The 115,343-nt window shown below is 46.9% G+C and carries 119 protein-coding genes (2 of these 119 running past the window's edge); 26 read left to right on the plus strand and 93 right to left on the minus strand.

What is annotated here, in order from left to right; all coding sequences use genetic code 11:
• The 19 genes from ICC18_RS22725 to ICC18_RS22815 form a co-directional block, all read right to left on the minus strand.
• Window positions 1–1,123 carry the 5' portion of a helix-turn-helix domain-containing protein gene (locus ICC18_RS22725; RefSeq protein WP_188176744.1) on the minus strand. It extends 1,109 nt beyond the left edge of the window, so 1,123 of the gene's 2,232 nt are visible here — the first part of the coding sequence; the start codon lies at window positions 1,121–1,123; its stop codon lies off the left edge, out of view.
• Between the two features lie 140 nt (window positions 1,124–1,263).
• Window positions 1,264–1,983, minus strand: coding sequence for an ABC transporter substrate-binding protein (locus ICC18_RS34390; RefSeq protein ID WP_188176745.1), 720 nt, complete (start codon window positions 1,981–1,983; stop codon window positions 1,264–1,266).
• The gene (locus tag ICC18_RS34395) at window positions 1,964–2,572 is read right to left on the minus strand and encodes an ABC transporter substrate-binding protein (protein WP_188176746.1); all 609 of its coding nucleotides are present in this window, start codon (window positions 2,570–2,572) and stop codon (window positions 1,964–1,966) included. Before ICC18_RS34395 ends, ICC18_RS34390 begins: the two co-directional genes overlap by 20 nt.
• A gap of 28 nt (window positions 2,573–2,600) precedes the next feature.
• Complete coding sequence (locus ICC18_RS22740) at window positions 2,601–4,193, minus strand: response regulator (RefSeq protein ID WP_188176747.1); 1,593 nt, start codon at window positions 4,191–4,193, stop codon at window positions 2,601–2,603.
• A complete protein-coding gene (locus ICC18_RS22745) occupies window positions 4,165–5,964 on the minus strand; it encodes a cache domain-containing sensor histidine kinase (RefSeq protein WP_223192790.1) in 1,800 nt (599 codons plus the stop codon). The genes ICC18_RS22740 and ICC18_RS22745 overlap by 29 nt, the downstream gene beginning before the upstream one ends.
• A gap of 165 nt (window positions 5,965–6,129) precedes the next feature.
• Window positions 6,130–7,779 carry a DUF3502 domain-containing protein gene (locus tag ICC18_RS22750; protein WP_188176748.1) on the minus strand — a complete coding sequence of 550 codons (1,650 nt, stop codon included), beginning with the start codon at window positions 7,777–7,779 and terminating at the stop codon, window positions 6,130–6,132.
• Between the two features lie 82 nt (window positions 7,780–7,861).
• A complete protein-coding gene (locus ICC18_RS22755; RefSeq protein ID WP_262495891.1) occupies window positions 7,862–8,590 on the minus strand; it encodes a carbohydrate ABC transporter permease in 729 nt (242 codons plus the stop codon).
• A 194-nt stretch (window positions 8,591–8,784) separates the two neighbouring features.
• Complete coding sequence (locus ICC18_RS22760) at window positions 8,785–9,756, minus strand: ABC transporter permease (RefSeq protein ID WP_188176750.1); 972 nt, start codon at window positions 9,754–9,756, stop codon at window positions 8,785–8,787.
• Window positions 9,757–9,954: 198 nt separating this feature from the next.
• Window positions 9,955–11,610, minus strand: a complete 1,656-nt coding sequence (locus tag ICC18_RS22765) for an MGH1-like glycoside hydrolase domain-containing protein (protein ID WP_188176751.1) — start codon at window positions 11,608–11,610, stop codon at window positions 9,955–9,957.
• A 102-nt stretch (window positions 11,611–11,712) separates the two neighbouring features.
• On the minus strand, window positions 11,713–13,053 hold the full coding sequence (locus ICC18_RS22770) for an ABC transporter substrate-binding protein (RefSeq protein ID WP_188176752.1): 1,341 nt from the start codon (window positions 13,051–13,053) through the stop codon (window positions 11,713–11,715).
• A gap of 29 nt (window positions 13,054–13,082) precedes the next feature.
• On the minus strand, window positions 13,083–13,922 hold the full coding sequence (locus tag ICC18_RS22775) for a carbohydrate ABC transporter permease (protein ID WP_188176753.1): 840 nt from the start codon (window positions 13,920–13,922) through the stop codon (window positions 13,083–13,085).
• Entirely contained in the window at window positions 13,919–14,845 is a 927-nt protein-coding gene (locus ICC18_RS22780) for a carbohydrate ABC transporter permease (protein WP_188176754.1), read from the minus strand. Before ICC18_RS22780 ends, ICC18_RS22775 begins: the two co-directional genes overlap by 4 nt.
• Before the next feature lie 87 nt (window positions 14,846–14,932).
• Window positions 14,933–16,279, minus strand: a complete 1,347-nt coding sequence (locus ICC18_RS22785; RefSeq protein WP_188176755.1) for a response regulator transcription factor — start codon at window positions 16,277–16,279, stop codon at window positions 14,933–14,935.
• Complete coding sequence (locus tag ICC18_RS22790; RefSeq protein ID WP_188176915.1) at window positions 16,272–18,074, minus strand: sensor histidine kinase; 1,803 nt, start codon at window positions 18,072–18,074, stop codon at window positions 16,272–16,274. The genes ICC18_RS22785 and ICC18_RS22790 overlap by 8 nt, the downstream gene beginning before the upstream one ends.
• Before the next feature lie 155 nt (window positions 18,075–18,229).
• Window positions 18,230–18,532 (minus strand): hypothetical protein, encoded by a 303-nt coding sequence (locus ICC18_RS22795; protein WP_188176916.1) that lies wholly within the window; start codon window positions 18,530–18,532, stop codon window positions 18,230–18,232.
• 86 nt (window positions 18,533–18,618) lie between these two features.
• The gene (locus tag ICC18_RS22800; RefSeq protein ID WP_188176756.1) at window positions 18,619–20,358 is read right to left on the minus strand and encodes an AAA family ATPase; all 1,740 of its coding nucleotides are present in this window, start codon (window positions 20,356–20,358) and stop codon (window positions 18,619–18,621) included.
• A gap of 180 nt (window positions 20,359–20,538) precedes the next feature.
• Entirely contained in the window at window positions 20,539–22,368 is a 1,830-nt protein-coding gene (locus tag ICC18_RS22805) for a cache domain-containing sensor histidine kinase (protein ID WP_188176757.1), read from the minus strand.
• 39 nt (window positions 22,369–22,407) lie between these two features.
• Complete coding sequence (locus tag ICC18_RS22810) at window positions 22,408–23,910, minus strand: extracellular solute-binding protein (protein ID WP_188176758.1); 1,503 nt, start codon at window positions 23,908–23,910, stop codon at window positions 22,408–22,410.
• A 34-nt stretch (window positions 23,911–23,944) separates the two neighbouring features.
• Window positions 23,945–25,048 (minus strand): SGNH/GDSL hydrolase family protein, encoded by a 1,104-nt coding sequence (locus ICC18_RS22815; protein WP_312029589.1) that lies wholly within the window; start codon window positions 25,046–25,048, stop codon window positions 23,945–23,947.
• Between the two features lie 446 nt (window positions 25,049–25,494).
• Between ICC18_RS22815 and ICC18_RS22820 the strand changes: the two genes are divergently transcribed.
• Genes ICC18_RS22820 through ICC18_RS22830 form a run of 3 tightly spaced genes read left to right on the plus strand, consistent with a single transcriptional unit; the run spans window position 25,495 to window position 31,369 of the window.
• Window positions 25,495–27,093, plus strand: coding sequence for an FAD-dependent oxidoreductase (locus ICC18_RS22820; RefSeq protein ID WP_223192791.1), 1,599 nt, complete (start codon window positions 25,495–25,497; stop codon window positions 27,091–27,093).
• A 24-nt stretch (window positions 27,094–27,117) separates the two neighbouring features.
• Window positions 27,118–28,176 (plus strand): Gfo/Idh/MocA family protein, encoded by a 1,059-nt coding sequence (locus tag ICC18_RS22825; RefSeq protein ID WP_188176759.1) that lies wholly within the window; start codon window positions 27,118–27,120, stop codon window positions 28,174–28,176.
• Between the two features lie 13 nt (window positions 28,177–28,189).
• Window positions 28,190–31,369 carry a hypothetical protein gene (locus tag ICC18_RS22830; protein WP_188176760.1) on the plus strand — a complete coding sequence of 1,060 codons (3,180 nt, stop codon included), beginning with the start codon at window positions 28,190–28,192 and terminating at the stop codon, window positions 31,367–31,369.
• Window positions 31,370–31,883: 514 nt separating this feature from the next.
• Here ICC18_RS22830 and ICC18_RS22835 read toward each other — a convergent pair.
• From ICC18_RS22835 to ICC18_RS22895, 13 genes are all read right to left on the minus strand, one after another.
• Window positions 31,884–32,717 carry a Gfo/Idh/MocA family oxidoreductase gene (locus ICC18_RS22835; RefSeq protein WP_188176761.1) on the minus strand — a complete coding sequence of 278 codons (834 nt, stop codon included), beginning with the start codon at window positions 32,715–32,717 and terminating at the stop codon, window positions 31,884–31,886.
• A gap of 65 nt (window positions 32,718–32,782) precedes the next feature.
• Window positions 32,783–34,315: an extracellular solute-binding protein gene (locus ICC18_RS22840; protein WP_188176762.1), complete on the minus strand. Its 1,533-nt coding sequence runs from the start codon at window positions 34,313–34,315 to the stop codon at window positions 32,783–32,785.
• A gap of 112 nt (window positions 34,316–34,427) precedes the next feature.
• A complete protein-coding gene (locus ICC18_RS22845; protein ID WP_188176919.1) occupies window positions 34,428–35,273 on the minus strand; it encodes a carbohydrate ABC transporter permease in 846 nt (281 codons plus the stop codon).
• A gap of 48 nt (window positions 35,274–35,321) precedes the next feature.
• Window positions 35,322–36,290, minus strand: a complete 969-nt coding sequence (locus tag ICC18_RS22850) for an ABC transporter permease (protein ID WP_188176763.1) — start codon at window positions 36,288–36,290, stop codon at window positions 35,322–35,324.
• A 175-nt stretch (window positions 36,291–36,465) separates the two neighbouring features.
• A complete protein-coding gene (locus tag ICC18_RS22855) occupies window positions 36,466–38,064 on the minus strand; it encodes a response regulator transcription factor (protein ID WP_188176764.1) in 1,599 nt (532 codons plus the stop codon).
• Between the two features lie 77 nt (window positions 38,065–38,141).
• Window positions 38,142–38,291, minus strand: coding sequence for a 50S ribosomal protein L33 (gene rpmG, locus ICC18_RS22860; RefSeq protein ID WP_188176765.1), 150 nt, complete (start codon window positions 38,289–38,291; stop codon window positions 38,142–38,144).
• 31 nt (window positions 38,292–38,322) lie between these two features.
• A complete protein-coding gene (locus ICC18_RS22865; protein ID WP_188176766.1) occupies window positions 38,323–39,531 on the minus strand; it encodes a GTP-binding protein in 1,209 nt (402 codons plus the stop codon).
• Window positions 39,532–39,614: 83 nt separating this feature from the next.
• On the minus strand, window positions 39,615–40,616 hold the full coding sequence (locus tag ICC18_RS22870; protein WP_188176767.1) for a metal ABC transporter substrate-binding protein: 1,002 nt from the start codon (window positions 40,614–40,616) through the stop codon (window positions 39,615–39,617).
• 18 nt (window positions 40,617–40,634) lie between these two features.
• The gene (locus tag ICC18_RS22875; RefSeq protein WP_188176768.1) at window positions 40,635–41,531 is read right to left on the minus strand and encodes a metal ABC transporter permease; all 897 of its coding nucleotides are present in this window, start codon (window positions 41,529–41,531) and stop codon (window positions 40,635–40,637) included.
• Window positions 41,477–42,184 carry a metal ABC transporter ATP-binding protein gene (locus ICC18_RS22880; protein ID WP_188176769.1) on the minus strand — a complete coding sequence of 236 codons (708 nt, stop codon included), beginning with the start codon at window positions 42,182–42,184 and terminating at the stop codon, window positions 41,477–41,479. The genes ICC18_RS22875 and ICC18_RS22880 overlap by 55 nt, the downstream gene beginning before the upstream one ends.
• A gap of 29 nt (window positions 42,185–42,213) precedes the next feature.
• Window positions 42,214–42,633 carry a Fur family transcriptional regulator gene (locus tag ICC18_RS22885; RefSeq protein ID WP_188176770.1) on the minus strand — a complete coding sequence of 140 codons (420 nt, stop codon included), beginning with the start codon at window positions 42,631–42,633 and terminating at the stop codon, window positions 42,214–42,216.
• A gap of 159 nt (window positions 42,634–42,792) precedes the next feature.
• The gene (locus tag ICC18_RS22890; protein ID WP_312029590.1) at window positions 42,793–43,752 is read right to left on the minus strand and encodes a CobW family GTP-binding protein; all 960 of its coding nucleotides are present in this window, start codon (window positions 43,750–43,752) and stop codon (window positions 42,793–42,795) included.
• A 46-nt stretch (window positions 43,753–43,798) separates the two neighbouring features.
• Window positions 43,799–44,608 (minus strand): AAA family ATPase, encoded by an 810-nt coding sequence (locus ICC18_RS22895; RefSeq protein WP_188176771.1) that lies wholly within the window; start codon window positions 44,606–44,608, stop codon window positions 43,799–43,801.
• A gap of 164 nt (window positions 44,609–44,772) precedes the next feature.
• On the opposite strand from ICC18_RS22895, the gene ICC18_RS22900 reads away from it, so the two are divergent.
• Complete coding sequence (locus ICC18_RS22900; protein ID WP_188176772.1) at window positions 44,773–45,786, plus strand: CobW family GTP-binding protein; 1,014 nt, start codon at window positions 44,773–44,775, stop codon at window positions 45,784–45,786.
• Window positions 45,787–45,855: 69 nt separating this feature from the next.
• Here the strand turns inward: ICC18_RS22900 and ICC18_RS22905 are convergent, their stop codons facing one another.
• Entirely contained in the window at window positions 45,856–46,239 is a 384-nt protein-coding gene (locus ICC18_RS22905; RefSeq protein WP_188176773.1) for a (2Fe-2S) ferredoxin domain-containing protein, read from the minus strand.
• A 233-nt stretch (window positions 46,240–46,472) separates the two neighbouring features.
• Between ICC18_RS22905 and ICC18_RS22910 the strand changes: the two genes are divergently transcribed.
• Window positions 46,473–48,224: an ABC transporter ATP-binding protein gene (locus ICC18_RS22910; protein ID WP_188176774.1), complete on the plus strand. Its 1,752-nt coding sequence runs from the start codon at window positions 46,473–46,475 to the stop codon at window positions 48,222–48,224.
• A 4-nt stretch (window positions 48,225–48,228) separates the two neighbouring features.
• Here ICC18_RS22910 and ICC18_RS22915 read toward each other — a convergent pair whose 3' ends face one another.
• Window positions 48,229–49,551, minus strand: coding sequence for a polysaccharide deacetylase family protein (locus ICC18_RS22915; protein ID WP_188176775.1), 1,323 nt, complete (start codon window positions 49,549–49,551; stop codon window positions 48,229–48,231).
• Window positions 49,552–49,763: 212 nt separating this feature from the next.
• On the opposite strand from ICC18_RS22915, the gene ICC18_RS22920 reads away from it, so the two are divergent.
• Window positions 49,764–50,063 carry a hypothetical protein gene (locus ICC18_RS22920; RefSeq protein WP_188176776.1) on the plus strand — a complete coding sequence of 100 codons (300 nt, stop codon included), beginning with the start codon at window positions 49,764–49,766 and terminating at the stop codon, window positions 50,061–50,063.
• Window positions 50,064–50,068: 5 nt separating this feature from the next.
• Here the strand turns inward: ICC18_RS22920 and ICC18_RS22925 are convergent, their stop codons facing one another.
• The 5 genes from ICC18_RS22925 to ICC18_RS22945 all read right to left on the minus strand — a co-directional run bounded on the left by ICC18_RS22925 (window position 50,069) and on the right by ICC18_RS22945 (window position 53,388).
• Window positions 50,069–51,181 carry an MGDG synthase family glycosyltransferase gene (locus ICC18_RS22925; protein WP_188176777.1) on the minus strand — a complete coding sequence of 371 codons (1,113 nt, stop codon included), beginning with the start codon at window positions 51,179–51,181 and terminating at the stop codon, window positions 50,069–50,071.
• 251 nt (window positions 51,182–51,432) lie between these two features.
• Window positions 51,433–51,627 (minus strand): hypothetical protein, encoded by a 195-nt coding sequence (locus ICC18_RS22930; protein ID WP_188176778.1) that lies wholly within the window; start codon window positions 51,625–51,627, stop codon window positions 51,433–51,435.
• 101 nt (window positions 51,628–51,728) lie between these two features.
• On the minus strand, window positions 51,729–52,397 hold the full coding sequence (gene rpiA / locus ICC18_RS22935; protein ID WP_188176779.1) for a ribose-5-phosphate isomerase RpiA: 669 nt from the start codon (window positions 52,395–52,397) through the stop codon (window positions 51,729–51,731).
• Between the two features lie 5 nt (window positions 52,398–52,402).
• Window positions 52,403–52,933 carry a GNAT family N-acetyltransferase gene (locus tag ICC18_RS22940; protein WP_188176780.1) on the minus strand — a complete coding sequence of 177 codons (531 nt, stop codon included), beginning with the start codon at window positions 52,931–52,933 and terminating at the stop codon, window positions 52,403–52,405.
• Between the two features lie 17 nt (window positions 52,934–52,950).
• Complete coding sequence (locus ICC18_RS22945; RefSeq protein ID WP_188176781.1) at window positions 52,951–53,388, minus strand: NUDIX hydrolase; 438 nt, start codon at window positions 53,386–53,388, stop codon at window positions 52,951–52,953.
• A 299-nt stretch (window positions 53,389–53,687) separates the two neighbouring features.
• Here ICC18_RS22945 and ICC18_RS22950 point away from each other — a divergent pair, with 299 nt between their 5' ends.
• Together ICC18_RS22950 and ICC18_RS22955 are read left to right on the plus strand one after the other, a co-directional pair.
• Window positions 53,688–53,945, plus strand: coding sequence for a hypothetical protein (locus ICC18_RS22950; protein ID WP_188176782.1), 258 nt, complete (start codon window positions 53,688–53,690; stop codon window positions 53,943–53,945).
• 122 nt (window positions 53,946–54,067) lie between these two features.
• On the plus strand, window positions 54,068–54,877 hold the full coding sequence (locus ICC18_RS22955; RefSeq protein ID WP_376745662.1) for a YitT family protein: 810 nt from the start codon (window positions 54,068–54,070) through the stop codon (window positions 54,875–54,877).
• A gap of 69 nt (window positions 54,878–54,946) precedes the next feature.
• On the opposite strand, the gene ICC18_RS22960 is transcribed toward ICC18_RS22955, so the two are convergent.
• Complete coding sequence (locus ICC18_RS22960) at window positions 54,947–56,326, minus strand: MFS transporter (protein WP_188176784.1); 1,380 nt, start codon at window positions 56,324–56,326, stop codon at window positions 54,947–54,949.
• A gap of 173 nt (window positions 56,327–56,499) precedes the next feature.
• On the opposite strand from ICC18_RS22960, the gene ICC18_RS22965 reads away from it, so the two are divergent.
• Entirely contained in the window at window positions 56,500–57,375 is an 876-nt protein-coding gene (locus ICC18_RS22965; protein WP_188176785.1) for a LysR family transcriptional regulator, read from the plus strand.
• A 94-nt stretch (window positions 57,376–57,469) separates the two neighbouring features.
• Here the strand turns inward: ICC18_RS22965 and ICC18_RS22970 are convergent, their stop codons facing one another.
• Window positions 57,470–58,504 (minus strand): Gfo/Idh/MocA family protein, encoded by a 1,035-nt coding sequence (locus ICC18_RS22970; protein WP_188176786.1) that lies wholly within the window; start codon window positions 58,502–58,504, stop codon window positions 57,470–57,472.
• A gap of 163 nt (window positions 58,505–58,667) precedes the next feature.
• Between ICC18_RS22970 and ICC18_RS22975 the strand changes: the two genes are divergently transcribed.
• Window positions 58,668–59,567, plus strand: a complete 900-nt coding sequence (locus tag ICC18_RS22975) for a helix-turn-helix transcriptional regulator (protein WP_188176787.1) — start codon at window positions 58,668–58,670, stop codon at window positions 59,565–59,567.
• Window positions 59,568–59,586: 19 nt separating this feature from the next.
• On the opposite strand, the gene ICC18_RS22980 is transcribed toward ICC18_RS22975, so the two are convergent.
• A complete protein-coding gene (locus ICC18_RS22980; RefSeq protein ID WP_188176921.1) occupies window positions 59,587–60,915 on the minus strand; it encodes a uracil/xanthine transporter in 1,329 nt (442 codons plus the stop codon).
• 188 nt (window positions 60,916–61,103) lie between these two features.
• Between ICC18_RS22980 and ICC18_RS34615 the strand changes: the two genes are divergently transcribed.
• Together ICC18_RS34615 and ICC18_RS34620 are read left to right on the plus strand one after the other, a co-directional pair.
• Complete coding sequence (locus ICC18_RS34615; protein WP_312029591.1) at window positions 61,104–61,556, plus strand: LysR family transcriptional regulator; 453 nt, start codon at window positions 61,104–61,106, stop codon at window positions 61,554–61,556.
• Window positions 61,469–61,978, plus strand: coding sequence for a LysR family transcriptional regulator substrate-binding protein (locus ICC18_RS34620; protein ID WP_312029594.1), 510 nt, complete (start codon window positions 61,469–61,471; stop codon window positions 61,976–61,978). The genes ICC18_RS34615 and ICC18_RS34620 overlap by 88 nt, the downstream gene beginning before the upstream one ends.
• Window positions 61,979–62,026: 48 nt before the next feature.
• Here the strand turns inward: ICC18_RS34620 and ICC18_RS22990 are convergent, their stop codons facing one another.
• The 3 genes from ICC18_RS22990 to ICC18_RS23000 form a co-directional block, all read right to left on the minus strand.
• Complete coding sequence (locus ICC18_RS22990) at window positions 62,027–62,290, minus strand: HPr family phosphocarrier protein (RefSeq protein ID WP_188176788.1); 264 nt, start codon at window positions 62,288–62,290, stop codon at window positions 62,027–62,029.
• Window positions 62,291–62,336: 46 nt separating this feature from the next.
• On the minus strand, window positions 62,337–63,425 hold the full coding sequence (locus ICC18_RS22995; protein WP_188176789.1) for a M24 family metallopeptidase: 1,089 nt from the start codon (window positions 63,423–63,425) through the stop codon (window positions 62,337–62,339).
• 70 nt (window positions 63,426–63,495) lie between these two features.
• Window positions 63,496–64,128, minus strand: coding sequence for a serine/threonine protein kinase (locus ICC18_RS23000; protein WP_223192792.1), 633 nt, complete (start codon window positions 64,126–64,128; stop codon window positions 63,496–63,498).
• Window positions 64,129–64,349: 221 nt separating this feature from the next.
• Between ICC18_RS23000 and ICC18_RS23005 the strand changes: the two genes are divergently transcribed.
• Window positions 64,350–65,240: a cation diffusion facilitator family transporter gene (locus tag ICC18_RS23005; protein ID WP_188176790.1), complete on the plus strand. Its 891-nt coding sequence runs from the start codon at window positions 64,350–64,352 to the stop codon at window positions 65,238–65,240.
• Window positions 65,241–65,304: 64 nt separating this feature from the next.
• Here the strand turns inward: ICC18_RS23005 and ICC18_RS23010 are convergent, their stop codons facing one another.
• From ICC18_RS23010 to ICC18_RS23020, 3 genes are all read right to left on the minus strand, one after another.
• On the minus strand, window positions 65,305–65,946 hold the full coding sequence (locus ICC18_RS23010) for an NAD(P)-dependent oxidoreductase (RefSeq protein WP_188176791.1): 642 nt from the start codon (window positions 65,944–65,946) through the stop codon (window positions 65,305–65,307).
• A gap of 146 nt (window positions 65,947–66,092) precedes the next feature.
• Entirely contained in the window at window positions 66,093–66,326 is a 234-nt protein-coding gene (locus ICC18_RS23015) for a hypothetical protein (RefSeq protein WP_188176792.1), read from the minus strand.
• Between the two features lie 139 nt (window positions 66,327–66,465).
• A complete protein-coding gene (locus tag ICC18_RS23020; RefSeq protein ID WP_188176793.1) occupies window positions 66,466–67,506 on the minus strand; it encodes a YeiH family protein in 1,041 nt (346 codons plus the stop codon).
• 149 nt (window positions 67,507–67,655) lie between these two features.
• Here ICC18_RS23020 and ICC18_RS23025 point away from each other — a divergent pair, with 149 nt between their 5' ends.
• Entirely contained in the window at window positions 67,656–68,546 is an 891-nt protein-coding gene (locus ICC18_RS23025) for a LysR family transcriptional regulator (RefSeq protein ID WP_188176794.1), read from the plus strand.
• 77 nt (window positions 68,547–68,623) lie between these two features.
• On the opposite strand, the gene msrA is transcribed toward ICC18_RS23025, so the two are convergent.
• From msrA to ICC18_RS23055, 6 genes are all read right to left on the minus strand, one after another.
• Entirely contained in the window at window positions 68,624–69,598 is a 975-nt protein-coding gene (gene msrA, locus ICC18_RS23030; RefSeq protein ID WP_188176795.1) for a peptide-methionine (S)-S-oxide reductase MsrA, read from the minus strand.
• Window positions 69,599–69,701: 103 nt separating this feature from the next.
• Window positions 69,702–70,634 carry a manganese-dependent inorganic pyrophosphatase gene (locus ICC18_RS23035; protein ID WP_188176796.1) on the minus strand — a complete coding sequence of 311 codons (933 nt, stop codon included), beginning with the start codon at window positions 70,632–70,634 and terminating at the stop codon, window positions 69,702–69,704.
• A gap of 151 nt (window positions 70,635–70,785) precedes the next feature.
• Window positions 70,786–71,217 (minus strand): DUF6157 family protein, encoded by a 432-nt coding sequence (locus ICC18_RS23040; protein ID WP_223192793.1) that lies wholly within the window; start codon window positions 71,215–71,217, stop codon window positions 70,786–70,788.
• 5 nt (window positions 71,218–71,222) lie between these two features.
• Window positions 71,223–71,771: a DUF1697 domain-containing protein gene (locus ICC18_RS23045; protein ID WP_188176797.1), complete on the minus strand. Its 549-nt coding sequence runs from the start codon at window positions 71,769–71,771 to the stop codon at window positions 71,223–71,225.
• 152 nt (window positions 71,772–71,923) lie between these two features.
• Window positions 71,924–72,379 (minus strand): GNAT family N-acetyltransferase, encoded by a 456-nt coding sequence (locus ICC18_RS23050; protein WP_188176798.1) that lies wholly within the window; start codon window positions 72,377–72,379, stop codon window positions 71,924–71,926.
• Between the two features lie 32 nt (window positions 72,380–72,411).
• Window positions 72,412–73,236: a metallophosphoesterase family protein gene (locus ICC18_RS23055; protein WP_188176799.1), complete on the minus strand. Its 825-nt coding sequence runs from the start codon at window positions 73,234–73,236 to the stop codon at window positions 72,412–72,414.
• 155 nt (window positions 73,237–73,391) lie between these two features.
• Between ICC18_RS23055 and ICC18_RS23060 the strand changes: the two genes are divergently transcribed.
• From ICC18_RS23060 to ICC18_RS23070, 3 genes are all read left to right on the plus strand, one after another.
• Entirely contained in the window at window positions 73,392–74,168 is a 777-nt protein-coding gene (locus ICC18_RS23060; protein ID WP_188176800.1) for a threonine/serine exporter family protein, read from the plus strand.
• Window positions 74,168–74,596, plus strand: coding sequence for a threonine/serine exporter family protein (locus ICC18_RS23065; protein ID WP_223192794.1), 429 nt, complete (start codon window positions 74,168–74,170; stop codon window positions 74,594–74,596). Before ICC18_RS23060 ends, ICC18_RS23065 begins: the two co-directional genes overlap by 1 nt.
• A gap of 183 nt (window positions 74,597–74,779) precedes the next feature.
• On the plus strand, window positions 74,780–75,472 hold the full coding sequence (locus ICC18_RS23070) for a class I SAM-dependent methyltransferase (RefSeq protein ID WP_188176802.1): 693 nt from the start codon (window positions 74,780–74,782) through the stop codon (window positions 75,470–75,472).
• On the opposite strand, the gene ICC18_RS23075 is transcribed toward ICC18_RS23070, so the two are convergent.
• The 10 genes from ICC18_RS23075 to hrpB all read right to left on the minus strand — a co-directional run bounded on the left by ICC18_RS23075 (window position 75,469) and on the right by hrpB (window position 84,649).
• Window positions 75,469–76,008: an NUDIX hydrolase gene (locus tag ICC18_RS23075; protein WP_223192795.1), complete on the minus strand. Its 540-nt coding sequence runs from the start codon at window positions 76,006–76,008 to the stop codon at window positions 75,469–75,471. The two genes, ICC18_RS23070 and ICC18_RS23075, sit on opposite strands and share 4 nt — an antisense overlap.
• Before the next feature lie 117 nt (window positions 76,009–76,125).
• A complete protein-coding gene (locus ICC18_RS23080) occupies window positions 76,126–76,923 on the minus strand; it encodes an ABC transporter ATP-binding protein (RefSeq protein WP_188176803.1) in 798 nt (265 codons plus the stop codon).
• Between the two features lie 141 nt (window positions 76,924–77,064).
• Window positions 77,065–77,508, minus strand: coding sequence for a hypothetical protein (locus ICC18_RS23085; RefSeq protein ID WP_188176925.1), 444 nt, complete (start codon window positions 77,506–77,508; stop codon window positions 77,065–77,067).
• Between the two features lie 75 nt (window positions 77,509–77,583).
• Window positions 77,584–77,916 (minus strand): ASCH domain-containing protein, encoded by a 333-nt coding sequence (locus ICC18_RS23090; RefSeq protein ID WP_188176804.1) that lies wholly within the window; start codon window positions 77,914–77,916, stop codon window positions 77,584–77,586.
• A gap of 108 nt (window positions 77,917–78,024) precedes the next feature.
• Entirely contained in the window at window positions 78,025–78,180 is a 156-nt protein-coding gene (locus ICC18_RS23095; protein WP_188176805.1) for a hypothetical protein, read from the minus strand.
• A gap of 111 nt (window positions 78,181–78,291) precedes the next feature.
• On the minus strand, window positions 78,292–79,290 hold the full coding sequence (locus ICC18_RS23100) for an aldose 1-epimerase (RefSeq protein WP_188176806.1): 999 nt from the start codon (window positions 79,288–79,290) through the stop codon (window positions 78,292–78,294).
• Window positions 79,291–79,667: 377 nt separating this feature from the next.
• Window positions 79,668–80,297 (minus strand): class I SAM-dependent methyltransferase, encoded by a 630-nt coding sequence (locus ICC18_RS23105; RefSeq protein WP_188176807.1) that lies wholly within the window; start codon window positions 80,295–80,297, stop codon window positions 79,668–79,670.
• Window positions 80,257–81,111, minus strand: coding sequence for a phosphotransferase family protein (locus ICC18_RS23110; protein WP_188176808.1), 855 nt, complete (start codon window positions 81,109–81,111; stop codon window positions 80,257–80,259). The genes ICC18_RS23105 and ICC18_RS23110 overlap by 41 nt, the downstream gene beginning before the upstream one ends.
• 18 nt (window positions 81,112–81,129) lie before the next feature.
• Window positions 81,130–82,119, minus strand: coding sequence for an alpha/beta hydrolase family protein (locus ICC18_RS34625; RefSeq protein ID WP_312029592.1), 990 nt, complete (start codon window positions 82,117–82,119; stop codon window positions 81,130–81,132).
• 46 nt (window positions 82,120–82,165) lie between these two features.
• Window positions 82,166–84,649 carry an ATP-dependent helicase HrpB gene (gene hrpB / locus ICC18_RS23120; protein WP_188176809.1) on the minus strand — a complete coding sequence of 828 codons (2,484 nt, stop codon included), beginning with the start codon at window positions 84,647–84,649 and terminating at the stop codon, window positions 82,166–82,168.
• A gap of 254 nt (window positions 84,650–84,903) precedes the next feature.
• Here hrpB and ICC18_RS23125 point away from each other — a divergent pair, with 254 nt between their 5' ends.
• Together ICC18_RS23125 and ICC18_RS23130 are read left to right on the plus strand one after the other, a co-directional pair.
• On the plus strand, window positions 84,904–85,158 hold the full coding sequence (locus ICC18_RS23125) for a YpbS family protein (protein WP_188176810.1): 255 nt from the start codon (window positions 84,904–84,906) through the stop codon (window positions 85,156–85,158).
• Between the two features lie 14 nt (window positions 85,159–85,172).
• Entirely contained in the window at window positions 85,173–85,337 is a 165-nt protein-coding gene (locus ICC18_RS23130; RefSeq protein ID WP_188176811.1) for a hypothetical protein, read from the plus strand.
• Between the two features lie 182 nt (window positions 85,338–85,519).
• On the opposite strand, the gene ICC18_RS23135 is transcribed toward ICC18_RS23130, so the two are convergent.
• Genes ICC18_RS23135 through ICC18_RS23145 form a run of 3 tightly spaced genes read right to left on the minus strand, consistent with a single transcriptional unit; the run spans window position 85,520 to window position 86,773 of the window.
• Window positions 85,520–86,158, minus strand: a complete 639-nt coding sequence (locus tag ICC18_RS23135; RefSeq protein ID WP_188176812.1) for an NUDIX hydrolase — start codon at window positions 86,156–86,158, stop codon at window positions 85,520–85,522.
• Between the two features lie 36 nt (window positions 86,159–86,194).
• Complete coding sequence (locus ICC18_RS23140; RefSeq protein ID WP_188176813.1) at window positions 86,195–86,449, minus strand: DUF2164 domain-containing protein; 255 nt, start codon at window positions 86,447–86,449, stop codon at window positions 86,195–86,197.
• A gap of 15 nt (window positions 86,450–86,464) precedes the next feature.
• The gene (locus tag ICC18_RS23145) at window positions 86,465–86,773 is read right to left on the minus strand and encodes a Dabb family protein (protein ID WP_188176814.1); all 309 of its coding nucleotides are present in this window, start codon (window positions 86,771–86,773) and stop codon (window positions 86,465–86,467) included.
• A gap of 190 nt (window positions 86,774–86,963) precedes the next feature.
• Between ICC18_RS23145 and ICC18_RS23150 the strand changes: the two genes are divergently transcribed.
• From ICC18_RS23150 to ICC18_RS23160, 3 genes are all read left to right on the plus strand, one after another.
• Entirely contained in the window at window positions 86,964–87,194 is a 231-nt protein-coding gene (locus ICC18_RS23150) for a hypothetical protein (RefSeq protein WP_188176933.1), read from the plus strand.
• Between the two features lie 141 nt (window positions 87,195–87,335).
• On the plus strand, window positions 87,336–88,325 hold the full coding sequence (locus ICC18_RS23155) for a YpdA family putative bacillithiol disulfide reductase (RefSeq protein WP_188176815.1): 990 nt from the start codon (window positions 87,336–87,338) through the stop codon (window positions 88,323–88,325).
• 279 nt (window positions 88,326–88,604) lie between these two features.
• Complete coding sequence (locus tag ICC18_RS23160; protein WP_223192798.1) at window positions 88,605–88,907, plus strand: hypothetical protein; 303 nt, start codon at window positions 88,605–88,607, stop codon at window positions 88,905–88,907.
• 61 nt (window positions 88,908–88,968) lie between these two features.
• Here the strand turns inward: ICC18_RS23160 and ICC18_RS23165 are convergent, their stop codons facing one another.
• The 11 genes from ICC18_RS23165 to ICC18_RS23215 form a co-directional block, all read right to left on the minus strand.
• Window positions 88,969–89,526: a DNA-3-methyladenine glycosylase I gene (locus ICC18_RS23165; protein WP_188176816.1), complete on the minus strand. Its 558-nt coding sequence runs from the start codon at window positions 89,524–89,526 to the stop codon at window positions 88,969–88,971.
• Window positions 89,527–89,614: 88 nt separating this feature from the next.
• Window positions 89,615–90,415: a TatD family hydrolase gene (locus ICC18_RS23170; RefSeq protein ID WP_188176817.1), complete on the minus strand. Its 801-nt coding sequence runs from the start codon at window positions 90,413–90,415 to the stop codon at window positions 89,615–89,617.
• A complete protein-coding gene (locus tag ICC18_RS23175) occupies window positions 90,399–91,175 on the minus strand; it encodes an ABC transporter ATP-binding protein (RefSeq protein ID WP_188176818.1) in 777 nt (258 codons plus the stop codon). Before ICC18_RS23175 ends, ICC18_RS23170 begins: the two co-directional genes overlap by 17 nt.
• Before the next feature lie 19 nt (window positions 91,176–91,194).
• The gene (locus tag ICC18_RS23180) at window positions 91,195–91,962 is read right to left on the minus strand and encodes an ABC transporter permease (protein WP_188176819.1); all 768 of its coding nucleotides are present in this window, start codon (window positions 91,960–91,962) and stop codon (window positions 91,195–91,197) included.
• Window positions 91,962–92,252 (minus strand): thiamine-binding protein, encoded by a 291-nt coding sequence (locus ICC18_RS23185; protein WP_188176820.1) that lies wholly within the window; start codon window positions 92,250–92,252, stop codon window positions 91,962–91,964. The genes ICC18_RS23180 and ICC18_RS23185 overlap by 1 nt, the downstream gene beginning before the upstream one ends.
• A 26-nt stretch (window positions 92,253–92,278) precedes the next feature.
• Window positions 92,279–93,337 (minus strand): ABC transporter substrate-binding protein, encoded by a 1,059-nt coding sequence (locus ICC18_RS23190; protein ID WP_188176821.1) that lies wholly within the window; start codon window positions 93,335–93,337, stop codon window positions 92,279–92,281.
• Between the two features lie 296 nt (window positions 93,338–93,633).
• The gene (locus tag ICC18_RS23195; protein WP_188176822.1) at window positions 93,634–94,485 is read right to left on the minus strand and encodes a patatin-like phospholipase family protein; all 852 of its coding nucleotides are present in this window, start codon (window positions 94,483–94,485) and stop codon (window positions 93,634–93,636) included.
• Between the two features lie 131 nt (window positions 94,486–94,616).
• Complete coding sequence (locus ICC18_RS23200) at window positions 94,617–94,787, minus strand: hypothetical protein (RefSeq protein ID WP_188176823.1); 171 nt, start codon at window positions 94,785–94,787, stop codon at window positions 94,617–94,619.
• Between the two features lie 69 nt (window positions 94,788–94,856).
• Window positions 94,857–96,410, minus strand: a complete 1,554-nt coding sequence (locus ICC18_RS23205) for a DUF3369 domain-containing protein (RefSeq protein WP_188176824.1) — start codon at window positions 96,408–96,410, stop codon at window positions 94,857–94,859.
• Window positions 96,407–97,942, minus strand: a complete 1,536-nt coding sequence (locus ICC18_RS23210) for a sensor histidine kinase (protein ID WP_188176825.1) — start codon at window positions 97,940–97,942, stop codon at window positions 96,407–96,409. The genes ICC18_RS23205 and ICC18_RS23210 overlap by 4 nt, the downstream gene beginning before the upstream one ends.
• Before the next feature lie 13 nt (window positions 97,943–97,955).
• Window positions 97,956–98,336 carry a hypothetical protein gene (locus ICC18_RS23215; protein WP_188176826.1) on the minus strand — a complete coding sequence of 127 codons (381 nt, stop codon included), beginning with the start codon at window positions 98,334–98,336 and terminating at the stop codon, window positions 97,956–97,958.
• Window positions 98,337–98,661: 325 nt separating this feature from the next.
• Between ICC18_RS23215 and ICC18_RS23220 the strand changes: the two genes are divergently transcribed.
• On the plus strand, window positions 98,662–98,979 hold the full coding sequence (locus ICC18_RS23220) for a hypothetical protein (protein ID WP_188176827.1): 318 nt from the start codon (window positions 98,662–98,664) through the stop codon (window positions 98,977–98,979).
• 120 nt (window positions 98,980–99,099) lie between these two features.
• The gene (gene udk / locus ICC18_RS23225) at window positions 99,100–99,735 is read left to right on the plus strand and encodes a uridine kinase (RefSeq protein ID WP_188176828.1); all 636 of its coding nucleotides are present in this window, start codon (window positions 99,100–99,102) and stop codon (window positions 99,733–99,735) included.
• A gap of 33 nt (window positions 99,736–99,768) precedes the next feature.
• Here udk and ICC18_RS23230 read toward each other — a convergent pair whose 3' ends face one another.
• Together ICC18_RS23230 and ICC18_RS23235 are read right to left on the minus strand one after the other, a co-directional pair.
• Window positions 99,769–100,947, minus strand: coding sequence for an MFS transporter (locus tag ICC18_RS23230; protein WP_188176829.1), 1,179 nt, complete (start codon window positions 100,945–100,947; stop codon window positions 99,769–99,771).
• On the minus strand, window positions 100,937–101,482 hold the full coding sequence (locus ICC18_RS23235; RefSeq protein WP_188176830.1) for a nucleotidyl transferase family protein: 546 nt from the start codon (window positions 101,480–101,482) through the stop codon (window positions 100,937–100,939). The genes ICC18_RS23230 and ICC18_RS23235 overlap by 11 nt, the downstream gene beginning before the upstream one ends.
• 149 nt (window positions 101,483–101,631) lie before the next feature.
• Between ICC18_RS23235 and ICC18_RS23240 the strand changes: the two genes are divergently transcribed.
• The gene (locus ICC18_RS23240; protein ID WP_188176831.1) at window positions 101,632–102,747 is read left to right on the plus strand and encodes an aminopeptidase; all 1,116 of its coding nucleotides are present in this window, start codon (window positions 101,632–101,634) and stop codon (window positions 102,745–102,747) included.
• Window positions 102,748–102,809: 62 nt separating this feature from the next.
• Here the strand turns inward: ICC18_RS23240 and ICC18_RS23245 are convergent, their stop codons facing one another.
• Together ICC18_RS23245 and ICC18_RS23250 are read right to left on the minus strand one after the other, a co-directional pair.
• A complete protein-coding gene (locus ICC18_RS23245; RefSeq protein ID WP_188176832.1) occupies window positions 102,810–103,247 on the minus strand; it encodes a carboxymuconolactone decarboxylase family protein in 438 nt (145 codons plus the stop codon).
• Window positions 103,248–103,326: 79 nt separating this feature from the next.
• A complete protein-coding gene (locus ICC18_RS23250; RefSeq protein WP_188176833.1) occupies window positions 103,327–104,811 on the minus strand; it encodes a L,D-transpeptidase family protein in 1,485 nt (494 codons plus the stop codon).
• Window positions 104,812–104,982: 171 nt separating this feature from the next.
• On the opposite strand from ICC18_RS23250, the gene ICC18_RS23255 reads away from it, so the two are divergent.
• Entirely contained in the window at window positions 104,983–105,120 is a 138-nt protein-coding gene (locus ICC18_RS23255) for a hypothetical protein (RefSeq protein ID WP_188176834.1), read from the plus strand.
• Window positions 105,121–105,188: 68 nt separating this feature from the next.
• On the opposite strand, the gene ICC18_RS23260 is transcribed toward ICC18_RS23255, so the two are convergent.
• The 11 genes from ICC18_RS23260 to ICC18_RS23310 form a co-directional block, all read right to left on the minus strand.
• On the minus strand, window positions 105,189–105,686 hold the full coding sequence (locus tag ICC18_RS23260; protein WP_188176835.1) for a GNAT family N-acetyltransferase: 498 nt from the start codon (window positions 105,684–105,686) through the stop codon (window positions 105,189–105,191).
• A gap of 150 nt (window positions 105,687–105,836) precedes the next feature.
• Window positions 105,837–106,166, minus strand: a complete 330-nt coding sequence (gene cyoD / locus ICC18_RS23265; protein WP_188176836.1) for a cytochrome o ubiquinol oxidase subunit IV — start codon at window positions 106,164–106,166, stop codon at window positions 105,837–105,839.
• 1 nt (window position 106,167) lies between these two features.
• The gene (gene cyoC, locus ICC18_RS23270; protein ID WP_188176837.1) at window positions 106,168–106,779 is read right to left on the minus strand and encodes a cytochrome o ubiquinol oxidase subunit III; all 612 of its coding nucleotides are present in this window, start codon (window positions 106,777–106,779) and stop codon (window positions 106,168–106,170) included.
• Window positions 106,779–108,752 carry a cbb3-type cytochrome c oxidase subunit I gene (locus ICC18_RS23275; RefSeq protein ID WP_188176838.1) on the minus strand — a complete coding sequence of 658 codons (1,974 nt, stop codon included), beginning with the start codon at window positions 108,750–108,752 and terminating at the stop codon, window positions 106,779–106,781. Before ICC18_RS23275 ends, cyoC begins: the two co-directional genes overlap by 1 nt.
• A 30-nt stretch (window positions 108,753–108,782) precedes the next feature.
• Window positions 108,783–109,781 carry a ubiquinol oxidase subunit II gene (gene cyoA / locus ICC18_RS23280; RefSeq protein WP_188176839.1) on the minus strand — a complete coding sequence of 333 codons (999 nt, stop codon included), beginning with the start codon at window positions 109,779–109,781 and terminating at the stop codon, window positions 108,783–108,785.
• Window positions 109,782–110,040: 259 nt separating this feature from the next.
• Window positions 110,041–110,304 carry a hypothetical protein gene (locus tag ICC18_RS23285; protein WP_188176840.1) on the minus strand — a complete coding sequence of 88 codons (264 nt, stop codon included), beginning with the start codon at window positions 110,302–110,304 and terminating at the stop codon, window positions 110,041–110,043.
• Window positions 110,305–110,672: 368 nt separating this feature from the next.
• Window positions 110,673–111,590 (minus strand): NADP-dependent oxidoreductase, encoded by a 918-nt coding sequence (locus ICC18_RS23290; RefSeq protein ID WP_223192799.1) that lies wholly within the window; start codon window positions 111,588–111,590, stop codon window positions 110,673–110,675.
• Window positions 111,591–111,809: 219 nt separating this feature from the next.
• Window positions 111,810–112,592 carry an SDR family NAD(P)-dependent oxidoreductase gene (locus tag ICC18_RS23295; RefSeq protein WP_188176841.1) on the minus strand — a complete coding sequence of 261 codons (783 nt, stop codon included), beginning with the start codon at window positions 112,590–112,592 and terminating at the stop codon, window positions 111,810–111,812.
• A 291-nt stretch (window positions 112,593–112,883) separates the two neighbouring features.
• The gene (locus ICC18_RS23300) at window positions 112,884–113,882 is read right to left on the minus strand and encodes an NADP-dependent oxidoreductase (RefSeq protein WP_188176842.1); all 999 of its coding nucleotides are present in this window, start codon (window positions 113,880–113,882) and stop codon (window positions 112,884–112,886) included.
• Window positions 113,883–113,972: 90 nt separating this feature from the next.
• Window positions 113,973–115,052 (minus strand): alkene reductase, encoded by a 1,080-nt coding sequence (locus ICC18_RS23305; RefSeq protein WP_188176843.1) that lies wholly within the window; start codon window positions 115,050–115,052, stop codon window positions 113,973–113,975.
• 50 nt (window positions 115,053–115,102) lie between these two features.
• Window positions 115,103–115,343: the end of an SDR family NAD(P)-dependent oxidoreductase gene (locus ICC18_RS23310; protein WP_188176844.1), read on the minus strand. 512 nt of this gene lie beyond the right edge of the window; 241 of the gene's 753 nt are visible here — the last part of the coding sequence; its start codon lies off the right edge, out of view; the stop codon is at window positions 115,103–115,105.

The raw sequence follows: 115,343 nt of genomic DNA on the forward strand, positions 1-115,343 counted from the left end.
ATTCCAGGGTCACGATTTTTTGTCCCATCATATTCAGCGCATTGTCAATAATTGCGTATTCGTTCATTCGTGTCTGTGCTGGAGTGGGTTGATGAAAACTCCTTATATGCTGTACTAACCTTTTCATAGGGATATAAAATCGTTTTGAAATCATGTAAGAAATGACGAACCCGATCAAGAGCACCAGACTGCAGCCAACAAATATCTTAGTTTTGAACTGATTGGAAGCCAGCACGAACGAATTCATCGGGCGAATCATCGCGTAGGTGAAGCCGTTCGCCGACTTCGATCCTTCGAGATGCGATAAAACGATGGCTCCGTTTTTGCTGTCTGCAATCTCCCTCAAAGTCTCGCCGGCTCCGATTGCTTTCTGAACAAGAAGGATTTCGTCCGGATTGGTATCCGCCGACTGAATGATCAACTCTCCGTTCTTATCGAAGATATAAAGCCTCTCGTTCGGAGAGCTCACGATTTTCGCGGCGGCTTGCTTCACATAATCCAGATCTACGTCTACAAACAAGTACCCTTTAGTCAAAACACCGGAAGACCCGTACGGAAGCTGAACGACATAAGTCATCACTTGCTTCCCGTCAATTATACTATTGTTTGGGTCCGATAAAGTTCGGGTGATCCAGCGATTCAGAACGGTTTGATTCAGTTGCCCAATGAATGCAGCATCAGTGGAATTTTCGGGCATTGTATAAAATGCATCGCTATCAATGACATAATTTCCTGTTTGAAAATAGACCGTCAATTTGTAAGCGCCATCAATCGCTTGCTTGAACATATCGAGATCCTGGCGAAAGGCTGCAATGCGGCTAAGGTTGCCTTCCCAGCCATTATCTAATAAATAATTCATATACGAGCTATTCTGTATGAAAATAGTGGACAAGGCTTTGTTTTGAAGATTGTCCTCGTATTTTTTAAGCAGTGTCTGTTCGACATAATTCTTTACGGTAGAAAGCCGGTTCTGGCTGTCCCTCGCGATTTCATCGACCATCATCCGGTTCGCCTGGGTATACAGGTAACCTCCCGCGAGCCCGATGAGGACAACAGCTAATATGGTGTAGGATAAGATGAGACGGGTGAAAAAGCTATGTTTGTATTTGGGCAGCACTCTCATATATATCCCTCCAATGAAATAGACCTGTGAGCCGCTGATTTCATTTTGCAAACAGCTTGACTCACAGGCCCATATTACTCTATTTCATTGTACTTGGCAATATAACGGATCAAATGTTGCAGCCTGCTCCCTGAGTTGAATTATTGTTGAACAACAGCATTATCCCAAGCCTGATCTGCTTTTAATAACATTTCATCCAAAGATATTTTATCGGCAAGGTAATCCGTTATAAGCTTATAGAAAATGTTTCGGAACGCGGGAGGCATATGGTTTTCTCCCCAATAGTGTTCCAGTGAATGTAGTTTAACCGATCTTGAATCGTTTATTATATCCAGTACTTTTTGCATCGGTTCCGTCGTTTTGTAAGGTATGGCTTCTTTCGTGGCGGGAATGCCGCTGACGGCTTCCAGATACCGTCGATATTCATCCGAACTATAGAAAAAATGCAGAAATTGTTTGATAAATTTCAGTCTATTCGGATCGTTCGCCGCATCGGATGAGATGGCCCAACCGGTTGGCTGAGGGAGTCCAAAAATATAGCGGGTTCCCTTCCGGTCCGGCAAGGCGAAAAAACCGATTTCGAAATTGGGATCCGCTTCCTCGATCTGTTTGAACATCCAAGGTCCTGAGTATAACATCGCCGCTTTGCCGGAAACCAGATAAGACGCAGTCTGATTATCAGCGATACTGAGGAACCCGGGTTCCACATACCCGTTCTTCCATAGCGCAGCAAGCTCCTTCATGGCTTCAGCAGGACCTGCATCGGTCCAGCTTACTTGCCCTGCGGATCGTTTGCGATTCCAGTCCGTATCCTGACTGTATACATAGTCCAGCAGGAACTTATTGACCCAAAATCCCATATGCCAAATGTCTTTGCCCCCTACTATATAATGGAGAGATGCCGGATTGTTTGATCTTCCGGCAAATGTCCATAAATTCCTGATACGTTTGGGGTCCATGATCGATGCCCAATTGTCGAAACAGCTTTTTGTTATAAATGATGCCATTAGGCGGTATTGCCGCAATCGGTGCGTTATACACTTTACCGTTTACTTTAGGAATGTCACCAAACAGATATTGTATGTCTTGGGGCATCTCGGAGAGCAATCCTGCGTCCACAAACATTTGCGTATTGCGCATTTCGACCAAGTCCGGAAATTCACCTACAGCGTCCTTCGTTACCAAGAAATCCGAATAGGGCTCATCCCGTGAATGGATATCCTTGATTTGGACATTCAGATGCGTTTTTTTAAAATCGTTGATAATCGTCTGAATCCCTTTTTTATGAGCGTTATCGCCTCCTGCGAAAGCTACAGTGATGGAAATCGACTCCGTGAATTGACCAGCATGCTGATCGCCTATTCCATCCTCCGGGGGCACGCATCCTGCAAGAACAACCGCAACGACGATGAGGAAAGGCACGCAATTGCCGGATATTATTTTTGACATGACCGTGTTCCTCCTTCCTGGAATATCGCTACGTTTTCATGGATTGCTTATATTCTTGGGGCAGCTTGCCGTACATCTTTTTAAACATTTCGCTGAAATGGCGTGCGTTATTGTAACCCACTTTCTCCGCAATTTCATAGACCATCAGATCCGTCATCACGAGCAGCCGCAGTGCATGCTTCATTCGTACTTCGGTTAAGTACTGTTTGAAGTTCTCGCCGGTATGCTTTTTGAAAAAGCTGCTAAAATAATAGGAGTTCATAAACACTAAAGCAGCCATGGACTCGAGTGTAATATTGTCCGCATAATGTTCCTCGATATGCTGCTTGACTTGTAACAGCAGCATCAATTCCTTGTTTCCTGTTTTCGCTTTGACCTGCTTGTGAATCTCGTCGATCAGCTCTAACACGAAATCTTCCAGCTCTGCAAACGAATCAAATACACTTAACTGCTCCAAAACAGGCGGAAGCTTATCATTAGATAGTTGGGTGGCAATGCCAACGCCCTTTAATTCCTGCTGCAGCATGATGATTGTTGAATATACGGCTGAAACTGCAGCATGCTTGCTGCCGGAGGCAAACTCCCGCATGGTTACCAGCAGCTCCCTCATAATTTCCGACGGCGAACGGCCGGTTGGTGAGGTAATGTCGCGGAACAGCTCGAGCTGGAGTTCGGCTAGCCGCATTCGCGCAGCAGGATCGGGATGAGCCGGTTGATACGGAATGACCCGGTTCGTGTTCGAGAAATAGTTCCATTTGGAAGCCTCTAGTGCATCTTTATATGACTGGGCAGCCTCTTTTATGGAAGCGACGGGACTCCCGACGTTGATCGTCAGGTTTAGCTTTAAATAAGTTTTGACTTTATCATGTAATTCGTTAGCCAGTTCAATCGGAGTCTCCAATCGGTCATGCTGGACTAATACACAGTACACTCGACCCTTACGGAAGAAAAAGCCCTGCCCCGATTCTGTTACAATTTCAACCATGATATTGGCAATAGCGAATTCGATCAGCTTTCTTTCGCGTTCCTGCCACCGGCCCGTATCGTCGGGGATGTGATTCCACTCTCCCATACATACCGTCACGTATGAAGTTTGTTCCAGAATACCCGACTCTTGCAAGGAATGGGCCGCCGCGACATCGCCGTCTGTCAAACGGTCCAGCAGCTCTTCTATCGTATCGTCACGCTTCTTCTTTTCATAATGGACAAGCATTTCCCGGTTCCGCTCCTCCTCGGATTCCTCCCGGATTAACGAGACGGCTTTCGTAACCACTTGTTCCAGCTGCAAAGTATTCACCGGCTTGACCAAATAGTCCAAAGCACCATATTTCAAAGCGTCCTGTGCGTAAGAAAATTCTTTGTACGCACTGATAAAAATTACCTTGGCTGCTTTTTTCGTCATCTCGATCTGTTTAAGCACTTCAATGCCTGAGAAGCCTGGCATACAAATATCGCTTACAATCAAATCCGGTTCGTACGCCTCAATTAAATCGATCAATTGTTTGCCGTCATACGCTTCGCCGACAATCTCAATGCCTAATTCTTCCCAGTTCACAATGATTTTCAAACCCCGTAAAATAACCGGTTCATCATCAGCTAATATCATCCGGATTTTTCTCATGTTCAACCTCCATGTTCAGGGGGAGCAGGATCCGTACGGACGTACCGATATATGGCTTACTTTCGATATCCAGTCCGTACATCTCGCCGCATGCAGCCTTAATTCTTTCATGTACATTCTTCACTCCGATGCTTTTACCGGCAGCTCCCTCCGACTTTGCCAGATGGTCATTCAATTCTTGCAGGGCAGTTTCATCCATGCCAATACCATCGTCATAAACGGTAATCTCCAGCATCTGTTCCTGGATTTCCTCGAAAACAATGAATACCTTGCCCTTTCCGCCTTTGGGCCTTATACCGTGATGAACCGCATTTTCCACAAGCGGCTGCAAGGTCAGTTTCAAAATCGGTGCATCCAACAGCTTCTCATCCTTAAGTTCGAGCTGAAGCTCAATCCGGTTGTCAAAGCGTACTTCGATCAAATGAAAGTAGTTCCTTAAGTGCTCCAGTTCCCGTCGTAACGTCACCCATTCTTCACCGTAATCGATCACATATTGCAATTGCCCGGATAAGGCATGAATCATATCCGCAACTTGGCGGTCACCGTTGGCAAAGGCACTCATCCGTATGACTTCCAACGTGTTATATAAATAATGCGGGCGGATTTGGCCTTTCAAGGCGTTCAGCTCCGCCTGTTTTCGTTTGATTTCGTTGACATAGGCGTCATTGATAAAGATCTTCAATCTTTCAACCATCCGGTTAAAGCCGTGAGCCAGCCTTCCCATTTCATCTTTATGTCTGACATGGATCACGGTATTCAGGTTTCCCGACTCGACCTTTACCATGTGACGCATCATTTGCACGATCGGGTTAGTAAACATTCTTGAAAACCAGATGCCCATGATAATAAGAACGGCAGTGCTGAAAACCACTGCTACCAGAACACTCGTTTGTGTCCTGCTGATAGGCGCATAAAGCTCATCTCTGGAGATCAGTCCTACTACTTTTCCATTGATAAAGGGAATCGGCTCGGAATATACGATCATATCTCCGCGTCCCTTTACTAAAATTTCATCAAAGCGCTCACCCATCCGGTCCCGCCGGTTGGAATACAGAATGCTGTCGTTCTCATTGATGACATAGATTTCATCGTGGCTTCCGAGCTTAGCTTTTTCCAATAAAGTGTCAAACACGTCGACATCGATATCAAAATATAGCGTACCGAGCGATTGCACCTGGCTCCGGGCTCCCTGTGACGTATCGATCCAGTTTCTTGCAAATGTCATGACACGGTCTTGCGAGGTGTAATAATTTTCCAAATGATAGGGGAATACCGTCATTTTTTTGGGATTGGTGCGCAGCGGATAATCCCAACCGATTAATGGAAATGTCTCAAGCGGCGACATCGGTTTGTTTCCCCTGTTTTGTTGAGACACCGAATTGTCGGAAGAACGGACGAATAGCACATTCTGGATATGCGGGTCGCTGAACAACACGTTTTTCAAAAAGTCGTCCATTGCACTCTGATTGATCCCGATCCCTTGCATGGGCTGCTGCGACCCAGGCTCCGAGTCCATGAAGATCATAGAAGGATCGCTGTTGTAGTACATCATTTTTGAGATTTCATCATATCCGGTGAAAATATCGTTGATATTCTTGCTCATAAAAAGCAGAATCTGCTTGATATTGTTGGTGGTATGCCGCTCGATTTGACCTGTAAACTGGTTAAGGGAGAGCATACTGAGAACCAATAATGGGATCAGTCCCATCACGAGAAAGGCCATAGAAAACTTGAAAAATATGCTGTGTCTGAAATTCAGCCATTTCTGCATCGCTTCTCTCCCAAGTATCCGTCATAATTACTTTCATTTTAGCTGAAAATGTCGAGCTTTGGAAGCGGTCTCACCTGCCTCCCAGCTCGATGAAATGGCAAAGCAGCGCTGTTTATCACCTTAATTCGCGGAGATACACAGCGCCAGCCTGTTTGAACAACTTACTTATTTTGCTTGTTTATCCAAGAATTCCTGAGCTTGCTTGATCAATTCTGCGCGAACCTTTTCCAATCCGAGGTCACGAAGCTCTTTATTCATTTTCTCGGCAGACGGTTTCCAATTTTTATCCAAACCACTTAACAAAATAGGTTCAAGCGTCGCCCATTTCGGCTGAATTTTGGCGATTTCATTTTTCACCGGTTCCGAATTGAACGTAAAGCCGGCAAGCGGAAGCTTATAATAGGAATCGCTTTTCGATTGATATTCAATATACTTCAATGCTTCCGGCGAGTTTTCGGCGTTGATTCGGGACATCGCCGGGTTCCAAGTCAACTCGTAGACCGGGAATATATAATTCGTTGTGTTCGCAGTCTGTTTATACATCTTGTCGCCGGATTTGGTCCAGTGCGTGCCTTCGATGCCCAGCTCGAACAAGTCATGGTTTTCTTGGGTGCCGAACAACCATTCCAGGAATTTCATCGTCCGGTCGGCATTCTTGGAAGTCGTTGGAATCACAAGATCGTTCCATGCTTTATACTCCGTACCGATGCCTCCCTTCTCCATGTTGCGTTTTTTGGAGTTATAAACGAAGAATTCCTGTTCGGCGTTCGGAACCGCTTTTTTCAGTTTCGTATTTCCCTCGGCAAAGCCATTGATCGTTCCTTCGCCAGCCGCAGCTTTACCCGACTGGAATAGAACGCCAGGATCTTTTTCATTCAGCACGTCTTTTTGCAAATACTTGTTCCACTCTACCCGCTTGTCAAAAGAAGCGTAGATATGATCCGGATTATTGAATGGAGCCGGGAATTGTGCGAAATCGGCTGCCGGATCTCCAAGCGTCGTTGCGCCTAGCACCTTTTTACCATCCTGGGAAAGAGCGATGTTGAAATAAGCGCCCGTGCCTTGAATCGTGGAAGAAAGAAACCGGTTAGGAGCCAAACGAGTGGTTGTTTGCTTTTCTTCCAGCCCGAACATATCGAAGAAACCACGGTCGTTTTTGCCGGCAAACGGAATCATATTCGGTTCCTTCTCTTTTACTTTGTCCAAATACACTTGAAGATCCTCATACGATTGAATCGGCTTCATACCGAACTTCTCTCTAAGGTCTTTACGAATATAGACAACCGGGATATCATCAAACGCATTCGTAAGCGGAATGCCATAAATATGCCCGTTAATTTTATTTGCCTCCAGGAATTCAGGTGCAAACGCTTTTTTTAGTGCCGGGTATTGATCGTTGTTGAAGTATTTATCCAGTTCTTGATATAGACCTTGGGTAGAATGCGTATTCAGGTTCATCCATGGCGCATCGAACATCAGGTCAATGGATTCGCCTGCGGCAAGCTTCAATTTTGTTTTTTGCTTATGATCTGCTGCCGGGTTAAATTCGATGTCGAGCTTGATGTTAAGGGTATCTTTCGTGCGCTTCTCAAACTCGGCAAGAATTTTGTCCATGTCGGCAGGTTTATTGCCAAATAACATGACTTTCAATGTAACCGGATCCAATTTCTTTGCAGCAGTTGACGCAGCAGGCTCTGTCGTACCTGGAGCTGCACTCGATCCAGCGGTCTTATCTTTGCTGGAGCAGGCTGCCATCGAAACGGCCAATGAGGTCGTGACGGCTAACAAAGTCATCACTCTTAACTTTTTTTTCATTTGTTATCCTCCCTTTATATGTGCTGCAATGTATACTAAACTATCCACTCGGACAGGTTTAGTCAAGCAAAAATGGATTTCCTTAACCCTTAACGGCTCCAACCAAAAGGCCTTTGACAAAATATTTTTGAAGGAACGGATACAGCAGTACAATAGGCCCGATGGTTACGACTGTCGTAGCCAGTCTGGTTGTATAGGTCGGTGTGACATAGTTCGGCAAACTGATTTGGGCCGCGAGTTGATTGGCGAATTCAGCATTGCTCTGGATCCGGATGATCAAGTATTGCAGTGGAAACAAATCTACGTCAGATATGAAGAGCAGTGCCTCAAACCATTTGTTCCAGAAAGCCAAAGCATAAAATAAACCAACAGTCGCAATGGCCGGCAGCGCTATGGGCAGGATAATCCGGAATAAGATATATACATCGTTCGCCCCGTCCATTTTGGCGGATTCAGCCAGCGATTCGTCAATCGATTTGAAAAAGTTTCGCATTAAAAACATATTAAAAGGACTGACCAACGCGGGTATGATGAGGACCCAGATCGAATTTTGCATATCCAAGTATTTGGAGATCAAGATGTAAGTCGAAACTAATCCTCCATGAAACAGCAAGGTGAAATATACGTAAAAATTGACGGCGTTGCGATATTTGACTGTTTTAAGGGATAGCGGATAAGCCAGCGCACAGGTGACTAGCATGGCAAGCACTGTGCCTACTACAGTTACGAAAACTGTAACGCCATAAGCTTTATAAATGGTTGCATCTTGGAAAATGAGCTTGTAGGCTTCCAGCGTAAATTCGTTTGGCAATATGGAGTACCCATCCCGAAGAATCGCAGATTCCGAAGAAAAAGAGCCGCTGATGACCGATATGAAGGGCACGAGACAATAAATGGAAAACAAAGTTAAACATATATAGATGATGATCTTTAATAGTCGGTCTCCAAAACTTTCTCTAATGACCATGGGTTGCACCTGCCTTATACATCAATTTATAAGTATTTTTAAAAGAGAGCTGAATCCGGGCTTAACTTGCGGGTAATCTGATTGACGGTTACAACCAAAATAAATCCAACCACCGATTGAAAGAACCCTACCGCAGCGGCCATACTTATATCCCCTAAATCAAACAGCGCTCTAAATACATACGTGTCAATAACATCGGTTGTAGGGTAAAGACTGACATTCCGTCCTACAATCGCATAGATCATTCCGAAGTCTCCATAGAATATGCCGCCCAAAGCCAGCAAAAGTAAAAGGATCACTGTCGTTTTCAGAAGAGGAAGAGTAATGAACCGAATCTTGTCCCAACGGCTTGCACCGTCGATCGAGGCCGATTCGTAGATGTCAGGATTGATGCCGGCGATCGTTGCCAGATAAATAATGGAGCCGAAGCCCGCACCATGCCAAATCTTCAGCATCACTAGAATGAAAGGCCAATATTCAGGTTCACTGAAAAAAGGAATGGGCTCGATGCCGAGCGTACCTAGCAATTTGTTGACCATCCCGCTCTCGGTGGAAAGAAGCGGTACTACGAACAAGGCGACAACCGTCCAAGAAAGAAAATTCGGCAGCGTCACAAGCGTTTGATTCAACTTCTTGAAGCCTTTTCCGTTAATTTCGGAAAACATGATCGCAATGGCAACGGATACAATTGTGCCGAAACCGATAAATAATACGTTCAGTAATAACGTGTTAAAAATGACATGAAGCGTATCTTTGGATTCGATGAAAAACCGGAAGTTTTTCAACCCGACAAACTCGCTGCCGGTAATCCCTTTTGCAGGATTAAAGTCTTGAAAAGCGATGACGATACCGCCCATCGGGAGATATGCGAATATAAATATGACTGCGATCCCGGGAAGCATCATCAAATACAACAAAGAATTTTTTCTGATTTCGTCCATAAAAGAAGCAGATTTTCTCTTCTGCTTTACTCTTATGTCATTGGTCTGTATAGCTAAACTTTTGTCCATTGTATGGCCTCCTCCTTATCTCCTCTTCCTATACGTAAATAGTATCATGGTCTGAAAGTCTCATGAATGATGCAACTTTAAGTTTGATATGCGGTGTTTTTAAGAACTATGTAAGAAGATTTGGGGAGTCGCAGATGAATGATCAACGAAAAATAATCCCGAGCACTTGTTTGTGCCCGGGATTTCTTTCCCTTCCGTCTACCGATAAGTTGGCGCGATAATACCCAGATCAGCGGCACGCACTTCCATCTCAAGACCGTCCGCGATATCGATGATCTCATTCCCTTTTACTGATACACGCAATTCGCACCCTTCATAGGAGACAATTCCTTCTACTGTTCGAACACTCATGCCGATGATCGACTTCAGATTACCTTGACGGTTAGTCACGGCTCTTAAGCCGTTAGGAAATTGAAGAATTTTCCGATCGTTGCGATAAACCACGGATTCTTCCAACGTATTAACCAGCTCATATGTGACTCCATCCACGATACGGCTGTATGCTGTTCCATTCGCAATCTCTTCCCCGTGATCAACAGCATATGGCAGCAGTCCTGTAAACCAGAGCTCGTCTTCCGGTCTAGGCATGATTCCGCTCAGCCTTTCTACATAATCCAGCATACACAAAATTGCCGGGGAGTAAGCCTCTGTAAAGCCTTCCTCGCCTGTCCATGGACTCACCGCTTGGGAAAATCGTGTCATTTTATGAAATACAGCCATTAACGGATAGAAGACATAGGTTAGTTCGACAAACCGCCCATGATGCTCAAAAGCATGCGGTGCACGGATCAGGCTAAGGAAATTAGAAGCCCCTGCCCAGCTGTTATAACTGGAAAAAGGGTCAAACCTCGGATCATCCATTGCGATCGACGTAAAAGGATACTTGGCGAAGAACTTCCGCGTATTCAACAAATACTTGCGCAGAGCTTGATCAAAGAACGCTCGATCCCCCACTTCGCAAGCAAGCACGCGCAGCAGGACATCCGATTGTACGCAAACATGCTCATCATTCTTATCGAGATCATAGAAGAATTGATCCGTCTCATCGAAACAATACTGGAACAAGCTGTCCAAGCTCTGCTCAGCCTTTTCCCGCCATGGAGCGCCGCTCTCCGCCAATTCTTCCGCAATTCTCGCCAGATAGAGGCGTTGACAATATACATTGGCCGTTAAGTCAGGCGCAACGAAAGGCAGAATCGGCGAATCCGGATTGCAAATTCTCGCGTCGTTCCCATGCGGCGTATCCGGCACGTGCCAAAAGCGCGGTGACAAGTCGTGCCCCGTATCAAACGTGCAAAAGGCTTCTACCCCATTCGTTCCGCGCGTATTGCGATAGGTAAGCAGCCACTCGTCATAACGTTGCATAGCCTTATACATTTTCCTCAAAAACGACTTATCCCGGCCATTCATCTGATAGTGATTCCATACGCTTCTAGCGAGAGGCGTCACCAATTGAATTTGCCTGTAAGAAGGCCCTGCCTCGGTCAGCTTATAAGGCATTAAACCATCCTCACGCTGATAATCGGCAAACAATTCATAGGTAGATTGGGACACTGACGGTATAAAACGCGATAATAATTCAGCGTTAATCGTCCCCGTGCTCTCCAACCAGCACCCTAGATAAATGCCCCCTTCATGCAAAATGGGCTTGTCTCCACCTGTCGGTACAACACTATCCAGCAGCTTACGCAGCGCCTTGTAATACACGCCTTCAAATTTATCGGATGATGCCGCAAATTTCACTCCGGATTGCATCCATTCTGCGAGAACCGGGCCGTCCGATGCTTTGTTCAAGGTGCCGATCCGTTCCTCCGTTCGAATGGCGCGCAGCTTGCTAAGCAAAGCTTCTCTCATTGATCCGCCTCTTCTCCTTCGTTTTGATTCATCGTTATGCCGTCCGTATGATGAGAAATAGACTGCCATTGGCAGCCTATTTCTCCCGGCAAGCGGCTTTCGTTATTTGTTATTGTTGAAGATTTTAACCGTTCCGGCATAAAAGTCCTCAACGCCCTTTTTCACATCTTTTTTGCCGAATCCGATCTCCTGCACCGTCGTTTCTATCAATTTGGTATATTCAGTAAAGCCAGGCGGATTATAACTGATCGCAAACGGCTCTTTCACCGTCGCTGCCGATACACGGCTCGTGTAATCGTAGATGACCTGCTCGACGGGACTCGCATCCTTTTTGAGAAGATCCCGCATTTTGGACGTTACGGGAACGCCACGGTCATTGCCAAGAATTTTCGCCGCATCCGGATCATTGATCCAATAGTTCATAAGCTTCGCAACTTCCTTCGGATGCTTCGTTTTCGCATAACCGGATAACCCTTGACTCGATTCGAAAACAACACCGGTCCCTTTTGGACCACGAGGCAATTGAACAAGTTCCAGTTTGTCTTGGATCAGATTCTGATGAGCGCCCAATTGATTGGAAGCGAGCAAGCTCATAGCCACTTTGCCTGTGACGACGAGCGATTTGCTCGTATCAGACGGTGGATTGGAAACTTGCAGGGCCGGTGTTACCACACCGCCCGCTTTGGTCATTTTATCCCACAAGGCGAACCATTCTTCAGCATCTTTCTGTTCAAAGCCAAGCTTGGCGTTATCCATATCGTAGAGCTGCTTGCCTCTTTGTTTCATATAAATATCCATGCCATCGACCGTGAAATTGTACGTTCCGAAAACATCTTTACCCAGCTTAACCGTAATTTCTTTGCTGATTCGCCCATAATCCTCCCAAGACCAGCCGTCTTGCGGAACAGGAATGCCTGCTTTTTTGAACAACTCCGTATTGACGACGATACCGCGCGCATTAGCTCCGGCGGAGATGTGAAGCAGCTTCCCTTTGAGCGTGCCGTATTGGATCATCGATTTGTCCATGTCGCTTAAATCCAGCTCTTTACCCACATAAGAATCCAGTTCAAGCAACACGTTCTTACTCGCGTAGTCGACTACGTTACCTCCAAGGAAAAACACATCAGGCGCTGTACCGGAAGCCAACTGAGTATTCAGCTTATCGAAATAACCGGAGCTTGGCGCAAATTCACCGACGATCTTGATATTCGGATTTTTCTCCTCGAACTTGCGAAGCGCCTCATTGGTGCGATCCGCACGTTTTTGGTCGCCCCACCACATTAATCTGAGCTCTACCGGTTCCGCCTTGGATGCTTCCTTCGCAGTGCCTGTAGCGGCTGCGTTTGTTGTACTGCTTCCGCTTCCAGTCCCGGTGCCCGAAGAGCAGGCTGTAGTAACAGCCATCAATAAGGCCATCGTTGATATGGCAAAACGCTTTTTCATATGAATTCCCCCTTAATGATTTTTTCGGGTTATTTAAGACCCGTGGTCGCAATGCCCTCTAGAAAGTATTTCTGAAAAGAAAGGAAAATCGTCATAATCGGAACTAGCGAAAGTACGGACATGGCGAGCAGCGCCCCCCAATCGGATTCCCCGGATGGATCGAATAAAGAGCGAATGCCGAGCTGGACAGTAAACAGCTTAATGTTGTTGAGATAGATCATTTGAGAGAAAAAGTCGTCCCATGTCCAGATGAACGTGAAGATGGCGGTTGTAATTAATGCTGGAACCAGAAGCGGCATGATGATACGAAAATAAATCTGACCTTGCCCGCAGCCGTCGATCGTTGCGCTTTCATCCAATTCCTTCGGTATTCCCCGGATAAACTGGACCATGAGCAGGATAAAGAACGAATCGTGTGCCAGCCATTTGGGGACGATGAGCGGTAAATACGTGTTAATCCATTCAAACTTGTTATAAATAATGTATTGGGGAACCAGCGTTACATGGTACGGAAGCATGATGGTGACCAGCATAAGGCTGAACCAGAACTTTTTGAATCGAAAATCCAACCGTGCAAACGCATAGGCGGCAAAGGAGCAAGTCACGATGTTTCCCAGCACGGAAAGTATCGAAATTTGAGCGGAATTCAGGAAAAACCGGCCAAATGATGTGCCCTGCAGCCCTTTCCAACCGTTGATATAATGATCAAACGTTACTTTCCTAGGCCAAAAGCTCGTATCCGAGAAAATCAACTGGTTCGGCTTAAAGGAACTGCTAAGCAGCCATAAGACGGGATAGAGCATCAACAAACCAAAGGCGATAATCAACAGATGCTTCAGCAGCTTGGTAAAGTTTGGGTTTATGGTCATCCGGTCACCCCCTCCTCATCCTTCCCGTCTCCATAGAAAACCCAATACTTGGATGTAACGAACACGATGGCTGTTAACGCCCCGATCACGACCAGCATGATCCAGGCAAGCGCTGAGGCATAGCCCATATCAAAGAAAGAAAACCCTTTCAGATACAAATACAAGGTGTAAAATAAGGTCGAGTTCACCGGTCCTCCGCGTCCGTCGCCGATTACAAAACCGGGTGTAAACACTTGGAACGAGTTAATAATGCTCATCACGAGGTTGAAGAAAATAACCGGAGATAACAGCGGAAGCGTAATTTGAAAAAACTGCCGTACTTTCCCTGCTCCATCCACTTGCGAAGCTTCATATAGATCAGCCGGCACCTGCTTCAGTCCTGCGAGAAAGATGACCATTGCCGAACCAAACTGCCAAACGGACAGTGTAATGATCGTGGACAAAATATAATCCGGATGAGCCACCCAAGCAGGCCCCTGAATGCCGAACCAACTCAACGCTTGATTGAATAAACCGTCACCATCAAATATTTTCCTCCATACGATGGCAATGGCAACGCTGCCTCCAAGCAGGGATGGGATGTAATACACGGTCCGGTAAACGCCAAGCGCACGAATCCCTTTATTTAGCGCCATTGCCACCAATAGAGCGAAAATAAGTCTTAGCGGCACTGATAATAAGGCAAATTGAAAGGTTAATCCCATCGAGTGATAAAAGGAATCGTCTTCCTGAAATATTTGCACATAATTGTCCAGTCCCAACCATCTGGGAGTATTCAATAAATTGAATTTCGTTAAAGATAAATACAACGAACCCAGCATAGGTCCGAGCGTCAAGCAGAAAAAACCGATTAGCCAAGGCATTAAAAACAGATAGGCCGTGCGATTTTGCCGCGAAAGGGCGGTTTTACCTAAAGATGACATATGAGCGCCCTCCTCCTTTGTGCTCTTAACGATGATGATTCATCGCTCGTAAGATCATAATAAGGATTCGCTGCGCTCCTTTGAATGCTATTTTTTCGGCTCTTGATTATCAAATTTTTCAGGTTCTTTACGCAAACGGTATTCCGAAGGCGGCATTCCATACAGACGTTTAAACTTTGAGCTGAAATAACTGGCATTCGTGAAGCCGGTCAGTTCAGCGATATCCCATAGGCTGAGCATCGTTTCTTCAAGCAACTGAACTGCCTTCGCCATACGTACATCGGTGATATACTGAATGAACGTCTTACCGGCTTTGGCCTTGAACATTTCAGAGAAATACGAAGAATTATAATTAAAGCGTTCGGCAAGCATCGTCAAATTAATATCGTACATATAGTTATCATGGATGTATTGCTCAGCTGCTTGTATGATCGATTGCTCCGCTTCCGCAGGGTTATTTTCCGAACCACGGACAATTTTATGTGCCAGCTTGTACAGAAATTGCTGTGCTTTAGCTGTATGCATGTCATGCGGAGCCTTATTGCCCTTCATATTCCATTCCAAAAGCGAAGACAGATATCCGTCTTTCCACTGTCTTAGACCCGTAACCGACTTACCGATTGCGATGCTCGGTTGGAATCCCAAATGTTCGGTGACCGCGATGCGGAGCGTATCGACGAAGACGTTCAGGTCCTCATCGGATATCGCAGTGATAAAGTGAATGAAACCCGAATAATTCGCATCACGGAATGCTTGAACCTGCTGCGGCGAGGACTCTGCAACTTCCCTGCAAACCATTTCTAAGGGAAGCCGCATTTTGTGCGGCGAGCGCTCTTCTTGCCCACCGGCACCTGTGCGGTCTATGAGACCTGCCGTAACGAAACGAACATGCCGTTCCTCCCAAGTGTCAAACTGAAACAATTTCGCCCTTTCCCTGATCATTGTTTCCCGTTCCAGTTCTTCATTGACAAGATGCACGATAAAATGCTCTTTCATTTCCTTATAATATTGCGAGAGGCGCCATTGCATCATGGCTTGCTGATCCCGCTTATTTCGCTGCTCGTTAAGCTCACGGACGACCTTGAGCAAAGCTTCTCTCAGCTCGTCTTGCGTTACAGGTTTTAGCAAGTAGTCCTTGGCCTGATGACGAATAGCCGCCTTGGCATATTGAAAATCCTCATAGCCAGTGATCACAATCAATCGTAATGAAGGATGCAGTTCATGACAAATTTCCAAAAATGATACGCCATTCATCACTGGCATATTCATGTCAGTAATGACAATATCAACCGGATGATTAGCAAGCCATTCTATAGCATCGGCGCCATTTCCCGCCTCACCTGCGATGGACAATCCCAGGCCTGACCAGTCGACCTTGAGCCTGAGACCTTGCCGAATTTCGGGTTCATCATCGACAATGAGTACGCTATACATCTGTCATTCCTCCTTGTATCGGCAACATGAGTTCTATACAGGTTCCTTGCTGCAACGTTGAATCGATCTTAAATGCAAACAATGCCCCATAGTAGAGTTGGCATCTGGCTAGAACATTGCGTAATCCGATCTGCTGCGATCTGCTATTCAAAATTTGCTCAAATTGAGAAGCTAACGATTCTGCTTGCAACTGTTGCGACAATTCCTTCGGGATCCCGGGACCGTTATCCGCAACAGTGAGGATGAGCCGATTGTGATCTTGCCGTACCCGAATGATCACTTTGGCTTCAGCTTGTTCCCTGAAGCTGTACTTCACGGCATTTTCGATTAATGGCTGTAAAATAAATTTAGGAATGACGCTTTGACGCAATGTTTCGTCTTCCTGGAAGGTAATATGAAGCCGGTCGGCGAAGCGGATTTGCAAAATAGACACATAATGGCGGACATAGATCATTTCCTCTTCCAACGTTATCAAGTCATTGCTGATTTTCAATGAGAAGCGCATCATTTTCCCAAGAGATTCAATTACTCTCACCGTGTCCTGTATGCGATGCTGCATCGCCAGACTGCTTAGCAATTCTAGCGTGTTAAATAGAAAATGAGGATTAATTTGCATCAACAACGACTTATATTCCGCTTGCTGCCTCAGCAGCTTGAGCTCAAATTCCGTTTTGATATGCTGTCTCAGACGACTCACCATGTTGCGGAACGTCGCCGTTACGTAGCCGACTTCATTACGAACCTTATCCTCATTAGTTATCCGATTCTCTGCGCCGTCAAAATCACCAATTTGCACATAACGCATCGCGGATGCCAGTCGCGAGAGCGGTCTGGAGATCCCGTGCGAGAGCCAGATCGCAGCGGCAATTGCAGCAACGAGCAATAACGCTACGAATATCAGCATGCTCGCTCGAAGTTTGTATAGCTTGCCATACAAATCAGCTTCGGGCACAATGCCAACCAGCAGCCAATTGTTTAGCTTCAGCTTTTTATAGACAAGAATGTCTCTAGCGCCCTGGTTATTCTTTAAATAGACAACACCGTTCTGAAGCCGGTTATCGCGGATCGCCCCCATTTGCTTCGCAGCCTCCGGGTGGGAGGCATATTCGTGTTGACCTAAGATCGGGTTTCCCTCTCCATCCAATAAGAAAATAGTGCCTTTTTCTCCAAGATGAATCCGATTCAACGGTTCTAAAAAGAATGCGGATCTGACATTGATTTTCATCATATTTTTGGACTGCGAGGGCTCGAATGTGCCGATAGGAAGAAGTAAACTCAGCACGTCAAACGGTTTCGAGCGCAGAACCTCGACCGGGTCTTGATGTGCGGAGACCCATTCGTTGCCCCTCGTTATGAAATGATCATACCACTGCTCGCTCTTGAACGATGAATCGTTCATGATCTGGTTATCGGCTGAGATCCACATCCCCTCTTGCCGATAAACCGTTATCGACGATACAATCGAATAATTATTCGTCGTCTGTGTCAAAAACTGGCTTAAATCAATGTTAGCCAACATCTTCTCGCCAGCGGGCAAACCTGGATCGGAAAGTGCCGTAGCCCAACTTTTTGTAGTATGGCTATTGAACACAATAGAGGAAACATCGTAGATTTGCGCAAGCGCCATATTGACGAACGATCCGTACTCGTCCATCTTTTCGTACGCTGACGACTCTATGTAGGAGCGAATAATAGAGCGGGATTCCGTAAAAAAAAGATACGACATCGTCCCGAACGATACGAACAGCAAAACCGCGAAAAAAACGATCAATCGGTTTTTGAGCGAGTAGAACATCATAAGTCTCCCCTCTGTCTGCTATACGGTTGTTTAGTTAATTACATCCATATAACGCCCAGGGATGGGATTTGTCAACGTCGAAGCCTGGCTTTACCTCAATCCAGTGCGAATGTTAACCAACAAAACAAAAAAAGCCTTGAGCAACAAGGCTTCTAATACTTTTCAAGTCTTAGATTCATATCCAAATGTCCGCCATCATAAAGGTCTAAGCGCCAGTTATTGCATCGCATGATGCTTCCAGGCGGATATTCGAATTCGCATTCTTTGATGAACGAGAACCCCAGTTTTCGACAAATAGCGTTAGACACCGGGTGCCGGGCGAGGATCTGATCCTCAGTCTCCGGACCTCCAAGGTGTTCCATCATTTCCGGAGCATTCATACGACGTAGTAATTCAAGGTCGCCTTCTGCCCAATGCTCAATCCGGACCTGTCGTGCATTCAATCGCTTAGACATCTTTCTCACTCCAAATCTTAAGGTCACTTCTAAAAAAACGTCTCTATCGCAAACGACGCGAACAGAGACGTTTTCTTTGGTCAACATTATTCTTCATCCTTCATAGAATGGTCTTCATCATCATCATCAGCCGACTCCGCAGAAGCCGTCTCGGCTATCGTATCACGTGACGCCCCTTGACTGATCCTTGGCGGCTCCGGCCGGCTGCGGCCATATAACCGTAAATAGATTTGCTCGATCTCTTCGCCGGTCAAATCGCCCTGTTTCAGCAATTCTTCCGCTATGGCGTGAACAAATTCGGCATATTCCAGTACCAGCTTCTTCACATTGACCATCTGGTCCTTCAGCAGCTCATTGATCTTTGGACGGAGTGCCCTCAGCGCACCGTCCCGAGAGCCTACAGAAAGCCAACTGAACAGCTCATCGCCCATACCGACCATTCCTAGGTAGGCACCTGCTAAATCGGTGGCTTGCTGCAGGTCGGAGGTGACACCGTTTAATTTTTTACCTAAAAATTCTTCTTCCACCGCCCTTGCAGCGAGGCAGACTTGGATCTCGGCCAAAATCTCACTGTCACTCCGGTTATACCGCTCTTGCGTCGGCTTGGTAGCAGCAAGACCTAGCGCACCGCCCCGGCGGATGATCGTAACCTTCCATACCCTTTCGTGCGGCTTCAGCAGGAACTGGGCCACCGCATGACCCGCCTCATGGTAGGCGACATTCCGCTTCTCGTCATCTCTCATGGAACGGAGCGGCTGCTTAAGTCCCCACTCATAGGTCTCCATCGCGGCTCTGAAGTCCTCGTAGCCGGCGACTTGAGCCCCCCGCTGATGGGCAATCACGACCGATTCGTTGACGATGTGCTTGATCTGCGCCGGGCTGTATCCGAACGTATCAAGCGCCGCCCGTTCAGGGGTAAGTGAAGCGTCCTTTTTCACCTTTTGCAGGTAGTATTGGAAGACATCGACCCTTCCATCGTAATCGGGGGTATCCACCCAGAGCTGCCTGTCGAAGCGGCCGGGCCTGAGCAGTGCGGGATCGAGAACATCAGGTAAGTTCGTCGCTGCAACGGTCAGCACCGCCGGGCGTTCCGCCTTTTTGCGGCGCAACCCGAGTGAACGGAGAAACCTGGCAAACCAAGAGCCGTCGATGTTCGGCGGGTCCATCTGCAAAAGCAGCTCGTTGAGCAAGCCGCTCCCGCCGCCCATTCCAAACATCATACCTCCTGCTCCTCCGGATTGGCGCCTCATACCGATGGCATCGATCTCATCGATGAAGATGATGCATGCGCCGTAAACTTTGGCAAGCTTTCGGGCCTTCTTATAGAGGCCCATCACCTTCAGGTTGCCGACGCCAAAGAACATGTTCTGAAAGCTAGGCGCCGAGGCATAGGCAAAGGGAACCTGAGCTTCGTTCGCGATCACCTGGGCCAAATAAGACTTACCGGTCCCTGGAGGCCCACAGAGCAGGAACCCCCTGATGGCCTCGCCTCCCATTTCCTTGAACTCCTTGACTCCCTTGAGCAGAGTGACGATCCGCTTCGCATTCTCAACAATTTCGGGGTTTCCCCGGTAATCGTCCCAGCTGGCGCCCGTCTCTCCGGGTAGAATCCAGTAAGTCCGGCCTCTGGCAAGAAACCAAAAAAGAGCTACAAACTGGATAATAACGAACATGATAGCGAAGAGCAGTTGCATCATAATGCTGAGAATACTCAACGCGATCCCCCACGCTGTCGGCCCTCCTGCCCACAACAGCACACCAATGATGACGAGGGCTGCGAGCCACAGAAGAAACTTACGCCACTTGATCCACCTGTATCTCCTCATGGCTACACTTCCTTTATTGACAGTTTCGATAATTCTATTATTCAAAAATAAAGTCGTCAATAAATTTTTATCAGTATTTTCAAAAAACTATTACTACTTATTGGATATATAATCATTTTAGTTGGCGGGCACTTAATTAAAGCAGATTTCTGTCGAGTTTGCCAAAGCCAGTACTGCCAATCAGCTTGCCTGTTCCTCTAAAGGTGACGCGCACTGTTCTAGCGGCAGCAGGAGCGTGATCCGGGTGCCTGCGCTGCCGCCGCTCTCGAAGCGAAACTCTGATTCTTTGCCGTAATACATTTTCATACGGGTAATTACATTACGCAGGCCAAATAAGTCCCTTCCCTTTTTCCGGTCCGTTGAAGTGCCTTCCGTCGCCAGCCGTGACGCTTCCTCAAGTTCGCTGCGGATATAAGCGAGCCTTTCATTGTCCACCCCTGCTCCGTTGTCGCAAACTTCGAGCACAAGCCGGTTACCGGCCAAATAAGCGGCAATGAAAAGCTCCCCGCCACGGCTTTGCTTTTCCAGGCCATGAAGTACGGCATTTTCCACAAGCGGCTGTAAAAGGAGCTTCAGCACATGGTACGGCTTGCTTTCCTCGGCAATATCGTACCGAACGCTAAAATGATCCAAAAACCGCAGCTGCTGCACTTTAATATAATATTTCAAATGCTCGATCGTATCCCCGACCGAAAACGTCTCATTCCCCTTGTTCAGGCTAAGCCGGAAAAACCTCGACAGATTGAGCACCATTTCACTGATTTCGTCCGCCTCGTAGTTTTTGGCTGTCCAATAGATGGAATCCAGTGTGTTATAGAGGAAATGAGGGTTAATTTGCGACTGCAAAAATTTAAGTTCCATTTTGGACAATAAAAGCTGTTTCTCATAGTGGTCACGAATAAGAATCTTCTGGTTTTCGGCCATCCGGTTGAACGATTCGATGACGTAGCCCAGTTCGTCGACACGCGTATCTGCCAGTTGGATGGAGAAATTACCGGTGCGGAGCTGCTTCATCCCATATGCCAGCTTTCTCAAGGGGGCTGATATCCCCTTATAGACGATCCAGGACATCCAGACCGCCAGCATGAGGCTGACGGTAATAATCCCATAAGTGAACACCTTTAAGGAGTCGGTATGGCTGCGGATCTCCTGCAGCGGTTGCTCCATCATGAGCGACCACCCGGAATATGTCGACTTCACGCTGATCGTAACCATTTCTACGCTGGTTTCCGGCGACTTGCGGATCGTTTTAACCGCCTCTCTTTTGCCCCAAACAAGCGAATTTACGCTCGCTCCCGTACTGGTGATCGGGTTTCCGTCACTACCGAAAAGATAGATGTTCGCATTTTTAGAAGGAAGCAGCGGTTTCGCCAGCTCGATGAGGGCGCTTTTTTTGACGGAAAGCACTAGTAAGTTCGGGTTGATTATCGTCCTGTTATAGGGGTCCATCGTCCTTATCAGGTGAACGCTGTCCGCATCAAAGTACGATTCGCCTGCCTGAGGCGTAAAAAAAACAGTACCCCCGCCCGCATCCATTAAACGCTGGTACCATTCCTGCTTCTCCGCGCCTTCGGGCAGCTTACGTCCGCCGAGCTTAGTGGAAATGACGGTACGCGACGGCATATGGATGATGGAAATTTGGTCCACCATCAGATTGACCGTCGATATGTTCGTGATCTGATCCATGACCTGCGCGAAGTGAACAAACGACTGCTTAGCAGGCTCCTGCCCAACGGACTGCAGCTTGGCGTTAACGTTCATATCGAAAGCGATCAATGAGGAAAGCTGTTCGATGTTCTGCAGCGTCAGGTCGATGTAATCAGCCATCGTATGGAGGGCTCCTTGCGTACGTTCCCCCGTTTGCTGTTCCAAAACCGTCTGCGATTTAGCGATGGCAAAAAGGCTAAGGCCGGCAAGCGGAAGCAGGATCAACAAAAAATACCATGTCAAGCGAACCTGGATATATCCGGCCAGCAATTTACGCACCTTGGGCAGGAATTCTTTTATCATAATCGATGGTCCCTCCATTCGTACCCTATCGCTTTTCGGCTACTTACGGGTTTCCCGCCACCATTCATTCACTTCACCGGTTATTTCATCGCCGCCGGAATCCTTCCATTTCTTTACGAATGAATCAAACTCCTCGATGGGGCTTACCCCCGCGACAATCCGGGTAAATGTTTCTTCCTGAAGCTTGGACAGCTTGACTTGATGCTTGCCCATTGCGGCTGTCGGAGGCCCGTTAAACCGATTCTCCATCAAGTTGCTTTCGATTAGCTGCAGGTTCTCGTATAGACGGAACTGTTCGCCTAGCCCCACCAACCGATCCCGGGTCATGTTCCGCTCCACGGTATCGGCCAGCGACCCGTAAATCCCCCTATATCCGTGCTTGATATGTTCTTCCAACCGGATGGTAAGTTTTCCGCCCGATCGGATCCACACTTCATTTTCAAAACCGAGCTTCAGGTCTTGTTGACCGGGCCCTGCGATAAAATCAAGAAATTTGACGACGGCCGCCGCATTCTGGCTCTTTAAGGGCACGACATTGTACGAACGGACTTTGGAAGTACTGTAGACCCCGTGTTTGCTGCTTGGGCCTATTGGGAAATTAAGCGGGATCCACACCGCATTCGGATCGTTTTTACGGTTCGCCGCAATATGGGTACGCGTGTCGGACCAAGCTGCAGAGTAAAGGCCGACACGACCGTCCGCAATCTTTTCGCCAAGCACGTCAATTTTATTGAGGGGGAATTCCGGATCCAGTATATCCCGGTCGTACAAGCTGCGCAAGTAGACAAGTGCTGCTTTCATCTCCGGGAGGATGCCGGAATACATCAGCTTACCGTCACGCTCATACCAAGCGTTCATTTGCGTGCCGAAGGCTCCGAGAAAAGGCGACGTTCTCCCGAGACGTTCCATGATCGAGAGGCCGTAGGTATCCTTCCTTCCGTTTCCGTCCGGGTCCCTTTCCGCAAAAGCCCTCATCACCTCCGTATACTCCTCAATGGTTCGGGGCGGTCCAAGTCCGAGCTTGTCCAGCCAGTCTTTTCGGGCGTAAATGATCTCCGTTCCATTGACCTCGTTCAAACTTGGAATGGCGTAGATGTTACCGTCGACCGTCACGTTATCCCAGGCTTCTTTCGGAATTTTGGCTCTCAGGTTGGCTCCGTACTCTTCGATGTATCCGTTAAGAGGCGTAAGCGCCTTTTGGTTCACATAGTTCATAAACCAGGACGGGCTGCTCGTGTTAAGCAGGTCGGGAGGCTCCCCCGACGTCATAATGACATTCAGCTTTTCATCGTACCCGTTCAGCGGAGGGAGAGTCACGTTTACCTGAACGCCGGTGTTTTTCTCGATATAGTTCAGGTACGGGTTGTTGTTCTCATCCATATTTTCCGGAAAGCCCATGCCCAGACTATTCACCACGATGCGGATTGCCTCATTTTTAGCAGCTGAAGAATCCACTTCTATATTCTTTTCCCCTGCGGGGAGGCTGCAGCCGGCGGCCGTGAAGCATACGAGCAAGGCGAAAGCAGTCTTTCTTTTTAACATACATCCACCATCCCGGATAAAATGATTTTGGCATTCAACTGGACAAAATTTGTTTCAGAACCGGCGTCAGCCCATCAGCCATACGCAAAAAGCCCAGGTCGGTCGGGTGCGAGCCGTCAACCGTACATTCGAATGCATCTTCACCCAGCAGTTTAGAGCCGTCGCAAAAAAAGATGTTATCATCGCCTAGTTCGCGCCGCTGATCTACAGTCTGGATCTGGATTTGTTTGCGGTCGGCCCGGTCCTGCGCCATTTGCGCATCAAATTTTTCTTTGGCATGCGTGATGCGGGAGATCACAAGAATCGGTATCAGAGGATGTTTTTCCCGGTAGATGGAGATGAAATCGGGCAGCGTTGCCCTCAGCAGTTCCGTGGAAACGCAATTTGCCTCATAGTCGAGAACCAGGCACGCCGGGTCCGGGATTCCAGCAAGAATATGAGCAAGCTCCGGTTCTCCTTTGCCGTTGCCGGAAAAGCCCAGATTGAGAAACTCCATATGGATGCGGCGTGAGAGTATGTTCGTGTAGCACATGCCTGGACGGGAAGCACAGCCACCTTGGGTGATAGAGGTGCCGTAGACGACAATTTTTTTACTGCTTTCATAAGCTGGCGGAGGGGCTATATGCGCTCCCCGATCCAAGCCGATCATCACTTCCTCTACACCCTGGTAGAGAGGGAAGTTCAGTGTAATAATCCGGTATTCACTTTCCATATTCGCAAAAATAACGCTTTCATATTCAGTTAGTTTGTGATCGTAAATGGTTGTGTCGTAATAAACCTGTTCTCCCGGCCCCCCGATATAGCAGTCAAACCCGCACTGCCCAGTAGCAGGCATATGGTACATGTTGGCAGCCCCCGACAATTTCACTTTAATGGACAGCGAAGCGCTATCCGTTGCAAAGCGGATTTGCCCGCCAGCCGTGCAGTCTGCCAATTTGTCGACCGCATCCGGGACCATCCAGCCCGGCTTTGCCGGGAGCCGGCGGTAACGCCCTTCTTCTTGCAGCCAGCCGAAACCTGCAACATGGAACGGCTGCCCGAGCGGTGTAAACCAAATGAAATCACTGTCGCCGGATTGTTGAATCCGCATATTCGCGTCCAATTGAATAGCGTTAACAGGATGTTGTTTATTCGTCACGACATGCCCTCCTTCAGAGTCAATATCATAATTTAAAAGCTATAACATAAAGACTAAAAGTCACTGAAAAATCGGGTTAGTCACCTGTGATTTCATCCACCCTGTTTGTCCTGCGATTTTCGGATGATGATTTATTGCCTGAACTACTCGACTTACGCCCTTCATTCACATACAAACGAACCCTGTCCGGACAACGAACGAAGTTCGCTATTAACGCACAAGTAGACGCAATTTTCATTGCGAAATTCACTCCTGCATTCACTTGCTTAATAACGATATTCTTCGCCCCTGGCACAAGCAATCCCTTTTTTCCCCACAGTCATTGGTTATTAAAGTACCAAAAGAAGTCATGGTCCTCCGCTGCGTCCACGTTACCGCTGTAATACAATGGGGATAGCCTGTAAAAACCCGCAGGTGATGAGGAAAAAATGAAGGGGATGAATTCGTTGGCAGATAGGGAGCGCAAACGCAACTTACAAGAATACCATGCCGATATCGCTGTTATCGGCGGTGGAACCGGCGGCTGCGCCGCCGCACTTGCCGCCGCCAAATCGGGCAAGACGGTGATCATGACCGAGGAAACGGATTGGATCGGCGGACAGTTAACGAGCCAGGCCGTCCCGCCGGATGAACACCCGTGGATCGAGCAGTTCGGCTGTACCCGCACATACAGGCAATTCCGGGACAGTGTGCGTGATTATTACCGGCGCCATTTTCCATTAACCGCGGAGGCGCAGTCCCGATTTCATCTGAATCCCGGAAATGGCGGCGTTTCACGGTTGTGCCATGAACCGCGTGCTGCATTGGCTGTGTTACGGGATATGCTGGCTCCTTATGTTCACAGCGGGAGGCTGCGCATCCTTACCCGCCATCGTGCGGAATCGGCTTCCGTGGATGGCGATAACGTCCGCTCGGTTATGATACGCAATTTAATTACCGGAGAAATCTCGGAGCTATCGGCCGCCTACTTCCTTGATGCAACTGAATGCGGAGATGTCCTGCCGCTCGCAGGCGTGGAATATGTGACCGGAGCTGAGTCTGTGAGCCAGACCGGGGAGCCCCATGCCGTGGAAGGCGACCCTCTTCCGCAGGATATGCAGGGTTTTACTTACTGTTTTGCAATGGATTATATCGAAGGAGAAAACCATACCATTGAGCGGCCGGAGCGTTATGACTTCTGGCGGCAATATAAAGCCGACTTTTGGCCCGATCGGCTGCTGAGCTGGTCCGGCGTCCGGCCTTCTACGCTGGAGACTGTCAGTTACGAGCTTTTTGAAGGGACGGAAAAGTATTCCCTGTTCTACTATCGCCGCATCATCGACAGCAGCAATTTCCAAGGAGGCTTTTATCCCGGAAGCATTACGCTCGTCAACTGGCCGCAAAACGACTACTGGCTCGGTTCGGTAATCGACGTATCCGCCGAGGAAAGAGAGCGAAACCTGTGGGATGCGAAGCAGCTCAGCCTCTCCCTGCTCTACTGGCTGCAGACGGAATCGCCCCGGCCTGACGGCGGTACAGGCTATCCCGGGCTTCGCTTGCGTAAAGACGTTGTCGGCACCGATGACGGGCTGGCCATGGCGCCATACATACGGGAATCACGCCGGATCAAAGCCGAGTTCACCGTATTGGAGCAGCATGTCAGCACCGCCTGCAGGCCAGATGGCAAAGCGGAAACATTCGACGACTCCGTAGGCATCGGCTGCTACCGGATTGACCTGCATCCGAGCACGGGCAACCGTCATTATATCGATATTTCTTCCCTGCCGTTCCAGATTCCACTGGGCAGTCTGATTCCTATCCGGATGAACAACCTGCTGCCGGCGTGCAAAAATCTGGGAGTCACACACATCACTAACGGCTGCTATCGGCTCCATCCGGTCGAGTGGAACATTGGCGAGGCAGCTGGTTTTCTGGCAAGCCGCTGTATAGACCGTGGGCTGTTACCCCGCGAGGTACGAAACAAAGAACCTGAGCTCCGCGACTTTCAGCGTATGCTGATGAGCTATGGGATCGAAATCGCTTGGCCTGCCATTCATTCTGTATAAAATTCCCATAGATGAGGTGTAACCATGAGCAAAATACGCGTGGCGGTCATCGGAGCCGGTTCCATTTCCGAAATGCATTTGAAATCATATCAAAACAACACGGATGTGGAGCTTTACGCCATTTGCGACCTTAACGAGACGCGGGCGGGCGCAAAGGCCGATAAATACGGGATCAGTCGTGTTTTCACGGATTACAAGGAGCTGCTGGCCGATCCGGATCTCGATGCAGTAAGCATCTGTACGTGGAACAACAGCCATGCTCCAATCTCCATCGCCGCCTTGGAAGCAGGCAAGCACGTCCTCACCGAAAAGCCGCTTTGCAAAACGGTGAACGAAGCGCTGGCCGTTGAAGAAGCGGTCCGACGTTCCGGCAAAACGCTTCAGGTCGGCTTCGTCCGCCGGTATTCGTCTAACACAGCCATTGTCAAATCATTCCTCGAAAACGGTGAGCTCGGCGACATCTATTACGCCAAAGCTTCGTGCATCCGTCGTCTCGGTAACCCGGGCGGCTGGTTTTCAGATGTTGAACGTTCCGGCGGCGGACCTCTGATCGATGTAGGCGTCCACGTGATCGATCTTTGCTGGTACTTGATGGGCAGGCCGAAGGTGAAGTCGGTTTCCGGCAACGCCTACAACAAGCTCGGCAACCGCGCAAATGTGAAAAACCTCGCCTTCTATAAGGCAGCCGATTATGACGCCACTCATAATACCGTCGAGGATATGGCGAACGCGCTAATCCGTTTTGAGAACGGCGCTTCCATACTCGTTGACGTTAGCTTTACGCTCCATGCGAAGGAAGACGAGCTTACTGTGAAGCTGTTCGGCACGAAAGGCGGCGCCGAATTGGAGCCCCAGCTGTCCATCGTCACGGAAAAATACGACACCATTCTGAACATGACACCGCAGATCAACAATCTTTCATTCGATTTTGTCGCCGGTTTTCAAGATGAGATCAATTACTTTATTGAGGTATGCCAAGGAAAAAAAGAAACCCTCTCTCCTGTGCAGGACGGCGTTGAAATGATGAAAATTCTATGCGGCATCTATGAATCCAGCGAAAAAGGAGAAGAAATCCAATTCTAAGGAGTGAATATCGTTGAAAAGAACGAAATGGTTCCGATTCACCATGCTTCTGACGATGATCGTTTCCCTTTGGCCCATGACCGCGTTTGCTGCGGAAGCCGGTTCAGGCTCCACCTCCTCTGCCGCCGCACCGACCGCCGCCGACTACATTGAAGTGGAAGCCGCTCCTATAGACATTACTATTGAAATCGAAGGTCCCCGTAAGCAGATTAATTATGTCGATAAAGATGTAAGCGGAATTACGGATTATTTGGCCTTATTCACAACGGAGTACGCACCGCAGATTACGGTTGGCAAAACATCTGTCGGCGTTGTCGTCGACTCCATGGGCCAGGTGACTCGGGTGGTGAACCCTTCCGTGAACGGCGGGGTGCCAGTCTGGACGGGACCTACCGACCTCATCGTCCCTCAAGGCGGCTACATCATGGTCGCGAACGACGATAGCTGGGCTAACAAAACCTACAAGCAATATCTCGCGAAAAACTTCAAGGTCGGAGATAAAATCAAGCTGCGAAAAAACGGCGATGTAATCCCGGTCACGGAATTAATGACGGGACAAGGCCTCAGAGCCCGGCTCAAACTGAACAACGACGAGTGGTTTACGGTAACCGCGCCGAACGCAACTATCTCCGGCAAGTTGGAAAACCTGGAGCAGGGTGTTCCTTATGAGGTCAGCGTGAATCAAACCGGCGTAACCTTGCAGCCGGACGGCACGTTCCAGCTCGGGATCGGGCTCGCGGAAGGTGTCAATTACCTCGACGTCGTTGCCGCTAAGAACGGCACGGAACATGACCGTAAGACGCTTGTCGTGTTTTATAAGAAACAAACCGGCACCGCAAAGGAAGTCATCCTCTGGGTCGATCAAGGGACGAATATTTTCAAACTGCAGACGCCTGAGAACGTCCGGGATATGCTGATCAAGGCGAAAGACGCCGGCGTCACCGCCATCGCACTGGATGTCAAGGGCGTAGAAGGCTTCGCCAATTACAAAAAGAACGACTTGACCGGTCGCCCGCACATTTCACAAATGACTGCACCGACCCGTGCCGGCGCCAATCCGAATCTCGACATGCTGGAGGAGTTCGTCAAATACGGGCACCAGCTTGGCATCAAGATTCACGCCGCATTCAACGTCTTTGCCGAAGGCTCGCCGGCCCACAACGAGTACGGGCTGCTGAACCAGCATCTGGACTGGGAAGAGCATGTGTACCGTCCCGAGGATGGCGGCCAGATTTTGCGTCTGCGTGAAAGCAATTACTTTAAAACGGGCAGATCCCTAGTCGCTTTTGTTAACCCTGCCAATGATGCTGTAAGAGAATTCGAGCTGAAGAACATGGAAGAAGTCATCAAAAACTACGATGTCGACAGCGTCGTGCTTGACCGGACCCGCTATGATAACGAAACGGCAGACTTCAGCCCGCTGACCCGCGCCAAGTTCGAGGCATTTCTCGCCGGCAAAGGAAAACAGCTCACGAACTGGCCGGCAGACGTTTTCACCTATGTCAACGGCGTTCGTCAATTCGGTCCCCTCATCAATGACTGGTGGGAGTTCCGCTCGCTGACGATCAAGACATTTACGGATGAAGTCCGCGCTCTTACCGACCGGTATACTACGCTTAAGGGCAAGAAAATCCAATCCTCCGCCTATGTCGGCTCCTGGTTTGAGACGTACTATCTGAACGGGGTTCATTGGGGAAGCCCGAATTTCAAGTACGACAGCAGACTGAAATTTCCGGCGGAAAGCTTGTACACAGACGCATACGCACAAACCGGTTATACGGGTAACATCGATTTTCTTATGATCGGCACCTACCAGACGACGCAAAAAGAAATCGAACGCCACATTACGCTCGGCAACATCGTAACGAACGGCGAAGTACCGATGTACGCAAGCATCGCGCTGGCCAACATTCAGGATCCCCCGCTTCAGCGCTCGGTATTCCAGGCAGGCCTGTCACAATCGAACGGCCTGATGCTCTTTGACTATTCGCAGGTCAATTGGCCGGTCGTAAAAGCTTCGATCCAGAATGTTGAATATGTGAAGGATTATCAAGTGGGAGCTAGCGTGCCGGGCAATCCGGAAGGTTTCCTTGAAGGCGATCTTTACAACGTCAGCCGTAACGAGAATAATCTGAACGTCTATACGAATGCGTTCGGTCAGACGACAGCCACCTCTACTTTCGGTGTCGAAGCGGTCGTCGACGGGACAGGTAAAGTCACCAAAGTCGTCAACCAGCAGCAAGCGCTGACCTGGAACTGGACGAATATATCCCCTAACAACAGCATCATTCCGCAGGGCGGATTCGTCATCTCCGCATTGGATGCATCCGGCGTGCGGACGAGGCGACAGCTGGTCGCCAGAACGTACAAGGTCGGCGATGACGTAAGATCGGCCGTGCTAAGAGGCCATCTAGCCTACGCCAACATGAGCACACCGCTGAAGAACCTCGACATCCATGGCAATGTGGAAGTGCTTGGGCCGGGTTCGGCAGAAGTGCGCGTCAACGGCGTTCCTGCTTCGCTTGCCGGCAGCGGGAATTTCAGCGGAAAGGCTGCGCTGGAGCTTGGCAGCAACTCAGTCACGATCTCCGTATATGTGGACGGCCGCAAAACGAATGAAAAAACCGTAACGATCGCGCGAACGGCGCCCGTCATCACAGGCATTGAGCTGGATGCCGCCGCATACCGTCTTGTGGCTGGCGATGCACACGCATCTGTCACGACAGCCGTCTACTCGGACGAATCCAGATCCGTCGTAACCGGCGCTCAGTTCAGTTCCAGCAATCCGGAAGTTGCAGCAGTCGGCGCTGACGGTACTATTACCGCCATGAAGGCCGGAACAGCCGAAATCACCGCTATTTTTGAAGGGAAAATAGCCAAATCAATCGTCACCGTCGTCGAGCTGACAGGTTTTTCATTTGAAGAAACGAAGATTAGCTTAGTCCAAGGTGAAACCTATACGGCACCGCTTAAAGCGACCTACTCGGATGGTATAACGGAGGTTATCACTCAAGGCCCGGCTTACCTTTCTTCGCACGATAGTGTGGCTGCCGTTGCAGCTGATGGAACGATCTCAGCCTTAAAACCAGGCAGCGCAACGATTACCGCTTCCTACCGCGGTACACAGTCGGAAATCATGATCAAAGTATTCAACAATCATAAAGAGAAGAATGAAGCCATGGAGAATGAATAAAGGTTGAATCGGCGCGAGTCACAAAAAGGCATCCGGTGCCCACCTTAAGGGAGGTCCGGATGCTTTTTTTGAAAAGCTAAGTATAAAATTTTGTTGGCGGAATGAAAGTGCTTATTATTGATGATCGACATGCAGCAGCGGATGTAAGGAGATCACCGAAGCTGCACTTAAAAGAGAGAACATGGCCCGCTGTTCGTTAACAGCGCCACTCTGGCCGCTAAATCTAGCCGATAACACGTGTATGTTGGCATAGCGACTCAATGACGCAAATTTACGAAAAATGTTCTTAAATTTGCGAACTTAGTTCGCTGGGGCCCTGATTTTGCGGCTTTCGTCATAAATTACGCACAAAAATTCTCAAAATAACAACCCTGTTCGCTATTCCTCATGCTATGTACTGGATCAAGCGCAGCGCTGTGAGTGCGGTCCTGACATCCAGGAACAAAACCAAACCACGGGACGGCCGAAAGATGAAAGTACCTGGTCATCGGCCAGATTTTTCTCAGGGTTCATCTCACAGATCCAACCACGAATACGGCGTCCGCGCCGCCTTTCTTCCAACCTCCAGAATCGTTGCAATCGCCAACGTTTGCTGTCGCGGGACCGCCGGCACCCCGCTCTCAAAGAAACCGACGAGGTTATCGATAAACGCCCCGAAAAAATCCGATTCGATCTTCAAAAACTTCGACCCTCCCGATTCATAACGAAGCGCCATACTGAACGGACATTCCCACCCATACTGATTGATCGTCGCCTGCCTTCCGTTCGCAAATGCGATAAGAAGCGCCGGCGTATTCGCCGTACCTGTCCACATGACCCTTTTGATGTCCGTCCCCATCAGCGAGACGATCGGCTCCACCTGATGGATCGAATAGTGCTCAAACGAACCCGGTCCTAAGCTGCAAATAGACTCGATCCCTTCTTTCTCAAGGCCGGTATACTCAAGCGCAAACCGTAATGCCGAAGTCGAATACATCGGTGTCCGGTGCTTGTCGGCAAGCTCCAACATCCGCTCGGCTGCCGCCCTGTCCGGCGCGAACGTTTTATCGATATAGGTCGGCTTCCCGGACCGTAGTGGAAGCTGTGACAGCTCCTCATGGTACTCCGGATGATCCGGCGACAACACGATCAAATAATCGCTTTGCTCCACGACTGCCTCGATCGAATCAAGCAACCGAATTCCTTTTTTCTCGCTCCATACGGCATTGCTAAGCTTTCCTTCGATATTCGTCTTTCCGTAAGCATAAGCGACCTTCATATGACCGCCGGTCGCCTTTTCAATCCATCCCGGATATTTTTCCGCATGCCACTCGTCCAGAAAATAATCGATAAACCCGATTTTCTTCATAGGTTCCTCTCTCTCCCTTCCAGAATAAAACCCCCGCGGCATAAACCACAGGGGAATCAACCCATTTACTTCTTGTTCGCTGCGTACCATTCATTAGCGGCTTTCGTCATTTCGTCTCCGCCTTCGGCTTTCCACTGGGCTACGAACTTGTCGAAGTTTTCCAGCGGCTCAGCGCCGGTGATGAACTTCAGGAAGCTATCTTCCATCAGCTTTTGCAGCTTCTGGTTGTATTTGCCGATGGCCTCAAGCGGAGGTGCAAAAGCAAGCGGATCGATGATGATATTTCCTTTTGCCGCTTCCTGATTTTTGTTAAAGGCATCCGTCAAGATCGGATCTTTGCGGACGCGCGCCTGCCAGTAAATCGGATAGTTTTTCTCGTCTACACCGGTGAGGAACGAGGAAGCGTTATTATACTGGTCGTTAAAGATCGGAAGAATCGGGAAATAGTTGCCGTTTTCCACCTTATGGTGAACGCCTTCCTTCCCAATCGTCGCTTCTTTGTGAATTTCTTTGTCCAGCTTCAAGTCCAAATATTTGACGATCTCTTCCTTGTTTTCAGCCCATTTCGGTATGCCTACGTAATAACTTATGCCTGCAATGCCCATCACTCGCGTTTTGCCGTCATCGCCCTTCAAGTATGGGAAACTGGCAATTTTCGCGTTCGGCGAATTTTTAAGCAGCGCATTTTGTACGGTAGGCGCATTGAAGTAGCCGTTCGAGATCATGGCCGCTTTGCCGCTCGTAAAGTTCTCGATCACTTTATTCGCCTGATTGAGCGACCATTCCTGGTCAATTAATTTTTCGCTGTACAACTTTTTCATGAACTCCACGTATTTTTTCATGTTCGGATTCTCGACAGCGTTAACCAGCTTGCCGTTCACGTCCTGCCAGCCGGTCGTTGCTGTCGACTGCACCATCGTCAGGCCGAAGGTTGGCAATATTTCCGGAACGAGCGGGTTTTTGCCGCCGGAGAGCCCGATGACGTTCTTCTTCTCTTTGAGCGTCTTCATGACGTTGTACAGCTCGTCGCGGGTTGTCGGCGCCTTCAGTCCGAATTCATCCATCCAATCCTGCCGGACGATGAGCGCCGTATTGACAATCGTACCCGATCCCGTCTGCGGAATGCCGAAAATTTTGCCGTTCAGCTTCGCGCCGTTCCATGAATTTTGGGAAATGACGTTTTTCATGTTGGTGCCGTATTTGTTGACCAGCTCATCAATCGGCTCCAGTGCGCCCGAAGCCGCCAACTTGGAATACTGCGGGCCGCTTAGCAGCATGAATGCGTATTTTTCTTTATTCGCCATGAGCAAATTGAGCTTGTCATCCGGGTTCTCGACAGGCAGCATGTCGTAGGTTACTTTGTAGCCGGTTTTCTCGTTCAGGAACTTCGCCACGACTTCGGCGTTAGGATCAAAACGCGCATACTGCAGCAACGCTTTGAACTCCGGCTTCGGTTTGCTAGCTTCAACAGTCGCCGCTGGAGCCTGGGACGCGGTTGGAGCCGTGGAACTGCCGGCAGGCTGGCCGCCTCCGCCGCAAGCAGCGGCAACTGCCGCCAAAGATGTGATGGACAGTACAGCTAGAAATTTCTTTACCATGGATTAGCCTCCCTTTTTCATACATTGCAAAAGCTGACTAACGAACTTCATGGAACGCGTGGAACCGCACTAGCGCCCGTCCACCACCACCCTTCAAGTATTTTTTATGTATTCAACCCTTGACGGAGCCGACCAAAACACCTTTGACAAAGTATTTTTGCAGGAACGGATACACAATGATAATGGGGATCGTCGCCAGAATGATCGATGCCGCTTGTATCGACTGCGGTGAAACGTTCAGGGAGGCGTCGACATTGGTCCGCAGGAACGCGTCCGTCGATGAGACGAATAGTTCCTTCAAATAAAGCTGCAGCGGTTTGAGTTCAGCCGAATTGATGTAAATCAGCGATGTAAAGTAATCGTTCCAGAACATAACTGCGTAAAATAATCCGATGGTGGCCAGCACGGGCATCGACAGCGGCAGAACGATGCGCACTAGAATCGTCATATTGCTGGCTCCGTCCATTTTCGCCGATTCTTCAAGACTCTCAGGCAAGCTTTCGAAGTAGCTTTTAATAATAAGCATGTTGTAGACGTTAATCATAAACGGCAGAAAAAGTACCGGCAGCTTGTCGATCAGATCGAGCTTGTGCATGAGCAGATACGTCGGGATCAGTCCACCGCTGAAAAGCATCGTAAACAAATACAGCAGAATAAAAAACTTGCGCCCCCTGAGTCTTTGCTTGGAAAGCGGATATGCGGCCAAAGCTGTCATGGCTAACGCAAGAACCGAACCGACGAGCGTCACCGTAACGGATACGAGAAAGGCGTTGAGAAACAACGAATTGCTTGCCACATATTTGTACGTTCCCACCTGAAAATCGATCGGATACAAGGTAACCATCCCCGAAACAACCGCCGCTTCGCTGCTGAGCGATTTGGCTATCAGGTTAACGAACGGAAAGATCGTGGAAAGCGCAAGCAGAATAAAGAACAAATGGTTGAGAACTGAAAACATTTTTTCGCCGGTATTCGATTTCAAAGCTGGTCCTCCTTCATGCACCGCTTACCAGATACCGCGCCCGAAAAATTTACGGGCCAAGCCGTTGCCGGTAAGGATTAAGATAAACGCGACGACGGATTCGAACAGCCCTACGGCGGTAGAAAAGCTGTAATCCTGTTCACCGAGACCGATGCGGTACACATACGTGCCGATCACATCAGCGACATTGTATACGCTCGGGTTATACATGACGAGAATTTGTTCAGTCCCTGCCTCCAACACGAAGCCGAGACGAAGGATAAACATGAGCAGAATGGTTGGGATCAGCCCGGGCAGCGTAATATGAACGATTTGCTTCCATTTATTGGCGCCGTCGATTTTTGCCGCTTCGTATAGGCCGGGATCGATGCCGGATAATGCTGCGAGGTAAATGATTGTGTTCCAGCCGATCTCCTTCCAGCCAGCCGAAGTCACAAGTACGGAGCGGAAGATATCGCTGTCCAGAAAAAAACGGATCGGTTCGCCGCCCATGGCGACGATCATCTTGTTGACGATCCCACCGTTCGTCGAAAGCAGGTCGAGGAACAAACCGCTGACGATAACCCAGGACAGAAAGTGGGGTAAATAAATGACGGTTTGTACACTTCGTTTGAATGCTACATGTCTCAATTCATTCAACAAGATGGCGACGATGATCGGGAGGGGAAACAGAAATACGATTTTATAAATGGAGATCATTAACGTGTTCTGAAACACCTGCAAAAAACCGGAGGACGTTAGCAATTTCTCAAAATGCTTCCACCCGACCCAAGGGCTTGCGGCCATTCCGTCGAAAATGCTGAAATCTTTAAAAGCAATGATAATCCCGTACATCGGCGTGTATTTGAATAACAGCAGAAAAGCGATGCCGGGAATGAGAGCGAGATACAAATCCCAATCTTTCCGAATGTCGGTCCACAGCTTTCGATTGTAACTCTTTTTGATGGGCTTATCCGCGAATGTGGCAGTTTTCTCCGCAGTCGTTTCTTTCACGGTACCCCTCCTTCATGTCTGACTTTGATAGCCTAAGTGTATCATCCGCCGTTTTTTTGCGAATTAGAGGAATATTACTTGTTTTGGTACTTTCATAACTTCTCGATTCGGCAAAAAGAAAAGCCCTCCCCGATGAACGGAGAAGGCTGTCGAACTGCGGACTTAAGCGGGCAAATCAGTTCTTGATTTCCCCGGGCGTCACGCCCCAATATTTGCGGAATACTCTCGTAAAATAACTTACATCCCTGTAACCGACTGCATCTGCTGCGTCATACACGCGCGCGCCAGCTAACAGGATCGCCTTAGCTCGCTCCATTTTTCGTTCCAGGACGTAGGAGGAGAAAGCTTTGCCCGTTTCCTGTTTGAAAAGACGGCTTAAATAGGATGAGTTCACATAAAGCCGATCAGCAACGGTGTGGAGCGTCATTTCCTGATCCATTTCGTCTTCAATGAGGCTGAGGATGGTCTTGACCGTTCCATGGCTCGTCGATTTGCGCCGATGGCTGGCATAAGTCAAATACGCCCTAACCATCCGCTGCAGCCAGGATAAAATTTGATCCTTGGCCGTTAACTCACGGTGATTGAGAAAATAGACGAAATCCTCGCAGGCTACATCACGAACCGGCCACCCTTGTTTCTGAATGAAACGAACAAACAAGCTTGTAAAATACAAAATGTGCTCATGCATTTCCTCTACGGTTCTTGCTTTCGCCATGCTGCATTCCCAGAGGGAGGTTAGGGTGTCGAGCGCCTTGACGCCGTCTCCTGTTTCAAGCGCGATTTCCAGCGATTTTTCAAGGTTCGGCTGCAGCGCAAGCTCAGACTCTTTCCCCCGCTCTTCCCGGTACGGAATCGCCAGGTCATGACCAAGCACGATCCGGTTCTGGAGCGCGCGAACAGCTTGTACGTATAACCTGTTTATAGCCTCTCGGCTGCCTGTCATACCGCTGATCCCCGCACTCGCACTAAGCTTCAGACGGCTTTTCACAGTAAAAAGCAGCTTTTCCGTTATCGTATTGATTTTCTGTATCGATACGTTCGGTTCATCATAACTGTCAATCAGGTAAACGACGACCGTACAACCCGCATAATCCGTCGACACCCAGCATGGGGAAGCCTGCTGCGATTCCTTCACGATACTGTGAAGCGAAAATTGGAGAAGGGATACATCCCTTCTACTGAAGCGGGTCTCATGCTCAGGCAGCGGGTCCATATCGATGACCGCGACAGCGTACTGGGCGTCCTTCGGCAAATCCAGCTGCAGATCCCTGCTTTTCTGTTCGATCTCCCACGGCTCAAACTTTCCGTTCAACCAGCCTTGGAAAAATTCATTGACCAGATAAGGAAGATGCTGCTTCCATTTGTGCTGCAGTTCTTCCTCGTTATGGCGCTGCTCAAGCTCTTTGTTCAATCGCTCGGCGGCTTCCAGCACGGTGTCCAGAATTTCCTTGTCCCCTGCCGGCTTTAACAAATACTTCATGACGCCAAGCTCCAAAGCCGCTTGAGCATAAGCAAAATCATCATGTCCGCTGAGAACGATGATTTTCAATAGCGGATCGGCCCCGCGCAGCTGCCCGGCCAATGCGAGACCGTCCATCTCGGGCATCTGCAAATCCAGCAAAATAATGTCCGGTTTTTTGCGGTCGATGAGCTGCAGCGCTTCCGCCCCATTCCCGGCCTGCCCGACGACCTCGATCCCGTGTTTGTCCCATGGAATGTTGTTGACAAGCGCGTTTCTGAGGCGGACTTCGTCCTCCACAATTAATAAATTCATGGGCTAACTCCTTGAAAAATAAGACGTATGATCGCCAAAGTCATTCGATGCATACGCCTTATTTTCCTGCCCGTTTCTTATCTTGTCTCTCGATGCAGCGAATGTCTTTTTAGACGGGGACAATATTTTTTTAATTCCAATCGCCCCGGGTGCGTTTTCTTATTCTTCGTCGTCGTATAATTACGATCGCCGGTTTCTGTGCATGCTAATGTAATGGTAACTCTCATGTTGATTCACCTCTTATTAATAATTGAAGTCTTATTGCGGTATCGCGCAGAGTTCTTCTACGGCGTTAGGCAATTCATCCGGAAAGCGGGTCCAATCCATACCCATCTCTTCTTCTGTAAGAAGACATTGGTCCAGCTGCTCAGTAATTTGAGCACGGTTCATTTCGATACCGATGAAGACGACTTTATTGATGCGATCGCCATAAATCGGATCCCAGTGCTTAATTTGTTCGCTATCTTCTTGCAGAACCGCTTGCTTTTCCTCCTCGGGAAGCGCGGCTACCCAGAAACCTGCGGGTCCGAATTGTATGGAAGGTCCGGCTTGGCTCAAATTCTGCGCATAGGCGTCTCTTGTCGCCAACCACATGATCCCTTTCGCTCTCACGATCTCAGCCGGCCAGTCCTCCATCCAGCTCATCAGCCTGCCCGGGTGAAAAGGTCTGATTCGTTCGTACACGAACGAGGAAATGCCGTATTCTTCCGTTTCCGGCGTATGAACAGGCTTTTCCATTTCCTTCATCCAACCGGCAGAAGTGCTGGCCTCATCGAAATTGAACAAATTCGTGTTCAATATTTCTTTCGGGTCCACCTTCCCTTTGACGGAACGAATGAATTTGGCTCTTGGCTGCAGCGCGCGAAGCACGCCTTCAAGTTCATCCAGTTCCTCGCTAGCGAGCATGTCGCATTTGTTCAATATAAGCACATCGCAAAATTCAATCTGGTCAATCAGCAGATCCACGACTTCCCGCGTATCCTCTTCCCCCACCGCCTGGTTGCGTTCGAGCAGTGTTTCGCCGGATGAGTAATCATGCCAAAAACGGTAAGCGTCGACGACGGTAACCATGCAGTCCAATCTGCAATACTTCGATAAGTCGATTCCTTGCTCTTCATCTACGTACGTAAACGTCTGAGCGACCGGGATGGGCTCGCCCACACCTGTAGATTCGATCAAAATGTAATCAAATCTGTTTTCTTTGGCCAGCTTTTCAACCTCCAGCAATAAATCATCCCGCAGCGTACAGCAAATGCAGCCGTTAGACATTTCAACGAGCTTCTCGTTCGTATGGGAGATGCCGCCGCCATCCCGGATGAGATCCGCATCAATATTAACCTCGCTCAAATCATTGACGATAACGGCAACCCTCAAACCGTCTCTATTATTCAAAACATGATTTAAAAGCGTCGTCTTCCCCGCGCCTAAATAACCGCTTAATACGGTAACCGGAATCTGTTTTTGCATACCTTCATACACTCCCATTGTTGTAATTATTACGATTAGTACCGGTAAAACAACCAAAGCAAAGCGCTTTGGTTATTTTGTCATTATTCATTCAACCCTTTCTTCAATGCTTCCAGGTTCTTTTTCATAACGCCGATATAGTCAAGATTGTTTTTCTTCTCTTCATCGGTAAGTCCTTCAAGCGGATTTAATACTTCCGTTTTCGCTCCGATTTCTTTGGCAATCGTTGAAGCGATTTTCGGATCAACCAACGTTTCGAAGAAGATCGTTTTCACCGTTTTTTCTTTTGCAAACTTGATTACTTCAGCCATCTTGTCAGGTGCCGGCTCTGCTTCCGGTGAAAGTCCCGAAATCGGTACTTGTGTCAGTCCGTATTGTTTGGCTAAATAAGCGAATGCTGCGTGCTGAGTAATAAAATCTTTGCGTTTTACATCTTTAAGCCCTGATCTAAAAAGATCATCCAGCTCTTTAAGTTTGGCGATGTAAGCATCCGCATTTTTCGTATACGCATCTTTATGCGCAGGATCTGCCTGTACCAATGCAGCTTGGATAGCTGCGACCTCTTTTTGCGCCAGAACTGGGTCTAACCATACGTGCGGATCAAGGCCTTCTTCTTCATGCTCGTCTTTATGCTCTTTCTCTTCTTTCCCGTGCCCGTGCTCATCTTCTTCATGCAAGCCTTCCATTAACTCAACCGCTTTACTTGCCTCTACGACTACACGTTTACTGTTTGCTGCACTCTCGAGCGCTTTCGGCACCCAGCCTTCAACAATGCCGTTGTATACAAATACATCTGCTTCCTTCAATTGCGCCATATCCTTCGCGCTTGGTTCCCAATCGTGGGGTTCAACGCCGGTCGGAACCAGCCCGATCACTTCAGCGTGTTCCCCTGCAATTTGCTTACTGAATTCATACATCGGGTAAAATGTAGTTACAACCTTCAGCTTCTTGCCGCTTTCTTGATTTGCCTGAGCGGTTGGTGCTGCTGACGCGCTCGTTTCCGTCGTCGTTTTGGCACTGCAGCCCGAAATGATAAGTGCAGATACCGCTGTAAATGCCAATGTTTTGTGAATCCATGTTTTCATTTTCTTTGCCTCCAAAAATTAGTTTAAAGATGAGTCTTTAGATAATCTGGGAATACTATTGTAAATTGGGCCTTCTTCCGCTTCATTGGTTTTCTTGCTCTTGCTTTTTTCTAATTTATAAACAAGCTTCTTAAGACCAATGCCTGCCACTAGAAGGATTAAAAGGACAAGCGCAATGGTGCCGCCGGGCGGTGTACTGAACTGATAGGATGCGGTCAGCCCGCTAAATACGCCGGTTAAACCAATGCCCATAGCTAAAAAAAGTGCAGAACTAAAACTTGATGCAATCCGTGTCGCTAATGCAGCCGGCAGCACGATAAGACTGCTCACAAGCAGCACGCCAACGATCGGCATCGCCGCGGCTACAATCATGCCGGTCAAAATACTAAACGAGAGTGTAATCCATTTTACAGGAATGCCATTGGTTCTAGCCGTTTCCTCGTCGAAAGTAATCTGGTAGAGAGGACGTCTGAACAGAATAAAAAAGATGCCTCCGATCAATGCAACGGCAAACATCAGCATCAGCTCCGTTTGATTGACTGCAACGACCGAACCGAATAAATAAGATGTGAAGCTTTTATTCGTGCCTTGATTCAAGCTCATCAGAACGACAGCGGTTGAGAGACCGCCGACCATAATAATGGCAATCGACATTTCACTGTACGTTTTGTAGGATCTTCTGAGGTACTCAACTACAATCGCTCCTAATGTAGCTACAACGAAACCGCTTATAGTCGGATTCATATGTAGGAATGCACCGCCGGCCACACCAGCAAGCGATACGTGGGATAACATGTCCGCCATCAACGCCTGACGACGCAGCATTAAATATACACCTAACACGGATGCGATCAGCGCGATCAGCCCACCGGCACAAAATGCCCGCTGCATGAAGTCGAAGTGCAGCATTTCCATCCTCCGCCCTCCTTTCTTTCCAGTTCAATGATCCGGTCCAGGTAATGGCTCACTTCGGAAAGTCCATGCGTGACCATGACCACCGTTCTACCGAGATCCTTAACTTGATGTTTCATAAGTTCATAAAAGGCCTCGCGGCTTTCTTGATCCATACCGGTCGTAGGCTCGTCTAGCACCAGTAAATCCGGCTCCTGGGCAAGCGCTCGAGCGATGCATATACGCTGCTTCTGTCCGCCTGACAGCTCACCGATTTTCCTGTTTCGCAGCCCCCACATCCCAACTTGACGCAGCGCCTTTTCCGTCCTTTCGTGATCTTCCGCCTGCAGCTTGCGAAACCAAGATCTTCTGACATACCTTCCGGAGCGGACAAATTCAAGAATGGTGCTTGGGAAGCCGCTATTAAATGCAGCGATTTGCTGCGGGACATAGCCGACAGAAAGCTTATGACCTTTCTCATTATGAGGCGATAAGAAGGTCTTCCCTTCCCATGGCTGAAGCAAGCCGAGCGCCAGTTTGAGCAGCGTTGTTTTCGAAGCGCCATTAGGTCCCGTAACGGCAACGAATTCTCCGGAGTGAATCTCAATACTCGCATTTTGCAAGCACGGAACATCGCTGTAACCGAACGAGACATCCTTCATTGAGGATAAAAGCATAAAGTCGTATCCTTTCGATCTTTCATTATTTATTTTTGGCAGGTGTAACAGTAGCCGTATACCTCAAGTTTTTGACTGACGGCTTGAAAATGAGACGGCAACTTCATCTCACTGATCGGATGGCAATCAAGAGGAGTTTGTTCCTTGCAGGTTAAACAAATCATCAGGTGCTGAGCTTCATCCCGCGAGTTCATTAGGCGAAACTTCACTTTGCCGTCTGAAAGAAATTGCTCAAGCAGTCCAATCTCAACCAACGTTCTTAAATTCCGGTAGACCGTATCATAACTGAGACCGGGATGCTTCCGTTCAAGTCCGAGGATGATTTCTTTCGTGGAAAGACAGAACGGCTCTCTCATAAATAAATGGATGAGTGTACGTCTTTGCTCCGTGATGCGCAGCCCTTTCACCGACATTCGATGAAGCACTCTTTCCAAGTCAAGATCGGTCACCTGACCTCCACCCCTTTAAGATTATACGTAATAATTACGATTGTAGAATAAGAAAAAAATTCGTTTCAATTAATAGTAATAATTACGTACTTGAATATATCAGTTATCTGGACTCTAGTCAACGTTCCGTCGAAAAAATATAATCCGTCGCGACTCCCTTTAAAGATTGTGCAATTGCACTATCAAATGATCCTTTGAAAAATTTTCGCCAATGAATACAGCAACATTCGGAACTTTTGCTTGTGGATTGATTTTTACAAATTCCAGCTCACGATAGGCATACTGAAATAAAGTTATGTTCTCCGCATCATCTATTAACCGGAGAATTCCTTTTGCTCTATACACTTCTTTCGGCAGCTTGCTAATCATCTGCTCAAAATTATCGATAGAAACAGGATGATCAAAGTAGTGTGTATAAGCCATTACATGGTCATGGGAATGATGATGTTCTTGTTGTATTGTTGTAAACGTTTTTTTAAGTTTCTTTTGGGGTTCATCCGTATTTCTGCTTAGCTCATCGAAAAGATGAAAATCCACCTCACAATATTCAGCAGGCTTAATTAGAGCATGAGAGTTCCGCTGCGTCAACCAACTTTGTAACCGGATAAGCGCATCAGTTCCAACCCGGTCCATTTTGTTAATGATCAGATAATTTGCAGAACGTACCTGTTCTTCCATCAAGCGTAACGTTTTCTTTTTTTGATTCGATTCGACGAGTTCCAATAAATGTGGTGCATCAACGACCGTAATAAGTGATTTCAAATGAACTTCCAGCAGTAGAGAGGCATCCGTTACTGACTCAATAATCTCCATAGGGTTAGCAATTCCTGTTGATTCTATGAAGATAATGTCCGGTGAATTCTCTCGAACGATATTGAGGATTGCCATACTTAGGTCTCCTCGATTCGTACAGCATACGCATCCTCCTAGTATTTCGGCCATTGGGACCTCCTCATCGATCAATAGTCCATCGAGATTGACATCACCAATTTCATTCATAATTACAGCAGGTTTCTTCCCGGCATGTGTATAGAAATCAATTACTTTCTTAAGGAAGGTCGTTTTCCCGCTGCCTAAAAAACCAGATAAAATATAAATAGGTATAGCAGTATTCATCATCAGCAAAATCCTCCTTATCAATGGTAATTGTGATTTACTCCATATATTAAACCTGTACTTTTGGATTGTATTCTACGAAAGCATTGAAAATTTTCTCATACGTCATGGAACTGTTCTCGATGATGACTTTTCGCTTTGCTTTTAAAATGATTTGCTCGATGTCAGCGTAGCTGCACCCTTTTAAAAGTTGTACTACTTTTTGAATGATCGATTCATTGTCATCGGAATGTCCCATGAGCATACTCACATAATCGCTGCAATCTTTATCATTCGGCAGTGTATAAGTCATTTTCGTGTCAAAACGGCGCCAAACTGCGCTGTCCAAATCTTCTTGCAAATTCGTAGCGGCAATAAAAATGCTCTCGCCATCGAACTCATCTAAACATTGAAGCAGCGTGTTCACGACCCGTGCCATTTCTTTAACTTCATCACTAGCATCGCGCGCTCTAGCAATCGCATCAAATTCATCCAAAAACAACACACAAGGCGATGTTTGAGCAAAATCGAATACTTTTCTAATATTTGACCCTGTCTCCCCCAAATGACTATGAATGATTGCATCCAGACGAACTAGAATCAGCGGCAGTTCCAATCGATGCGCGATATAGAAAGCTGTCAGGGTCTTGCCTGTACCCGGAGGACCGAACATCACGATTTTATTAGGCATCGGCACCTCTTCTTCCTCAAATCTTTCCTTCATGCCTTGAATTGCGATAAACTCTTCTACAATTTGTTTATTCGTCTCTTGAAAGACGATACGTTTTACTTTTTGTTTGCACTCCGCCGGCGAGTAGACGGTTGCTGTGTCGATTCCTTTCGATTTTGGAAGACGTCCGTTCGTTTTTTTTCTAGGCATTGTAAAGAACAAGCTCCTTAATAGTAATTTTTACACATTATTACGAAATGTATCTCTTTTCATTCCTTGTGTCAATAGCAAACCGTATTTGAAATGGATTTGACAAGCATTACCAGTGTCGCCTATACTTTTAATTGTAAATATTACAATTAAGGAGTGGTGACATGCCAAAGCTTTCACAAGAGATTGATTCACGAATTCCTGTTACGGTATTAACCGGATTTTTGGGCGCAGGAAAAACGACATTACTCAATCATGTCATGACCGCTAACCATGGAGAGAAAATTGCAGTCATTATCAATGAGTACGGCGAAGTAGGCATTGATAACCAGCTCGTAGTCGGGGCGGACGAAGAAATATTTGAAATGAACAATGGCTGTATTTGTTGTACGGTTCGCGGCGATCTGATCCGAATTTTGAATGAACTGATGGAAGCTAAGAACGGTAACAGCCATCGAAAGCAAGTTCATTTCGACCGGGTATTAATCGAAACGACGGGGCTGGCAGATCCTGCGCCTGTTGCACAAACTTTTTTTGTTGACGAAAACATTGCGGAACAATACAAGCTAGATGCCATCGTAACTGTCGTCGATGCCAAGCATGCGGAAGATCAGCTTGATAAAGGGCACGAAGCTCAGGAGCAAGTCGCTTTTTCTGATGTGCTTCTAGTAAACAAGGTAGATCTTATTTCCGAAGAGGAATTGCATAAGCTTGAAAAGCGCCTAAAAATAATGAATCCAGCAGCTAAATTATACCGGACTGAGCAATCAAGTGTTGATTTGAAGAAGATTTTGGGCATTAACGCTTTTGAACTAGACAAAAAGCTCGAACTCGATCCGGACTTTCTGAATAGCCACGAAGATGACCATGAACATGATGATGAAGTAAAATCCATTTTTTTTAGGGAAGACCGTCCGCTAGACTTGGATAAAATGGAACGTTTTCTGAAAGAATGGCTTACTGAACATGGAGCGGATACGTTGAGGTACAAAGGAGTCCTTCATATTAATGGAGTTAAACAGCGAATCATCTTTCAAGGCGTTCATATGCTGTTCGCTTCTGCACCAGACCGTAACTGGAAATCAGATGAGATCCCGCGCAGCGAATTCGTCATTATTGGCCGCAATCTGGACGAAGCTTGGTTCAAGTCTCAGTTTGCCGCTTGTGTCGCATCCTAGTTGTTGTTTCCACTCTATAACATACGAATGAGGAACCATTTTATATGGGTTCCTCATTTTTGTCTTCAATTAAATCTTGATCCTTTGCTTCGATTCTCCCTTAGCCGCATTCGGCGAACGTACGAAGCTGCCTTTATATTTCACGTCGTATGTATGTGTGAGTTGTTCGCGAATTGGATTCCCCTCCAACAGGTGACGGTTAACAAGAATCCGTCCTGTCTCTGGAGTGACGTCCTTGTACCAAACCCCTTCGGGGTATACAATGACCACGCAGGCATCTTGACACCGTCCATTGCAATGAGTCCTGCTCGTATGAATAAGACCGTCCGCACTATTGCGGGCAATTTCATCCCGAATGGCCTGTGTTACCTCTTCCCCCTGCTTGCGCATGCAACTGGCGCCGTTACAAATGAGTACATGATGGCGCGTTTCTGACAGGTCCCATGTTGACATAAAACCCTCCTCATTATACTGTAATAGTTACGATTAAAATAAAGCACTCATCAAGACAGTCTTGGATGACCGATATTATTTGTAATTTTTACGATTAATACTCTCGATTTTACCTATCCATATGCATGTTGTCAATAATGGCATGTGATGATTTTCATTCTTTTCATGTCTTTGAATATCCTAAAAGGATTGCTATAATAGGTCAGGTTTATAAGAAAAAGGAGTACATCAAAATGAGCAGTTTCAAAATTTATTTCAAATTTGTCAAACCCTACCGGAAACTTGTACTTATCACCTTATTCATCGGTATGGTTAAATTTGCCATCCCCCTCATCCTACCTCTCATTATGAAATATATTGTTGATGACTTATTACTAAGTTCCCTTTCAATAACTGAAAAAACGCATCAACTGATGGAAGTGATGATGGTTACTTTTGTCCTATTTGTTATTATAAGGGCGCCGATTGAATACCTTCGACAGTTTTTTGCACAATTAACAACGAGCCGTATTCTTTACGATTTACGCAGTCATCTTTATGGGCATATTCAAAAGCTGTCCTTACGTTATTATCAAAATCATAAAACCGGCGAAATTATTTCCCGAATGATCAATGATGCCGAACAAACCAAAAATATCGTTGAAACGGGATTAATGAATATATGGCTAGATCTATTCACCCTAACGATCGCTATAGGATTTATGATTCATATGGATTTTGGACTGACCCTCGTTGCTATAGCCGTTTTTCCATTCTATGCTATCTCCGTCAAAACGTTATATAAAAAGCTACGGAACTTAACCAAATCCAGATCTCAAGCCCTTGCGGAAATGCAAGGATATTTACATGAGCGGGTAAACGGAATTCCCGTCATTAAAAGCTTCGCTTTAGAAGACTATGAGAAAGAAAATTTTGGTTTAAAAAACAACAAATTTCTAAATCGTGCATTGGCATTGACGAAATGGAATGCTATAACCAACTCCATTATTAATACAATAACAGATATTGCTCCCTTGCTTGTTCTATCTTATGGAGCCTATCAAGTTATACAAGGCCACCTTACGATAGGCGCATTTGTAGCCTTTTTTGCCTATTTGGATCGTTTGTACAGTCCGCTGCGCAGGTTGGTAAATTCTTCAACTGAACTAACGCAAGCAAGCGCTTCTCTGGATCGTGTAATCGAACTTATGAATGAGCCATACGACATTGTTGATTCATCGCATGCGAGAACCGTTCAACAATTGCAAGGAAAAATTGATTTTCAAGATGTTAGTTTTCGTTATGACAATTCTACGGATTGGGTATTAAAAAACATTCAACTAAGCATTCAACCTGGTGAAACGGTAGCATTTGTAGGCATGAGCGGCGGAGGAAAATCATCGCTTATCAGTTTGCTTCCCCGCTTCTACGACATTCAGCAAGGAAATATTTTGTTGGATGATAAGGATATTAAAGACATCACAATAAAGAGCTTGCGCTTTCAAATAGGAATGGTGCTGCAAGATAATATTTTGTTTAGCGGAACTGTTCGTGAAAATATACTTTTGGGTAAACCGAGTGCTGCCGATGATGAGATCATCTATGCAGCAAAAGCAGCAAATGCACATGATTTTATTATGAATTTGCCCAATGGATATGATACGGAAATCGGCGAGCGCGGAATGAAGTTATCCGGTGGACAGAAGCAACGGGTTGCCATCGCCAGAGTCTTTCTCAAGAATCCGAGCATATTGATTCTGGATGAAGCTACTTCCGCCCTTGATCTGGAGTCGGAACATCTAATTCAAGAATCTCTGGGAAAATTGGCAAAAGATCGAACGACCTTAATTGTTGCACACCGCCTATCTACAATTACCCATGCTGATCAGATCGTTCTTATTGAAAATGGTGAAATTAAAGAAAAAGGAACTCATGAGCAATTGATGAATGAAAACGGACCTTACTTTCGTCTATTTAATGTACAAAATTTACATGGTGTCGAGTAATATTTCATCGCTCTGAAGGTCTCGGAGGTTTAGTTATGTCAGAGAACGGTTCTACCGGATATCTCCTCTTAAGTTCCTGTACGGAGATTGCCACAATCCGTGGCGTCAGCAGCCCTCTTTTTAACTCCAGACGCTGTCTGCCATTCGGATGAATAATGAAAAGCAACAGCCTTAAATAAATATGGCTGAATACGTTAAACAAGCCCTTCGGCAGCTCTTCAACGGTAAAGCCCAATTGTTTGGAGCCGCGATGGATCATCGTAATTCCATAAACCCCTCTGACCTGATGGTGCATATGAAGATACTGTGTCATCGCCGGTAAAAAACGCTGAACATCGCGAATCATATTCACAGCGAGTTGAACCATCGAGTTCGACTCGGAAATGAGCTGAAATAGCTTCTTGTTGTTAAAGTGCAGCTCTACGACCATATCTCCTGCACGAATCTCTTCGCCGTTATCCATACAGATCGTCTTCCCTTTATATTTGCGAACTCTGCTATAAAAGATAGGATGATTCTGATCAATCGGATGGATGTTGAATAGCCAATGAAAGCAATATTCCCATTTTAGCCATAAGAAAACAAGTATACTTTTCAATGGCTTCACGTTTTTCTGTCTCGAGTTAAGGTCTGCCTGACTACGGGCATCGATTCGTACCATGGTATACCCTCTTCGGGAGCTCTCCTCCAGAAAGTCGCCAAGCGCTTCAAGCATAAACACCGGCGCGTGTGGATCTGCACCAAAAGTCTGACCGCTATCATGCAGTACAATGATATCGTTGTTTTTTACTCTGCCAAGCAATTTGGCCAGAATTCTTTCCTTCCCTCCCTTGGTCCTCCAATCGCCAACCATCAAGGACCAAAATACGAAATGGAATCGTTTCATCAAAAATAAGTCAAATATATTGATAATTCCCCATGGCGGACGATAAAATATCGGTTTGACCCCGATAATGTTCTCGATGACCTTCACCGAGTCATTCAATTGCTTTCGGACTTTCCGAGGCGTCATCCATGCATTCGCCCTGTGCGCATAGTTATGAATGCCAATCAAATGCCCTTCTTGGTGCATCCGCAAGATCAAATCAGGATACCTCTCCGCCTTGGATCCGAGTACAAAAAAGGTAGCTTGCACCTGAAATCTCCCTAACAGATCAAGCAGTTGAGACGTATAGTCCGGATCGGGACCATCATCAAAGGTTAAGGCAATGCCATCAACCAGCCTCCCTTTTTTATACGCGCCTACGCCAAACAGACGGACCAGGACTGTTGGTATAATCGTATATACCAGCAAAAGTATCGCAATCAACCAGTACCCTACACTCATGATCAATCACACTCTTTCTGCAAAGAATGGTCATGCCAGTACTTTTATGAATATGGGACTAATCCATTTATATGATAAGAAATGGCGGCAACTTCTTTTTTAGAAAAATAATACAAAAAAACGCTGCCCACCCCTTTGCCGGGGTTAAAACAGCGTTTCGTGTTATACTAATCCTATTCACATTCCATTGTAGTAAAGGATGATCCGTCCTCATGGCATTCGGTATTCGGAGAGAAGAACTCATCGCTTGGAAAGAAGCCGTGAGTCGCGGTGAAATTGCTTTGTTGACCCATTATTGGCTGGATGAGCGGTTTCCAGGTATAACCACCGTAACGAAGGCTGGTTGCTCCGATCTAGAACGTCTAACGACGTGGTGCAGAAGCAATGGTCTGAATCCGCGATACATTCATCATCGTCCGCCTTATCCCCACTATGACATCATTGGTCCGAAGCAAAAGGAAATTTTAATCAGAGAGGGACAATGGGATCAAATCAAACGGTTCAATCTTTGATTGCTTTAAATAGATACTGAAACAAGTTGAGTGACGGTATGGATAATATCATTTACGATATGTGCGCTTGCTTGTCTTTTTTGCATTCCCACCATGCGAGCTCTCACTTCATCGTACAAGCTTGGATGCTCCAACAAATGCTTAATGCTGCCCGTCATGTCCTGAATGTTATCTGAAATCGAAGCGACTCCTCTGCTTGAGAGATATTTCGCATTCTCTCTTTCTTGCCCTGCATACGGCTTATAGATATAGATTGGGAGCTGCATGGCAATCGCTTCTGATAATGTAAGACCTCCTGCTTTGGTGATAATGCAAGTTGAGACTGACATTATTTCATGAAGATTACTAATAAATCCAAGAATTATTAAATGTTCTTGAGCTGGAAACCGTGACTCCAGCTTAAGTCTGAGCTTCTCATTGCGCCCGCAAACAACAATCACTTGACAATTGCCGATGGTAATTAGAGACTCTAGCAAATCCTCTGTATAGCTTGACGCTCCTTGATCGGAGGCCATTACGAGAATCTTTTTTCGATGCTGCATGCGACTGCTCGTTAATTCCAAAAATTCATTGCGCACAGGGATCCCGCTGACTTCCACACGGTCTCTTGGAAAGCCCTTAAACACAATTTGCTGCTTCAGTTCTTCGGTAGCCACATAGTATTTATCGACGGATGGGTGCAGCCAAGTTGCATGTAAGGCGAAATCCGTTAGAACCGTATAATTGCTAATGCCCAAAGCACTGCATATTTCCGGTGATGCACCAAAGGGGAACGTATTCACGACCGCGTCAGGTCGTTCTTCATGAATGATCTCTTTCAACTTCTTCTTGCCAAGGGCAGTCATCGACCGTTGAAATAAGGCTGTACGTTTCGTTTCCCGTGTTAAATAATAGCTCCAACCGTAATAATCGAGACCCATCCTGGAAATTTGCGTGCTTTTGTTTACAAGTGAGGTGGTGATCATATTAATAAACGGATGTCCCTCTTTCATGAGATCGACGACCTTGACTTGTTCAACACCCTGCTTGATAAATTGTTGCTGCAATGCTTGCGAAGCCTGGATATGACCGTTACCATAACTTGCCGTTAGAATCAATATGCGAGGATTGACATTCATGATCTAAGCAGCCTCCTTGCCCATCGTTGTACTATTTTATGTTTATTCGTCATTTGAGTCTGAAAGTCCAGGTAGATTGTTTTCATGACAGGATACTTATTCCTTCGGCAAAGTTAACCGATGTACCTGCAAATCTATTTCAAATTCATGTAATAATTCCATAAAGTTCCGAAGAGCAAAAAAACCCGTTCGATAATCGAACAGGTGGGATGCACTTTCAATATCGGCTTATAGGGTCATGATATATCCTTCTAATCCTTCTTAACCTTCTTCAGATGCGTTTCTTTGTGAGAAATAAAGGAGATCGTGTACTCCCCGAATGAAATAATTCGCTCTTGTTGGGCTGCCGGAAAATCAGGTTGACCGACTTCTAATTGATCATCTAACTCGTTATACCATGGCAGCAGGTTCAACTTAATGATTAATACGTCCCCGTCTTCTTTCATTTTTATTCCACCTTCTATTAACTAATGAAATGACTTTTGATCATACTAGTATATGTGGAATTTAGTAGATCGAACTAGACTTATGGAGGAAAGATAAGCAACTATCTTTCCTTCACTTCGATCCTCCCATCGTTGTAGCCAGTGACGATTTTATTGGCCATCTGAGCAAATAAACCGTTCTCTGCAACACCCGGAATCGTATTGATTTGTTTCGTTAACTTTTCCGGGTCTGGAATGCTTTCGAACTTGCAGTCTACAATAAGATTGCCATTATCAGTCATAAATGGTTTGCCGTTCAACAGACGAATCACGGGATCGCACTGTAACCGTTTCAGCTGATTGATTGTAAGATTAGCGGCGAAAGGCACAATTTCAACCGGCAAAGGAAACTTGCCGAGCAGCTCTACTCGTTTGGTTTCGTCTGCGATGACAATAAATTGCTTGCTGTTGGCAGCAAGAATCTTTTCGCGCAGCAAGGCACCGCCTCCGCCTTTCGTTAAGTTGCCATGCCGATCAACCTCGTCAGCGCCGTCAATGGTGATGTCAATTATATCAATCTCATCAAAAGCAATGAGTGGAATTCCGAGTTGCATCGCCATGTCTTCGGAGTTTCTGGAACTCGCCACGGCCTTTATTTCCAAGCCCTCATTTACCTTTTCAGCGATACGATGAATGGCCCAATATGAAGTCGAACCGGTGCCTAATCCGACGATCATGCCGTCTTTGACAAATTCCACTGCTCGCTCAGCAGCTATTCTTTTAGGATTCATGCCTGTCACCCTTGCACTTCCTGCTCTTTGACGTATGTATAAACCATATATTCCTCGTCATATTCTCGGTCATCGACCACTAAAGCATTTTTCTCAAACCCATAGGTTTCAAAACCTAAACTCCTGTAAAGCTCAGCAGCTGCCCGATTGGTACTTACTACAGACAAATTGATTTGATTCAATCCATCCAGCACCCTGCCCCTGTTCAGTACTTCTGTTAAAAGCGCTTTGGCAATTCCATTGCCACGGTATTCGCTGGCGACATAAACGCCCCAAATCGTTCCTTTATGCTTCAGTTTGATCTTTTGTTCGCGCAGGAAACCGGTCATGCCAATCAGATGACCATCTTGCGTAAATGCGCCAAGTATGAAATTGTCTGTTTTATTTTTATGCCTCTGCTCGACTTCTTCCTTGGACAACAGAATAGATTCTTCATAGGACGCAGAAAATGCTTCCGGACTTGTCTTCAATGCTTGAAGCCTTAACTGCCAATAGTTTTCAATATCTGCAATTTCAATATTTCTGATTTGGATCATCTTTCAACCCTACCTCCTTACCAACCAACACTTTCAAACCAGACTCCACCCTGCTCTTGCTTTTCTATGGCCGATTTAATGTAGGAAATCATGTTATCAGGCAGTTCATTCACATTGAACCATCTTAATTCTTCGCACTTCTCAGGTTCCGTATTGATAATTTGACCCTTCCATGACCGTACTTTCAGAAAAAAATCAACCCATTCCGAAGTACGATTCTTTCGGTGAAAGATCCCGATTACATCCAGATCAGCCGGTTCGATATCCACCCCCGACTCTTCCTTTGCTTCCCGTATTGCGGCAGCTTTCACTTCTTCCCCGCCATCCATTCTTCCAGCGACAACGCTCCATTTGCCGTCTTCGAATCCGGTATTTATCCTTTTTAGCAGCAAAACCTCTTCATCATTTCGATAAAATAAGAGATGAACAGAGCCGTATAAAATTGGTGTTTTCAACAAATTGCCACCTTTCCGGATTAATGTCCAGCCATTCTGAATACTCATTATAACATTTTTCAATACAAAAAATCCCAGATTACGTTGTTACTTCGACAAATGATTTCGCGGTTTGACTCCATGGTTTTGAAGTGCTACAATTCAAACAAATTTGGTTTCAAACCGTGAAAGGAGGGGTAGCTCTGCCTCATTTTACGAGAAGACATGGTTGGATCATTTTAGTTTGGATCATTGTTGGTTTGTTCGTATTTCCCTTAACGCCGCCTATATCCCAGCACTTTCCTGCGGATGTCGAAATATTGGTTGAATCCAATACGACCCAAGTCTTGACCCATCAAGAAACCGTACCCGGCAAGGAAACGATTTTCACGAACAAAAACTTGATTCACTGGTTCGACGACTTTCATAAAGAATACTTTATCACTGTATTTGTCGTGTTTATCCCTTTCCTTTATTCAAAAGTCCGGGAACAACTGAAGGAAACCCTGCTTGCTTTTCGCAAATTCACCTCATTGTACGTGGGCCTCATTCATTCATTAATCATTTCAGATCGTTAATCAAATGAATGAATTGTGGAAAGAGGGAACCCTCAATGACGAATGCAACAACGCATAACAAACAAGTACCGTCTCAGCATCAAAAGCTTAAGAGATCTAAATATGTAAGAAGAATATTGTTCATGTTGATCGGATCCTCCCTGTTCTCGGTTGGACTGGAAATTTTCCTTGTTCCTAATAACATTATCGACGGCGGCATTGTCGGTATTTCGATCATCATTTCGCATTTAACTCATCTTCCTTTGGGTCTGTTTCTAGTGCTGCTCAACTTGCCCTTCTTGCTTCTTGGTTATAAACAAATCGGGAAAACCTTCGCGTTTTCAACACTGTTTTCCGTCATCATTATGTCGATCGGAAGCACACTGCTTCATCCCGTCCAAGCCATTACCATTGATCCCCTGCTCGCGGCTGTGTTTGGCGGTATTATTCTTGGGATCGGCGTCGGTCTTGTCATCCGTTCGGGCGGTTCGCTAGACGGTACTGAAATTGTAGCCATTTTATTTAGTAAAAAGTCCCCATTCTCCGTTGGCGAAATCGTGATGTTCTTCAATCTGTTCATCCTCGGTAGCGCAGGATTCGTATTCGGTTGGGACCATGCCATGTACTCCCTTATTGCCTACTATATCGCCTTTAGGATGATCGATATTACCATCGAAGGTTTGGACCAGTCCAAATCGGTGTGGATCATCAGCGATGAATCGGAGCAAATTGGCGATGCGATCGCGCACCGGCTTGGCCGTGGCGTCACTTATCTTAAGGGAGAGGGCGCTTTTACAGGCGATGATAAAAAAGTCATTTTCAGCGTCATTACTCGGCTAGAGGAAGCGAAACTGAAGTCCATCGTCGATGAACTCGATCCGAAAGCTTTTTTGGCCGTTGGCAACATCCATGATGTGAAAGGCGGGCGCTTCAAGAAGAAGGATATTCACTAGGTTGCAGCAAAAAAAAAATAAAGAGGAATTGAGGTCCATTTAGCCTCGATTCCTCTTTTTTTTCAGCAATTAAGCATTTTTTGCATTCATGTTTTTGCGTTTCAGCTCAGTTCTGCCGAATTGGTAATAGTAAAGTAGGAGAATGCCCACTTGTACAATCGCAATAATGAAATAGATATTGCTGTAAACGAACGCTTCCGGATACGAATTCACCGGATTCCAACTCGAAGATGAGCCATGGTCGACCGTCTTGCTATATACGTTTGCGGAAACAGCGCCGGCAATAAAGTTCAACATCGCCATTAATCCCATCCCCACCCCGGTCTGTTCCCTCGGCAATGTTCGAGAAACCGCATTGGATAAGGCAATGTAAATGAATGTCTGCCCTACGTTACCGAGGATTAGAATCAAGGCGATGAATACCGGCGAAATCCCCGCAAAGGCAGACATGAAAACAAAACAAGCGAAGAGCAGCGCGGATGCTGAATAGAAAAGAAACGAATTGCCTTTTACATCTGCCAGTTTACCGGCTTTTCGACCCAAAATCGCCGACGTGACAGCGGCCGGCACCATCGCAAACCCTACCAGACCCGGAGTCAGATGATTAACTTGGGATAACAGCTGCGGACTTAGGAAAGGAAGCGAATAGCCAATCGTTGTTACTAGGAATGCAATGACCAGCCCCAAAGAATAGCTCTTATTTTTAAACAAGTCAGGCTTAATAAAAGGTACCGCCGCATGACGAATTCTCGCCGCAAACAAAACGAATAAGAGCAAGCTGCCGATGGCGAGTATCCAAGACTCATATGTGATTGCAAGAAGCAGCAAAGCAACTGTTCCAGCGAGCAGCCCGCCGCCAATCCAATCGATCTTCCCAGTCTTCCCCATTTCATCATCCAAGTATTTGCGGTAATACGGCAGCGCGAACAAAGTAAAAAACGGCATGCAGAACAGCCATCGCCAATGAACGACGCTAACCACTAAAGCGGCAACGACCGGACCTATTGCACTGCCGATCGCCAATCCGGTCATCGATATCCCTAGAGCGCGTCCCCTGCTTTCCGGCGGAAAATAACGAATCGGGATAATTCCGGCCGTAGCTGGAATCACCGCTGCCCCAACTGCCTGTAAAATTCGGCCGAGGAGCACCATCCAATAGTCTTGAGCGGCCAAACCGATCATGGAACCAATTGCAAAAAAGATGAGTCCGAATGTGATCAAATTTTTGAGCTTGTAGGTGTCGGCCAACTTTCCATAGATGACGGTTCCGATCGCATAAATGAGCAAAAAAGCTGACGAGACCCAGCTAACTTGAGCGAAAGAAAGTTGAAACTCCGCACTAATCTGAGGCAACACAATATTGAATATTGTCGCACTCATGACGGATATGACCAGTGTGAATGCGAGAATACGAATTAATTTTTCTCCTGTTTGAGCTCCGGATTCCATTTTTTTCATCCCACCTTCTACATGATGAATCATCTGTACGTGCATAATCTCTTCCCGGGAAGTTTATTGTTCAACTGCATAATATGATTCTATAATTGATTTTATATAAATAAAAATATATCTTATTCTATATAATCAATTCCTCGGAGTGTATGAATGAAGGAGTGACGAATATGGAACTGCTGCAACTTCAATATTTTCGAACAGTAGCAAGGCTGGAACATATGACTAAGGCAGCACAAGAGCTGCGCATCGCTCAGCCGGCGCTCAGCAAGACCATCGCCAGATTGGAAGAAAATTTGGGTGTACCGCTATTCGACCGTCAAGGAAGACAAATCCGGCTCAACACATTTGGCAAAGTATTTCTGGAGAAAGCAGAAACGGCGCTAACCGCCCTGGAAGAAGGCCGAAGGCAAGTTAACGATCTGGCGGGAATGAAATACGGAACCATTTCTCTGGCAACGTCTACCTTAAACCGCCTTTCGGAACCATTGGGCATGTTTCTTTCCCAGTACCCGGAAGTTAACTTTCAGATTTCCCAAGCTTCCATGGATGAAATCGCCGATTTGATTGAAAATGGGGAAGTCGATTTCGGTTTCACTGCTTTGCCGATCGGAAGGCAGGGAATACGTGAACAAACGGTGATTAATGAGGAAGTATTTTTGGCCGTACCAGCCGGACACCGATTGGCGAATCGGCGCAGCATCTCCTTAAGCGAAGTGGCAAATGATTCTTTCATCGGGTACAAGGAAGGTTATCTATTCCAAAAAATGAATAATGAGTTCTGTAAAAAAGCCGGCATCACGCCGAAAATCGTTTGTGAAGTTGATGAGCCTAGCTCCATCGCCAATCTGGTTCGTGCCGGACTTGGCGTTGCGTTTATCGGTGCTTGCAATAAGGATGATACGTCGCTTGTTTCACTGCATATCGATGAGCCTGTTTGTCAACGTGCCTTTCAGCTTGCGTGGAACGAAAAGCACTACTTGTCCAAAGCTGCACTTGAATTTCGAGATTTTATCGTTCAATATTTTGATCAGTTGCAAAAATAAGAGAACCTGAGGCTGTGCCCTGCGCCTCAGGTTCTTAGTTGTGCTATGCGTTCATCGTATTGTTCCGCACTGATCTTAGCAGGGCTATAATTCCTCAGCGCCAATAAGCCCTTAAATCAATTTTTCGCCCGCTTTTCGCACTTTCCAGCGCGCCGAGCACCATCGCCATGCTTTTGATGTTGTCGCGGCAGTCCGTCTCCGCCCGACGGCCTTCCCGCAGCGCGGCGAACATCTCGTCAAGGCAGCCGGCATGCCCGCTGCGGCCAGGCCAAGTGACGTCCGCCTCCACTCGCTTATGGTCGCGGACAAACTTGCCGGCTTGGTCGCCTGGCGCAACGATCTCGGCGTACGGCGTACCGAGCCCGTCCCAGATCGCCGTGCCGTGCTCACCCGTTACGCGCCACGCGGCTTCCCACGTGGTCGGCGCCCCCTCCGCGCACCAGGAGCCGCGGTAGCAGAACACCGATCCATCTGACATCTCGTAGATGCAGATGGCCGAAGCGTTCCCGGCATACCACGAGCCGGGAGGGTTGAATTCGTGGCAGTACACCGATACGGGGTCTGCCCCGATAATCAAGCGAGCCTGATCGAACGTATGGATCGCCATGTCCAGGATCAGCGGGCTTTCCATCGCGTCGCGAAAGCCCCCAAAATGCGGCGCCAGGAAGAAATCGGCGCCGACATACCCGACGCGGCCGATCGTGCCCGCGTCTATAAGCCCGCGCAACGCACGAATGTTCGCGTCGTAGCGACGGTTCTGCATGACGGAGAGTGACCTCCCCGTCTGCTCGGCTATGTCCACGATCTCGCGCGCTTCCGCCATCGTGGCGGCCATCGGCTTTTCGCCGAAGACATCGCAGCCGTGCTGAAGCGCTGTCGTGCAGACCTGGAAATGGCTGGACGGAATCGTGATGTCCAGCACCAGATTCGCGCCAGTCTCCTTAATCGCCTGCGCCACATCCGTAAAGACCGCGCATGTTAATCCATGGCGATCAGCCATCGCCTGCGCGAATTCCGCTTTAATGTCGACCAGTGCGACGACCTCCGCATGTTCACGCTCCATCACATTTTTCACCCATGCGTTCGCCATGCTGCCGCATCCGACGACAACGATCCGATAGCTGCTCATTTGTATGCACTCCTTCATCTATCAATTCTGTCCAGCCGCATTGTCCATCATTCCAAAATTGGTTATAGTAATCGTAACAACTCCATTGTAGACATTAATTTGACGTATATCTCTATACAATCTTGTGTTTTTTCAGTTCAATCTTGTGTTTGGAGGATCGCACATGGGCTACCCTCAGGAGCTTCGGGAAGATACCCGATTAAATGACAGCAACTATCCGATTAACGTTTTTCATAACCAAGCCAATTCGGTACAGAAAGGCTCCATGATTTTATTCATGCATTGGCATGAGCATTTCGAAATCATCGTCATGAAAGCCGGACATGCCGTATTCCATATCGACAGCAAACCTTATGAGGTACGCGTTGGCGACATCCTGATCGTCCCCTCCGGCGGCCTTCATACGGGTTATAGCACGAGCGAGCACAATGTGGAGTATGTTTCCATTGTCTTTAATCGGTCTCTGCTGCGCGGTCAAGCAATGCCGGATCCGGCACATGCCAAATGGATCGAGCCCTTTCTGAATGGTCAAGTGACATTCCCGGTCAAAGTGGCTAGTGACAACGATCGGTATCTCTCCTACAGCTCCCTCTTGGAGCAAATCATTCACGAGTTCGATGCGAAAATGAAAGGATACGAATTGATCGTTAGAAGCTTGCTTTACATGCTAATCACGCTGCTTTCGAGGGCATTCATGCCAGCTGCACGCTCTGAAGCAGTTTCGCCGCCCCTACTAAGAAACAGTGAAAGATTCAAGCAGCTGCTGCAATTTATGGAAGCTCACTTCAGTGAACCAATGACCGTGGAACAAGCCGCGAAGCATGTGAACCTGAATGTGTTTCACTTTTGCAAAACGTTCAAAAAGACGACAGGGAGCACGTTTATCGAATATATGAATCTTATTCGAATGCGTGAAGCCGAGCGTCTTCTCATGGAAACGGACGGAACCATGACGGAAATTGCCGAACGTATCGGCTGCGGTAATCCGAATTATTTTACGAAGCTATTCAAACAGTATAAAGGGATTACGCCATCCCGGTTCAGGAAAGATACGCTGAATTAATCAACGTGAGGATACCTTCTCACGCAGTTTTTCCTGTGGAATTGACATGGGATGGCGTCACGGGAAGCTCATATTTCGTCCAGTTCACCAGAGATTCCAATATCAAAGAAAGAATAACGCCCATCGCCAGCCCGTTGCTCACAAGCGGCCGAATATACATCGGAAGCATCGAGTAAGCCTGCGGCGGAATGTTCATGATACTGATGCCAAGCAGGACTGGCAGCGCGATCCGGTATATCGTTTTGGAATTAAACTGAATGCCTTGAATCGTCCGGAGCGACGTGCCGAACATTTGTAAATAAGCGACGAAAAGCACGGCGTTTCCAACACTTGAAGGCAGTGATGAGAGCAACCCGCTCATAGCCGGAATTAGGCCTAGTGCCGCAAACATCGCCCCTCCGATGATCAGCGCTTTGCGTTCCAGAATTTTGGTACTTTCCAAAAGTCCGACCGAAGAGGTGAACAAGCCGAAAGGCAGCAGCCCAAAGCAGGCGGAGAACGCAGTGAAGATGCCGGTTAACAAGTAGGAGCGTTTATATTGCGCATCCGACGTCTTGGTCTTATACAATTTTTCCACTGTCGCTAAACAGGTGATTGAATTCGTCATATTGATTAACCCAACGATAAATGCCGTTAAGATTATGCCGATCTGCAGATTCGGTTTCCCCCAAGGGAACAGTGCGAACAGAGAGCCGGCTTGCTGCTGGACTTGAGCCGTCGTAGGAATTAAGATTTCGTAAGCGATCCATCCGGCAATAATACCAATTAAGATCGAATAGCTGCTGATCAGGCGTGACCCTTTCAAGTGTATCGCCCCTACGAATAGAGCGATTACTATCGATAGAGCAGCGACTTTCAGATCCATTACACCCGCGTCATTCATCCCAAGCATCCCTTTAAAGAAATTCATCACCAGCTGAATCGTCAGCAGGAATAAGGAAACACCCATGACGATCGGGGTGAATATTTTCTTAAGGAAGGAGGCAAAGCCTAGACTTCCGAGGACGATCATCGTCAAGCTCGCTAACAGAAACCCGCTGGCGAGTCCCCCTCCTACTTCCGTTAAGCTCATGCCCACCGTTTGGGCTGACGTGCACAGATTCAACACGAGTCCCCACCATAGCCCGGCAGGACCATCCATGACTGCGTACCGATGCCCCCATAGGGCTTGAAGAATGCAAAGCACGCCGGTCAAAATAAAAGAACGCTGCAATGAAGCCGCGATCTCTTCGGGAGCTAATTGAAACGCGTGTCCTATCGACAGAGGTACGACAATCGTGTTCGTAAAAATAAAAAACAGCCACTGCACACCGGCTAACCAAATTTTCGGCGATATTTTATTTAGCATAATTATCACGAACTACCTTCTTGTGAAACATGAATCCATCATCCTTCCTTTGCACAACGATGCTGTCTTTGTGTAATTTACCAAACGCATTGTGCAAAAATATGATAACATGGGATTCATCATAGGAATAATATATATTTTATAGCTTTTCCATACGATTATCATATGGCTAATAGGAGATTAGAAGGTTGGATATCAGACAATTACGCTATTTTATCGCCATCGCCGAGGAGAAGCAGATCACTGCGGCAGCTAAAAAGCTGCACATGGCGCAGCCCCCGCTTAGCCAGCAGTTAAAATTGCTGGAGCAGGATTTAGGTGTCAAGCTGTTCGAGAAACGGGGACGGTTTTTACAGCTGACCGATGCCGGTAATACACTGTACCGTTACGCGATGAAAATTACGAAAGATATGGAAGAAGCGCAAACGGAGGTAACACAGATCGGAAGCGGCGTCCGCGGCAAGTTGTCGATCGGAATCAACACCATCTCTTACTACCCCTACCGCGGCTGTTGCAAAGATTTAGGGAAGCCTACCCACATATTACTTATAAAATACAACAAAACGAATCTGCCCAGCTCGCGAAGCTCGTCAAGGAAAAAGTCATTGAGCTGGCTATCATCCGTTTGCCCCTGCTTCTAGACGATTTCGCTGTCCTTCAGCTGCAGAAGGAGCCGTTTTATTTTGTAACGTCTGAACCGCAGGTGCAGGATACAGATCGAATCAAGCTGGAACAAATTGAGCAGCATCCGCTCATTTTACCAAGCACAGACGGATTAGGTATTTTCCACATGATTTTGGAGGAATTTCGCATCAGGAACTTGAGTCCCCGCATCATTGGCGAATGTTCGGATATCTCCATCCTCATGGAGCTCGTCTCATCGGGATTCGGCAGCACCATTGTTCCAGAAACCGTACTCAAGAAGCATCGCGGTTATCGCGTTCAAGCTTTCCATATCGAGGACTCCGAGGCTGCGGCATCTTCGGCTTTAATCTGGCTCAAGCAGCACTATTTATCAAAAGCCGCGCAGCGGTTCGTAGACCTTTTAACTCCTGTTTCGTGAGAAAGGGAGCATTGCCAGCATGATCGCCAGCTCTGCTCCCGCTCTCGGTTATCGGAAGGATTCAAAAAAATTGAACATATCGTGCATGGCTTCTTCCTCGTCCTTGCCTTTCGTTACTAGACGAATCAGCGTCCCCGCCTTAATTGGAACTAGGAGCATACCAAGCAGACTTTTTACATCGACGACATGCTGCGCCTGGTTATGCGTAAACTCAATTGAGATATCGGATATGAAATGAGAAGATTTACTGGAGATCTCTGTAATATCGCTCCGTTCTATGTCCGCATGAATGACAAACTCATGCACTCTCATCCTGGCACCTCCATATGAGGGATTGTGGGTTCAATGTTGTTGAAGCTTAACCGATAATCGTTAATTCTTTAGGAAAAGTGGTTAGCACTTCCACACCATTTTCCGTCACCAACACGTTGTCCTCGATGCGAACACCGCCTAGACCCGACATATAAATGCCTGGTTCAGCAGTATACACCATCCCGGTGCGAAGCAGATCCGGATTCCCCCCATAGATGGAAGGATATTCGTGGATTTCGAGGCCCAGCCCGTGACCTGCGCGAGTAATGAAATATTCGCCGTATCCTTTACTCGCGATCACTTGACGAGCTGCGGTATCCAGACTGCCGATGGTGACGCCCGGACGTCCGGCATCGATCATGCTCAGATTGGCTTGTAAAACGGCCTCGTAGATTTCCTTGTGTTTGGCACTAATATCGCCAACGGAAAACGTTCTTGTGATGTCGGATGCATAACCATCGACGAATACGCCTGCGTCGATGAGCAATAGCTCTCCCTCTTGAATCGGACTGTTATCCGGCACTCCATGCGGAAGACCAGACTTCTCACCGGCTAACACCATCGTATCGAACGAAGGGCCTTCCGCGCCAAGTCGTTTCATGCGATATTCCATCTCAGCGACGATGTCAAGCTCCGTCACACCTGGCTTTATCAGCGGCAATGTCGTGCGCAACACCTCTTCGATACAGTGAATCGCACGTTTCATGACAGCCACTTCTTCTGCGCTTTTCACGGCGCGAATCGCTACAAGACCAGGCTCCAGAGCCACCGCTTGTTCCGCGCCGGTCATCTCCATCAAAGCATGATAGCGCTTAACATTCAAATGCTCTTCTTGGATGCCGATCCGCGTAATCCCGCTTCTCAAATACGACTTCAGCACTTCGTAAGGGTTTTCTTCATCTTTGTGAGAATAGATTTTACTGACATTCGATACTCTCGCGGCTTTCTCATGATCAAGAACCGGAACAAAGAGAAAGGGCTCCTCCCCCTTTATGCAAACAAGCGCCATGAATCGTTCATGCGGGTCCGAATAGAAGCCCGTAAAATAATAAATCAACTTAGGCAGTGTGATAAAAGCAACGTCCAGCCCTTTCAATTCGAGAAGAGCGTTTAAATGGTTTAAACGTTCTTTCATATCCATCCAACAACCTTTCCATGCGATCATAAGTACAATAAAACAACATACAAATTGTACCACGGACGCATCATCGGAACCACTTCTTCCACTTGCGATAGCCACGGCGTACCATGTGCAAGATGACTTCAGGAAACGGAATTCTACGCATCCATGGAAAGTAGAAACGATCGTAGGCGCGCTTCAGATCATCCCACATCGAACAATATTCTTCCTTCAGAAAATCAGAAACGTCGACGACTAAGCCTCTGCCATCTTTCAGCATGACGTTCTTTCCGTGTACATCGTGTGGCGTTAAACCTCTGCTGACCGCGTATTTCAGCGCTTCATCGATGTCATGAAGCACTTGCCGCGGAATCGGAATGCCTAGACGAATGCAGTTATATATAGTAACGCCGGTCAATCGACGCAGCACCAGGTATGAATCGCCGGCATGCAAACACTCCGAATAGGCCGGATGTTTCCCAAGCCGTTTATATACCTCTATTTCCTCTTCCAATCCTGGCCTGCCGGGTGCGTATACTTTAACAACCGTATCCGGATAATTCGGATGTGTGAGAACGGCTGCATAATTGCCGGAACCCAAAAGCTGCCACGGCTTTGGAACTTGGTGTACGATAATCGGATTATAAGGCTGCTCACTGGATAGCTTCAATTCCGGAAGCAAATGTTGTTCAATCTCTTCAAGCCAAGGCTTTTTCAAAGCCTGCTCCCCCCTGCTTCCCAAATAAAACAATTGGGTTTGTAAATTCCTTCTATGTGTGGTATTATACAAAGATATTTTTGTAAAGTGAAGTGTTGAATGATGTTCTCTCATTTTATACTAGATTTCTATGATAATTTAAAAAAGAACCCAATCCCTTGACCCATCGGTCAAGGGATTTTTTTTCCTTGGGGAAACACTTCTGAAGGAGGTCATCATTGATGAGCAGTAACAAAAAATCCCCTATCTGGGCGATATGGATATCCCTCATCAGCAACATTATTTTGACGGTCGCGAAGATCGTAATCGGGCTGCTCTTTTACAGCGAGGTTCTACTGGCTGACGGTGTTCATAACGCGGGTGATATTATCGCTACGGTAGCGGCTCTCAGCTCGATGCAAATATCGAAACGCCCAGCCGATGACGACCACCCCTACGGTCACGGCAAAGCTGAAGTACTTGGTTCCGGATTCGTCGCATTTATCTTAGGGGTAGCTGCACTATATATCGCTTATCATTCCGTTGCGGCTTTTTTCGAAGAGCCTACAGCACCAAGCCTGGTCGCGTTAACCGCGGCAGCCGTCTCGCTGATTTGGAAATATGTACTTTACGGATACACATTGAAGATCGGCAAATCTACGAATAGCAAAGGTCTTATTGCGACAGCTAAGGATCACCTTGCTGATGTCTATGCATCGTTAGCGGCGGTTATAGGTATCGGTCTTGCTTTTATAGGCGAAGGTTACAAGATCCATTATCTAGCCTATGGCGATGCAGCAGCCGGAATTATCGTCTCCTTGCTAGTTCTGAAGCTGGCCATCGAGATGGGCAAAGAATCCTTTGATATCCTCATGGAAAAGACGGTCGATCAGCAAAAGCTGCAGCAATACGCGTCTCTTATTCAAGCCATTCCGCAAGTGAAACGTATTGATCGTATTCGTGCACGGGAACATGGCCACTATATTCTAGTGGATGCCAGAGTTTCCATTCCGGGTGAACTGAGTATTCAACAGGGGCATGATATCTCTAGAGAAATCAAAAGATCGATTATGAACCAACATGCCGATGTGGATGAAGTGCTCATTCATTTGAATCCTTGGTACAAAGAATAAACCTATTCATAGAAAAAGGACGTACCGGGAATTAATCTTCCACTGTACGTCCCTAAATATTCCCTTATTCAGCTTCAGCAACAACTGTGAAGCGTTCGTTCCGGTGCTGCGGGTTCTCAATTTCATCCAATACGGCAATTGCGTAGTCCGCATAGCTGATATAGCTTTGACCTTGAGCGTTCAGCAACAGGTGATCTTTACCTTTTTGATATGCGCCTGTTCGTTTGCCTGCTGGATTGAAGAAAGCCGCCGGACTGAGAAATGTCCATTGGATGGAATCCGATTGCTGTAACTCTTTCAGATTTTCACCTTGGTTCAATGCAGTTGCCAGATATTCTTTAGGGAATTCAGGGGTATCGACCAAACGGACGGTTTTGTCAGGATCCACATACAGACTGCCTGCTCCGCCAACGACTAGAAGTCTTGTGTTTGGAGCTCCTTTCAACGCTTCAATAAGCACTCTCCCTGCTTCTACATGTTTAATCTCTTGTCCCGGCGCTGCCCCGAAAGCATTCACAACCACATCGAAACCACTCAAATCCGCAGATGTTAGTCCAAAAACATCCTTCTCCAATACAGCAACTTGATCACGGTCGATTTTCGATGCGCTTCTAACGATTGCTGTAACCGAATGCCCTCGATCCAATGCTTCCTTCACAATCACGTTTCCTGCTTTTCCGCTTGCTCCAATAATGGCTATTTTCATGTTATAGTCCCTCCACTATAATGATGTTTGTTTTTGATGTAATCAATATCATTACAACAAATCTAGATGTAATCATTATAGTTACAACTAGTCTGTATTGTCAATACTTCCTTTTATCCGGAGCTATTATTCCGCAGATCAACACTTTACTTCAACCAGTTTGCCAGCAAGTCGCTGAAAGGCTTATACACAAATGTAATCCAATCAAGCGGATTTGGAATTTTGACTCGTAAACTGAGCGCAATGCTAAGACCAGTCCCAATAAGGAGCAGAATGGCATGTACCCATATTTCCTTGATCCATTTTTTTCTCCAAAGAGCGGGGACTTCAATTATTACAATTAAAGCCGCAGCGATAAGGATTCCCGCGATTGTCCACATCGGATTTACTCCTTCTATTTCTTCATTTCTTCATGACCCTTCACATAATTTCCTGAAAAACCTCATGCTTGTGTCCCTCATTGTATTCATGAACTGTATCTAGCATCATTATTTCCTTGAAATGGGTTTATAAACGGAATTATCCGTTGAATACGACTATACCGTAGCCAAAAATCGATAGCAGTATGGATCCGATTAGTCCAGCTGCGAACGACTTGATACCAAACTTACGGAAAGCCGCGATATTCACACTAAGTCCCAGACCCGTCATCGCCATCGTAATTAAGAAATAAGCCACGACAATAAGATCGTTGGTAAGTTCCTTAGACAGTATGCCGGACGTGTTAACGCCGCACATGACTATGAAGCCAAGAATGAACCATGGCACGGGAATCCTCTTCCAGTTTCTTGGGATTGGCTCATTTCTATTTTTCTTCTTTTCTAAGCGGCGAGTCCATATCCCGATCAAAACGGCTATAGGTACGAGCATCGCAACTCGGCTCAGCTTAACCATGACGGCCATATCCTCAGCTTCTCGACTTACGGGTGCAGCGGCTGCGATGACGTGCGCAACTTCGTGCAAAGTTCCTCCAGCCCATATGCCATAACCTTCTGCCGTTAACCTCAAATAAGGATAGATGATGGTATAGATCAATGTAAAAATTGTACCCAATATGGCGACTGATGCCGCGCTGATTGCCGTCTCTTCATCACTCGCTCGCATTTGCGGCGATATAGCTACAATCGCCGCGGCACCGCATATGGCTGTCCCGCATGCTGTAAGCATCCCAAGTCTACGTTCGACATTAAACAATCGGGAAAGCCCATAAACAACACTGATGGCGAACGCGATTTGGAGAATCGCTAAAAGGAGTAGATGTGGGCCTGCTTGGATAACGTCAGCCATATTCAGCCTCATCCCCAGCAGAATAATGCCGAGGCGAAGAAGCTTTTTGCTGGCGAAAGATGCGCCTGCAAATGTATGATCGGATACTCCTACGGCTGCTTTCCAGCCTATTCCCAGCATAATGGCGATGACTAACTGACCTATGATGCTTAATATGGGAAGTCCTGACAACCCTTTTGCAATGAGCGCCAGTCCTAATGTAAGTCCGATTCCTTTAGCAAATCCGAAGCCCGTTTGCTTAGTGCTGTAGGGGATTGCCTTGGCTTGTGCCATCGTCTTTCACTCCTCCGAAGATTTGCTTGGATAACCTCACTATAAGTCGGAGCAGCAAAGAAAGGAAATACAAATCCCGTATTTGTATCATAAGTAATACTTATGATAAACTTGACTCAACGTTGTTTAGGTGGACGGAGGGTCTAATTTTGATTATTGATACGCTTACTGTTTTTGCAGCAGTGTGCGAACAAAGAAACTTCTCCCGGGCTGCCGAGCTGCTTCATATCTCCCAGCCCGGTGTCAGCCAGCATATTCGAAATCTTGAAGATGAACTGGCGGCAAAGCTGCTGCACCGCTCCCCCAAGCAAGTGAAGTTAACCGAGGCAGGCGAAATTTTATATAAACGCGCGAAGCAAATCTTGGCGCTTTATGATGAAGCAAAGCAGGAAATTAATTTGCTGCAGCATACGGTTAGCGGATCGCTGAAAATTGGCGCCAGCTTCACGATTGGCGAGTATATGCTGCCGCGATTGCTGGCTGAATACGCGAATCAATATCCGCAGGTTGACGCTGTCGTTAACATTGGCAATACACTGGAAATTGTTCAATCCGTACGTGACAATGATTTGGACATCGGACTCGTTGAGGGACAAGTCCAGGACACCGAGCTTCACATCACCCCTTTTATGAAAGATGAATTAATTCTGATTGCGCCGCCTAGCCATCCATTGTCGGGCGAGCGTGCTGTAAATCCGGATCGGCTCCAAAACCAAATCTGGATTCTACGCGAGAGCGGTTCCGGAACGCGGGCATTCAGCGATCAATTCATTCATGACGCAGGTCTTCGGATCAAGCGTTCCTATGTATTTAACAGCAGCCAAGGCGTTAAGGAATCCGTGGCAGCCGGACTCGGCATTGCGATTCTATCGCGTTCTATCGTTCGCAAAGAGCTTGAAAGCGGCGAGTTGAGCGAAATTCCTCTGAAGGGAAATGCATTTACACGAGATTTCTTTATGATAAGTAAACATAATCATTCGCCTACGATGGCGATGAATGTTTTCATCCAGAAGGTTACGAATCTGAGAGATGTATTGTGAGCTGGTGCAAATGATTTCCCACCAAAAATAAAAGACGCCGTCCGGCGGGGTATCACCCTCCTGCGGCGTCTTTCTTATTAATCTCGGAAGAATCGCAGATAAGCGCCGTATCCTTCCTTTTCCAAATCGGCAACAGGGATAAACCTTAACGCCGCAGAGTTAATGCAGTATCTGAGTCCAGTAGGACCCGGTCCATCCGTAAAGACATGGCCCAAATGGGAGTCGGCTTCTTGACTGCGCACTTCGGTTCGCACCATAAAGTGGCTGGTATCGATCTTTTCTTTCACCGTGCCTTGGAATATCGGTTTCGTAAAGCTAGGCCAGCCGCAGCCGGAATCGAACTTGTCAAAGGAACTGAACAGCGGCTCTCCGGAAACAATATCGACGTAGATCCCTTCTTCGTGCGAGTCCCAAAACTCATTGGCAAAAGGTCGCTCTGTGGCATTGTTTTGCGTCACTTCGTATTGCAGCGGAGTTAGCTTCTGTTTGCGCTCTTCCTTATCCTTGGCTGTGTTCCAGTGCCGCTCAATAAATGTATCCCGTCCCGATCCTTTGCGGTACGCTTTATAGCGAAGCGGATTTTTATGATGATAATCCTGGTGATACTCTTCAGCTTCATAGAATGGTTCCGCCGGAACGATTTCCGTCACAATCGGACGATCAAACCTCCCTCTTCGTTCAAGTGTCTGCTTGGACGCTTCAGCTTGCATTCGCTGGTCTTCGTTATGATAAAAAATCGCCGTCCGATAAGACGCCCCGCGATCATGGAACTGACCGCCAGCGTCCGTTGGATCGATTTGGCGCCAGAAAATTTCAAGCAATTTATCATAAGGAAAAAGTTCTGGATCAAACGTGATTTGCACAGCTTCAGCATGACCTGTCGTTTCCGAACACACCTCTTTGTAAGTCGGGTTACTCGTATGCCCTCCGGTATACCCCGAAACTACCGATATAATGCCCGGCATTTCCTCGAAAGGCGTCACCATACACCAAAAACATCCACCGGCGAAAGTCGCCAGCTCAGCATTCCCATGCCCTGTTTGTTTAACCATTCCTGCTCCACCTCTCTCTTCGTTCATCTCTTTCATGATATCAAAAGAATGGACAGTAACCAAAAAACACCGCTCATCATGAACGGTGTCTTAGGTCTATAGCTTACAGGTTGTTGAAAACATCCGTTAACACAGGCACGATTTGCGATTTACGCGAAACAACGCCTTTCAAAATCGCTTTGTTATCAACCAAAGTCACGTTGTATGCTTTCTCAACGGCGTCAGCTTTGCGGCCTAGCGCCAAACCTACGGAATCATTGTTCAGAATGTCCGTCACAACGAACAGGAACAGATCGAGGTTTTTCTCTGCAATGATGCTTGTAAGAGCAGCTTCTAGTTCAGCTTGTTTAGCCAGCACATCGTTTACGTCAACCGCGTTCACTTGCGCGATTTCCACTTTGTAGCTGCCCATTTGGAATTCTTTTGCATCCAGGGAGATCAATTGTGCGATGGTTTTATCGCTCAGATCCGCGCCTGCTTTCAGCATGGCTAAACCGTAAGTCTCTGCGTTCACACCAGCGATCTCAGCCAGTTCGCGAGCCGCGGCTACGTCTTGCTCCGTGCAAGTTGGAGATTTGAACAACAAGGAATCCGAGATGATAGCAGAAAGCATCAAACCGGCAATCTCTTTATCGATGGCGATACCGTTTTCTTTGTACAATTTATTTAAAATGGTCGCAGTGCAACCGACAGGCTCTGCCCGGTAGTATAGCGGATGGCTTGTTTCAAAGTTAGCGATCCGGTGATGGTCAATAACCTCAACGACGCGAACTTGCTCGATGTCGTTAGCGCTTTGTTGGCGCTCAACGTGGTCGACGAGAATTACATTTTTCGCTTCATTGGCAACTGTTTCAACCTGGCGCGGCGCTGCCACTTTGAATGTATCAAGAGCGTATTGCGTTTCACCATTTACGCTGCCCAGACGGACAGGCTCAACATTTTGGCCTAATTTTGTTTTCAGGGATGCGTAAGCAAGTGCAGAACAGATTGAATCGGTGTCCGGATTTTTATGTCCGAAAATGAGTGTTTTTTCCATTTCAAAGCTCCTTAATCGTTTTATAGTGACCAGAGTATCAATCTCTATCTAAGATTATACTAAAATATTCATGTAAATCCATTACTAATCCAAAAGCTTTAGTATGAATTTAGTCAGCTCTTCAATTTGGCTCCGATAGGACCTCCAAGCTCTATCCACGGGAACTACGCATCGCATAGGTCAGTTTTGGACTGCCTGCGTTAGTGCCTGCTTCAACAAATTGTTGGTATTCTTCCGATTCCATCGCGTAAAGGGCAATCTTCCCTTCTTCATTGTAATGTACGCCCCAGCCGTGTTTTTTGGGCAGCATGGACGCTCTCATACAAGGATGACTTTTTTGAAAAAGCTCTGCACGAATCTCTTCACCGCGCGCATCAACCTCAGTGTCCGGGATTTGCTTATGCCGAATATGAACCTCGTAGATAAGATCTTCGAGCGTAAACATATATGGGTGTTGAGACAGAAGCTCGTATTGAATCATGTGTGCAGTCTTTCCTTCTTTTTTGGTAGTTGGCTCGATCCCCCGCTCTACCGGGCAGTCAGGGGATACCTGAACAAATGAGTCTGTAATTTTCATGTCCATTTCTTTTAGCTCCTTTTATCAGCCAGCTGAATTAGTTTATTAACCGTCTCCCAATTGCGCGTCGTCGCCGTTACGGCTAATTTCTTTTCCAGGAAATTATTGCTGAATTGCGACTTACCGAAACCTTTCCGACAGAGAATATACACCTCCCGCCGCAGCACGTGATACTGATCGATCTCATTTTGATAAGTATTTAACTTGACAATCGCCTCCGCGGAAGGTTCTTTGGCTAAGAAGGCTACATATAAGGACTCGTTTTCGGAGGCATTGACATCTAAGAAAGGGTTGCGACTCACAACCTCTTCTAACTCTTTCGGCGTGCGAACAACAACTGGAACCTCGAAAACGAAAACGCGCGCCAATTCGCTCTGGATACGGTCTCGAAGCAGTCCCACATCCTCCTCTGTACTATTAAAAATCACATTACCGCTCTGAATATAGCTGATCACCTGCCCAAAATTCATCGATTCATAAATGCCGCGCAAATGATCCATCTTGATGATTTTCTGACCACTCACATTAATTCCGCGCAAAAGCGACACGTATTTTGGCATTTCATAACCTTCCTTATCCTGCATATGTGCTTATTATACACCATAACTCATGTTTACTTAACAGATACTTCCATTCATGCCACACCAGTTAACACTGAATCGTGCACAAAAAAAACGACGTTCGGATGAACGTCGCTTCGTATGTTAATCTCCTATAGTTTCTTCTCGTAGCATAAGCTTCCCGGACTGTCGATATATTCGCCGAATGGCTCGATCGGGTAATATCCGTATTTGGTATACAAGGCAATGGCCTCCGGCTGCGCAGCGCCTGTCTCAAGCCTGATGATATGATTGCCCGCCTCTAGCGCCTGCGCCTCAAGGAATGAGAGCAATTGTGAAGCAATACCGCGATTGCGATATTCCTTGTCGACGAAGAAACGCTTCAACTCCGTGCTATCCGCATCTATAGGACGCAAAGCACCGCACCCAACAGGCATCTCCCCCTCAAAGGCGACGGCAAAAGTAATCCGTTCCACTGACGGATCGTTGAAATCTACAAAATGAATTTCTTCAATCGGGTATCTTTGCATCAGATCCTGATCCAATTTGGCAATAAGCGCTAATAATTTCGGGTCCGTATGTTTGACGAGTTGAATGTCTATGCTCATAGGATACTAACCTCCAAGATGGTATCATTGTTTCATATTATGATTGTACGAATTCTGTCGGGCATTGTTTGAAGTTTCCTCGGATAACCTAAGGAGGCATTGATAAACCGGCAATGGTGATGCACATAATCCATCCGGTGATGGACGTGACCGAAGCACCATATTTTATTCGAGAGATGATTCATATAAGGGGATCCGTCAAAGTAATAGAAACTGGATGATAGATCAAGCACCCTTCCCTCCGGCACCTGATTCCAATCGGGCGATACATGGGTCAGAATGACATGGGACGCAGCCAAGACCTTCTCCAATTTTGTCTTTTCATTTTGAAACATATCCAACGTTAATCGGGGTTTCCCCCGAATCCGGGAGTAATCATTCGAGACAGTCACCCAATGCTTGAAAATTCGGTCCTGACTCGCGCGAAGCACTTGCATACCATATTGCAAATCGTACCACATACCACAGCCGCCGTAGATCACGCCATCTATTTCTACCATATCTCCGTCTAAATATTGAACGCCGGGCAGTTGACTCGCGAGCAGTTTCATCTCCTTCATCCGGTCCATGGAATCTCGAGAGCTTAATCCTTGCAGGGCCGACTTGTCCAAGTAATAATCATGATTGCCCAAAACAAGTAAAATGTTGGCATAATAATCTTTGATCAGCTTAAGGAACAAGTAGTTCTGTTTATTGTTATGGCCCAAATCGCCTGCAATCAGGAGCGTACGCGAGCACGGTTCCGGCAATATCAGCCGAACGAATTTTTTCAGCTTCCTTTGCAGATTCCATAAACTCCCGGTCTCTTTAACCCAAAAATCAAGATGAACATCGGAAATAAGATCGAATTGCCTCATGGAATCCCTCTTCGTGAGCAATATATAGTGAGTTTACAACATAAAGCAACACGGTACCAACAACAATTTTTATATATCATGTTCAATTCAGCTTGAAAGCCTATCACCCGTGTACTATACTTTGGGCAAATACCATGTACTAGGAGATCATTCCAATGGATCAGCAATCCCATTCCACCTATGAAATCGCGCAAGTATGTCTACTAGCCGGGAAAATCATGCTGGAAAACGGCGGAGAAACGTATCGTGTAGAAGATACGATGACGCGTGTTGCCCATGCCTTCGGCATTCCGGACTCCCACAGCTTCGTAACGCCGACAGGCATCATCTTTTCCATCGACGGTCCGGAGCAGGCAACACGACTGATTCGGATATCCGAGCGTTCAACGGATTTGCATAAAGTGACGGTGGTGAACGCCATTTCCAGACGAATTAGCCAAGGTGAGCTCACTGTTAAGGAAGCCTACCGCCTGCTCGAACAGATTGATGCGGCCAGCCCCGGTTATCCATTCTGGTTCAAGGTTGTATCAGCTGCAGTTGCGAGCGGTTGTTTCCTGATCATGTTCGACGGCACGTGGCTCGACTTTATCCCAGCTTTATTGGCAGGAGGCGCCGGCTTGTCGTTCCTGATTTACTTCCATCGGTTAGTGCCGATCAAATTTTTCGCCGAGTTTCTCGCCTCACTACTGGTAGGGACAATGGCTTATTTGCTTCTGAAAATAGGGCTCGGCCATGATCTGGATAAAATCATTATCGGTTCTGTCATGCCGCTTGTTCCGGGGCTTCTCATTACGAATGCCGTTCGGGATCTGATGGCCGGCCATTTTGTATCCGGCCTTTCAAAAGGGGCTGAAGCCTTTTTAACGGCATTTGCGATCGGTGCCGGGATTGCTTTCGTTCTTTCATTTTATAACGGGGAGGGAATCGTGTGATGCTGGAACAGCTCTTGACGAGCTTTGTTGCCACGGCTGCCTTTGCTATCCTCTTTAATGTGCCGAAGGGAACCCTGCTGCAGTGCGGATTCGTCGGAATGCTCGGTTGGATGCTTTATGTCCTGTTCCTTCAAGTTCCCGTTAACCCTATTATGGCTACGCTAATCGCTTCATTTATCGTAACATTGACAAGCCAAATATTCGCGAAAATTTATAAAACGCCTGTGATCGTCTTCAGCGTATCCGGCATCATCCCTTTGGTCCCCGGCGGGCTTGCCTATGATGCGATGAGAAACGTGGTCGAAAATCAATACGATCTGGCCGTCCAGTTGGCTGCAAAAGCGTTTATGTTATCCGGCGCAATCGCGATCGGACTCGTTTTCTCAGAGGTGATCAATCATGTTATCCGTAAAACAAGTAAGCCGTGAGCCGTCTTTAGTCCGCCATTAATTCGTTGATCGGAATGAGCTGCACCTTCCACAATAGATTCAGCTTTGTTTATAGCTAGTACCTATAACTATCATCGGATCTATATATTAGTTCTTTCCTATTTTTTCCGCTAAGATGGTTCCAAGACATGATTCATAAGACTTAGAATGGAGTGACTGCTCATGACGGACACGAAGCGTGATCATATCAAAGCCCGATTCGATGAAATCGCAAGCCAATATGATGCTGAGCGAAGAAAGCTGATCCCTTGCTTTGATGATTTTTATCAAATTGCGGCATCGCTGATTCAAACAAACGGCGCTGTACCACATATCCTTGATTTGGGCGCGGGAACTGGCCTGTTGTCCAGCTTTATCCTGGCGCAGCGCCCAGATGCTATGTTTACGCTCATCGATCTCTCGGAGGGCATGCTTGACATAGCCAGACAGCGTTATGGCTCTGAAAATCCTAACATCACGTACATCGTCGCTGATTATACCCGGTTCGATTATACGGATACCTACGATTGTATCATCTCTTCCCTATCCATCCACCACCTTGAGGATCATGAAAAGTATGATCTGTATAATCGCATTTTCGCATTGCTGAAGCCTGGCGGCATATTCGTGAATGCGGATCAGGTGCTCGGAAGCAGTCCGATGCTGGAGCGTTTATATCGTTCCGATTGGCAAACAAAGGTCGAAGGTACCGATTTAAGCCAGGAAGCTCTGCAGGCAGCCTATGAGCGGACCAAACTGGATAAAATGGCGACGCTCGATCAGCAGTTGAACTGGCTCCGGGAAGCCGGGTTCGAAGACGTTGATTGCATTTATAAATACTACAACTTCGTTGTCATGCACGGCAGAAAAAGCTAGAAATAGCGGGCTAAATATTGATTCAGATCGTCCATATTCTCTTCGATGGAAGTTCGAACAGCCGTCGAGATCATCTCGACCATACGTTCTCGCACATAGATACAATGATGATCATAACAGACGTCTTCCTTTAGAACATACTCTAGACAGCGGGGAATGTTGGTGGCAATACCCATATTATGAGGATGCATGATCCAATCGATCGGTTTCCAGTCCAGAATCCCTTCATCCATACGGATAGGCGTCGAATATTCATAATCAGTCGGTACCTCGGCAGCATATAAATACATCCCGCCGAAATCTGTTCCATCCACCATCCATGTCACAAGACCTCGAAATCGCAGTCGATAGTCAGATATATCTGTCTCCTCTGCGATTTCACGGATCATGGCTGCTCTGGGCCGCTCACCCGGCTCCACCTTGCCGCCGATCCCGTTCCAGCAGCCCATCCAGCTCGGCTTCTCCCGGTTCAATAGTAAAATCTGGTTTCCGCGCTTCATTAAGCATAAATTATATTTGATCATCGTTCTGCTCATCTCTACTCTCTACTCCCATATGCGATCCGTTCTCACACATCTTTTACCGGTCAGCGCGTGAAAAGTTTCGTACATGAAGAAAAAAGACAGCCTTCTTATGGCTGTCTTTCTTGCTTCTTATGCCATTGCCAATTCATAGGGCAAGCAGAGCGGAGTTCCTGTGCGCGGATCTTCCACGACGTCCGCTTCGATGCCGAATACTTCGCGCAGCACTTCAGGCGTCACCACATCGCTTGGAGCTCCTTCCCGCACGACCTTGCCGCTCTTGATCGCGACTACATGCTGCGCGTAACGCGTCGCATGATTCAAGTCATGGACGACCATAATAATGGTCCGTCCCTCCTGCTCCTTCAGCTTCTCAAGCAGCTTCAGGACTTCAAGCTGATGTGCCATGTCGAGGAACGTCGTCGGCTCATCGAGCAGCACGATGTCGGTTTGCTGCGCCAGCGCCATCGCGATCCATGCCCGTTGGCGCTGCCCGCCGGACAACTGATCTACCGGTCTGTCCGCAAAATCGCTCATCCCGGTCACTTCAATAACGTCGCGGATGATGCGGCGATCCTCCTCGGTCAAAGAGCCAAATCCTTTCTGATGCGGGTACCGGCCATAGCCAACCAGCTCTGTGACCGTTAAGCCCTCAGGAGCGATCGGATTCTGCGGTAAAATCGCAAGCTGCTTAGCCACTTCTTTGGTCGATTTCTTATGTATAGATTCACCGTCAAGCAGCACACTGCCGTTTTTGGGCTTTAAAATGCGCGCCAGTGTTTTTAGAATCGTCGACTTCCCCGATCCATTCGAACCAACTAGGGCGGTAATCTGCCCCGACGGGATTGAGACGTTTAAATTTTCTACAATCAATCGATCCTCATACGCAATATCCAGTTGTTGAGTCCATAAACGGCCTTGTTTCTCCATGTATCATACCCCTAACCTTTATCCGTAGCTAACTGTTTACGGCTTCCGGACAAATGAGAATCATTATTATTTATATGATAATGATTCTCATTATAGAGAAGTTCCTCCCCTATGTCAACAAGAATCACACGATTCTTGCCGCTACCATAAGGTTGGCTTCGCGACCATAAACCACATCATCGATAAGGTTATTAAAACGTAATAAATCAGTGCTTTCCGCAGTTTATTAACGAGCATCGACCGGTTATCATGCGGCGCCTGCAGCTGGCGAATGAGCGGTGAAAATGCACGGGCAATAAAGTACAAAGATGCCACCATAATCAAGACCGTTATCATGATCCATGAAGTTTTCCATGTCCAAGCCGTTATCCATGTCAAAATAATACCGGTTGTAACCAGCACATGACCTGCATGCTTGGTAAGCCGAACTGTAATTCGAAAGGGCTCTAAATAGTCCGGAAGCTTATCGAATGAAGCAGTCTGTATTCTAGCCAGCAGCGGAAACAGGACAAAGTAAGGTCCGATACTTAGAACAACGCTGAAAATATGGATATATAAAAGCAGCACATACCAAGACAATATCATCATCCATTCTAATCAAGTAATGGTAGTCAACAAAACAGTGCAGATCCGCAGACCTACACTGTCGTCGTTCAATGGCTATTCAGTGATTTGGAATTCATGCACCCATACTTTCATATGCGGCAGCCATGGCATGCCGGGGTGAATCGAAAGAATGCTTTCCTTATACGATTCAACCGTTGGATGTCCTTCCTTATTCGCGTCCTGATCTGTCAGCTCGCCTAGCGATTGTTGATATACATTCGTAACGGTTAAAGATTTCCCGTGAAACTCCATCGTTTCTCCGATATCGGCATAACGGCCGTTGCGTCTGCATGCTGTCTTCTCACCGGCGAGGACTTTCGCGACTTCAGCTTCTTTTGTAATCAATCGGTCAATGGAACATGTTTTTGGCGGCAGTGTCTCGTTCATTGTGTTCCCTCCTGAGCGTTTTACGATAGCAAAATTCACTTCGTTAGAATTAGCTTTTTACATCTGTACATTATAACGAAATGCAAAAACGTTGTCGAATCGACGCTTTTATTCGCGTAATGCTTCCTTCAGCTTTGTTGACATGGAATCCGTAGACTTCACTGCAGGACGCTTCGCGTTGCGCAGTTTGGCAACTTCTTGCTTTAGTTTTACGTTCTCCTCCGTAAGCCTATCAATTTCTTTTCGTAATTCATCAGCGTTCATGCCCTTTAACCCCAATTCTGCCCGATGAAAAGCCCCCCTCGACTTGCACGATGGCGAATCAATAACCGATTCACCCTATGCGTCGAAAGGGGCTAGTCTCAGCTTTACTTACTATGATTGCTCAATCACATATAGACGGCCTGTTTCTTCCCAAATTTCACCTGGCTCCAAGGATACCAACCCGATCTGCTCGGCCGGAAGATTAACGTTAGGCGCATTGACCAGATTCATTTGCGGCTCCGGACAGAAGAAGCCTTCGGTCGCGCCGTTATTCCAAATCATCCACTGCTTATAGGAAGTCCCTACATCATAGACGAGCTTCACACCGGCTTTTGAATCCGTTAGCTCCATATAATTGCGGCCATTTTGCGGCGCGGTCGTATAATGGTTATCCATGGAATCAAAGAACGGAGACAATCCGCCAACTTTCATCTTCTCTTCAGCAGCCGACAAAGGCTGGAATTCGCCCGTTGGCAGCATTCTTTCATTTAACTGCCAACGATTGCCGATTGTCATTTTGAAGGTATAATCCGCTGCTTCACTGCTTGGAGCAAATGGTGCGTTAATCGCTGTATGGAACGCCAGCAGGCAAGGCATTGCGACTTGACCTTCATTATGTACACGAATTTGTTGATGCAATCCGCTATCATTCAGTGTGTATGTAAGACGTATTGTGAACTCAAACGGCAGATAGGCATATACCGAATGCCCTTCTCTCACTTGCAATGCGAGTGTCACGCGGCTCTCTGTATCGTCAGCGGCAAATTTCTCGACCGCCCATGGAATATTGTGTACAAATCCGTGTAAATGATTGCCCGTTTTCGCTTCATTGACCGGCAGTTCATAGACCTTGCCCTGCCATGGAAATTTGCCGTCCTCATAGCGGTTCGGAGGAAATAATACCGGAATTCCGTGAATAATCGGACTCGCTTTAAACGCTTCCATTTCAACCGCTGCCGGTTCGTGCAAGAAGTTATACCCCTTCTCTATATCCCTGAACGCGATAAGATTCGCCCCGATTTCCGGCAGTACAGCCGCTTCATATCGTCCAGCTTGCAGCCAAATGGCTTGTTCTCCTTGATAATTTCCTGCATATGCTCTCGTCGTCATTCCCAAGCTCTCCTCTCAAATCTATGCCCACCATTTGGACAAGTTCATTTGAATTAACTTTAATTCATTCTGTTCAAGAAAGTCAATGGACGGAAGTAGCAAGTATATTGATAAATGTGACCTTTTCACGAAAAAAGCCCAGAGAGCAAAATCCTCTCCAGGCTTATCAGTTCAATAATTATCGTCTCCAGGCCACTTCGCTCCAGCGAAGCTAATTGCGGAACTGATCGTTATATTCATCCATCAAATGATCGACTTGCGCTTCCGAGATATCTCCTACGCGTCACCTCAGTTCCGCTTGCACATAAGCAAGGCAGAAAAAACTGAAGTTAAGCGTGACCAGTCTGAGCTAATGGGATAGTGCCGATACGAACGGTCTAAACGATATTAAGCTTTTTCCTCGCTATGATAGATTGATAATGGACTGTCATGCCTTCCATCGGAAGTACCCGAAACTGCTCGATTTCGAACACTTCACCGACAATTCTTTGTATATGTTCATCATCGTAGAAAGCAAAAAAACGCTGAGGTCTATAGCTGTCTTCCTCCCAAATGCCCTCGCTCTCATATCCGCCATACATGCCAAGATACAAAAGACCATTAGGCTTCAGCACACGTTCTATTCCAACAAGAACTTGCTTCAGACTTTGCTTCGGCACGTGTAGAAGGGCATTCATCGTCCAAACCGCATCAAACGTTTCAGGTTCCAAATCCAATGAATAGAAGTCCATCGTATAAGCTTCGAGCCCTTTATCTTTACAAATTCGAACCATTTCTTCGGATAGATCCACGCAAGTCACATCGCAACCATGCTCTTGCAAATAGGTGGCTTGATGACCGGGACCGCTGCCCAAGTCCAGCACCTTTTTACCGCTGTCACCCGTTTGCAGGATAGAAATCATCATATCCATCTCATTTACTTTCCACGTTTGCACTTCACTTTTGTCCCGCTGCTGCGCCTGCTGGTCATAGCTCTCTTTTAATATTTGTTTGACTTCGATATCCACCGGTGCCATCTCCTTTTAGCTTCGATTGAATCATACGTACAAGCTGCTGTTTTTCCTCATCACTGATAGATTCCACCAGTCGGGCGGCCGCTGCAAAAAGTGACCAGGCTTCCAATTCAAGCCCGGTTCTTCCGGATAATTTTAAATAGTGCCTCATGTATGCCCTGGACATCCAGCCTTGGATGATTTTTATGATGACAATTAAAAGCTTGGGAGCTCCTGAGGGAAGTGCCCCGGTACGCAATATTAAAGCGGTCCTGGCCGCGTCAGCAGCCGAATTTCCAATCATGCCCGTCATCCAGTCCATGATCCAGACTTGATCACCGATAATCACATTATCAGGATGCAAATCACCATGACAAAGTTGATCACCATCCTGCATTTGGTTCAATCTGAATTGGATTTCTTGCTTCTCCGCATCGTTCAACAAGGTTGTATTTGAAATACGTTCCGACCAATCATCCCTCAGCTTAGGTAAATCCAAGTCATTGCTTATATGAAGCTTATGGATTTCATGATGTAATTCAGCCAACCGTCGAGCTTCTTTGATGCATCGCCAAGGTTTTTGCCCTAGGAGCCGGACCATCGTTAATCCTCGGATCCGTTCGTACACGATACCTTGTCGCCCGTCCAAAATAAGTCGACCCACCGGCTTCGGTGTAGACAAGCCAAGCTGTGAGATGGTATGACTAATCCGGTACTCTCTTTCTGCCAAATTCGAAGGGAAATGTGCATAAAACAGCTTCAGCACAGTGAACTCGGTCTCTTCGAAAACTTCTGCCGTTCGACCAACACCAATTGGCTTTCTGTCCAAAATGAGCGCACATCCTTTTTACCCGAGACTTTTCAAAGCCGCATCAACCAGTTGATCAAAGTACTCATCCTCTTCCAGCAGGTCTTCAACGGCATCTATATCCTCTTCCTTGCCGGATTCTTTTGAAAAGTTCAGCGCGTAGCTCCAGTCTTTACGGGATTTGCTTTGCAGCGTGATCTCATATGGAAAAGCATGTCCTTCTACAGTGAACTCAACATGCCCCACATAACCATCTTCTTTGCTGTGTTCCAAGTTAGCTTTCATAATCTCAATCATGTTCATCTTCCTTTTCATTAAGGTATTCTCTGGCGGATATATGCTTTGCAACCACGACCAAATCGTGTTCGTGATAGTCTGTAAGTTGGAAGAACCGTTCGTGATATATGGCTCATGGTCTCTGAAATAATCTGCGTGTCCTCCCAGGATGGACAATGTAGTTCGATGAACGGGAGCGTTTTTCAACCGGTCCCAGCGCCAAAAGCCTTTCTGCCCCTTTACCCATCCACCCCAGGTTCCCAAAATCGGAACCGGGTCCGGTTTGCCTGCCTGGTTTACCGCTTTTATATATAGAACTCGCTCCTTGAGAGCGTCAGGGATGAAGCATTTTGGCGATCCGATCTGAACGACGCCGACAATCGTTCTTCTCTCTCTTCGCAGCTGTTCGGCTGCTTGAACGGAAGCAACGGCGCCTCCGCTATGTCCAATCAAAAGCAAAGGTTCTTCCGTTAAAGAGCCTTGAGCAATGAAATCGTATAAGCTCTTTCCCCCATAGACCGAGCTTCCTTGACGAGCCGAACGCCAGAGGTCGCTGCCGATCTCGTGCAATTGATGAACCCGCTTTCTCGACCAATCCCCGTACGGAAAATGTACGGCAATGCGTGGACTCCATCCCGCTTGTTTGAAGCGTTGCACCAGCTCAGCTGCAAGATCATCCAAAAAAGAAGGGGCTGTCGCAAATCCGGCTGAAATATAAATCGCGATTCGATTAGCGGGAGTCAGGCGCAACATGAATTCCCAGCTCCTCTTTCATATGATGAATGGTGTAAATTCCAGCTTAAGTCCTCGGCTTTGCCCGGTTCGTAGGGATTGCAGCCATCGGATCATCCGGCCAGTAATGTTTGGGATAACGGCCTTTGAGATCTTTCTTCACTTCGAAATAAGCGTCACGCCAAAAGCTGGCTAAATCTTTCGTCACCTGTACGGGTCGTTGGGCAGGTGAAAGCAAATGCAGCGTAAGGGGAACTCTTCCCTTCGCGATTCGCGGGGTATTTTCCAAACCAAACATCTCCTGCAGTCTGACGGATAGGACCGGTGACTCGCTATCGCTATAATCAATCGGGATGCGGGAGCCGCTAGGTACCTGCATGTGCGTCGGTGCCCACTCCTCCAGCAAGCGTCGCTGTTCCCAGCTTAGCATTTCCTCTAATATGCCTGTTAATGGCAGTCGTTGAAGCTCCGCACGGCTTTTGATGCCATATACATGGGGCCCCAGCCAATCTCCCAATGTTGAAAGCAATGCAGAGTCGCTCATATCGGGCCAGTCTTCGTCAAACCGATACAAGAACGTTACCCGCATTTGAAGCTGTCTCGCGCTGCGCGACCATGGGAGCAGATCCAGAGATTCTGATGCGATCCCTGCCAGTAAAGCTTCCAAAAGCACATCAGGGTCAGGATCTTGAACGGGAGCTTCCTTCAAGGTTAATGCACCTAATCGAATGATGTGTTTGGCCTTCACAGATTGCGTTTCCCGGTTCCAGAGCACTTCTTGCTCTCTTGACATTAGAGCATCGAAGGCATCCAGCAGCTCCTCCTCCTGAACGGGAGCTGCCAAATAAATACGGCTCTCGACGCCGTTATCGTCCAGCTCGGCGCAGGCGATATAGCGCTCATTCGAGAGCGCCTGCAGCTCGGGCAGCACTGCGCCGCGCCCGTTGCTGAGCAGGAACCGACCGGTCGATCGCCGCTGGGCGATCCGGTCGGGGTAAGCGAAGGCGAGCAGCAGCCCGCTCGCCTCTGCCCTTTCCCGGCCGCTCGGATGGATGCCGAGCGACTGCTGCAACGCTTTGGCTTCCGCCGCGATGCGGCGGCATAAGCCAAAGTCAATATCCCGCTCCTGCCGGGCAGCGCTCCATAAGGCTTCGATGCGGGTGCGCACATCCGCATCGCGATCCCTGGCGGCGCGCATGAAATCGCGCTCGCTCAGCATCGCGGCGAGCTCGCACGCCATCGCGCCGAGCTCTAGCGGTACGGCTTGCAGCACCATGTGCGCAAGCCGCGGATGCAGGCCTAACTCCGCGAGGCGCTTGCCGTGCGGAGTTAGGCCGCCGCCATCGTGCAGCGCGCCGAGCTGCACGAGCAGTTCCCGCGCCTGCTGATATGCAGCAGCAGGCGGCGGGTCCAGCCAGACCAGCGCAGCGGGGTCCGGCACGCCCCAGGCGGCAAGCTCCAGCGCCAGAGGCGCGAGATCCGCATCGCGGATCTCCGGCGTGCTGCTCGGCGGCAACTGCCGCTGCTCTTGCTCGGTCCACAGGCGGTAGCACACGCCTGGACCGAGTCGTCCCGCCCGGCCTCTGCGCTGATCCGCAGAGGCCTGTGACACGGGCACGGTCGTCAGCCGGGTCATGCCCGTGCGCGGCGAAAATCGCGACACGCGCATGAGACCGCTGTCGATCACGACCGTGATCCCTTCGACTGTCAAGCTAGACTCAGCGATCGATGTGGCCAGTACGACTTTCCGCTGACCAGGGCCGCAGGCCATAAGCGCCTGATCTTGCGCTTCCTGAGATAGATTGCCATAAAGCGGCGCAATGACAACTTCTTTTCCTAATTTCATCGCGGTGAGTGCGGATTCAACCCGATGAATTTCTGCTGCACCCGGCAGAAAGACAAGTACACTTCCATCATGAATGTGCAAGGCATGCTGAATGGTTTTGACAACCGCCTGCTCAACTCTGCCATCAACAGGACGATCGAGATAGTGGGTTTCTACAGGGAAAACCCGGCCTTCACTCCGGATAATCGGCGCATCGTCAAGCATCGCAGCTACAGGTTCCGCTTCGATCGTCGCTGACATGACAACAATGCGAAGATCTTCCCGCAACAAAGTTTGCGATTGTCTGCACAAGGCTAGTCCAACATCCGCATGCAAGCTTCGTTCATGGAACTCATCGAATATGACGGCTCCAACACCCTCTAATGCGGGATCGTTTTGGAGCATGCGGGTAAGTACGCCTTCCGTTATGACCTCGATGCGTGTCTGTACGCTTACGCGAGTATCATTTTTTACTCGATAACCGATCGTTTGGCCAACTTGTTCGTTCTGCTGTGAAGCCATGTAACGAGCAGCCGCACGAGCAGCGAGCCGCCGCGGTTCCAACATCAATATTTTCTGACCTTCTAACCACGGTTCATGCAGCAGGGCAAGCGGTACTTTCGTCGTTTTTCCTGCACCTGGCTGTGCAACCAATACGGCGCACGCGTTGGATTGTAATGCTTCTTTTAATTCCGGAAGTACCGATTCGATCGGTAATGGGTTCATCTGTTTTCACTCCGAGACATTTGTAAGTCTTTGAATCGCTTCCTGCATCCTTCTAGCCCGCGTCTCCCCACGCTTGGCACTATAAGATTTCAAATAGGTCTGACCCCCAAATGCAATAATTAATATCATTAATGATTAATAACGCTAATTATTTTCTTCTACCTCAACATGTCGATTTCTGCCGCAAGCCTGTTCCTTGTCCTTCCAATCGTGTATACTGGATTAGAATCTGGTCACTAAAGGAGAACTTTAACATGAGTGTACATGAAGCGATAACCAAGCATTCTACGGCGCAGCACCTGCATCTGGTTCGATTTGCGGAACTGGATGAACAGCGTGAGCAGGCGATTGAAGCGTGTGTCGATCTTTGCCGACGCGGCCTTCCATTCTCTGTTGATGAAATCAACGCCATAACCGCCCAAATCATCGCCCATGCCAAACAGGGCATTTCTCCGCTCCGTTCATATGTAACTGAGGACATGGTGCGTGATTTTGTGAAAAAAGGGTAAGGAGATTACGGACGATGGGCATTCTCACTTTCATTTCCATGCTGATTATCGGATCAGCTTTCAGTGCAGGCTTCCTGCTTCTTTTCAAACGAAAAATTGTACCAGGCATTCTGCTCCTTGTACTTTCTGTCGCTTGTTATATCTGCTATGCATTTATAGCGAATAAGTATTTTGTATGAGAAAAACGTCTATCGACGTACTTTCGAAGATGAGCGACCGCGTTATGCGGAAGTTTTTATCGCCAATTCTCCATTTACCTATTCCACGCTTTAGCGCTGTAAAGAAATTAAACATTCCGATGTGGTAGACAGAAGTCAGTACCAAAGAACCGTGCGGGCTAACGCTTCGGTTCTTTTTTCGTTTAACGAAACCATCCATGTTTTCGAAGAGTCTGAAACAACAGCTCGAAGTAAGTGATCGGATGCGGCACCAGATCGGAAAGCGAGATCTGCTTCGTGATGTCCATGACCTGTCCACCGCCGAGCAGCTTGTACCCTGTTGCCGTTACAGATTCGTGTTGTCTATAAACCAACCTTTCCAAATCCTCGACTTTCACTGCAAATATACCGCTTACTTCCTCTTCCTGCAACGTATAGTCCTTCAGCGGTTGATCGCACCGATATACAAATACGTGACAAAATTCCCGGTCCATCAGTTGTTCCGAAATGAGGTCTTCTTCGGCGAACGTACCGCAGGCCACCAGATCATCAAAATGAACTTTAAGCCCGAGCTCTTCTTCTAATTCTCTAACTCCCTCTCTGACCGTCTCCCCCGCCGCCAAATGACCTGCAGAAGAAATATCAAGCAAGTTAGGAAATAAATCTTTATCCGGAGCTCTAAGCTGCAGCAGAAGTACCGGTTCCGGCTTTTCATAACTAACAATCCAGCATTGAAACGTCTGGTGCCACAGACCCTTAAGGTGCACTTCAGAACGCGGAGCCACCCCGATCCAATTCATTCGTTCATCATAAATATCAAACATTTCTTCTGACTTACCCATGAAGATTGCATCTCCCTTCCACCCTGCTCATTAACGTTATCTATTGGATGGCTTTGATATTTTGAGTGCGTAGAGATCGTCTTCCAATGAGGACATCTTATCGAGCAATGTCTTGCGGGCTTCTTCAATCGCCTGATTATAAATAGGTGCGGCTAGCTGCTGCAGCATGTAATCAACTAATTGTTCAGTCGCCAATCGACCTAACGTAATGTCATGTTCGCTCTCCAGGTGAGCTTGCAAATCCTCAATTAACGTTTCTTTTTCTTCTTTGGGCAATTTTAGCGGTTTCATAGTCAACGTATCACCTCATCTGTAAACCATAAAATCAATTTCTTGAAAACGGCTTACTTCATTCACCCAGCGATTAGCCACATAGGTTGTATGTACAGGATGTGCATTGTAGGCGTCATATGCAGCCTGATCGGCAAAAACCATCGATAACCCATAATCATAATCTGTTTTCGTACTAACCTGACGAAATACTTCAAATTGCTCAACACCTGGAATTGCAGCCAGTTCTGCCCTGCTTACCTCCAAGAAGCGTTCCGCTTCCGGCGTGTCTTTGCCTGTGTGCAAACAAAATACGACCATATGTTTAATGCTTGTAGAATTCATGGTTTCTATTCTCCTTTTTTTCTTCATCTATTTTCCATTATAACGGACAAGTCATATCTGTTCTATCTAGGAATGATTTTCGATGAGTGTAGAATATTTACGGATATTGTTTATATAGACGTTTCACAGCATCTATCGGTTTCATTAAACTTTCCTTTTTATGGAGAATGTCGAATAAAAGGAGTCGCAGTTGCAAACGTTAATGCTGAAACGCAAAATGAATCCAGAAAGGATGATCCTCATGGTGGAGAACAACAATCATGCCGGCAATTACACAGGCTCGGCAAATATGAGTGCGGAGAACCAGGATATGGAGTTTGTTAATGATACGTTAGAGAACGCCCCTAACACCACGCCGGTTAACATTTCCGAAGACGATATAAGTGAAGAACAAGAAGATAAGCAGCTGAATCAGAAATGAATGAGTTTCAGTAAGACCGTAATGAGCAGTCCGCTTCCTTTCCAGAGGGTAGCGGTCTGCTCTTTTTAATCCCTATCTTGGCTTCTTCCCGGCGATTGCGGTAGTATGGAAGAAGAGATTCGAGCCGGGGAGGTTTTTACTGTGGAACAAGTTATCATTATTGGGGCTGGTCCTTGCGGATTATCAGCTGCTGTCGCTATGGAGCGAGCAGGCTTTTCCCCATTGATTATAGAGAAAAACTGTATCGTGCACTCCATATACTTATACCCTACATATTTGCAGTTTTTCAGCACGCCGGAGCTGCTGGAAATTGGCGATTATCCCTTTACAACGCCGCATGAGAAGCCTTATCGGCAGGAGGCATTGGTCTATTATCGTGAGGTTGCGCGCAGAGAGAAGTTGAGAATCCGTTCTTATGAAGAAGTCGTTGCTATCGAACGGCTGGATATTGGTTTTCAGGTCCATACACGGGATCAATTTGGTAATGATGCCGCGTACACCGCGAGGTATGTCGTGGTAGCAACAGGCTATTTCGACCATCCGAATATGCTGGGCATTCCAGGCGAGGAGCTGCCGAAGGTCACGCATTATTATAAAGAAGCGCATCCCTATTCAGGAACAAAAGTCGCCATCATCGGCGGCAACAATTCTGCAGTCGATGCGGCCATGGATTTGCTGCGCGTAGGCGCCGAGGTTACCGTCGTATACAGAGGGAATCATTTTTCTGCTAATATCAAACCTTGGGTACGTCCTATTTTCGAAAGCATGGTGAACAAAGGACGCATTCAAATGTGGTTCGATGCACATGTCGAGCAAATTGAAGAACATTCGGTTGTCGTACGGCGAGGTACGGATCGCGTTACCTTAGAAAACGATTTCGTGCTTGCATTAACCGGCTTTCGTCCTGATCGCCAACTGCTGAACTCCCTGGGAGTCGAGTTTCATGAGGAAACCGGAGCCCCGATTCTCCATTCTGATACGATGGAAACCAACATTGAAGGCTTGTACGTCGCCGGAGTGGTCGCTTCATCCAAATATGACGCGAATGAGATTTTTATCGAAAGCGGACGTATGCACGGCATAGCGATTACGAAACATATTTGCTCAAAAAATGAACCCCCGATCGAGTGATCGGAGGTTTTTTCATGTTATTTGGATTTCTGCTTCGCAGCTGATTTGCCCAGCTTCTGGGTTTGCCCTGATTGTCTCTCCACTTCCTGCGATCCATTTTCTCTTTTGTTCGCCATTTCCGTCACTTCCTTCATCGTAGAAAATTTCCTGCAAAAATAATATGAATATTTTTCTCATTTTCTATTCACACCCCTTCCATTACGAACAAACGTTTGCTATAATGAGAATACAAACAAATGTTCCTATAAATGTTCTTATAAGGTGAAGGAGGTTGTTTACATGATGAACACAAGTCACAATTTCCGTTTTATTGAGCGAGACTATTGGTACCATAAGGCATTATGTAACACCGATAGTCTTTTACCCGATCAGATTGAAGAACTTTTGAATGAAACAAACAGCCACTATTGCGATTACACGTTTAAGTTTTATGATGATGGATCCGTGAAGATTATCGATAATGATACGAACAATCTTGTCAAACCGCGTGAATTGACTGGTGCGGTTTACGATTTTTACATTCGCAAGCGAATTCACTTAATTAAAACTTCCCTGCAGGAGAAACAACTGCAATACGCTTAACATGGCAAAAAAGGCATACTTGGATAGACGATTGTCTACATCAAGCATGCCTTTTTTCTCATTATTGAGTATAGCGGATACAGGTTTTCGTATGATCGTTAACCATCCCTGTCGCTTGCATATACGCATAGCAGATGGTGGAGCCGACGAATTTAAAGCCACGCTTTTTTAAATCTTTGCTCATAGCATCCGACTGCGCGGTTTTGGCAGGAACTTGACTCAGGTTGTCCCAATGATTGATGATAGGATCTCCGTCAACGAAACCCCATATGTAACGATTGAAGCTACCGAACTCTCGTTGCACTTGCAAAAAGGCCTTTGCATTCTGAATGACCGCTGCAATTTTCAAGCGATTGCGAACAATGCCGGCATTTTGTAGAAGTTCATTGACTTTCTCTTCATCATAATTCACGATCCGGCACGGGTCGAATTGATCGAAGGCTTCCCGGTAATGTTCGCGCTTCTTTAAAATCGTATACCAGCTTAACCCGGCTTGCGCGCCTTCCAGATTCAGCATTTCGAATAACTTAAGGTCATCATGGACGGGAACGCCCCATTCATGATCGTGGTAATCAATATATAGCGGATCTTCATTGACCCAACCGCATCTTTCTGTCATCGCTCTCACCCGCTTCGACTTTTATCAAACATACGTTCCCGTATTATTATAGCTGGTGGAAGCAGCGTTGTCCATAGTCCCAACTAGTCTATTCAGTGATTTGAATGGAATAATACTCCATCGTATTTTGAAGCAGTCGTTGTGCAGCCTCTTCTACAGGAAGCGAATGCAGACGCGCTATTTGTTCAATGACAGGATGAATCATGCTTGGATCCGTCCTTTGGCCTTCGAATGGCCCCTCGAATAACCAAGGGCCATCCGTTTCTACCATCATTTGTTCAATCGGATAGCTGCGGACAAGTGATTGAATCTCTTCTTCATATAGAACATCAGGCGTTATGGAAATATAAAATCCGGAATGAATCATTCGCTCGACAGTCGCTTTGAAACCCTTAAACCAATGAAAGTGCGCCTGACGAATCCCGTGCTTATCGAGCAAGTCGCAAACCATATCCGCGTCTTCATACACAGCGTGCAGCTCTACCGGCTTACCCAGTTGAGCAGCTAGCCCCAGCAGGCGATCCAGAAGCGCAATATAAGGAGCCTGATCGAAGGCTTGCCCCTTCTCAGCGGCTTCCTGCCGAATATAGTACGGCAAGCCGATTTCTCCGATCGCTGCCATCAGATTCGCATTTGCTCTGATCCAATTCACTAGCTCATCCAGCTTCTCTTCACTTGGCAGTTCTTGCTCGGGATGGTAGCCGTATGCGGCAAAAACACGATCTGGCGCACGATCTCGCAACCGTTTCGTGGAGATGCACGATTCCAAGTGTCTTGACACCGCGATTAGCGCTAACACACTGTTCCCAGGCATTTCCTCCAGCATCGCAAGAGCTCTTGATTCGTCATACATATCCAAATGGATATGAGCATCAATGCCTTTTATCATAACTGATCTCCTTACGCAGCAGCGCTTGTATATATAAGCGCAGCTCCTGGAATACAGGGTCCTGCATGACGGCTTCTTGGCGCGGTCTAGCAAACGGGATCACCAGTTCTTCCAGCACTGTAGATGGTTTATTAGATAAAACATAAATGCGATCCGACAAATATACGGCCTCTTCAATACTATGAGTCACAAAGAGAATGGAACGTTTGTTCCGTTCCCATATATTTAACAGCCACGCCTGCATATCTTGCCTGGTTAACGCATCCAACGCGCCAAACGGCTCATCCAAACACATAAGCTCCTGAGGGCTGAGTAAGGCTCTGAGAAAAGATACGCGCTGCTGCATCCCGCCTGAAAGGACATGTGGCAGTTCGTTCTCGTAACCGCCGAGCCCCACTATCGGCAGCCATTCTCTCGCTTTTTCCAGCGCCTTGGATCGTGATTCGCCTGCAACCTCTTGTGCAATGGTGACATTGGATTCAATAGAACGCCAAGGAAACAGAGCCGGCTGCTGCGGCATGTAACTGATTAACCCTTTTTTTCCAGTCACATTGGCCCCATCCAGCCAAACCTCACCTGCCGAGGGAGTTATGAGTCCGCCGATGATATGAAATAAAGTGCTCTTTCCACTGCCTGAAGGACCAATGATGGAGACGAATTCTCCGTCATTCACATAGAGAGAGATATCCGAAAGTATAGTAACGTTCTGTTTTTTCACTGGAAATGATTGACTAATGCCTCGAAGCTCTAATTTGCTCATACGTTCACCTCATTCCCTCTTACGATGATCGTTTGGCATTCCATCGGATCACCAGCTTTTCCAGCAGTGCAATGAGCCAGAAAAATAACAAACTTAAGCCGATAATGATGAAGATCGCAACAAATTCGCGGTCTGCACGGAACGAAGACTTTTGCAGAATCATGTAATAGCCGAGCCCTTCCCCGCTGCCCAACCACTCGGCGATGACAGCTCCCATGACGCTGTAGGTAGCGGAAATTTTCAAGCCCGAGAATAGGAAAGGCAGCGTATGAGGCATCTCAAGCTTGAAGAAAATCTGACGTTTGCTTGCCCCGATCATTTTCATGTAATTATACATATTACGGTCTGTTTGCATGAATCCATCCAATGTAGCCATCGTTACCGGAAAGAAACAAACTAGAGAAATCAATATGATTTTAGGCAAAATGCCGAAGCCAAACAAAATAATAAGAAGCGGTCCCAAAGCAATGGTCGGTACATTCTGCGATAAAATCAGAAGCGGATAAAAGCCCGCCTTAAATCCAGGCACCATATGCAGGATACTGGCCGTGACAATGCCCACGGTGACGCCCGTAGCAAACCCAATGAGCATGATTCGAACCGTAGCCAGCGTATGCATCCATACACGGGGCATATCAGTCGTACCATCAGTCCATATTTTAAGAGGACTCGGTAACAACCAACTCGCAGTGTTCCCCCATGTCACGGCAAGCTGCCATATAAGCAGCACAAGGATGACCACAACCAATGGTGGCCATCCTGATCTGAACCAGCGCTGCTGTTTCATTATCTGTATTTCTCCGTCAGTTTGTCCATCGAAGCGCCTGACGGGTTAAAATATATTTTCACTTGGGAGATTACATTCGGGCTTCCCATCTCTATCATCGCTTCATTCATCTCCTTAATGATAGCGAGAAGCTGATCCAGTTCCCCTTCCATGGTCGTTTCAAGCGGACTGACCAAATGTTTGACACCCGATTGGGCAATCACTTCAATCGCACGGTCGACATAAGGGATAATGTCTTCGTTATCTTTTGTTTTCGGTAAAATTTGAATGCTTACGAGTGCGTTAGCCACCTGGCAAAACTCCTCTCAAATTCTAATTATTTCGAACTTGCCGGCAAGAAGTCGTTCGTGAATGCTTTGTCTACGTCCAGGTTTTTCTCAAGCAGCTTATGCTCCAGCATCCAGTTGGCATAATTTTCCCATATTACGCGTTTTTGCTCGCCCCAGCGAGGAGCATCATCTTTGTAGCGGGGGCTGAGCCATTTTTGACTTGCCAGAACCAGCTTTTTATCCAAATCAGGAACCGCTTTAATTAATATGTTCGCTGCGTCTTCCGGCTTATCAATGGCGAATTGGTAGCCTTTGGCAGCAGCAGCTGTGAAAGCTTTGACCAGATCCGGCTTCTCGCCGATCATTTTCTCGCTTGTCGCTAGAACCGGTGTGTAGTAGTCCAGTTTTTCCGAATATTTGTTCAGATAAATCATGTTCAGCGGTTCGCCGCGAAGCTCTGCATCTACGCCAGTCCAAGCATAATAAATCCAGGCGAAATCGATATCGCGTTTCACTGCAGTGAAATAGTCAGCCTCGCCGATGTTCACAAACTTCACCTTGCCGGCATCCGCTTTCTCAGCTTGCATCAGCGATCCGATCATCGCATTTTCTGCAGGGGCCCCCCAGCCGCCGTATGTTTTGCCTTCAAAATCTTTAGGCGTTTTGATGTTCTTGGCAACGGGTGACGCGAAACCGGAGGTGTTGTGCTGAATGACAGCGGCAATCGAAACAAGCGGAACCCCTTGTATGCGCCCTTGGGTAATCCCTTCTTGATAACTGACTCCGAACTCGGCTGCTCCCGAAGCGATCATTGCGTCCGCGCCGCCTTCACCGGGCTGAATGATTTGTACATTCAAGCCTTCTTGTTCGAAGAAGCCTTGATCCTTCGCGACATAAAGTCCCGTATGATTCGTATTTGGCGTCCAATCCAGAACTACCTTCACATCGGTAAGCTTTTTCGCCGGCGCTTGGCTGGCAGCAGCGGTTGCCGTTGCGGCAGGCGTTGCAGCAGATTTCGAATCTTGTTTGGCGGCTTGGTTGCCGCAGCCGGACATAGCTAGTGTTACGCTGACCAGCATAAGTGGTGCGATTTTGTTCCATTTCATTGGTTGGTTTCTCCTCTCTGTTTGGAACCAAAAGAAAAAGCCCCCGGAATCCGGGAGCGCCATGTAAGTAGAAAAAAATATACCCATTCGAAAAACAAATCCATAAGGACGTGCATGAATGCAGATTCTCTACGCTGGCATTACCCAGATCAGATTAACGGTTAGTGACAGTTACGGTCACAGTCTCAGCCTGACTCGCTCAAGCTCCCGTGGGTCTTATTGGTTTGTATCTACCATACATCAAGTTGAGTAGGATTGCAACGTAAAACTATCAAAATAACGAATGTAAGAGATCCTTAAGCCAGCAACCATTCTTTCATCCGCAGCCCCATCCGCTTCGCATCCTTGTAACCGAGCTCATGCAAGGCTTCCAATTTCATAGGATCCTTCTCCATGCGGCCAACGACCACTGTCTCTGAAGGACGAATAACGAATGCGCTGCCGTCTTGCTCCATTCTCCTAATCGTTTCAAGCGTTCCGTTATAAATTTCGCTGCGATTGACGAGCACATTCACGAGACCGTCATACTGCGGGTAAAAGCTCTTCGCCAGCCATCTTTGCTTGAATGGACGCTTTCGGTACCCTTGCTCTTTGGTCAGTACGATGACATGCTTTTTATTGCCGTCCACGACTGACTTTTGCACCGGTATCGGATCCACTAAACCGCCGTCAAACAACGTTCTGCCTTCATAGCGGATCGGCGTCGCGACAAAAGGCAGAGAGCTCGAGGCTTGCACGATCGGCATCGTTTGTTCCATTAACTGATGCTTCGTATAGTACACCGGTTCGCCGGTATGGGCATCGGTCGTACCAATCGCAAATTGCTGCGGTGATTTATAGAATGCCTCATAGTCGAACGGCACCAACACATTCGGCAGCTCTTTGAAGATGAAATCCATGCCAAAAATACTTTTATACCGAACCAAATTACGATAGCTTAAGTATCGCTTATCACCGATATACCCAATGGTAACTTTTTTGTTGCGCCCCGGCTGTTTGGAAATATACGAAACTGCGTTGCAAGCTCCGGCCGATACGCCAACTACATAAGGAAAATACCAGTCTTGCTCCATAAAGTATTCTAAAACTCCCGCGGTGTATACGCCACGCATACCCCCGCCCTCCAGTACGAGTCCGATGCCTTCCATGGGGACACCTTCTTTCTATCTAACTCTAAGTCCATTTCTAGCATACAGGAAATGTAAAAAAATTGAAACGCCTCTAATGAAAAAGGCCGCTCCCCCGTCATGGAACGACGGTTAAGCAGCCAAGTTGTTACTCAAACTTCATTTTTAGGAATGCGATTTAAGCTTGGGACGTAATCAGCAGCTGTATCGCTAGTTAGCGTCTCAACTTCTTCCATGAAATTATCATTATTCTGCTGATTGTTTTTACTATCTGCTCGGTTATCTGCACGGTCCTTTTTGGGATCGGCGCTATTTTTGGGCATGGCTTTCACCTCCATCATCTCACTCATAGTATGAGAAGGTGGTTTGCATTTTATCCCAGCTCTCCGGAACTAGCGCTGCTCCTTAAATACCTCTTTGATCACGAGGAATTCATTCAGATTCGCCATAAACAGATCTACAATCTCAGGATCAAAGTGTCGTCCGCGCTCGGTTTGCAGCAAATCCAAGACCCGTTCCAGTTCCCATGCCTTCTTATAGACACGATCACTACATAAGGCATCGAAAACATCCGCAAGCGCTGTGATGCGACCGTAAATATGAATCTCTTCCCCCCGGAGACCCCGCGGGTAACCGGTTCCGTCATACTTCTCATGATGCTGCTGCGCGATAATGGCTGCTGCATTCAGCACCTGCTTATTCGAATGTTTTAACATCTCGTAACCAAGGTTGGAATGAGTTTTCATGATATCGAATTCTTCATCAGTCAGCTTACCCGGTTTGTTCAGAATGGCGTCAGGTATGCCGACTTTGCCCACATCATGCATCGGCGACGCAAGACGGACAACCTCTGCTTCTTGTTCGGATAACCCATACTTGAGTGCGAGCAGTCGTGAATATTCCGCCACCCTTTTCACATGATGACCTGTTTCCTGCGAGCGTGTCTCCGTAATTTCACCCATTGTATAAATGATTTCTTTCTGCGTACTTTCCAGTTCATCATTCAAGTAAATGTTCTCGAACGCGACGGAGACATTCGTGCAATAAATATCGATCAGATAGTGCTCCCACTCGCTGAGCGATTTGAAGCCGTTCATATAAATGACATTTTCCATGCCCATTTTACTCTGGAAATAAATGACGAAACGATCCGGTGCGAATGAGCTTTTTTTCGTATGAAACGCTTGCTCGATCTCCTCAAGCATCGTTGCGGGCACAACATCGCGTGCTCTCTGATCGCTGCTCGATGCGTAATCACCGCTGGCGGCGAGGATATAAATATCCTCTACGCCTTTTGTCACGGCGAAGCTGCAGTGAATGGCATTTTTATGCAAATTGACGATCGACGTCATCTGCGTAAGCACCCCGGAGGCGAATTTTTTCATTGATTGCAGCTCAAATAAGGTAGCTGACGACTTAATAATTTCTTCTAAGCCGGAGCGGCTCTTCTCAATAGTTCTTATATCCCGATAAGACCGTAATGCCGTAACGACCGTAGTGAACAGTTTCTGCGTGGTTAATTCCGTCTTTTCTTTATAATCGTTAATATCATAATCCATGATGACCGTCCGCTCAGGCGCTTGTCCAGGTTGTCCTGTACGCAAAATGATGCGAATGGCGCTATTTTTCAACTCTTCGCGTATGTACTTTACAATGTGAAGTCCGGCATCATCCTGCTCCATGACAACATCTAATAATATCAAAGCGGCATTCGGCTGATTATTCAAAAGCTGCTTCGCTTCAAACGCGGAATAAGCGCTGTGAAATTCCAGCTTCTTACCATCAAATTCAAAATCCTGCAGAACCATTTTGGTTACTTGATGGATCTGCTTCTCATCGTCAATGATAAGGACGATCCATGGCTCTTGATCGCGATCTGCCTCTATGATGGAATCCGCATCATCTTCATCGGCAAAAAGCAGCTCGTCTTGGTCATTCAAAGTCATTGCCCTTCTTCCTCCTCTTTCGGAATTTCTATTTCGAACAGGCTGCCCTTTCCAAGGGCGCTGGAACAACTTATCGTTCCGCCAAGCGTTTGGGTAACCAGGTTGTACACGATATTCATGCCGAGCCCTGTCCCTCCCTTTCCGCGGCTGGTTGTGAAGAAAGGATCAAAGATTTGCTCCAGCACCTCTTGATTCATCCCTTTGCCATCATCGGTGTATGCGAGGGTAATTCGATCCTCATGATCAATGACGCGCAAGCTCAGATTCCCTTCCTCATCAGGTGCGTAAGCATGATTCAACGAATTCATCACCAAATTCGTAATAATCTGCGATAACGCTCCAGGATATGTATAAAGAATCAGAGAATCGTCGCAGTCCACGTGGACACGAAGCTTCGTTTTCTTGAGCGTTGGTTTCAAGCTTAAGATAATGCCCTCCAAATATTCCTTCGTTTGAAAAGAACGCTTCACCTCGACGCTTTGGTCGACGGAAATTTGTTTGAAGCTGCGTACCAGCGAGGAGGCACGTTCCAAGTTGGACTGCACCATGGCGTTCGTCTCCTGGACGACGGACATAAAGAGCTCCAAGTCCGATTTCTTCATTTTGCCCGTTTCAAATAAGGTTTGGAATTGCTTCGTCTTTTGATCCAAGTACGAGACCGCCGTCACCCCGATCCCAATCGGCGTGTTGATCTCATGCGAGACACCGGCGACAAGACCGCCGAGCGCCCCCATTTTCTCAGACTGTATAAGCTTGTCTTGTGTGCGTTGAAGCGTATTCAGTACGTCTTGAAGCTCCTGATATCTATCCTCGAGGTTATTGACCATATCGTTAAAAGCGTCTGATACGTCTTCAATTTCCGGTGAAGCCTTGAATTCCAGCTTGGGAAGCTCTCCTCCCTGCTTCACGATGACAGCCGCTTCTCGCAGTCTTTTCAAAGGACCGATGACGATCCGGTGTAAAATTAACCATAACAGTATGGATAAGATGACAGCAACACTAATGCCGACAATGAAGATCAGCGTTGTCCGGTTCTTAAGAAGCGCCGTTTCTTCAGAAGAATCGAAAATCACTTCTACCGCGCCAACCACCGCGCCATCTTCTTGTAGAGGGGCTGTTAGTCGAACCACCGGTTTGTCGTTTTCCTCCATCGGCAGCCGATCGACAATGGTCTGATCCAGCCCCGGGATGAGCACTTTATAACTCTTGAGCGTTTTGCCAACTTCGGCACGTTTGGATGAGGCAAGAATCACCCCTTGTTTATTATACAGCTTCATGGCGAGAACACGGTTATTCTTAAAGTGTATATAGTCAAAAATTTGCTGGACATCGCTAATCGAGCGGGACTCCTCATAACGTCCATTAATGGCTATTGTCATACCGCTGATCTGGCTTACATAGGCTTGCCGAATCGATTGGTTCAAACTAAAAGTGTCAAACGCCATCATCGTCGACAACATTACGACAGTCACGCTGGTGACAAGGAGAACGATTCTTTGCTGCAGGCTTAGCTTCTTGGTCATAACTGGCATCAGATGGGATCTCCTATTTTACTTCGAAACTGATCGTCTTACTTACTTCGTAAGGTGTATGATCGTTGTTATGTAAGGAAAGTTTAACGCTATGAGAGCCCTTGCTCAGGTGTTCCAACACTTCCTGCTTGTCGGTAAGAACCTGCTTCTCTCCTCCGTCCAAAGAGTAATGAATATGTCCCTCGCCTTGTTGACGAGCTTGGTCCTTATGCTGCTTAGACAGAATCAGATCGGTCGTAATTTGCAGCGTTGCCGAATCTCCGTTAACATTCGCGCTTACTTCTAATGTAGGTATATAAGATGGGACCGTTGTCGAATTTGATTTGGCAGTTCCGCACCCGGAAAGCAGCATCGCAGTGGCCGCGATCGCGCATAAGCTTTTGAATATGTTCATCTTTTTCATCCCCTAACAAGCCATATAATGTCTAATCATGTCAAAAAAAAGCGATCAACTCTAGCTTAAAAAGATTTGTAAAGTTTGTCCATCTTTATTTTGGGAATATCAGGTTTTATTGGCCGAAAAGTTTGAGTTGTTCCTTTCTTCGGAATAATCTGACAATTGTTGTCGAAATCCATAAAGTTCCCTCACATTTTGCGCTTGCCCAGGAAATAAAATCAATTTCCCGCTACAGGAATGATTTCCCCTGAATTGGAGCAATGTAGTAAAGTCGAAACAAACTCAGCGCATACTTAATCCCCTACAGGAGGAACTCCATTCAATGACAGACACCAGACAACATCAAGAGCCGGTCAGACACGCTTTGGAAGCGGCAGAGCAAGCGATTCTGCTCGCTCAGAAAGCGGAGCACAAGCTGCAAGCCGCGATGACGCAAGCCGACCCGCAGGCGATTCAATCCTCTCAGGCAGCGCTCGTGCAAGCGAAGCGGCAGGTTGCCGACGCGCAAAGTCAACTGCAGACCTTCAATAATGAGCAATACGGTCAGCAAATTCAACAAACGCTCGAACAGTTGACGCAAGCTTCCCAGGACATTGACTTTAATACAGAGAAATTCCATACACCGCGGCAAATTCGGTAATGAGTTATGGATAGTTACGGATGAGGGAAGCGATCGTAGAGCGATCGCTTTTTTCATTATAAACAATGTGTTAAACTATTCGGTATGAGTTTCAAGTTACTTGGGGAGGCACTACATTTCATGCTTGTTATTGGTATAGCCGGAGGCACCGGATCAGGAAAGACGACTGTCGCTCGATCGATTATGAATAAGCTCGGATCTACGAACGTGACATTAATTTCGCAGGATAATTATTATCTTCATCATAGCGGTCTTACTTTTGAAGAACGGGAACGCATTAATTACGATCATCCGAATGCATTCGAGAACGCCCTTCTCTTGCAACATTTAACAGAGTTAAGGAATGGCCGTTCGGTTGATATTCCGGTCTACGATTTCTCCCAGCATGCCAGATCTTCAGAGACTATTCGGATCGAAGTGAAGCCGATTGTTCTGATTGAGGGCATTCATGTATTAACCGACGAAGAACTGCGCAGCGCCTTGAACATTAAGGTTTTCGTAGATACGGATCCTGACGTCAGGATTTTACGCCGGCTTTCACGCGATATCAATGAACGCGGCCGTACGCTGCAATCGGTATTCGACCAATATTTGACGACGGTCAAACCGATGCATGACGCCTTTATTGAGCCTTCCAAGAAATATGCGGACATTATCATTCCCGAGGGCGGCGAAAATGAGATCGGTATTTCGATGCTGACCATTCTAACGGAACGTTATATGACAGATCGTGCGGCAAGCTATGAAATCGGCTAATACAGCAACAATAAAAGACACTCATTCCCTGATTTAGGGTTCGAGTGTCTTTTTCCATGCCGCGATGCGCCCAAAACCAAAACCGGAAAGTGCGAATAAGAGATAAAAGAAGCCGAGGAAGTAAAAAATGCTTTCAGCGCTAATATAACGAATGCTGAGCCCGCCGATTAATGGCCCTGCGATGCTGCCTAAGCTGTATTGGATAGAACCGATGACATTGGCTGTTGGCAGCAGATGCCTGGGAAGAATATCAGCCGCATAGGCTAATCCCAGGGAGAAGAACGAGCCTACCATGCCCCCTGCTACCGCAAAAAGGATGCCGATCAGCCACAGGTTGCTGCCTGCCAGTGGAACACTTAGGAAAGCGACGGCTCCGATGAGCCCTGCTGCCATCAGAATGTTTTTGCGCCCAATCCGGTCGCTCCAAATGCCAAGCGGCAGCTGCAAGACGAGGCTTCCAATACCGATAACCGGCAGCAGCAGCCCAATATCCGACTCTGTAAGACCTGCGCGAAGTCCGTAGAGCGGAAAGTTACTGTTCATGGTTGACTCCATGTATCCATAAAGCAGCGATGGTATTAATGGAAACCAGGCTAAAGCGAACACTCTGGTAGCTCGTTTATGTACGGCTTCCACTCTCTCCCCTTGCTCCGGACGCTCATTCCCAAGTCTTTGCATGAGCGCGAGAACAATGAGATAAAAACAGCTGGTCATCAGGAATGGGGCCCATAAACCGGCTTTCAAAAAATTAATGCCGATAGGCCCGAGACTGAAGCCCAGCCCATATGCCATCCCATATAGCGTAATATTGCGCCCCCTATGTTCTTTCGGGCTGGAGGATACGATCCAAAGCTGGGTCGCATAATGTAAGGCGCTATCACCCACACCAACGAGTAAACGCAATATAAACCAGAAGCCCATGTGCTGAAAGGCCGGAAATAGGCACGTCGCTATGATGACCAGCACCATGCCCATGGTAATAACAGGCCTGTAGCCGAAGCGCCTCACAGGCTTCTCGATAAAAAACATCGTAGAGAAGATACCGATGTACAGCGCCGCGGCATTGACGCCGTTAGCGTCTGCGGATACACCCGAGCGATCGAGCAGAATGGTCAACAGCGGAAGCAGCATCCCCTGGCTCATCCCTGCTACAATGACGACCAGAATCAGGATCGAGAGTCTGCCGCTTGTGATGGGTTGATTAAGAGCCATTCGTGAATTCTACGACTTCCCATCGCTCCGAGTATTCGTGCAGCTTCTCTTGGAGAGGGACGCCAAATCGATTGAACACGAACAGCCGCGCTTTCTTGATCCACTCCTTGAATGATGGATAGGTCACGAACAAATTGACATACCGGTCGCTCATCGCAATAAAATAAGGACCTGGGTACTTATCTGTAAGAAAATTAAGCGATGTATCAAGCGGGGTATATTTCTTTCGCTTTCCTTCCCAAGCATCGACATCCGGCTCCAAAGCTGTTGGCAGCGTCTGCTTTAGCATGCTCTCCAAATGTTTCACTCGCGCATAATAAGGCTCTTCGCATGGAATACCCATTCTGCGGAGCGTTTCTTCATGCTGCGGATAAAAAATCGCTCGAGCGAACTTCCGCTCGTTCGCCCAAGAGACTAAGGCATCGATATCCGCTTCTGTCCAATCCTCGAAAGTTTCGAAGAGAAGAATGGTTCCCTTGCGAGCTTGCGCAGGCGGCTCATACCCGAATGGAACTTTGATTTGATCTCTGGCCATGAAGTCCTCCTCTAGTTGTGTTGGTCTACACCGATTTACATTTTAGCATACCCCTGTTCATTCTACGAAATGCCGCATCCATTCGCTTAGAGCCTTAGAATACGATATACTTTGATAGTAACTATATTCAAATGAGGGAGAATTTCCGTATGAGAGATCCAAGACTACAGACGTTCGCACGCAACATTATCCGCTATTCCGTGAGCCTTCAGCCCGGTGAGAAGATATTGATCGAAATGATCGGCGTCAAAGACCCTGAGCTTGCTAAATGCTTCATTGAAGAAGTGTATGCGGTAGGCGGAAAACCGTTCATCGAGCTTCGTGAGCCTGCCATTCTGAGAAGTTTGCAAATGGGAGGATCCGAGGATATGTTCAAAGCATGGTCTGAGTTTGAAATGGTTCGCATGAAGCAGATGGATGCTTACGTCGCGGTGCGAAGCGGGGATAACATTACTGAGACCTCCGATGTTCCTGATGAACAAATGAAATTATACCTGAAGCACTTCCAGCGCCCATTATTCGACGAACGTATCAATAATACCAAATGGTGCGTCATGCGCTATCCGAACGCTTCGATGGCACAGCTGGCCAGTACAAGCACTGAAGCTTTCGAGGATTTCTACTTTAATGTATGTAATCTCGACTATGGTAAAATGGCCGATGCCATGGAGTCGCTAGTCGATCTGATGAATCGCACCGATCGCGTTCGTCTTGTATCCCCGGGAACAGATCTCGCCTTCTCGATCAAGGGAATTGGCGCTGTGCCTTGCTCAGGCCGCAGAAACATTCCTGACGGTGAAGTGTATACCGCACCGGTGAAAAACTCTGTGAACGGTGTTATCAGCTACAACACACCTTCCATCTATTCCGGAACTTCGTTTGAGAATGTCGTTCTCCGATTCGAGAATGGTCAAATTGTTGAAGCAACCAGCAATGATACGAAGAAGCTGAACGATATTCTGGATACAGACGCTGGGGCACGTTACATAGGTGAATTTGCAATTGGTGTGAATCCGTATATCAAGCATCCGATGAAAGATATTTTATTTGATGAAAAAATTGACGGCAGCATCCATTTCACGCCTGGTCAAGCATATGAAACCGCCGACAACACGAACCGTTCATCCGTACATTGGGATATGGTTCTTATTCAACGCCCTGAATATGGCGGCGGCGAAATATATTTTGACGATGTGCTGATTCGCAAAGACGGCCGCTTCGTGATTCCTGAACTGGAGAAGCTGAATCCAGAGAATTTAATGTAGTTAACTAAAAAGCAGCTGCGGCATCAGGACTTTTTCGTCCCAATAGCACGCAGCTGCTTAAATTAGTTAGGCATCATGCCTGTCGTGATCGCAAGTCGATTCCAACAATTAATGGTATTAATCGCCATGAGAATAGCCGTGAATTGTTTACCGTCAAAATGACGCCGGGCTTCGTCATAAATTGCTTGCGGAACGCCGGCTTCTGAAATTCGGGTTACCGCCTCGGTAAGGGCTAAGGCTGCCCGCTCCGCATCGGTATAGTATGGCGCTTCCCGCCAAGCATTCAACAAGTAAATGCGTTGCTCGGACTCGCCTTGCGACCGTGCGTCTTGCGCATGCATATTCAGGCAGAAAGCACAGCCGTTAATTTGGGAAGCGCGCAGTTTGATCAGCTCCAGCAGCGTATGATCAATGCCGCTTTCTGCCACAAATTTCTCCAGCCTAAGCATGGCTTGAAAAGCTTCAGGGAATTCTTTCTTATAATCCATTCTTAATGTCATTGGGTTTCCTCCTCAGATTAGCTCATTATTTTGGGCTTCAACCTTAAGACGAAATCCCGCTTTTGTTTGTGACACGAAGTCAACCTAACCAATGAAAAATAATATGTTCTGGGGTTTGATCTATATTCGGAAGAGAGTGCGGGATCATTGATTGTGCGTCTTTTACATGGTTTAGCTCAATAGGCTCCCAGCTGGATGCAGCTATCTGAACCTCCGTTCCTTTGGGTACGAACGCGAACAACTGCATAATGTCCTCATTCGTTAATCGAACACAGCCCGAAGATTTATCGTTGCCGATCGAGCTTTCATCCAGCGTTCCGTGGAGGGCAATCGCTCCCAACCCCAATCCGGCATCGCCGTAGCTTTGCTGACGTTTACCGGTTGGATGCATCACCCGGTCTTGCACAATGAAATCACCAACCGGCGTGCTTTCATTCGCACCTAATCCGACTTCTTTGTCCCACAACAGATGAGTTCCGCTAACCAGCCTCAGATGATGCTCATCTTTATTAATCGCAATATATAGAGGCTCATAAGGAACCGCTTCTGCCCCATCAACGTTCGGGTAGAACATTTGGTCCAATTCCTTCTCGGAAGGATTGTAGACCCATCCCCCATTTCCATCAAATTGGGTATATACTTGATTAGCGCCTGACGAAGCTTCCATTGGTATAAAACTTAAATAATTGTTTGGATAGTCTTGTACGAGCAAATCCAGACTGGCTGGATTCACGCCAAAATCTTTGCGGTAAGCATCCAAAGCTGTTCTAACTAAATTAGCACCAATCGCACTAAGCGGTTGGTGCTTGTCGTTTTTTCCATTCATAAAACGGATTTTGACGGTACGATCCGAAGCAGGATGATACTGAGCGATGACAATAGCGCTCTTCGTCATCTCATCATTCGTCAGCAGAAGCGTCTTCCCCCGATCTCTTACGTCACTCGACAGAACGCCATAGATGATGATATTATGCTCGGGCATATCTTTGGCCAGCTCTAAAGCTTGCTTATGCAGTGCCGATTCAATTGCATCCTTTTTCACATCCGGCTGCAAATACATCACATAAGGCACATCCACTGTCTCATACGTAATATCCGTCCCCACTCCCCATTCTTTTAATGAAGATATCGTTTTGTAAATAGATTGATCCCCAAAGAACAAGATGACCAGCAATAAATTGAGAACGAACAAAACGATTAACAGCGTTTTCATAAACGGCGACAGCAGCTGTTTACGCGGCTCTGCATATGCAGCTGTCTCATCCTGAGCGATCGCAGCGGCCGACTCCTGTTCCATGTTATGAATGGCGCGGTTGGCAGCGGAGTAGAACGGAGACGGATATGTTTTCAGAGCTTCCTTATAATGAAAAAGCGCCCTTTTTCGGTTTCCCAGCAGTTCAAATTTTTGCCCCAGCTTATAATGCGCTTCAGGCGAGTTGGAGTCCAGGTAACGGATAACTTTCTCGTAATATTGCGGATCAGATGGACTTATGAACAAATTCTTATTCAGGTTGATGAGATTCTCATCGAGATGGTTGCGAAATCGTTGGTTACGTCGAATCATTCGGCTCCTCTCCGATCTTCAAGTATGGCTCGTCCAAAAGCGTGTTAAATGATACGTTTTGTACCTCTGATACATAATGTATCATGCAGATTAGTCGTTGACAACTGTTTTGTTGCCTTACGCATGAATCCGAGCCAATTAGCAAAAGCTGAACCGGTGGAGGTGATGAATATGAGTGGCAGGAATAACAAGCCGAAGAACAATGGCCCTTCCAGCAGCCCGTCTCGATTGGATCAATTCGGGGACCAGGCTGTTCAACACGAAAAACAGGAATCAAAGCAGCGCCAAGGCAATAAGAATCTCTGTTAATAAAAAAAGTCTTGGGAACCTTGGTTCCGCAAGACTTTCTCCATTTATGATCGGATTATGCAACCTGATTAAACCAATGAATAATGTAATATTATTTGTTCCCCCATATCTAATTGCCTGCGATTCCCTTTATCTATAAAGCCTGATTTCTCGTAAAGCCTTCTAGCTAAAGAATTAGTATCATTGACGGCCAAAACAATCTCATCCGCTTCACGATATTGTTCCTGAACAAATTCCGGCAACATGCGTAATACTTGTTTGGCATACCCTTTACCTTGATGCTCATGGTTTATTGAGAAAGCCCTTAGCAAAATCGCTCTTGGATTGGTAGTAAAAGGGCTTATGTTCTCCCCCGTATGCAGAACGAAAAATCCGCTTGGATGATTTGCGGTTAAAATAACGATTGGATGTCGATCCTTGTCACTCATGCACATTTCCAGCGCCAGCGTTGGCGAAGCTGTAAACTGTAATTGCTCTTCTGTTAAATAATAGTTTTCGAGTGCCTCACGATACTCATCTTTATAAAAAGCCAGCTCGATAGTTTGCGTCTTGAATTGTTCAGTCATGATATGAAATCACCTCTATTGGAGTCTCACCAAATAGTACCATAAGATCATACGTTCCGTGAAATAAAATTTAACGAACCCGTCAAACTGCAAAAAGCTGCTGACACAACTCGTGCCAACAGCTTTCAGTGAATCATATTAGATGACTATTTAGTGCGCAACCTGGTTGTAAGTCATAATCCAGATCGAACCGGCGACAATCGTCACCAGAATAACCAGACCAAAGATGAGTGCCATAATGTTCCAACGCGCGTTCTCGCCTTCCTTCACATGCATGAAGAAAAACAGCTGAACAACGAATTGCAGCACCGCCATCAGCAGAATCAAGATCAGCGTTCCAATTTTGCCGAGCATATGATTCATGACGACAACCAGCGGAATAATCGTCAAGACGATGGACAGGACGAATCCAATGATATATGACTTCAGCGATCCATGCGATACATGTGATTCATGAGATCCAGCCTTCGATTGACCCATCCTACATCACCCCCATCAAATAAACAACCGTAAAGACGAAGATCCAAACCACGTCAAGAAAATGCCAGTACAGCGAGATCACTTCAACTTTTCGCTTTGTTACAGCCGTAATGCCTCGGCGGTTTAATTGAAAGATCAAGCCGATCATCCATACTAACCCGACAGAAACGTGCAAGCCGTGCGTGCCAACAAGCGTGAAGAATGCTGAGAGAAAAGCGCTTGTGCTAATTGTTGCGTTCTCATGAACGACCATGGTGACAAACTCCGTTACCTCAAGCCCGATGAATGCTGCCCCGAGCAATACGGTTACGGCCAACCAGCCGATCAGCTGCTTTACGTTGCCTTTGTGCATGCCTAATACTGCCAGACCGCTTGTAAAGCTGCTTGTCAGCAAGATAAACGTTTCGGCGATAATACCGGGCATCTTGAATAACTCTTCCGGCGTCGGTCCGCCATTCGTGTTCTGGTGCAAAACCATGTATGTGGCAAATAAAGTGCCGAATAAAATACAGTCTGTAATCAGGAAAATCCAGAATCCGAACGTCTTGAGCGACTCGTGATCATGTTCATGATCATGCCCATGATGTTCAGTATGAGCAGCAGCATGTGCCATTAAACGTTCGCCCCCTTCCATGCAGCTTCGGTTTGTTTGATTTCATCAACCGGAATATAGTAGTCCGTGTCATAGGAGAATGAACGAGCAAGCATACAGATGGCAATACCAATCATTGAAGGAATTGCGAGCCACATCCAATTCCAGACGAAGCCGAAGCCTGCAAAAAACCACAGGGCCGACATTATAAACGGAATGGCTGAATTTTTCGGCATATGAATCGGTTCATAATGCACAGGCGCTTTCCTAGCACCCGCGGCGCCAAGTTTTTGCTTTTGATCCCACCAATGGTCTACATCTTTGACTTCTGGGAGAACGGCAAAGTTATAAATTGGAGCCGGTGATGGAATCGACCATTCAAGCGTGCGGCCATCCCAAGGATCGCCCGTCACATCGCGTTCTCTAAACTTAATACTGTGAGCAATTTGCCATACTTGGAAAATGAACCCGATCCCCATAAGGAATCCCCCAACGGTGGAGACAAGGTTAAGAGGACCCCAGCCCATATCCCAGCCGTATGTGTAGGTACGGCGAGTCATTCCATCTAAGCCCAAGAAATATTGCGGCATGAAACATACGTAGAAACCGATGTTCCACGTCCAAAAAGCCCATTTGCCGAGGTGTTCGTTCAACTTGAACCCGAACATTTTTGGCCACCAGTAATACAAGCCGGCAAAGTATCCGAATGCGACCCCACCGATTAGCACTTGGTGGAAATGCGCGATCAGGAAGTAGCTGTTGTGGAACTGGAAGTCAGCCGGAGCAATAGATAATAATACACCTGTCATCCCGCCGATGACGAAGCAAGGAATAAAGGCGATCGTCCACATCATCGGCGTCGAGAACCTGATCCGTCCCCTGAACATGGTGAACAGCCAGTTGAACACTTTCACCCCGGTCGGAATCGCAATCGCCATCGTCGATAGCGCGAAGAACGCATTGACATCCGCGCCTGAACCCATTGTAAAGAAATGATGTGCCCACGTGAAGAACGAGAGCAAGCTAATGATCAGCATTGCGAAAACCATGGATTTGTATCCGAACAATTTTTTCTTCGAGAACGTCGCCACAATTTCGGAGAATATCCCGAATGCCGGTACGACAACGATGTAGACCTCAGGATGTCCCCACATCCAAATCAGGTTGATATACATCATCGGATTGCCTCCACTATCCAAGGTGAAGAAATGCGCCCCGAGGAATCGATCCAAGAACAGCAGTGCCAAGGTAACCGTTAAAATAGGGAAAGCGAAAATAATCATAATACAGCTAGAAAAAACTGACCAGGTGAACATCGGCATTTTCATCAGACTCATGCCCGGTGTCCGCATTTTTAAGATGGTTACGATGAAGTTAATCCCTGTCGCCAAACTGCCGATACCGGAAATTTGAATGCCCCAGATATAGAAGTTTTGACCGACTCCCGGGCTATGCGACATTTCCGATAGCGGCGGGTACGACAGCCAACCGGCATCCGGTGATCCGCCGATGACGAAGGATACGTTGAACAGCATCGCACCCCAGAAGAACAGCCAAAAACTAAGAGAGTTCAAGAACGGATATGCTACGTCGCGAGCGCCAATTTGCAAGGGCACAACGATGTTGAATAAGCCGAACATGAGCGGCATCGCCATGAAAAGAATCATAATTACGCCATGGGTTGTAAAAATTTGATTATAATGTTCCGCTTGCAAGAATTGCGTTTCCGGCATGGCGAGCTGCAAACGCATTAGCAGAGCATCCACACCGCCGCGGAAGAGCATTAGAATCGAACAAATGATGTACATGATGCCAATCCGTTTATGATCGACACTTGTTAACCATTCGCGCCAGAGCCATCCCCATTTTCGGAAATAGGTGAGCACGAATACCATCGCAACCATGGCGAGTCCAATGCTTACTTGAGCACCTAGAATCAACGGATCGCCCGTAACAAAAAACTCGGATGCAAATTGTTTGATTGTATCCAGCATGAGCATGACTTCCTTTCAAAAAGACTTCTATTAATGACTGTGCGTAGAACCATGATCCAATGGAGCATTATGGTCAGGCTGTTGAGGCTTCTTAACCTCATCCATAACTTGTTCTTTCGACTTCTGAGCATTATCCGTTGCTCCGTGTCCGCCATGACCACCATGTGTCATCTGGCCGTTAGCATATTTGGTCACAATATATTGGAACAATCCCTCAGGGAATGAGGAGAAAGACTGTACCAGCGATTTGCCGGGTTTCGCTAACGCCTCATAACTTTCCATCGTTAGCTTTTGAGGAGATTGTTTCGTCTTTGCCACCCAACTATCAAAGTCCGCTTGCGATGTCGCATTCACATCAAAGGTCATATCCGCGAAATGCTCACCGCTGAAGTTCGCTCCCGTTCCGAAATAATGCCCGATCTCATCGGCTTGCAAATACAGAGTCATCGCCATGCCGGACATCGTATAGATTTGTCCGCCCAACTGTGGAATCCAGAAGGAGTTCATCGGCGCATCGGATGTCAGCTCGAATTTAATCGGTGTATCTTCTGGTATTTGCAAATAATTAACCGTAGCAATGCCCTGCTCAGGGTATGTGAACAGCCATTTCCAGTCAAGGGATGTTACTTGCACGGTAACTGGTTTTTTGTCGGATTGAATGACCTTGGAAGGCTCTAGCGCATAGGTGTACCTGACCGTAATCACACCAAGTATAAGAATGACGACGATGGGAATGCCCCACCAAATAGCTTCTAATGTATTGCTGTGCGACCAATTCGGGCGATATGAAGCTTTATTGCCGTCTTGATCCCGATAGCGCCATACAATCCATGCTGTCAGTGCCAGCACTGGTACCAAAATAATGCCGCACAAAACAGACGCAATCACGATCAAATCTCTTTGACCTGCCCCTACCGGTCCTTTAGGATCCAGCACCATCGCCTGGTCGCCGCAACCGGTCAACAGCACGATCATGGCTATCGCCATTAGAGATAACGCAGCTTGTACAAACTTTTTCTTTCTCACCATACTGATCCTCCCCATCCATACATCTCCGAAAGTAAGTATTCAATTTTACTGAAGAATTCGTATCTATACTCAAGATAGCAAATTCATATTAAAAGTACACTGGCACATACAGGACTTAACAAATACGTCAAAGGATCGACGTTAACCTGTAAAACAAATGTCACAGAACGTTTGTTGACTAATATGAAAATGTATGAAAACACAAAAAATCCTTTAAGTTATTCACTTAAAGGACTGGTTTTCGTATAGTTACCTTACATTATTCTTCTTTCGACGCAATCATGCGAGAGTGCACCAAATGAATAGCGGTTCTAATCAAATAAATGTGGACGCTGCCTACCATGAACCCGATACCCACCATCAGGGAAGTGTTGCGATCGCTAAAATGATTTATATTCAATAAGCTTAATATTAACCCAATGCCCAACAATAACCATGCTGCCGCCGTCATCATCTTCACCAATGGCATCACATCGCGCTCGCTGTGCTCTGTACTGCTCGTCGTTACTGTTCTTGTCGCCATGAGAATCACTCCAAACATCAATGTAAGTGCTTTAATATGATTAGTATAACACAATTTCACGATTTTGTTCATATTTTATTCACACGTTGATCAAAATTTGGACAAAAATACAGCGATTCCGTCGACGACACAAACATAGGTGCTTTCGCGACATGTCAGATAACAAGAACATGTATCGTTAAAGGACAAGAACATATATCGTTGGCCGGATTTCTGTTGCCATAATCTTTAAAAGCACTCCGATCTTCAGGGTTTGCTGATTTCACCATTGAAAAATCAGGTTCAGCCGTTTCTTGTTCCGGAACTTCTTCTTTCTCTCGAAAAAAACGTTACAAGTTAATCGCGTCCCAGTGTTCAAAAAAAGTTATTCATTCTTCATCATCTATCAGTATAACTTTCCCTAGGCTATGCCCCGTTGCAATCTTAGCAATCGCGGCATTCGCTTCGTCAAAGGAGTACTCGGAATCAATCACTGGATAAATGTTGGTTTTTTCAAAATACTTGGTAATTGCAGCTAATTGTTGTCCATTCGGCTGCACGTATATGAAGTCATAACTTTTCCTTTGCCATTTAGCGATACCATCTAAAGGTGCTCCCAGTAGCCTGAATAGAATTTTTTTCGTCGTTGCTAGTTCTGGGATTTGATTAGCATAACGGGCGTTGGGACCTGCGTTTAACGACACTAATTTTCCACCAGGCTTCAGTATCTTCATTTGTTTATGAATTTCGCTGGCTCCTCGGGTATCAATAACGTAATCATAATCTGTCAGCATGTAAACATGGTCTTGTGTTGTATAGTCGACAAACTCATCTGCCCCGAGTCTTTGAGCCAAGGCACGTGCGGACCCGCTTCCACTAATGGTGACGAACAGCCCTCGTGACTTTGCATAAGGAACGGCAATCTGACTAAAGCCTCCCGTACCACCAGAGATAAATAATTTCCCCCCTTGTTTAGCATCTAAAATAGCTAGAGACTGAACGATCGTTAGAGCAGACAGTGGCACGGCCGCCGCTTCTTTAAAGGAGAGATTGGCTGGCATTTTAGCCACGATCGCAGCATCTACGGCTACATATTCAGCAAAAGCTCCCATCGTATCTAGCGGTGGCATGGTGTACACCTTATCACCAACTTTCAAATCCATGACATCGGAACCAACTTCAACCACAACGCCGGCCAACTCGTTGCCCAGTGTCAACGGAAAGTCATAACGATCAAACAACTTAACTTTGCCGGTAATCGCCAAGATAAGGTGTGGATCAACCCCAGCTACCTTAGTCTTAATCAAAATCTGCGTTGTTTTGATTGTAGGAATAGAAATTGTATTGATCTATGCAGTTAATTTTTTGGAATACCGAGAGATTTGTACAGCCCTCATTGGGTATGCTCCTTTACCTTTGATGATCTTTATTCGTAGTACGACTATTTAGTCTATGTGGAATTGTGTCATCCAACGTAAGGATAAATCACGTTTGAGGACTGTTTTGTTTAACGTTTCCCGTTCGAATCAATGCTCCGTCCTATCCTGTGAGCTTCTAATTAATCTAGTCATCATCATACGAGGCAGCAACCGCGGCATAAACGCAATGAAACGGTTGCGGGCACCGGGCATAATTAATGTCTTGCCACGCAAGAAGCCTCGATACCCTTCTTCAGCCACCTGTCCAGCTTCCATGATCGCGCCCTTCAACATTTTCGAGGCGCCCATACCCGAACGATCAACAAAGCCGGTTGACGTCAGCCCCGGGCATAATGCGGTTACAGTCACGCCTGTTCCGCTCACTTCGTTCGCCAAAGCTTCGGTGAACGACAACACGTACGCCTTCGTCGCATAGTAAACAGACATCATCGGTCCTGGGAAGAAACCCACCAAGGAAGCTACATTCATCACTCCACCTTGCCCGCGTTTTATCATATCCGGCAAGAATAGCTTCGTCATAACCGTCAGAGCCTTGATATTAATGTCAATCATATTCACTTCTTGCTCCATATCTGTTTCCATAAATGTCCCAAACAAACCGAAACCAGCATTGTTGACCAAATAGTCAACGGTAATCCCCTTCTCCTTGAGCTCAGTGAAGATTTCCTCGGGTACCCCTGGTGCCGCCACATCCTTGGCGATGACCGTTGCCTGAATGCCGTATTTTTTTCGATATTCCTGTGCGAGTTCCACTATTTTACTCTCGCTGCGAGCCACCAGCACTATATTATGTCCGCCCTTGGCAAACCGATCAGCTAATTCTTTACCGATCCCACCGGAAACCCCTGTGATAAGAACCGTCTTTCTCATTCTGGTATCCCACCTCATATTTAAATGTTATGTTTAAATCATATTGTAACGTTTCCAGCTACCTGGATTTGCAAACTAAACCAAACGAGTTCATTTACACGTGCTCAGCTGCGAAGACTTCGAGCTAAGTTGTAATTGCTTGATATAGCCGTTTCTTGTTTTCTTGGGCCAGGGCACGCACGGAGAGACTGAAAATTAGGGAATGATCATTCTAATAAAACGAAAAAAATATGTCGCTTTTCTAAAAGGTATATGTCTCTGTCATCGGAAATCCAGCTACGAGAGCTTGGCTTAGAACGTTACAATTACTTTGCCTTGCGAATGGCCAGTAGAGACTTTAACCAATGCCTTGTTAATGTCATTAAAATGATAAACGGAGTCTATTGAGGGCTTGATGTTTTCTTGTTCAACAAGATTAGTGACCTCTTGTAACTGACTGCCATTGGCCTGCACGAATATAAAACGATATTCAATTTGATGCTTGCGTGCCAAAGAATCAATGCGGGACCCAACTAAGCCAAACAATAGTCTTTTCCATAATGGAAAATTCCGTTCAGCCGCAAAGTGATAATTTGGCGCAGCTTTCAAGGATACCAATTTCCCTTGAGGTTTTAGAATACCCATTTCGGCTTTGATCTCTTTGGTTCCCAAGGTGTCGATCACATAATCAATGTCGGATAGAACGTCAGCATAGTTCTCTTCTTTATAATTGATGAATTGGTCTGCGCCAATCGACAGGGTACGTGATCTGCCTCTTTCGCTGCCGCTTGTAATGACATACAAACCCATGGATTTGGCGATAGGAATTGCCATTGCACCAAAGCCTCCGGTTCCTCCAGGAATAAACAGCTTTTTATTGGGCTGAGCATGAAGCATATCATGTAAGGCTTGATATGCCGTTAAAGCAGTTAGGGGTACAGCCGCTGCTTCAGTAAACGAAAGATTTTCAGGCATGATGGCTATAGCCTCTTCCTTCACCGCTGCGTATTCCGCAAAAGCTCCAATTTGGTTTATCGGCAATCGCGTATAAACGTGATCACCCACACGGAAATTTACAACCTCTTTTCCTACGGCTTCAATAACGCCGGATAGTTCATTTCCTAAAGTTAATGGGAACTCATAATCAGAAATCATCCGAACACTGCCATTTATAATTAGAATATCTAATGGATTTACACCCGCAGCTTTTACGTTAATGAGAACCTCATCGCTTTTGATTACCGGTATTTCCACCTCATTCAGTTCCAGTTGTATTTTTTTTGAATACTTGTGCATTTGCGCTGCTCTCATGTTAATCCTCTTTCTATGCATAATCAGTGCTCGCGGAAGATGTATGGCGTACAATTTTCAGTTGTACGCCATTTTTATCTATACCTATTGTTACCTTTCTTGAGAAGCTAATTCATTTATCGTAGGGTAATCCGTATATCCCTTGCTTCCGTGACCAAAGAATGTTGTCGGATCCGCTTCATTCAATGGCGCACCTTTTTGAAGTCGTTCCACTAAATCCGGATTAGCTAATGACCATACACCGACGGGTACGAGATCTGCAAGACCACTATCTATGTCAGCGCTAAGATCTTCCAGTGCCCGTTCAGCCCGATTAACTAACAATGGATTCGTCCAGAGGGAACGAATGTCTCGGAGCAGTTCTTCATTTCCGAGGTGCATAATATGAAGGTAAGCTAAATCCAATTGAGCTAATTCTTGCACCAGGTAACGGTAAAGTTCAGGACCTTGTTCACCATCTTGAATTCCCCCAAGAGGGGTCCCTGGCGATATACGGAAGCCAGTTCTTTCGGCTCCAATCTCATCAACGATGGCTCTTGCTACTTCAATGGCGAATCGAGCACGATTTTCTATAGATCCGCCATATTCATCCGTCCGCGTATTCGAACTTTCCCCGATAAATTGATTAATCAGATAACCGTTAGCTCCATGAATTTCAACACCATCAGCTCCTGCTGCAATAGCTGCCGCAGCCGCTCTGCGGAAGTCTGCAATGGTCGTTTGAATATCTTCTTTACTTAACTCACGTGGTACGGGGATATCCTGCATGCCTGTAACAGTAAACATTTCTACACCTGGCGCGATGGGGGAAGGTGCAACGGGTTGTCCATGATGGGGTGTATTGTCGGGGTGCGACATACGACCGGCATGCATCAATTGGATATACATATACCCACCTGCTCCATGCACTGCATCTGTAACTTTTCTCCACCCTTCAATATGCTTTTCCGTATAGATCCCGGGAGACCATAAGTAACCTTGACCATCATCTGAAGGTTGCGCACCTTCTGTAATAATAAGTCCCATGGATGCGCGCTGGGCGTAATAAAGGGAAGCCTCCTCTCCAGGCGTACCGTCTTCTTGAGCTCTACTACGTGTCATTGGTGCCATCGCTAACCGATGAGGCAATTCCATTTTTCCGATTTTCGTTTTACTCCACAATTTTTCCATTCTTCTATATTCCCCTTTTTAAATGATGTATCCCATCAATCGAATAAATATTACAGCCCTTCAAAGATCGGATAGATTGGCCCTCTCAAATTGAAATCATAGTTCTGGTCTACGATCCCTACCACTTCGTTGCTATCAAAAAGATCCAGCATGAAGCTCGCCATTTGCTTGGCAGTATGGTACTTAGGCAAGTTGGCTGTGTAATCAAAATCTTCGACATCGATTGATTTTTTCACGAATTCCGTTTCCGTTATGGCTGGTGCTAGAATTTTTGCCTTTGTTTTCGCGCCT

The sequence above is a fragment of the Paenibacillus sedimenti genome (genome assembly GCF_014534655.1).
In the GTDB taxonomy this organism is placed as follows: domain Bacteria; phylum Bacillota; class Bacilli; order Paenibacillales; family NBRC-103111; genus Paenibacillus_E; species Paenibacillus_E sedimenti.

Bases quoted from the DNA above. Each gene is read 5' to 3' on its own strand.
- ICC18_RS23245 (WP_188176832.1), bottom strand. From the start codon at position 103,247: ATGACATTAAGAATGGATTATAAGAAAGAATTCCCTGAAGCTTTTCAA.
- ICC18_RS23190 (WP_188176821.1), bottom strand. From the start codon at position 93,337: ATGAAATGGAACAAAATCGCACCACTTATGCTGGTCAGCGTAACACTA.
- ICC18_RS34395 (WP_188176746.1), bottom strand. From the start codon at position 2,572: ATGTCAAAAATAATATCCGGCAATTGCGTGCCTTTCCTCATCGTCGTT.
- msrA (WP_188176795.1), bottom strand. From the start codon at position 69,598: ATGGTTAAACAAACAGGGCATGGGAATGCTGAGCTGGCGACTTTCGCC.
- ICC18_RS23160 (WP_223192798.1), top strand. From the start codon at position 88,605: ATGATGAACACAAGTCACAATTTCCGTTTTATTGAGCGAGACTATTGG.
- ICC18_RS22875 (WP_188176768.1), bottom strand. From the start codon at position 41,531: ATGGAAATGCTGCACTTCGACTTCATGCAGCGGGCATTTTGTGCCGGT.
- ICC18_RS22980 (WP_188176921.1), bottom strand. From the start codon at position 60,915: ATGCTAAATAAAATATCGCCGAAAATTTGGTTAGCCGGTGTGCAGTGG.
- ICC18_RS23145 (WP_188176814.1), bottom strand. From the start codon at position 86,773: ATGAATTCTACAAGCATTAAACATATGGTCGTATTTTGTTTGCACACA.
- ICC18_RS34625 (WP_312029592.1), bottom strand. From the start codon at position 82,119: ATGTTGCGCCTGACTCCCGCTAATCGAATCGCGATTTATATTTCAGCC.
- ICC18_RS22930 (WP_188176778.1), bottom strand. From the start codon at position 51,627: ATGAAAGAAGACGGGGACGTATTAATCATTAAGTTGAACCTGCTGCCA.
- ICC18_RS22785 (WP_188176755.1), bottom strand. From the start codon at position 16,279: ATGTATAGCGTACTCATTGTCGATGATGAACCCGAAATTCGGCAAGGT.
- ICC18_RS22970 (WP_188176786.1), bottom strand. From the start codon at position 58,504: ATGAGCAGCTATCGGATCGTTGTCGTCGGATGCGGCAGCATGGCGAAC.
- ICC18_RS23200 (WP_188176823.1), bottom strand. From the start codon at position 94,787: ATGCCCAAAAATAGCGCCGATCCCAAAAAGGACCGTGCAGATAACCGA.
- ICC18_RS22990 (WP_188176788.1), bottom strand. From the start codon at position 62,290: ATGAGAGTGCATGAGTTTGTCATTCATGCGGACATAGAACGGAGCGAT.
- ICC18_RS23085 (WP_188176925.1), bottom strand. From the start codon at position 77,508: ATGATATTGTCTTGGTATGTGCTGCTTTTATATATCCATATTTTCAGC.
- ICC18_RS23070 (WP_188176802.1), top strand. From the start codon at position 74,780: ATGACGGACACGAAGCGTGATCATATCAAAGCCCGATTCGATGAAATC.
- ICC18_RS22745 (WP_223192790.1), bottom strand. From the start codon at position 5,964: ATGCAGAAATGGCTGAATTTCAGACACAGCATATTTTTCAAGTTTTCT.
- hrpB (WP_188176809.1), bottom strand. From the start codon at position 84,649: ATGAACCCATTACCGATCGAATCGGTACTTCCGGAATTAAAAGAAGCA.
- ICC18_RS23305 (WP_188176843.1), bottom strand. From the start codon at position 115,052: ATGGAAAAATTGTGGAGTAAAACGAAAATCGGAAAAATGGAATTGCCT.
- ICC18_RS23285 (WP_188176840.1), bottom strand. From the start codon at position 110,304: ATGGCGACAAGAACAGTAACGACGAGCAGTACAGAGCACAGCGAGCGC.
- ICC18_RS22800 (WP_188176756.1), bottom strand. From the start codon at position 20,358: ATGAGGAGATACAGGTGGATCAAGTGGCGTAAGTTTCTTCTGTGGCTC.
- ICC18_RS22845 (WP_188176919.1), bottom strand. From the start codon at position 35,273: ATGTTTTCAGTTCTCAACCATTTGTTCTTTATTCTGCTTGCGCTTTCC.
- cyoD (WP_188176836.1), bottom strand. From the start codon at position 106,166: ATGGGTCAATCGAAGGCTGGATCTCATGAATCACATGTATCGCATGGA.
- ICC18_RS22760 (WP_188176750.1), bottom strand. From the start codon at position 9,756: ATGGACAAAAGTTTAGCTATACAGACCAATGACATAAGAGTAAAGCAG.
- ICC18_RS23090 (WP_188176804.1), bottom strand. From the start codon at position 77,916: ATGAACGAGACACTGCCGCCAAAAACATGTTCCATTGACCGATTGATT.
- ICC18_RS23170 (WP_188176817.1), bottom strand. From the start codon at position 90,415: ATGATAAAAGGCATTGATGCTCATATCCATTTGGATATGTATGACGAA.
- ICC18_RS22955 (WP_376745662.1), top strand. From the start codon at position 54,068: ATGTTGATCGGATCCTCCCTGTTCTCGGTTGGACTGGAAATTTTCCTT.
- ICC18_RS34390 (WP_188176745.1), bottom strand. From the start codon at position 1,983: ATGGGATTTTGGGTCAATAAGTTCCTGCTGGACTATGTATACAGTCAG.
- rpmG (WP_188176765.1), bottom strand. From the start codon at position 38,291: ATGAGAGTTACCATTACATTAGCATGCACAGAAACCGGCGATCGTAAT.
- ICC18_RS23040 (WP_223192793.1), bottom strand. From the start codon at position 71,217: ATGGACATGAAAATTACAGACTCATTTGTTCAGGTATCCCCTGACTGC.
- ICC18_RS23235 (WP_188176830.1), bottom strand. From the start codon at position 101,482: ATGGCCAGAGATCAAATCAAAGTTCCATTCGGGTATGAGCCGCCTGCG.
- ICC18_RS22835 (WP_188176761.1), bottom strand. From the start codon at position 32,717: ATGAAGAAAATCGGGTTTATCGATTATTTTCTGGACGAGTGGCATGCG.
- ICC18_RS22920 (WP_188176776.1), top strand. From the start codon at position 49,764: ATGGCATTCGGTATTCGGAGAGAAGAACTCATCGCTTGGAAAGAAGCC.
- ICC18_RS23165 (WP_188176816.1), bottom strand. From the start codon at position 89,526: ATGACAGAAAGATGCGGTTGGGTCAATGAAGATCCGCTATATATTGAT.
- ICC18_RS23125 (WP_188176810.1), top strand. From the start codon at position 84,904: ATGAGTGTACATGAAGCGATAACCAAGCATTCTACGGCGCAGCACCTG.
- ICC18_RS22965 (WP_188176785.1), top strand. From the start codon at position 56,500: ATGGAACTGCTGCAACTTCAATATTTTCGAACAGTAGCAAGGCTGGAA.
- ICC18_RS23220 (WP_188176827.1), top strand. From the start codon at position 98,662: ATGACAGACACCAGACAACATCAAGAGCCGGTCAGACACGCTTTGGAA.
- ICC18_RS23205 (WP_188176824.1), bottom strand. From the start codon at position 96,410: ATGACTTTGAATGACCAAGACGAGCTGCTTTTTGCCGATGAAGATGAT.
- ICC18_RS22740 (WP_188176747.1), bottom strand. From the start codon at position 4,193: ATGAGAAAAATCCGGATGATATTAGCTGATGATGAACCGGTTATTTTA.
- ICC18_RS22750 (WP_188176748.1), bottom strand. From the start codon at position 7,779: ATGAAAAAAAAGTTAAGAGTGATGACTTTGTTAGCCGTCACGACCTCA.
- ICC18_RS23075 (WP_223192795.1), bottom strand. From the start codon at position 76,008: ATGAGCAGAACGATGATCAAATATAATTTATGCTTAATGAAGCGCGGA.
- ICC18_RS22780 (WP_188176754.1), bottom strand. From the start codon at position 14,845: ATGTCATCTTTAGGTAAAACCGCCCTTTCGCGGCAAAATCGCACGGCC.
- ICC18_RS22840 (WP_188176762.1), bottom strand. From the start codon at position 34,315: ATGGTAAAGAAATTTCTAGCTGTACTGTCCATCACATCTTTGGCGGCA.
- ICC18_RS22960 (WP_188176784.1), bottom strand. From the start codon at position 56,326: ATGGAATCCGGAGCTCAAACAGGAGAAAAATTAATTCGTATTCTCGCA.
- ICC18_RS22765 (WP_188176751.1), bottom strand. From the start codon at position 11,610: ATGAGAGAAGCTTTGCTTAGCAAGCTGCGCGCCATTCGAACGGAGGAA.
- ICC18_RS23135 (WP_188176812.1), bottom strand. From the start codon at position 86,158: ATGGGTAAGTCAGAAGAAATGTTTGATATTTATGATGAACGAATGAAT.
- ICC18_RS23020 (WP_188176793.1), bottom strand. From the start codon at position 67,506: ATGGCACAAGCCAAGGCAATCCCCTACAGCACTAAGCAAACGGGCTTC.
- ICC18_RS23045 (WP_188176797.1), bottom strand. From the start codon at position 71,771: ATGCCAAAATACGTGTCGCTTTTGCGCGGAATTAATGTGAGTGGTCAG.
- rpiA (WP_188176779.1), bottom strand. From the start codon at position 52,397: ATGAATCCTAAAAGAATAGCTGCTGAGCGAGCAGTGGAATTTGTCAAA.
- ICC18_RS23065 (WP_223192794.1), top strand. From the start codon at position 74,168: ATGCTGGAACAGCTCTTGACGAGCTTTGTTGCCACGGCTGCCTTTGCT.
- ICC18_RS23175 (WP_188176818.1), bottom strand. From the start codon at position 91,175: ATGAGCAAATTAGAGCTTCGAGGCATTAGTCAATCATTTCCAGTGAAA.
- ICC18_RS22880 (WP_188176769.1), bottom strand. From the start codon at position 42,184: ATGCTTTTATCCTCAATGAAGGATGTCTCGTTCGGTTACAGCGATGTT.
- ICC18_RS22790 (WP_188176915.1), bottom strand. From the start codon at position 18,074: ATGTTCTACTCGCTCAAAAACCGATTGATCGTTTTTTTCGCGGTTTTG.
- ICC18_RS22795 (WP_188176916.1), bottom strand. From the start codon at position 18,532: ATGTCTAAGCGATTGAATGCACGACAGGTCCGGATTGAGCATTGGGCA.
- ICC18_RS22870 (WP_188176767.1), bottom strand. From the start codon at position 40,616: ATGAAAACATGGATTCACAAAACATTGGCATTTACAGCGGTATCTGCA.
- cyoC (WP_188176837.1), bottom strand. From the start codon at position 106,779: ATGGCACATGCTGCTGCTCATACTGAACATCATGGGCATGATCATGAA.
- ICC18_RS23055 (WP_188176799.1), bottom strand. From the start codon at position 73,236: ATGAGGCAATTCGATCTTATTTCCGATGTTCATCTTGATTTTTGGGTT.
- ICC18_RS23010 (WP_188176791.1), bottom strand. From the start codon at position 65,946: ATGAAAATAGCCATTATTGGAGCAAGCGGAAAAGCAGGAAACGTGATT.
- ICC18_RS22775 (WP_188176753.1), bottom strand. From the start codon at position 13,922: ATGACCATAAACCCAAACTTTACCAAGCTGCTGAAGCATCTGTTGATT.
- ICC18_RS23255 (WP_188176834.1), top strand. From the start codon at position 104,983: ATGAGTGGCAGGAATAACAAGCCGAAGAACAATGGCCCTTCCAGCAGC.
- ICC18_RS22905 (WP_188176773.1), bottom strand. From the start codon at position 46,239: ATGTCAACATGGGACCTGTCAGAAACGCGCCATCATGTACTCATTTGT.
- ICC18_RS23100 (WP_188176806.1), bottom strand. From the start codon at position 79,290: ATGACGACGAGAGCATATGCAGGAAATTATCAAGGAGAACAAGCCATT.
- ICC18_RS23035 (WP_188176796.1), bottom strand. From the start codon at position 70,634: ATGGAAAAAACACTCATTTTCGGACATAAAAATCCGGACACCGATTCA.
- ICC18_RS22925 (WP_188176777.1), bottom strand. From the start codon at position 51,181: ATGAATGTCAATCCTCGCATATTGATTCTAACGGCAAGTTATGGTAAC.
- ICC18_RS22900 (WP_188176772.1), top strand. From the start codon at position 44,773: ATGCCAAAGCTTTCACAAGAGATTGATTCACGAATTCCTGTTACGGTA.
- ICC18_RS23140 (WP_188176813.1), bottom strand. From the start codon at position 86,449: ATGAAACCGCTAAAATTGCCCAAAGAAGAAAAAGAAACGTTAATTGAG.
- ICC18_RS23275 (WP_188176838.1), bottom strand. From the start codon at position 108,752: ATGCTGGATACAATCAAACAATTTGCATCCGAGTTTTTTGTTACGGGC.
- ICC18_RS23260 (WP_188176835.1), bottom strand. From the start codon at position 105,686: ATGACTGAACAATTCAAGACGCAAACTATCGAGCTGGCTTTTTATAAA.
- ICC18_RS22975 (WP_188176787.1), top strand. From the start codon at position 58,668: ATGGGCTACCCTCAGGAGCTTCGGGAAGATACCCGATTAAATGACAGC.
- ICC18_RS23300 (WP_188176842.1), bottom strand. From the start codon at position 113,882: ATGAGAGCAGCGCAAATGCACAAGTATTCAAAAAAAATACAACTGGAA.
- ICC18_RS23130 (WP_188176811.1), top strand. From the start codon at position 85,173: ATGGGCATTCTCACTTTCATTTCCATGCTGATTATCGGATCAGCTTTC.
- ICC18_RS22770 (WP_188176752.1), bottom strand. From the start codon at position 13,053: ATGAAAAAGCGTTTTGCCATATCAACGATGGCCTTATTGATGGCTGTT.
- ICC18_RS22890 (WP_312029590.1), bottom strand. From the start codon at position 43,752: ATGATGAATACTGCTATACCTATTTATATTTTATCTGGTTTTTTAGGC.
- ICC18_RS22810 (WP_188176758.1), bottom strand. From the start codon at position 23,910: ATGTTAAAAAGAAAGACTGCTTTCGCCTTGCTCGTATGCTTCACGGCC.
- ICC18_RS22865 (WP_188176766.1), bottom strand. From the start codon at position 39,531: ATGCAAAAACAGATTCCGGTTACCGTATTAAGCGGTTATTTAGGCGCG.
- udk (WP_188176828.1), top strand. From the start codon at position 99,100: ATGCTTGTTATTGGTATAGCCGGAGGCACCGGATCAGGAAAGACGACT.
- ICC18_RS22895 (WP_188176771.1), bottom strand. From the start codon at position 44,608: ATGCCTAGAAAAAAAACGAACGGACGTCTTCCAAAATCGAAAGGAATC.
- cyoA (WP_188176839.1), bottom strand. From the start codon at position 109,781: ATGGTGAGAAAGAAAAAGTTTGTACAAGCTGCGTTATCTCTAATGGCG.
- ICC18_RS22825 (WP_188176759.1), top strand. From the start codon at position 27,118: ATGAGCAAAATACGCGTGGCGGTCATCGGAGCCGGTTCCATTTCCGAA.
- ICC18_RS22855 (WP_188176764.1), bottom strand. From the start codon at position 38,064: ATGAATTTATTAATTGTGGAGGACGAAGTCCGCCTCAGAAACGCGCTT.
- ICC18_RS22915 (WP_188176775.1), bottom strand. From the start codon at position 49,551: ATGAGTGTAGGGTACTGGTTGATTGCGATACTTTTGCTGGTATATACG.
- ICC18_RS23015 (WP_188176792.1), bottom strand. From the start codon at position 66,326: ATGTGGACAATCGCGGGAATCCTTATCGCTGCGGCTTTAATTGTAATA.
- ICC18_RS22910 (WP_188176774.1), top strand. From the start codon at position 46,473: ATGAGCAGTTTCAAAATTTATTTCAAATTTGTCAAACCCTACCGGAAA.
- ICC18_RS23295 (WP_188176841.1), bottom strand. From the start codon at position 112,592: ATGAGAAAGACGGTTCTTATCACAGGGGTTTCCGGTGGGATCGGTAAA.
- ICC18_RS23095 (WP_188176805.1), bottom strand. From the start codon at position 78,180: ATGAACGCTGATGAATTACGAAAAGAAATTGATAGGCTTACGGAGGAG.
- ICC18_RS23250 (WP_188176833.1), bottom strand. From the start codon at position 104,811: ATGATTCGACGTAACCAACGATTTCGCAACCATCTCGATGAGAATCTC.
- ICC18_RS23230 (WP_188176829.1), bottom strand. From the start codon at position 100,947: ATGGCTCTTAATCAACCCATCACAAGCGGCAGACTCTCGATCCTGATT.
- ICC18_RS22805 (WP_188176757.1), bottom strand. From the start codon at position 22,368: ATGATAAAAGAATTCCTGCCCAAGGTGCGTAAATTGCTGGCCGGATAT.
- ICC18_RS23240 (WP_188176831.1), top strand. From the start codon at position 101,632: ATGAGAGATCCAAGACTACAGACGTTCGCACGCAACATTATCCGCTAT.
- ICC18_RS23210 (WP_188176825.1), bottom strand. From the start codon at position 97,942: ATGCCAGTTATGACCAAGAAGCTAAGCCTGCAGCAAAGAATCGTTCTC.
- ICC18_RS23195 (WP_188176822.1), bottom strand. From the start codon at position 94,485: ATGGAAGGCATCGGACTCGTACTGGAGGGCGGGGGTATGCGTGGCGTA.
- ICC18_RS23005 (WP_188176790.1), top strand. From the start codon at position 64,350: ATGAGCAGTAACAAAAAATCCCCTATCTGGGCGATATGGATATCCCTC.
- ICC18_RS23060 (WP_188176800.1), top strand. From the start codon at position 73,392: ATGGATCAGCAATCCCATTCCACCTATGAAATCGCGCAAGTATGTCTA.
- ICC18_RS22940 (WP_188176780.1), bottom strand. From the start codon at position 52,933: ATGATCCAAATCAGAAATATTGAAATTGCAGATATTGAAAACTATTGG.
- ICC18_RS22995 (WP_188176789.1), bottom strand. From the start codon at position 63,425: ATGAAAGAACGTTTAAACCATTTAAACGCTCTTCTCGAATTGAAAGGG.
- ICC18_RS23215 (WP_188176826.1), bottom strand. From the start codon at position 98,336: ATGAACATATTCAAAAGCTTATGCGCGATCGCGGCCACTGCGATGCTG.
- ICC18_RS23080 (WP_188176803.1), bottom strand. From the start codon at position 76,923: ATGGAGAAACAAGGCCGTTTATGGACTCAACAACTGGATATTGCGTAT.
- ICC18_RS23180 (WP_188176819.1), bottom strand. From the start codon at position 91,962: ATGAAACAGCAGCGCTGGTTCAGATCAGGATGGCCACCATTGGTTGTG.
- ICC18_RS23050 (WP_188176798.1), bottom strand. From the start codon at position 72,379: ATGAGCATAGACATTCAACTCGTCAAACATACGGACCCGAAATTATTA.